The sequence below is a fragment of the Pasteurella bettyae CCUG 2042 genome (genome assembly GCF_000262245.1).
Lineage (GTDB): Bacteria > Pseudomonadota > Gammaproteobacteria > Enterobacterales > Pasteurellaceae > Basfia > Basfia bettyae.
The window spans coordinates 1-115,343 of record NZ_AJSX01000041.1; the positions used below are offsets into that span (position 1 = coordinate 1).

Genomic DNA, 115,343 nt, shown 5'->3' on the forward strand with positions numbered 1-115,343 from the left:
GCCAGGAAGACCTTGGTCACCTTTATCTCCTTTAGGCCCCTTAAAGTTAGGATCATTCTTAAGTGTTTCTTTATCTAAACCAACAAATACAGTCTTAGTTCCATCACCATTATCTTTTTCAGCTGCATATAACCCATTACCAAAATCAAAACTAAGCTTACTTAAATCATATTTTGCAGTTGGGAGTTGTGTACCTGCCGTATAAGTATTAACGGTTACACCATTGACTGTTGCCGTACCTTTACTATAAATAGATAAAGCTGGATATAATTGGGACATCGCCGCATATAATTGGCTACCATTAATTGCATCAGTACTTGTATTAGAAATTAAACCAGCTGCCACATTTTGAATACGACGTTCAGAACCTACATTCCCTACAGATACTACGCCAGAAGCATTACCACCTGCAAAATTAACGGTTTTCTTAACTCCATTAATGGTAAATTCCTGGGATTGATAAGCATCAGCACCTTTCGTTGTATTAGAAGCTGATAATGTTGTTGATTTTGCGCCTAAAGCCACTGAATTTTTAATATTCGCAAGTGCATTATGTCCAATTGAAACAACTTCATCTACTGTTGTTTCTTGTTCTGCATCTGCGGATCCAATAATGACATTATTAGATTTACCCGTAACTTTATGGTTATCGCCAATAACAATATTTTTACTGCTGTCGGTTACGGTATTGCTAGTTCCGATAATAGTTGTATTATCAACATTAGTTGCAGTATTTTGGAAACCTGTTATCAAGTTTTCTTGACTTTGATTGCTAGAAGTACCTGTTAATGTATTATTAACACCAATCATTGAGGAACGTAATGTATAGTTTGCGGTATTTCCACCACCAAACGCCATGGTAGAACCACCCGATTTATTTTTTTGAATGTTTTTTATTAAAGTATCTTGAAATGCTTTGGCAGAATCCCCACTGCTTGTTGGTACTCCAGATAAAGTTGTCACAGAATTTTCAATGGTATTCCCTGCACCATAAACCAAAGCACCATTACTGTTAGCCACACGGTTAGCGATACCAGTTACACTATTGGCAATACCTGCATGGTTATTTCCTGTCATAGATTCAATACTATTTAATGAACCATAAACGGTAGCCCCCAAGTTTTTAACTGGGTTTGCCATACGTCCACCATTGTATTTACTTGAAATAATATTATAGACACCAGTAGTAGTCGTAAAAGCACCATTACTATGACTATTGCTACCGATAGTCGTAGCATATACATTTAAATTGCTTGTACGAGTTGAAGCACTATCAACTTCTGTATCCCCTAACGCACCTTTATAATTATGAGTACCAATCATCGTACTACCAGTACGGGCAAATGAATTTTGACCAATAGCAATACTGCCCATGGCTTTTGTAGGATCCGCAGGAATACGTGAACTAGAAAAGAAATTTCCACTATAGGTAGTTTGCCCAAAGGCAAAGGAAGCTTCAGCACCACCAGCCATATTTTCAATTTTTGCATTGCTACCTACCGCAATACTACCGCCTTGGCTAGCATAGTTATTAATATTCGTGCCATTACCCACCGCAATATCACCAGTGGCATTACTTGCACCATTGCTATAAGCTATTTTTGCATTGGTTCCAACTGCGACATTTTCAGCTTTAGGTGCACTACTTCCAGTTCCTACAGCAATACCTAATCCATCACCCGGGGGATTTGTCGCTGTTGCAGATTCTGCCACTCCAACAGATAAAATCGTTACAGTCATAATACCAGCAATATGACCCGTTACTTTACCTGCACGTTTTGCTAATTCAGAACATACATGATAAGTTTGACTGATTGGATTCAGTTTGATTTTAAAAATTTTATTCATTTGTTTTTCCTTACTGAAAAAGTATCTCCTCACAGATAAAACAAAAAAATTAAATTTTACTTAAAAAAATATTAAAAAATAATTAAATAAAAATTAATTTTTACTTAAGATTATTCTTAATTTATTATTTATCAATCAAAATATTATTTATTTACAATAATTTACAATATTAAACTTATGATGAAAAAATATTAAAAATAAATGCAAAAAGTTATTTAAATTAATTTTTTAATAAAAAATTGATATTTATAAAAAACATGCTTCCAAATATAAGAAAAATAGTTAAAAATCAAGATAAAAATCCGTTAAAATATATAACTAAAAAGCATATTAATAACTGACTTTCTGATCAATCAGGATAAGTTTAATAAAATATTACAAATTCATATGACATCTCAACCAACAGCAATATTTCTCATGGGCCCTACCGCATCAGGGAAAACAGATTTAGCCATTCAGCTACGTCAGGAATTACCTGTGGAAGTCATTAGTGTAGATTCTGCATTAATTTATAAAGGTATGGATATTGGTACGGCAAAGCCAAGTGAAGAAGAACTCGCTTTAGCGCCACATCGTTTAATTGATATTATTGATCCGGCAGAAAGTTATTCTGCTGCTAATTTTCGTTCTGATGCATTACGTGAGATGCAGAAAATTACCGCACAAGGCAAGATTCCTTTATTAGTAGGAGGCACAATGTTGTATTACAAAGCCTTACTTGAAGGACTATCTCCACTTCCTCAGGCAGATGAAAAAGTGCGGTTAGAAATTGAAAAAAAAGCACAAAAATTAGGCTGGCCAGCATTACATCAAGAATTATCCCAAATAGATCCTGTTTCAGCAGAACGTATTAATCCGAATGACAGCCAGCGTATAAATCGGGCTTTAGAAGTATTTTATATTAGCGGCAAATCCATGACTGAGCTTACTGAACAAAAAGGGGAGGAAATTCCTTATAATATTTTACAGTTTGCGATTGCACCTCAAGAACGTGCTTTATTGCATGAACGTATTGAATTACGTTTTCATAAAATGCTTGAATTAGGTTTCCAACAAGAAGTGGAAAAGCTATATCGTCGTGGAGATTTACATATTGACCTCCCTTCAATTCGCTGTGTTGGTTATCGTCAAATGTGGGAATACTTACGTGGTGATTATTCTTATGAAGAAATGATTTTTCGCGGGATTGCGGCAACTCGTCAATTAGCGAAACGGCAAATCACTTGGCTAAGGGGATGGAAATATCCAATTCAATGGTTAGACAGTTTAAAAAATGCAGAAAATAAAGAAATTATAAAACAAGCATTTGATTTAGCTATGCAAACTCGATAAAAGTTGCTATATTGACACAAGGGAGACGTATAGCTTCTGCACCTAAATTTTTATTAACTATAAATATAAGAAGGAAAATAAAATGGCAAAAGGACAATCTTTACAAGATCCTTATTTAAACGCATTACGACGTGAACGCATTCCCGTTTCGATTTATTTAGTAAATGGTATTAAATTACAAGGCCAAATTGAATCATTCGACCAATTCGTAATTTTATTAAAAAATACTGTAAACCAAATGGTTTATAAACACGCAATTTCAACTGTTGTTCCTGCCCGTTCAGTATCTCACCACAACGGTACACCTCAACAACATTCTCAACAAGCCGATGCTCCAATAGCAGAAGCACAAGTCGAATAATATTGGATAAAGAAATTTATATTCACCAAAGTGCGGTCAATTCGACCGCACTTTCTTCTGGTACAAAATTATCAGCTCAATCTGATAATGCTATTGTTGTGCATGTTTTTTTCTCTCAAGATAAAAACCTTGAAGATCTGGAAGAATTCCAACAACTTACTTCTTCGGCAAATGTCCATATTCTAAAAACTATCACAACTGCTCGTTCCACGCCACAAGCCAAATATTTTGTAGGTTTAGGAAAAGCAGAAGAAATTGCTGATGCAGTAAAAAGTTATGGTGCTAATGTTGTTTTAGTAAATCATATCTTAACTCCTGCACAAACTAGAAACTTAGAAATGCTTTGTAACTGTCGTGTTGTTGATAGGACTGGAGTAATTTTAGATATTTTTGCCCAAAGAGCACGTTCTCATGAAGGGAAATTACAAGTTGAATTAGCTCAATTAAAACACTTAGCGACAAGACTTATCCGTCGTAAAACGGGCTTAGATCAACAAAAAGGCGCGGTAGGATTACGTGGGCCTGGTGAAACACAGTTAGAAACTGATCGTCGCCTTATTAAAGTGCGTATTGCTCAATTACAAAGTCGCTTAACTAAAGTTGAGAAACAACGCAATCAAAACCGTCAAACCAGACAAAAAGCAGATATTCCAACCGTTTCATTAGTGGGTTACACCAATGCTGGGAAATCCACCTTATTTAATCAAATTACGCAAGCTGGAGTTTATGCAGCAGATCAACTATTTGCAACACTGGATCCCACTTTACGTCGATTACAAATACAAGATGTTGGCACCACTATTTTAGCCGATACTGTAGGTTTTATCCGTGATTTACCCCATGATCTTATCTCCGCTTTCAAATCTACTTTGCAAGAAACCACTGAAGCCTCTTTACTTTTACATGTGATTGATTCAGCAGATGCAAGAAAATTAGAAAATATCACCGCAGTTAATCAGGTTTTAGAAGAAATTAAAGCCAATCAAGTTCCAACGCTATTGGTTTATAATAAAATTGATAATTTAGAAAATGTCACTCCTCATATTGTATATGATGAAAATCAAATCCCTGTTGCCGTTTATCTTTCTGCATTTACGGGAGATGGAATTGATTTATTAATTAATGCTATCCGCCAACGTTTAACTGATGAAATTCTTTATTTAAATTTAACTTTACAACCACAGGAAGGAAAAATTCGTCATCAGTTATATCAATTAAATTGTATTCGGGACGAAAAAATTTCTGATAAAGGTGAGTTTTTATTGGAAATTCAGGTTGATAAGGTGGAATGGTTAAAATTAGTGAAAACTTTTGCCCATTTAAATCAATTTACACCTCAAGGAATTTTAGATGAAATGAATATAGGCAAGCTCTAAATCGTCAAATAACAGCGATGTTATTAAAGAAAAGATAAACTGCGGTAGTCTTTTTAAAAATTTATTTTCCTATTCCATATTGTTTCAACTTATTTGCAATTGCTGTATGAGATACGCCCAAGCGAGTCGCTAATTTTCTAGTACTTGGATACTGTTCATAGAACTTACGTAAAACACTTGCTTCAAAGTTATTCATAATCTCTTCAAGGCTCTTGTTATAAAATTGTTCTAATGTTAAAGGCGTAGTTTCTGATTCAGCTAAATTTAAACCATCAATAGATAATTGATTATTTTCTACTAATGAACAAGCACGATATAATGCATTATAAAGTTCACGTACATTACCAGGCCATTGATAAGCTTTTAAATATTGAATAAATGCTTGGTCAAAAGTCGGCTTTTGTATCTCTAACTGTCGACTAATTAAATCAATGAAACATGAGGTTAATTGTGGAATATCTTCTATTCGATCTCGTAAAGCTGGAATCTGTAAGGTAAGTACATTAAGACGATGAAATAAATCACTACGTATTTTCCCTTTATCCACATAGTGTTGCAAGGAAATTTGTGAAGTACAAATAACCCTTACATTGGCATAACGCTCTGCTTCTTCACCAACACGACGAAAGGTTCCATCATTTAAGAAACGCAAAAGTTTCGCTTGTAAACTAAGAGGCAGTTCAGCAATATTATCCAATAATACCGTACCACCATTAGCATACTCGAAAAAGCCCGTATAAGTTTTCCCATGATCAACTCGTCCAAACATTTCACTTTCTGCGTCACTATTTGGTAAACCAGCACAATTTACTGCGATAAACTTTTGCGTATTTCGAAGACTAAAATGATGACATGCCTTAGCAATTAGCTCTTTACCTGTACCTGTTTCACCTTCAATGAGTAAGGGTGCATCTAACAAAGCAAACTTTTGAGCCTTCTCTAATAATTTTCTCATTTTAAGGCTTACTGCCACCACATCAGTAAAAGATTCATATTGATTTACCGTAAAATGTGATGATGTATTGATTGCTGGCATATTTTTCTCTAACAGTTAATAAATGAAACAGGATAATAATTTTCTATCATACCTTGTGAATGTAAATAATAAAAGTTTAATGGCAACTTTTATTTACACATTTTCTTTATCTTTTATTTTTGATAAAGAAAAAACACTTGATTTTAACGAGCCTAACAATTCACGATGAATATGGCTTAATTTAGGTTTTTCACTTTTTCGGAATTTCAGTGGGCGACAAAACTCCATTGTTTTAATACCTAATCGGGCTGTAAGCAAGCCTACGCCAATACCTTGTGCCGCACGAGCAGAAAGTTTTGCAACAATATCTCTAGAAAGCCAGTCCATACCTATTTCTTGTATAAGTTCTGTAGCCCCAGTAAACGCAATGTTCACTAAAATTAAACGCATTAATCGTAAACGGCTGAAATAGCCTAACTGAATGCCATAAATTTTTGCAATCTTATTGACTAAACGAATATTACGCCATGCAATAAAGAACATATCTACTAGTGCTAGTGGACTAATGGTAACAATAGTTCCAGCCTCAATTGCACTTGCAGTAATCAGTTTAGTGACTTTACTATCTATCGGTTTTAACACTTCCTGACTAAATAAATAGGCAACTTCTTGTGCTGAATAGCTATCATTAATTTGCTTTTCCCATTGAATAAAAGTTGGCGCCTGCTCATCAATATTTACTGCAGAGGCAATTTTTAAACATAATTGTTTACCTGATTCACTATCTTGTAGCTGAAAATTTTCTTGAGAATTGACCGCACTTTTCTCTATTAAATATTCACTTTGTTGCTGCAAATCCATATGTCGTCTTAAATTAACTAAGCGACGCCATTCTTTAATTAAAGCCGATAATCCTAATACCACGACAAGAAAGCTAACTAAAGCAAAAACAAAGTAAATCCATTGGTGGTTTTGCCAAGTATCAATTAACCATTGAATAGATTGAGCAACGGTTGCACCTAAAAATAAGATGATGCTCGCTGCTAAGAGCTTTTTCCACCAACGAGGTTTAGGATTAAGTGTTTCTTCAAACTTTTCGGTGAGCAATTCCCCTTCTAAAGTTTCACTATTCAATGCTTCAGGATCAACGGTTATCTCTGACTCAGCAAACTCTTGTTTAGGTTTAAAATCAAAGTTAGATTGCGGATTTTCTGACTGTGAAAAAATAATTTTATCATTCATTAAACTCACCTTCTTTCCAATAACATAATTGAAATTATAAATAACCGCTTGAGGTTTGTAAAAAGAATAAGATCATCGCTTAATTAGCCTATCACCTTAGGATAAATCAAGAAATATCAAAGGATATGATCTAAATCACAAAAAAGAGTTTTCTTCACTTTTCTTGTTTTAAATACTAACTCTTAGGTGTTAATATTTATGCAAATTTTTTATTTATTACTATAGAGGTGATCATAATGACAACGTTTCGTATTGAAAAAGATACTATGGGCGAAGTGAAAGTTCCTGCTGATAAATACTGGGCAGCACAAACAGAGCGTTCACGTAACAACTTTAAAATTGGCCCTGAAGCGTCAATGCCACATGAAATTATTGAAGCTTTCGGTTATTTAAAAAAAGCGGCTGCATTTGCAAATACTGACTTAGGTGTTTTGCCTACTGAAAAACGGGATTTAATCGCTCAAGCTTGTGATGAAATCTTAGCACGTAAATTAGATGATCAATTTCCATTAGTTATTTGGCAAACTGGTTCAGGTACACAATCTAATATGAACCTAAATGAAGTTATCGCAAATCGTGCACATGTTCTTAATGGTGGTAAATTAGGCGAAAAATCTATTATTCATCCAAATGATGATGTAAATAAATCACAGTCTTCAAACGATACTTACCCAACTGCAATGCACATTGCTGCATATAAAAAAGTCGTTGAAGCCACGCTTCCAGCTATCGAACGCTTACAAAAAACATTAGCAGCTAAATCTGAAGAATTTAAAGATGTTGTTAAAATTGGTCGTACTCACTTAATGGATGCAACCCCATTAACATTAGGTCAAGAATTCAGTGGCTATGCAGCTCAATTAAAATTCGGTTTAGAAGCAATTAAAAATACATTGCCACATTTACGTCAATTAGCATTAGGTGGTACCGCAGTTGGTACAGGTTTAAATACGCCTAAAGGTTATGATGTCAAAGTTGCTGAATACATTGCAAAATTTACTGGTTTACCATTCATCACTGCTGAAAACAAATTTGAAGCATTGGCGACTCATGATGCTATCGTTGAAACTCACGGTGCATTAAAACAAGTTGCCATGTCATTATTCAAGATTGCAAATGACATTCGTTTATTAGCCTCTGGTCCACGTTCAGGTATCGGAGAAATTTTAATTCCTGAAAATGAACCTGGTTCATCAATTATGCCAGGTAAAGTTAATCCAACTCAATGTGAAGCAATGACAATGGTTGCAGCACAAGTGTTAGGTAACGATACGACAATTTCATTCGCTGGCTCACAAGGTCACTTTGAATTAAACGTATTTAAACCTGTTATGGCTGCAAACTTCCTACAATCAGCTCAATTAATTGCTGATGTTTGTGTATCATTTGATGAACACTGTGCAAGTGGTATTCAACCTAACCATCCTCGCATTAAACACTTGCTTGACAGCTCATTAATGTTGGTTACCGCATTAAATACTCATATTGGTTATGAAAATGCAGCTAAAATAGCTAAAACTGCACATAAAAATGGTACAACATTGCGTGAAGAAGCTATCAATTTAGGATTAGTTTCAGCTGATGATTTTGATAAATGGGTTGTGCCTGCTGATATGGTTGGTAGCCTAAAATAAAGAAATTGAAAATTAAATGGAAAAGGCGACATCGTTCGCCTTTTTTTTATTTCAATTATTGATATAATCACCACAACTATTATTATTAAGAAATGTTTATGAAACTTAAATCGTTTTTCTTATCACTTTTCTGTTTGTTTCCTGTGTTGGTTAATGCACAATGGATCAATGTCGGTAAGGCTGATTATAACTGGGGTCCATTCCTCGTTTACACGGTTTCCTTAGATAGTGAAGATGGTCACTATGAAGCAAACCAATCGCCACTTATGTTTTCATTTGATTATGCCAAACCAGTAGAAGGGAAAAATTTTTCAATTATTCTTATAAAAGAAATGGAATCTTTAGGCGCAAGCAAAGAGCAAACCACTACATGGCTAAAGGAATTAGAAGCAATCCCTATGCCTGATTTTGCACCCAATGATCGTTTAAGTTATATTTCATTAGAAAATACTGGATATTTTATTTTGAATAACCAAGTGATTGATCATCAGTTTGATACTGAATTTAATCAATACTTTATTCAAGTATGGCTCTCAGGCAAAACTGGATTTGCACAAATCCAAAATCAGTTGTTGGGAAAAGAGAAAGGCAAAGTGAGCGAAACCTATCCTAAGCAACCTGAAATTGAACCACTTAAAGAAGATGATGCAGATCCTCAATTACCACCGAATTATGAGTTATTTAATATTACTCATGCAAATTGTTAATCTGTTCCTCTAAAAGTTAACTTCTAAATCATCAATCATCATATAAGCTGAAGTTATAACATTAAATATATTCAATCAGCTTATAAATATAAAATCTCTATTTCCCTAAAAAGAAAAAAGCCAGAACAAAAAGTTCTGGCTAAAGGGGTTTTATGAATAAAATATTTAAAGTTTAGCTCTATCAAAGTTACCTTTAGATAAAATTTCAAGAATTGTAAAGTTTTATCGATTTTTTGTCAATAACTTGACAAAACTTTTTACACTTTTTTATCTAAGAGAGATTTATTAAAGAACATATTAACCTAGATAATCCTCTAACTATTTCATTTTATTGTTTAATAAAACCTATTTATTTAAGAATAAGAATTTAACCAATCAGCTTTTTCATAGCCTTATTTCAACTGAAAATATCTCATCACAACCAATTAATTAGTCAGCTCTTAAGAGCTTATTTTGCGATATCTATATTTTTATCAACATCATTTGAAAAATTATTTTCATAAAAAAGACCGCACTTTTATGCGGTCTTATAGCAACTTAATGAGTTCCACCCACGGTAATCTTTTCAATTTTCAAGGCTGGTTGCCCAACACCAACAGGGACACTCTGACCACTTTTACCGCAAACACCGATACCATGATCAATTTCCATATTATCCGCGACCATAGAAACTTGTTGCATTACTTCAATACCACTGCCAATCAAGGTTGCTCCTTTTACTGGCTTAGTAATTTTACCTTTCTCAATTAAATATGCTTCTGTTGTAGAAAAAGTAAATTTACCTGAAGTAATATCCACTTGCCCACCACCAAAATGGGAAGCAAAAATACCATGGTCAATAGATGCTATAATGTCTTCAAATTTACTCTGACCAGCAAGCATATATGTATTTGTCATGCGAGGCATAGGTAAATGTGCATAAGATTCTCGACGACCATTTCCTGTAGGTTTAACGCCCATTAATCGAGCATTCATTTTATCTTGCATATAACCTTTTAATATGCCATTTTCAATTAATACATTACATTGAGAAGGTGTACCTTCATCATCGATGGTTAAGGAACCTCTACGATCAGATAAAGTGCCATCATCAACAATCGTACATAATGGTGAAGTAACTAACTCTCCAATCTTGCCTGAAAACAACGAACTTTCTTTACGATTAAAATCACCTTCTAATCCGTGTCCTACAGCTTCATGTAATAATACACCTGGCCACCCAGCACCTAAAACTACGGGCATTGGACCTGCTGGTGCGCCAACAGCTTCTAAATTAACTAAAGCTTGACGAACAGCCTCCTTGGCAAAATGGACTGCACGAATATCACCATCCACAGATTCTAAAAACCAATCTAAACCCAAACGACCACCACAACCCGCGCTACCACGTTCCCGTTTTCCATCTTTTTCCACTAATACGGAAATAGATAAGCGTACCAATGGGCGAATATCTGCAGCTAATGTACCATCTGTTGCCACAACGAATACTTCTTCATAAATAGCACTTAAACTAGCAGAAACACGGCTTACATAGGTACTCATTGTACGAGCTGTCTTGTCCACCAAATATAATAATTCAATTTTTTTCTCTTTGCTTAAGGTATCTAATGGATTAATACTCGCATAACGTAAAGGAGGGTTTACTGAGGAAAATTTTGTAGGCACAATGATGTTTCCCTGTTGCACATTAGCAATTCCCTTCACCGCATTGGCACATTGCTGTAAACTGGCAAGATTAATTTGATCGGAATAGGCAAAGCCTGTTTTCTCTCCACTTATTGCTCGTAAGCCAACGCCACGATCAATATGGAATCCACCCTCTTTGATAATTCCATCTTCTAAAACCCAGCTTTCATCTTGACTTAGTTGGAAATAAATATCCGAATAATCTAATTCACGGTGAGACAGTTGATCAAAAATATTGGCGAGATCTTTTATACATAAATTACTTGGTACAAGTAAGCTTTGTTCAACTTTATTTAACATTCTGTTCCTAATATATTTTTAATTAAAAAGCCATCTTAGGCATAATTATATATAAAAAGTGCGGTCAATTTTACCGTTTTTTAATGATCTTAACTAATCCACTGATTAGCTTCGCCTAACTCATTAAAATTTTTCTAAAACTGACCGCACTTTTCACAATTATTACATCACAACCACATCAAATTGATCCTGATTATAATACACTTCTGTTTTCACTTGCACTTGTTTGCCAATAAAAACCTCTAGCTCAGCTAATAAACCATGGCTCTCTTCATTAATCAAGTATTCCGCAACTGCCCTTGAAGCATACACAACAAATTGCTCACTAGAGAATAAATGATGCACACGAATAATCTCACGCATAATTTCATAACAAACTGTTTCTACTGTTTTCACTTGGCCTCGACCGTGGCAGGCTGGACATTCACCGCATAAAACATGCTCTAAGCTTTCTCGAGTACGTTTACGAGTCATTTCAACTAAGCCTAACTGGGTAAAACCATTAACATTGGTTTTTACTCGGTCTTTAGCTAACGCTTCTTCTAAAGATTGAATCACTCGATTACGATGTTCTTCTGCTTGCATATCGATAAAATCGATAATAATAATTCCACCTAAATTACGTAGTTGTAATTGTTGTGCAATAGCTTGAGTTGCTTCAATATTGGTATTAAAAATAGTTTCTTCAAGGTTACGATGTCCTACGAAAGCTCCAGTATTAATATCAATAGTCGTCATTGCTTCGGTTTGCTCAATAATGAGATAACCACCAGACTTTAAATTTACTCGCTTGTCTAAAGCAATTTGGATAGCATTTTCTACCCCATAAACATCAAATAATGGTTGATTACCTGCATATAAGCTCAGTTTTCCTACCATCTCTGGAATAAATTCTTCACAAAACTCTTTAACTTCATTGAAACAAAGCTTTGAGTCAATACGAATTTTCTCAATTTTCATTCCAACAAAATCACGTAATACTCGTTGTGTTAACGCAAGTTCACCATATAGCATGGAACGTGTTGGATATTTTACTCGGCGCTCAATCACTTTACGCCATAATCGTTTTAAAAAATCTGCATCCTGTTTAAGCTCTTCCTCATTTACACCTTCTGCTGCAGTACGAATGATAAATCCCCCTAATTCATCACAGAAAGGCTCTGCCAATGACTTTAATCTTGCACGTTCTTCTTCACTTTCAATACGTTGTGAAACACCAACATGACTATTTTCAGGCATAAAAACCAGATAACGAGACGGTAGCGTAATATCGGTGGTCAAACGTGCACCTTTAGTTCCTAAAGGATCTTTTACCACTTGAACAACAATATCTTGCCCCTCTCGCACTAGCTCAGCAATATCTTTCACGACAAATTGCTTTTGCTCCGTCTCATCTACACACTCTGTGTGAGAAACAATATCAGAAGCATGTAAAAATGCCGCCTTTTCTAAGCCTATATCCACAAATGCAGACTGCATACCTGGCAAGACACGAGTAACTCGCCCTTTATATATATTTCCGACCATTCCCCGTTTCGCTTGGCGCTCAATTTGAACTTCTTTTAAAATTCCCGTATCCACCAATGCGATTCGTGTTTCATTCGGGGTGACATTCACCAATAATTCAACTGAATCCATTAAAAATACCTAACTCGTCATTAAATTTATCAAAATTGTTATTAGTCTAGCGAAAAGGACAATGGAATAACAGGGCTAATTATTGTAAAATATGACTTTTCTCAAAATTTATCATAATAATCCACTAGCAATCATACTAATCCTATTGTAATAAGGTTCGGCATTGAATAAAGCTTCCTTATATAAGATAGGTTTAGTGGTATGGAGTTTACTAATGTTTGGATTGGATCCAACTCTAATTACATTTACTATTTATATTTTAGGCATGATTACCATTGGTATTCTTGCCTATCGTTATACAAAAAATTTATCAGATTATATTTTAGGTGGCCGTCGCTTAGGTAGCTTTGTAACAGCAATGTCAGCGGGAGCATCTGATATGTCTGGCTGGCTATTAATGGGCTTACCAGGTGCTGTTTATGTATCTGGCTTAGTCGAAGGTTGGATCGCAATCGGTCTCACGATTGGTGCTTACTTTAACTGGTTATTTGTGGCTGGACGTATCCGTGTTCATACTGAATTTAATAATAATGCCTTAACTTTACCTGAATATTTTCATCATCGATTTGGAACTTCTCACCATTTATTAAAAATTATTTCAGCCTCAATTATCCTAGTATTTTTCACAATTTACTGCTCTTCTGGCGTTGTTGCAGGTGCAAAATTATTTCAAAATCTCTTTAATATAGACTATTCAACTGCCATTTGGTACGGTGCTTTAGCAACCATTGCTTATACTTTTATTGGTGGTTTTTTGGCAGTCAGTTGGACAGATACTATCCAAGCAACATTAATGTTATTCGCCTTAATTCTAACACCTGTTGTTATTGTGATTTCACTTGGTGGGTTTGATGATTTTTCCATGGTAATGCAACAGGCTGAGCTAGTACAACAAAAAGATTTTACAGATCTATTTACAGGCACAACGCCTCTTGGTTTGTTAAGCCTAGCAGCTTGGGGATTAGGCTATTTTGGTCAACCTCATATTCTGGCACGTTTTATGGCAGCATATTCAGTGAATTCTTTACATAAAGCCCGCCGTATTAGTATTACCTGGGTGATGATTTGCCTTGCTGGGGCTATTGGTTTAGGTTTCTTTGGTATTGCTTATTTTCATGCGAATCCAAATGTTGCTGGAATAGTGAATCAAGAACCAGAACAAGTATTTATTGAATTAGCTAAATTACTCTTTAATCCTTGGATTGCGGGTATTTTACTTTCTGCCATTCTCGCTGCTGTTATGAGTACTTTAAGTTGTCAATTATTAATTTCCTCCAGTGCATTAACTGAGGATTTCTATAAAGGATTTATTCGCCCTAAAGCGACCGAAAGAGAATTAGTTTGGTTAGGCCGTGCTATGGTATTAGTTATTGCAGCACTAGCCATTTGGATAGCTCAAGATGAAAACAGCAAAGTATTAAAACTCGTTGAATTCGCTTGGGCTGGATTTGGTAGTTCATTTGGACCAGTTGTATTACTTTCATTATTTTGGAAACGCATGACATCTTCAGGAGCAATGGCGGGAATGTTAACTGGAGCGATTGTCGTTTTCTGTTGGAAAATTGTCATGCCAGTAGGTTCTGAATGGGCAAATTTATACGAAATGATTCCTGCATTTTCGCTAGCAACCTTGATGATTATTGTCGTATCTTTAGTTTCACCAGCGCCTAATCAGCAAATTATCGAAACTTTTGAAAAAGCCAATGAAGCCTATAAAAAAGCACATTAAAATATGATTGATTTTCGTCCTTTTTATCAACAAATTGCTACAAGTGATCTTTCATCATGGTTAGAATCCTTGCCATTACAACTAAAAGAATGGCAAACACAAACTCATGGTGAATATGAGAAATGGGTAAAAATTATTGATTTCTTACCGCACTTATCTGCAGATCATATTGACTTAAAGCATGCAGTCAAAGCTGAAAATGATCAGCCTCTCTCTGTGGGTGAGCAACAGCGCATTATTTATCATTTAAAACAACTCATGCCTTGGCGGAAAGGCCCTTATCATCTATATGGAATTCACATAGATTGCGAATGGCGTTCTGATTTTAAGTGGAATCGTGTTTTACCGCATTTATCACCATTGCAAAATCGTCTTATTTTGGATGTAGGATGTGGAAGTGGCTACCATATGTGGCGTATGGTTGGTGAAGGTGCCAAAATGGTGATAGGGATTGACCCAACAGAATTATTCCTGTGTCAATTTGAAGCTGTACGTAAATTATTAAATAATGATCGTCGAGCCCATTTAATTCCCCTTGGTATTGAAGCAATGCAACCTTTAGGAGTATTTGATACCGTATTCTCTATGGGCGTACTTTATCATCGAAAATCACCTCTTGATCATTTAACGCAATTAAAAAACCAATTGCGCATAGGTGGAGAGTTAGTGCTCGAAACCCTCGTCATTGATGGTGATGAAAATACGGTTCTTGTTCCTAAAGATCGTTATGCAAAAATGAAAAATGTCTATTTTATTCCTTCAGTAGACGCATTAGTCAACTGGCTTCAAAAAGTAGGCTTTACCAATATACGCTGCGTAGATGTTGAAGTCACCTCATTAAAAGAACAGCGTAAAACTGAATGGCTAGAAAATGAAAGTTTAATTGACTTTCTCGATCCCAATGATCACCGAAAAACCATTGAAGGTTATCCAGCACCTAAACGTGCTGTTATTATTGCAAATAAATAAGGCTCCTAATGGAGCCTTATTATTAGCGTATTAACAACGATTATTTAGCTAAGCATTCTGAATAGCTATCTGCAGTTGATTGTAAGAAGTTGGCATAAGAGCCTTTACCTAACTTAACTTTATCACCAATTGGATCTAAATGCCCTACATGAACACCAGTACCTTTACTTAAGGTTTCAATCACTTTAGGTGTAAATTGAGGTTCAGCAAATAAGCATGCCACTTTATGTTCTTCAATTTCTTCTTTAATGGTTGCTAAGGTTTTTGCACCTGGAGCAACAAGTGGGTTAATTGTAAAATAACCCGTTTGTTTTAAACCATATGCATCATTGAAATAGCCATAAGCATCATGGAAAACATAAAAGCCTTTTTCTTTTACTGGTGCTAATTGAGCTTTAATTTTCTCACCTTGTTCATCTAAAGTGCGGTTAAAATCAGCTAAATTTTTAGCAACAAGCTCTTTTTTAGCAGGATATTGCTCAGTTAGCTTATCAGCTAATTTCTGTGCGATAACTTTACTAATTGCTGGAGAATACCATACGTGCCAGTTTGTGCTTAACCCATTCTCATCGTGTTCATGTTCATGGTCATGATGATGTTCATGTGCATCTGCATGATTATGAGCATGCTCGTGGTCATGTCCATGATCATGGTCGTGATCGTGCCCATGGTCGTGATCGTGTCCATGGTCATGGTCGTGTCCATGGTCATGGTCGTGTCCATGGTCATGGTCATCATGATGATGGTGTGCAGCTTTTCCTAATAAAGGTTCTATACCTGGTAAATCTGCAATAGTAATTACTTTTTTATTATCTACACTACTTAAACTTTTTTCTAAGAAACTATCGACATCTTCACCAATCCATAATAATAAATCCGCTGATTTTAATTTTTTTACGTCTGTTGGTTTAAGGCTGTAATCATGAGGTGAAGCACCTGGTGGCACAATAATTTCTGTTTCAGTTACGCCATCAGCGATAGAAGAAGCAATAAACCCTAATGGTTTTACTGAAGTCACAATATTTGCATTTGCTACACAAGCGGCAGAAGCCACCACGCTAGCAAGTAATCCTTTAGTAAATATTTTATTTAAATTTTTCATAGCTTAATCCTTAATTAGTCTAAATATGCTTATGCAAATCGTATTTAGATTACTCTTTTTATCTTTAATTAGCTATCTTTTTTTTTATAAAAAAATAAGTAATCAGTTCGAAAGCAATTTATCAATCACACGGGAAACCGCAAAAAAACCAAAAGTTGCTGTAACCATGGTTGCTGCACCAAACCCATTTGCACAATTCATCGTTGCAGAAATAGCACATTCCTTTTCCATTTGAGGAAAAATTAATGGTTGTGTGGAAAATACACAATCTACACCAAATTTACGTTTAGGGTTTTGGCTAAAATGATATTCTTTGCGTAAAAGTGACCGCACTTTTGAAGCAAGAGGATCCTGAATTGTTTTACTTAAATCCTTAATTTGAATTTGTGTAGGATCAGTTTGTCCACCCGCTCCACCGATCATAATCACTTTAATTTTATTACGTTTACAATAAGCAATCAGAGCTGCCTTAGTTTTTACATGATCAATCGCATCAATAACATAATCATAACCACAATCAAGATATTCATCTAAATTATCTATGGAAATAAAATCATCAATAATTTTGACTTCGCATTCTGGATTAATCAGCTCTATGCGTTGTTTCATCACTTCCGTTTTAAGCTTTCCAACATTACCAGTCAATGCATGAATTTGGCGATTTATATTGGTAACACAAATATCATCCATATCAATTAGGGTTATTTTACCTATCCCTGAACGAGCTAACGCTTCCACACACCAAGAACCCACACCACCAATACCAATGACACAAATATGGGCATGACGTAAACGTGTTAAACCTTGTGTTGTGTATAAGCGAGCAATGCCTCCAAACCGTTGTTCATAATTATCAACAGACGCCATCTAAACTTACCTCGTTATGACATAATAAGTTGGCACGAGTTTATTCTCGTGCCAATCTCTATTTATCTACTAAAAAATTAAATAAATTAACGTAAAATCCAAACTCGACCATAATGTTTTAATAAACCTGATACATGGCCTGCCTTATCGCCAACACCTTGATACAAATCAAAGTGATTCCCTTTCACTGCGCCCCCCACATCTAGTGCTATCATCAAATGCAGTTTATGTTTACCTGTCCAATTACCTTGATCATCAATTTGTGGAATCTCAACTAAAAGTATTGAACCTGATGGTACAATATTACGGTCAGATGCCACAGAGGCTAAAGGTACCAAAGGTACACCAGCAGAACCTTTTACTTTACCTGCTGGATCATTTTTAAAAAATACATAAGATGGATTACGTTCAAGCAAGCTTTGTAAGCGTGAAGGATTAAGTTTTGCCCAATCTCGAATAGCTTGAATAGACATTTTCTCTTTGGCTATTTCACCATCCTCCACTAATAAACGCCCAATGGCTTGGTATTTATAACCATTCTGTCCTGCATAGGCAAAGTAATTTAAATTACCATCGCCAAAATCCACATAACCACTCCCCTGCACCCCTAGGAGAAAATTATCCAACATTGAATCACTATAAGCTAATTCTAATCCCTGACCGACTAATGCCCCTTGATAAATTTGAGCTCGAGTGAAACGTTTTTGTGAAGGCAATGCATAAATAGGATGTTGATACTGCCCTTGTGGCAAACGACGAGCATGAATCACTGGAGAATAATAACCTGTTAAAAGAACATTTTGATAACCATCTTCACCTGCCATCACTTGTGGGCGAATACCATAATTCTCTAATTGGGTAACATCAGCCCCAGAAATAACCCACTGCATCACCTTACTATAATTTTCAGCGTAAGTTGAACTAATTGCAGTGGAATATGTACGCACATTTGATAATTGGGTTAAAAAATCCCCTTGATTAACAACTCCTGAATAATTATCAACCGACATCGTAGAAAATAAATTAGTCGTATATGAACGATCTTTATATTTTGCTCCAAATTTTTGCAAATCAATGGAAGTATTCACGCCTGAACTCGAAGATCCTCGTCTAGATACATCAGATGAACAAGAGGCTAAAATAGTAGCAACGCAAAGTATAGTCACTTTGAGTAAAAAACGCTTTTTAAATAGCATGGTAAAGTCCTAATAAAATAGAAAGAGACAATGATTGAGATTAAGTCGTGATATTTAAATGTTAGGCTTAATGTAAGCGAGCTATGCTATCAAAAAATAGCACAACTCTCTAATCTTTTTTCTATAATTTACATTCAGGCTAATAAACATTCCATTGTTGATTAATTAGTCATTTTGACTATTTTTATTGCAAACAAAGCATTTAACATAAAATTTTCTTGCAATTAATCCAAAAGCGAGTATATTACATCGCATCTGACGCGGGGTGGAGCAGCTTGGTAGCTCGTCGGGCTCATAACCCGAAGGTCGTTGGTTCAAATCCGGCCCCCGCAACCAAATTCAAAAAGAAAGGCGTTAATTAAAGTTAACGCCTTTTTTATTTCTGCGGTAGAAAATTTTTAAAATTTCTACCGCACTTTTTCTCGTTAAGTTCTCGAGCTATAATCTCCTACACACACCCACTTATAAGTGGTTAATGCTTCTAATCCCATTGGTCCCCGTGCATGCAGTTTTTGTGTGCTCACTGCAACTTCTGCACCTAACCCAAATTGTCCACCATCAGTAAATCTTGTACTGGCATTCACATATACTGCGGCCGCATCCACTTGAGCCACAAATTGTTTTGCTAATTTTTGTGATTCGGTCAGAATGCTTTCTGAATGTTCACTACCATATCGACGGATATGAGTTATCGCTTGTTCAATATCTTTTACTACCACAACATTGAGATCATAAGATAACCATTCTCTAGCGAGCTGTTCTTCTGTTACTCGCTCAACCTCAGTTGTCACATTTTTTAAAATAGAAAGTGCGGTAGGATCCGCATGAAATTTTATAGCTTTCGTTTTTAAATGATTAGCCAATTTGGGTAAAAAGGTTTCGGCAATACTCTCTTGAACTAACAGGGTTTCTAAGGTATTACAAGTGCTTGGGCGTTGTGTTTTTGCATTTTCAATCAAAGGTAACGCTTTCTCTTGATCTGCGGTCTCTTCTACAAAAATATGACAAACGCCAATTCCTCCGATAATTACTGGAATAGTAGAATTTTTTCGGCAAAGTTCTTGTAAACCTGCTCCACCACGAGGAATAATCATATCGACATATTGATCCAAATGCAGCAATTCCATTACTAATTCACGATTAGGATCAGTAATTGCTTGTACTGCATGTTTTGGCAATCCAGCTTGTTGTAAAGCATCTTGCAGGACTTTTACTAAAATCTTATTGGAATGTTGGGTTTCTTTCCCTCCTCGTAAAATCACTGCATTACCCGTTTTTAGACATAAGCTTGCCACATCAATTGTCACATTTGGACGCGCTTCATAAATTGTGCCAATTACACCTAGAGGTACTCGAATACGTTCCAGCGTTAATCCACTGTCTAATACTCCGCCATCAATGATTTTTCCTACAGGATCGGCTAATGAAATAACATGACGAACATCATTAGCAATACCTTTTAACCGCTCTTCTGTCAGTAATAAACGGTCAATCATTGATGCAGATAAACCATTTCCCTTTGCTTCCTGAACATCTTTTGCATTTTCCGCTAAAATGATATCTTTCTGAGCTTCTAATTGTTCGGCAATAATTAATAAAGCTTTATTTTTCTCTGTTTGAGATAATTGAGAAAGAATAAATGATGCTTGTTTTGCTTGTTTGCCCATTTCATTAATTATCGACATACTCTGCCCCATTATTTTATTTTTTTTGGTAATTTATCATCCACTGAATTTACGATTATTTGTTGTTCTTGAAAATCAAAAACGGGCAACCCTAATTTAAAGTAAATTGCTAATAAACGTAGAATGAAACCACTTATTAAGGTCACGATAATCGTAATATTTTGTTCTAAACCTATATGTTGTAATCCAATATAAATAACCGTAGCTAATAAGGCAATACTCGCATAAAGCTCTTTTTGGAAAACTAAAGGAATTCGGTTACATAGAAGATCACGCAGTACCCCACCAAAAGCCCCTGTTATAATTGCCGCAATAGAGGCAACCGTAAATCCATGTCCCATATCTAATGCAACTTGGGCCCCAATAATAGAAAAAACAATTAATCCTAAAGCATCTAAAACCAAAAATATAGTTCGAAAATAACGCATAAAATGATTAATAAAAGGAGCAATAAATACGGTTAAAATCGCCGCACTTGCAACAATTAAAAAGTTTTCAGGATGTTTTACCCAACTTAATGGATAATGTCCTAACAATACATCTCGAACAGAGCCTCCACCAATAGCCGTCATTGAAGCAATAATCACCACACCAAAAATATCCATTTTTTCACGCCCAGCGGCTAATGCCCCCGTAATCGCCTCTGCGGTAATCCCCACGAGATAAAGAATTGATAACAACATATAAAATTCTCATGAATAATTCGTCATTGAAATTATTCTAACTGAAATCCTGCCCCAACTCCATTTTCCTTTACGCTCATTTTGTGATGTTGATAACAGAATTATTTTTCTTTTTCACTTAGTATACCTATGCCATCTATATCCATCTCATTAACCCTAATATAAGGAAATATTATATGAAAAAATTGATTAATACAGTTGAAACTGTACTTGATGAACAATTACAAGGTTTTGTCAAATCACATTCACAACTCGTTTTAAATACGGACCCCGTTTATATTCGAAGAATTGATGCACCAGTAGCCGGGAAAGTAGCAATTATCTCAGGGGGTGGAAGTGGACACGAACCAATGCATGCTGGATTTGTAGGGGATGGTATGTTAGATGGAGCTTGCCCTGGTGCAATATTTACTTCGCCAACACCAGATCAAATGTTTGAATGTGGAATGTCAGTAGACAGTGGAGAAGGAATATTATTATTAATTAAAAACTACACAGGCGATGTTTTAAATTTTGAAACTGCGACTGAATTACTTGCTGATATGGGAAATAAAGTTGCCACCGTATTAGTGGATGATGATGTCGCCGTAAAAGACAGTTTGTATACTGCAGGCCGCCGTGGTGTGGCTAATACCGTTATTCTTGAAAAATTATTAGGTGCTGCCGCCAATAAAGGCTATAACTTAGATCAATTGGCTGAACTAGGTTATAAACTTAATAACCAAGGTCATTCTATTGGAATTGCATTAGGTGCTTGTACAGTTCCTGCAGCAGGAAAACCGTCATTTACGCTAAATGAACAAGAAATGGAATTTGGTGTTGGTATTCATGGTGAACCAGGTATTGAACGTCGTCCTTTTGAGAATCTTGATAAAACAGTTGAACAAATGTTTGATACCCTAATTGCACATGGTGATTATGAACGTAAAACACGCCGTTGGGATCATAAAAATCATCAATGGAACGAGGTTACTGATAAGAAAAAAGCCTTACAAAAAGGAGATCGAGTCATCGCTTTAGTTAATAATTTGGGTTCAGTTCCACTCTCTGAGCTATATGGTGTCTACAATAAACTGACAGAATGTTGCCAACAGTTTGGACTAACCATTGAACGCAATCTTGTAGGCTCATACTGCACTTCTTTAGATATGCAAGGCATATCAATTACTCTAGTCAAAGTAGATGATGATATTCTTTCCCTTTGGGATGCATCAGTTAATACCCCTGCGCTTCGCTGGGGAAAATAGTTTAAGCAAGGAGAAGTAACATGGCTTTAACTCAAAAACAGATATTACAATGGCTTGAAAATTGTCATCAATGTTTTACTGAACAACGAGATTATCTTACCCAATTAGATACAAGCATTGGCGATGGTGATCATGGACTCAATATGCAAAGAGGCTTCAGTAAAGTCGCTGAAAAGTTTCCTACATTAGTTGATAAAGATATTAGCACAATTCTAAAAACCGTTGGCATGACATTACTGTCTCAAGTCGGTGGAGCCAGTGGGCCTTTATATGGCACATTTTTTCTAAAAGCCTCCCAAAGCATAGATGGTAAACAGGACATTTCTAGTGAAGAGTTAGTACAAATGTTAAAAAATGGTGTAGAAGGTATTGTTTCTCGAGGACATGCTAAATTAGGTGACAAAACCATGTGCGATGTATGGCTACCGGTTTTAGATGAATTAGAACAAGCTGATCTTCATCAACCTCTGTGTACATTGCTTGAAAGTGCGGTTAAAAAAGCCAAAATATCACTTGAAGCCACCATTCCATTAGTTGCTAAAAAAGGTCGAGCAAGCTATTTAGCTGAACGTAGTGTAGGCTATCAGGATCCTGGTGCAACTTCTACAATGTACATGCTTGAAGCATTATATCAAGCGGTAAAATAGGAGTAATTAATGGTTAACCTCGTTATTGTTTCACATAGTGCAAAATTAGGTGAAGGCGTTGCAGAACTAGCTAACCAAATAGTGAGAGATGGCTGTAAAATTGCAGTTGCCGCAGGAATTGATGATACTGAAAACCCTATTGGTACAGATGCGGTGAAAATTATGAATGCTATTGAAGCTGTTTTTTCAGAGGATGGCGTTGTGGTTTTAGTCGATCTTGGTAGTGCTATTCTCAGTGCTCAAACTGCTTTAGAACTACTAGAACCAACAATTACTGAAAAAGTAGTAATTAGCTATGCTCCACTGGTAGAAGGCACTCTCGCAGCCGCACTGGCAGCCTCGACAGGCGATACATTAAATACTGTTTTAGAAGAAGCCAATCTAGCGGCGCATTTAAAATTAGAACAAGCTTATAACTAACGGCTATTAATGTTCTACATATAAAAAGTGCGGTAAAAATCTCTCAAATTTATACCGCACTTTTCTTATCAAAAATAAAGTTAATTACGCTTCAAACAAAGCTTTATGTAATAAACGAACTACATCATCAGCATATGCACTATGTACTAAAGTACAAACATTATTAGTGCTTGCACCATAGCTAATCATACGAATATTGTATTCCTCTAAGGTATCAAAAATACGTTTTGCAATACCAGCAGATAAATGTAAGTCATTACCAATTAATGCTACCAATGCTAATCCTGTATCCACTTTTACTGTACAGACCTCGCTTAATTCATTCAGTAAATCACCCGATAATAATTCCGTACCTGAAGAAGCTGAGCCTGTTTTATCCAAAGTTAAAGCAATGCTCACTTCTGACGTAGTAATCGTATCTACTGAGATCTTATGTTTTGCTAAGATACTGAATACGTTAGCTAAGAACCCTTGAGCATGGAGCATATTTAAGCTAGATAAGGTTAATAAAGTTTGATCTCGACGTAATGCTATAGCACGGAAGGTCGGGCGAGGTTGAGGATCACGAGTCACCCAAGTTCCCCCCTCTTGAGGCGCTTTACTTGAACCAACATATACAGGAATATTGCTACGTACCGCAGGTAATAACGTAGCAGGATGTAATACTTTTGCTCCAAAAGTTGCCATTTCTGCCGCTTCAGCAAAACTCATGGTATCAATACGTTGTGCATTTGGCACAATTCGCGGATCTGTCGTATAAATGCCTGCCACATCAGTCCAAATTAATACATCTTTTGCATTTAGTACTTCAGCAATTAATGCAGCTGAATAATCGGATCCGCCTCGGCCTAATGTAGTGGTTTTACCATTTGCATCACGACCAATAAAGCCTTGTGTAATCACAAGTTCACCACGATCAATGAGTGGTTTTAATATGTTATCACTATTTTTTTGAGTCTGCTCATCATTAGGAACAGCCTTACCAAAATGGCTATTTGTGGCAACGATAGTTCGTACATCAACCCAAGTAGCTTGTGCATTTAATTCACGCAAAATTTGCACAAATATTTTGGTCGACATCATTTCTCCATGGCTAATCAGCTCATCAGTTAACGCTGTCGAATTAGCTAAACTTGCAGCTTCGGCTAAATACTCAATATTTGTTAATAATGCCTCTACCTCAAGTCGTACAGTACTACTATCCTTTAATTCATTTAAAATATTTTCTTGAATTTGACGAACTTCGCCAATCAATTTAGCACGTTCAGTGCTATCGCAACCTGCTGCGAGTGCCACTAATAAATTGGTGACTCCTGCTGATGCAGAAAGAACAACTACACGAGTGTTAGGATCGGCAATAATGATTTTTGCACAAGCAGTCATTGCTGCATGGTTTGCAACACTTGTGCCTCCAAATTTAGCCACAGAAAGGTTAGCCATAGGTTATATCCTCTTAAAAGTTAATAATGTTGTGTTTCCCATACAAATAGCGATTTGCCCATTATTTGTCAAATAAAATCTATAAAATTTAAAAGATTTTTTATTTTTATTAAGAGATTATTATTTATTTGCTAACTTATCTAAGATTTTTTGATGAATTCCACCAAAACTTCCATTGGACATAACTAAAATATGATCTGTTGGTTGAGCTTCTTTTACAATAGAATCAACTAGTTTATCCAAGTCCGCAGTCCAAGTTGCTGGTTGAACACATTTATTAGTAATTTCAACCACATCCCAAGGAATATTATCTGGCTGAAGAATAAACACATGATCCGCGCGAACTAAAGCAGGAGCAATTTCCTCTTTATGTACGCCCATTTTCATGGTATTTGAACGAGGTTCAAGCACTGCCAAAATACGTACACCACCGCCAACCTTATCACGAAGTGCGGTTAATGTTGCTTGAATTTCAGTTGGATGATGGGCAAAGTCATCGTATACCGTTATACCATTGACTTCACCTTTAACTTCTAAACGACGTTTTGCATTAACAAAAGTAGATAATGCTTTAGCCGAATCTGCAATAGCCACACCTGCATGATGAGCCGCAGCAATTGCCATTACCGCATTATGCATATTATGCTGACCAACAATATTCCAATGTACTTCAGCTACTTTTTCACCTTTATGAAATACTGCAAATTGAGTGCAATCATGAGTAATGCGGGTTGCATCCCATTCTTGATCTTTACCCAAAAATTGCTGTTCACACCAGCAACCCATATCAAGAGTCTCTTTAACACTCGCTTCACTCGCAACCGACAAGATTCGACCACTTTGAGGAATCGTACGAATCATATGATGAAATTGACGTTGAATCGCTTTGAGATCATCAAAAATATCAGCATGATCAAAGCCAATATTATTAATAATTAAGGTTTTCGGATTGTAATGAACAAATTTAGAACGTTTATCAAAAAATGCCGTATCATATTCATCAGCTTCAATCACAAAATATTGGCTATCCGTAAAACGAGATGACACACCAAAATTACCTGCAATTCCGCCCACCAAGAAATTAGGATTTAAGCCGTTTTGTTCAAGAATCCAAGTCAACATACCTGTAGTAGTGGTTTTACCATGAGTGCCCGAAACAGCAAAAACCCAACGATTATGTAATAGGTGATCATGTAGCCACTGCGGTCCAGACATATAGGGAAGTTGATTCTCTAATACATATTCCACACAAGGATTCCCACGTTTCATCGCATTTCCAATGATCACCATGTCTGGAGCAGGCTGTAATTGTGATACATCAAAATGTGGGATAATGGTAATACCACTTTTTTCTAAAAAACTGGACATTGGAGGATAAACATTGGTATCAGAACCCGTCACATGGTAACCCATTTGTTTTGCAATAATTGCTAAGCCACCCATAAATGTACCACAGACGCCAAGAATATGAATATGTTTCATTATTAGTTATCTCTTTTATGCTTTAATATATCTAAATAAATTTGTGTATTAGATCACATTGTTAAAATTCTGTTATACCTAGTGCACAATTAAGTTCCTATAATAATCCAAGTCACTTATTGAGTAAACGCTTAGTATTGACGATAGAATTAATAGGCATTAGCAAAAAACATTTTATTCAAATTTGTTATACTAAAACTACTACTTTTTATTATCTAACATAGGTAAATGATATTATGAAAACACTAGATGAATTTATTGTCGACAAACAAGCGGAATATCCTAATGCAAAAGGTGCATTATCTGGCATTCTTTCATCAATCCGACTTGTTGCGAAAATTATCCATCGAGATATTAATCGGGCTGGATTAACCAATAATATTCTAGGTTTATCCGGTGTCGATAACGTTCAAGGCGAACATCAAATGAAGCTTGATTTATTTGCTCATAATGCAATGAAACAAGCATTAATCTCACGTGAAGAAGTCGCAGGTTTTGCTTCTGAAGAAGAGGAAGAAATTGTCGTATTTGATACTGAACGTGGTCGCAATGCAAGATATGTAATCTTGACGGATCCATTAGATGGTTCATCTAATATTGATGTGAATGTATCTGTTGGTACAATTTTCTCTATTTATCGTCGAGTAACACCAGTAGGTACACCTGTCACATTAGAAGACTTTACCCAACCAGGGAATAAACAAGTTGCAGCGGGTTACGTGGTCTACGGTTCTTCTACTATGTTAGTTTATACCACAGGTAATGGCGTTAATGGTTTCACTTATGACCCATCACTAGGGACTTTTTGCTTATCTCATGAAAATATGCAAATGCCAAAAACAGGTAAAATCTACTCTATTAATGAAGGTCAATATTTAAAATTTCCTACGGGAGTTAAAAAATATATTAAATATTGCCAAGAAGAAGATCCCGCCTCTAATCGTCCTTACACCTCACGCTATATTGGTTCATTAGTAGCCGACTTCCATCGTAATTTATTAAAAGGTGGGATTTATATTTATCCTAGTGCAACTAACTATCCAAAGGGCAAATTACGTTTACTTTATGAAGGAAATCCAATTGCTTTCTTAACCGAGCAAGCGGGTGGGATTGCAAGTGATGGCTATCGTCGCATTTTAGATATTCTACCGACTGAATTACATCAACGTATTCCATTATTTATTGGTTCTAAAGAAATGGTTGAAAAAGCCCAAGAATTTATGGAACAATTCAAAGATTAAGCACATAATAAGAAACAAAAAACGTACCTTTTTAGGTACGTTTTTATTTTTAAAGTCAATAAGTTAAGATTATTCAATATAAGTAAACTTTGCCCATAAAGGGAAAGTCGCTGTAAGAAATAATAAAAATATTAGAACATAGTAGGAAAGTTTTTGCTTATGGTAAATATGAAATGCCAAAATGCCAGCTATTAATAAATGTAATAGAAAATATAAAATAAGGGCAAACGGATTAGCTAAATTTACGCCTGTTGATAACAGTGAATATATCAATACAGCAAGGCTCCATAAAGCATTAAACACTAACAATACAGTGATAATTAAAGGCAACAATGCAATAAAACCTTGTAACCGATTACGAGAAACCACGAGTACAATATTTGCCAAAATAACACCAACCAAAAGTTGTGAAAATAGATTATATTGCAGTAATTCTAAACATGAAATGTTTGTTAATAAGCTGAAAAATGCAATAAGAGCGGATAGTCCTATCAAGGCAGCTAGTTTTAATCTAAAAATTTGAGGGTTAGGTTCCAAGGATTGCTTTAACATAATAATTAACATCAATCCTCCAGCAATAAACTGTAAGAGAATATTAACTGAATATGGCTTTGCAAATAAACCTAATATCCATACACTTCCCCAGTAAAAAGCAAAATAGCTTACGGCACGAATCAAGCGCCCTCGTTGTCCATTACAAATACGACCGTTAAGAAAGACTAATACACAAATAAATTGGGCCATTAATACAGCAATATTAAAATGAGGAATAGCGTTTATTTGAGGTGGTAAAAGCACCGTATAAATCTCAATTAAAAGCAATAATACGACGGGTAAACTTAATTTAATTATCGTTAGTTCTCTTGATTCTTGTTCTTCTGACATTGTCCTATATCAACCTTACAATTAATAAATTTGAAACATTATGAATGAATAAAAAAGTGCGGTCAAAATTTTATAAATTTTATTTTATTCGCCTAATCTTAATCTTGATGATATATACTTATTTTTGTTAAAGCAAAATCATCAATAATGCTTGAGTTTAGTTAGACTTAAGCATCATTTTTGTTTAGACTGTAACAATATTTTGACAAAATGGAGAACACAATGTCACTTAACGATCAAGATCCTTGGGCAAAGCCTGGGCAAGGTAGCCAGAAACAGCCAGAAAATAATACATCAAATAATAATGATGATAATAAACAAGGCTGGTCTAATAAGCCAAATAATACTGAGCAATCTCCCCCTGATTTAGAGGAAGTATTTAATAACCTACTCAAAAAATTAGGTGGTGGTAATGGTCACCATAACTCATCACTTTCCAATCAAAATATGGGAAAACTTGCTCCCATTGGTATAGCATTAGCCATTGCAATATGGGGCTTAAGTGGCTTATATACCATAAAAGAAGCAGAACGTGGTGTAGTTACACGCTTTGGTCAATTACATAGTATCGTACAACCAGGTTTAAACTGGAAACCAACCTTTATTGATAATGTTATCCCAGTTAATGTAGAGCAAGTGAAAGAATTAAAAACTCAAGGCGCTATGCTTACACAAGACGAAAATATGGTTAAAGTAGAGATGACTGTACAATATCGTGTGCAAGATCCAGCTAAATATCTATTTAGTGTTACAAATGCCGATGACAGTTTAAACCAAGCTACTGATAGTGCATTACGTTATGTTATTGGTCATATGACCATGGATGATATTCTCACAACAGGTCGTGCAGTTGTCAGAGAACAAACGTGGAAAGCACTTAATGAAGTGATTCAACCTTATGATATGGGGGTCGAAGTAATTGATGTAAACTTCCAATCTGCACGCCCACCTGAAGATGTCAAAGATGCCTTTGATGATGCTATCAAAGCTCAAGAAGATGAACAACGCTATATTCGTGAGGCGGAAGCCTATGCTCGTGAGCAAGAGCCTATTGCTCGTGGTGATGCCCAACGTATTGTAGAAGAAGCCACCGCTTATAAAGATAAAGTTGTATTAAATGCACAAGGTGAAGTGGAACGTTTACAACGTCTATTACCTGAATTTAAAGCCGCACCTGATCTTCTTCGTGAACGTCTGTATATTCAGTCCATGGAACAAATTATGGCAAAAACCCCAAAAATCATGCTTGATAGTAATGGCAATAATCTTAATGTATTACCAATGGATCAAATTCTACGTAATAAACATGAGCAAGCTAAAGCACCTACGACAACAGGCTCACCTAATACTGTTGTGGCTCAGCCACAAAGTGCGGTCAGAATTCCACAAAATTCTGTGCAACAATCTCAAGCAGAAAGTTCGAATAATAGCAATACTCGTCAAGGGAGATTTAACTAATGCGTAAATTTTTATTACCAATTTTAATCATTCTTGCCCTGATTCTTTATTCAAGCATAGTGATCGTCAATGAAGGTTCTCGAGGCATCATGTTGCGTTTTGGCAAAGTACAACGTGACGCGGATCATAAAGTCGTGGTCTATAATCCTGGTCTGCATTTTAAAATTCCATTTATTGATACCTTAAAGCCTTTAGATGCACGTATCAGAACCTTAGATGGTCAAGCCGACCGCTTTGTTACGGTGGAGAAAAAAGACTTATTAGTGGATTCTTACGTAAAATGGAAAATCAGTGATTTTGGACGTTTCTACACATCTACAGGGGGTGCAGACTATGCTCAAGCAGCTAACCTACTTCGTCGCAAAGTCAATGACCGTTTACGTTCTGAAATTGGTACAAGAACGATAAAAGATATCGTTTCTGGTACTCGTGGTGAATTAATGGAAGGCGCTCGAAAAGCTTTAAATACCGGGCAAGATAGTACTGCAGAATTAGGTATTGAAGTGGTTGATGTACGTGTAAAACAAATTAACTTGCCAGATGAAGTTTCCTCATCTATTTATCAACGTATGCGTGCAGAACGTGATGCGGTAGCACGTCAACATCGTTCACAAGGAAAAGAAAAAGCAGCCTTTATCCAAGCTGATGTTGACCGTAAAGTTACAGTAATTTTAGCTAACGCCAATAAAACAGCTGAACAATTACGAGGAGAAGGAGATGCCAATGCAGCAAAATTATTTTCCACTGCATTTGCAAATGAACCTCAATTCTATAGTTTTATTCGTAGTTTGAAAGCCTATGAAAATAGTTTCTCTGGTTCAGAAAACATGATGATTTTGAAACCAGATAGTGACTTCTTCCGCTTTATGCAAGCACCTAAAAAATAAAATTATTTAGATACAAGGGCGTTTTAAACGCCCTTTTTTATTATTTATAGAAATAATTAAAAATATTTTAAAATTCATCAAAAAAATTTAATTTTTATGATTAATCTTTCACTTTACTTGAATTTACATTGAGATTTTAGTAGAAAAATAGTAAAGTTAAGCACGAAAATTCGTTAAAACTTACCTCTCACAAGGCGGAAAATATATGGGTAAAAGTGTTGTTGTCTTAGGCGCTCAATGGGGCGATGAAGGTAAAGGCAAAATCGTTGACTTATTAACCGATCGTGCAAAATATGTTGTACGTTATCAAGGTGGTCACAATGCTGGTCATACATTAATTATTAATGGTGAAAAAACAGTTTTACGTTTAATTCCATCTGGTATTTTACGTGATAATGTGACTTGTTTAATTGGTAATGGTGTAGTGCTTTCTCCAGCCGCATTAATGCAAGAAATGGGAGAATTAGAAAGTCGTGGAATTAAAGTTCGTGAACGTCTATTAATTTCAGAAGCTTGCCCGTTAATTCTGCCTTATCATGTTGCTATGGATCATGCACGTGAAGCTGCATTAGGTAAAAAAGCAATTGGGACAACGGGACGTGGTATTGGCCCTGCTTATGAAGATAAAGTGGCTCGTCGTGGTTTACGTGTAGGCGACTTATTTGATAAGGCACAATTTGCTGAGAAACTTAAAAATATCTTAGATTATTATAACTTCCAATTAGTTAATTACTATAAAGTAGAAGCTATTGACTTCCAAAAAACCTATGATGATGTCATGGCAATTGCTGATATCATTACTGGTATGGTTGCAGATATTGGCGTTATCTTAAATACTGCTCGTCAAAACGGTGACAATATTTTATTTGAAGGCGCACAAGGTGCTATGTTAGATATTGATCATGGTACTTACCCTTACGTGACAAGCTCAAATACCACTGCTGGTGGGGTAGCAACAGGCTCAGGTTTAGGACCTCGTAATATTGACTATGTATTAGGTATTATCAAAGCATACTGTACTCGTGTAGGCGGTGGCCCATTTACAACTGAATTATTTGATGAAGTTGGTCAAGAAATTGCACGTAAAGGTAATGAATTTGGTGCTGTTACTGGTCGTCCTCGTCGTTGCGGCTGGTTTGATGCAGTGGCTATTCGTCGTGCAATCGAAGTAAATAGTATTACTGGCTTCTGTATGACTAAATTAGATGTATTAGATGGTTTTGACGAAGTAAAAATCTGTGTAGGTTACAAACTTCCAAATGGCAAAGTCGTGGATTATGCACCATTAGCAGCGAAAGATTGGGAAGGCGTTGAACCTATTTATGAATCTATGCCAGGTTGGAAAGAAAACACTTTCCGTGTAACTGATGTCGAAAAACTTCCAGTAAACTGCCGTAACTATATTAAACGTATTGAAGAAGTTACTGGCGTACCTGTTGCAATTCTTTCAACGGGTCCAGACCGTGTTGAAACTATGGTTCTTGTGGATCCATTTGCTGCATAAGCCAAGAATTTTTTTAAAACGGACCGCACTTTTAGTTAGTGCGGTTTTGATAGAAATAAAAATAGCCACAAAAAAAGCCAATATTCACATATTGGCTTTTATTTTCAATAAGATAGATTATTATCCCACTCGGCTCCCTGGTTGGACACCTGAATCAACATCAAGTAGATATAAATCTTCACCACCAGTACCTGCTGACAAAATCATCCCCTCAGACATACCAAATTTCATTTTACGTGGTGCTAAATTCGCTACCATAATAACAAAACGGCCTTCTAGTTCTTCAGGTTTATTATATGCAGCTTTAATTCCAGAGAATACCTGACGGGTTTCAAAGCCTAAGTCTAATTGGAATTTCAATAATTTTTTACTTTCTGGCACAGCTTCACATTTAATTACTTTTGCGACACGTAAATCGATCTTAGCAAAATCATCAATGCTAATTTCAGGCTCTACAGGCTCAAAATTAGTTGAAAGTGCGGTTGGATTTTCCGAAATTTTTTCCTCTTTTTTAGCCTGTGTATTCAGTTGTGCATTTTCTTGTTTAGAAGACTCGATCATCTCTTCAATTTGCTTAGGATCTAAACGACTAAATAATGCTTTAAATGGCGCGATATTATGAGCTAATAATGGGGCACTTAAGCTATCCCAAGTTAATTCAGATTGTAAGAAAGCTTCTGAACGCTCAGCTAATTTAGGTAAAACAGGTTTTAAATATCCCATTAATACACGGAACATTTGAATCCCCATTGAGCAGACCTCATGAAGTTCTTGTTCTCGAGCTTCTTCTTTCGCAATAATCCAAGGAGCCTTATCATCAACATACTTATTCGCTTTATCCGTTAATGCCATAATTTCACGAATAGCTTTACCAAACTCACGATTTTCATAGTAAGTTGCGATTGGTTCCGATTGAGCCACAAACTCATTGAATAATGTTTCATCTTCCAATTTATTAGCTAATTTACCTTCAAAACGTTTTTGAATAAAGCTCGCATTACGAGAAGCTAAGTTCACTAATTTATTTACTAAATCTGTATTTACTCGCTGTACAAAATCATCGAGATTCAAATCTAAATCATCAATACGATTACTTAATTTCGCTGCATAATAGTAACGTAAACATTCAGGATCTAAATGTTTGAGATAAGTTGCAGCCTGGATAAAGGTACCTCGAGATTTTGACATTTTCTCGCCATTTACTGTCACGTAACCATGCACAAAAATATTCGTTGGTTTACGATAATTAGCACCTTCTAACATAGCAGGCCAAAATAAGCTATGGAAATACATGATATCTTTACCAATAAAATGATAAAGCTCTGCTTGACTATCTTTTTTCCAGAAACAATCAAAATCAATATTTTCACGTTTACATAGATTTTTGAAAGAAGCCATATAGCCAATAGGTGCATCTAACCAAACATAGAAATATTTACCTTCAGCATCAGGGATCTCAAAACCAAAATAAGGTGCATCACGAGAAATATCCCATTGTTGTAATCCTGCTTCAAACCATTCCTTCATTTTATTTGCAACTTCTTGTTGCAATGAACCTGAATGGATCCAATCTTTTAACATGGATTCAAAACTTGGTAAATCAAAGAAAAAATGCTCACTTTCTTTTACAATGGGTGTCGCACCAGAAACCACAGAATGTGGATTTAATAATTCTGTTGGACTATAAGTTGCAGAACAAACTTCACAGTTATCACCATATTGATCTTGAGCACCACATTTTGGGCAAGTACCTTTTACAAAACGATCAGGTAAGAACATTCCTTTTTCTGGATCATAAAGTTGTGAAATAGTACGGCTTTTAATAAATCCATTCTCTTTCAATTTTTTATAAATAGATACAGAGAGTTCTTTATTTTCTTCACTATGTGTTGAATGGTAATTATCAAAGCTAATATTAAAGCCTGAAAAATCGGCATAATGTTTTTCTTTTACATCAGCAATTAATTGCTCTGGTGTGATACCCATTTGATCAGCTTTCAACATAATTGGGGTACCATGTGCATCATCAGCACAAACAAAATAAATTTGATTCCCACGCATACGTTGGAAACGCACCCAGATATCAGCTTGAATATGCTCAAGCATATGACCTAAGTGGATAGGACCATTTGCGTAAGGTAACGCACAAGTCACAAGAATTTGGCGGTTTTGGTTTGACATTAAATACCTTCTTATAGGTGGAAAAGAGTTCACTCAATATATTTTATATTTTACAAAATGAGATCTAACAGATTCGTTAAACTTACATAAAAACTGCGTAATTTTACCTTAACTGCGGTATTTTTTCTACTTCAACTATATTTTGCTTAACAGATGAGTCTGTTCATGTTTAAATACCCAAGATTTCTCTCTACTATTAAAGGATTAAAGAATGTCTATTACATATACTGATAATCTTACTACTGAGCAACAAGCTCAAATCCAAAAATACTTTCAAGAATATCAACACCCTACTCTACAAAAAGATTTACTGGCTTTAAATGCAATAAAAAAAATAGAAAAAGGTGGAGATACATTACGCATTGAACTACAAATGCCTTTCCCGTGGAATGGTCCTTTTGAACAATTAAAATCTGCGCTTTCAGATAAATTACTCTCTGTGGCAGAAAGTAAAAATATTAAATGGCAATTAAATTACCAAGTTTCCACGCTAAAACGTGCCAATAGCCAACCAGCTGTAAAAGGCGTGAAAAATATTATTGCGGTCACTTCAGGTAAAGGTGGTGTAGGTAAATCCACTGTTACCGTAAATCTTGCATTAGCACTACAAGCACAAGGCGCCCGTGTGGGAATCTTAGATGCCGATATTTATGGTCCATCAATACCGCACATGTTAGGCGCTGCAGCTCAACGCCCAACTTCACCAGATAATCAACATATTTCACCTATTGAAGCTCATGGTTTATTTGCAAATTCAATTGGTTTTTTAATGGATGAAGAAAATGCTACTGTATGGCGAGGTCCGATGGCAAGTAGTGCATTAAGTCAATTATTAAATGAAACATTATGGCCAGATCTTGACTATTTAGTTATCGATATGCCTCCTGGTACGGGAGATATTCAATTAACCTTATCACAACAAATTCCTGTTACTGGTGCTGTTGTTGTCACTACACCGCAAGATATCGCATTATTAGATGCGGTAAAAGGAATTAGTATGTTTGAGAAAGTAAAAGTTCCTGTACTTGGCATTGTTGAGAATATGTCTATGCATATTTGTTCAAACTGCGGTCATCATGAAGCAATTTTTGGTACTGGTGGTGCAGCGCGTATTGCTGAAAAATACCATGTTCAAGTATTAGGTCATCTTCCTTTACATATCTGCTTACGTGAAGATCTTGATAAAGGTGTACCAACTGTTATTTCTCATTCTAATGAAGAAATTCGTGATTCATTCCTACAACTTGCTGAAAAAGTAGCTAGCGAACTTTACTGGCAAGGATCCGTAATTCCAAGTGAAATTATGTTCCGTGAAGTAAAATAAAAACTCATTAACAACAAACGAAAAGGACATTAGAAGTGTCCTTTTTTATTTGTCTGGAATTTTTATAATAAAAAACCCGCACTTTGAATCTGCGGGTTTTAATATTATTAGCTCAACTATTCCGATTTAGCTTGTGTTGGTTCTGCAAACACATGAGTTACGGCACTGCTATGCCCTGCTGAACCTTTACCGTGGAAATAATAGCGAGAATCTTGCCATTGAATAATTTCAAATGGTTCTGAAACTTCATCGAGAACTTTTGCTTGAGTCATTGGTACTTTAGTATGGCTCACCGCAGAAACCGTCCCTAAACGACCATTAAATTGGTAAGTCACTGCCTTCGCTGAAGAAATTTCTGATTTTTCTACCGCACTTTCAACGACCTCCGGCTGACTTTCCAGATTAACAACAGCCGCTTGAGTTTCTTCTTGCAAACGGTCTAATGATTCTTGCAATTTTTTCTGCACTGATTCATTAGCTGGTTGGGTCACAAACCCTAAAGGAGCCATTTCAGTCTGAGACTTATCAAAAATAACTTGTGTTGCAGGTGCGGTTAATGGAATATCATTTTCAAATTTTCCATCTTGTTGTTCAAGCAACTCATCTACAGACAAGAATGAGCTATCTTTAACTTTTGCTGATGTACGAACATCAATCCACACTTTACCACTCGCTAATTCAGGTGAAGCAACTGCAGCAAATAACGGCATCGCAGAAGTTGGTTCTGAACCACGACGGCGACGTTGATTATTCATACGCAAATGACGAGGTAAGCGACGACGTTCCTGACGGTCACGAGACTCTTGACGTTCAGTTGATAAAACTTCCTCTGCAACAGCTTGGCTGTTATCAACATTATTATTAATCTCAGTCAAGTTATCTTTTTCTGTTGTTTGAGAAATATTTTCTACGCCTTGAGCTTTTTCGGTTTCACTAACACGCACTTTTTTACGTAAATCACGACGTTGACGACGTTGTGTTGGCTCAACTTTTATTTCTTCATCTGGCACATCAATGTTATTAGTTAAAAGATTTTCGCGCTCTATATTTTCATCGACAATTTGGCGATTACGATTATTACGACGATTATTTCGTTCGTTGCGATTACCACTTTCTGTTTTTTCAGATTTAGCTGATATCTCTTTACTTTCAATGCTCTCATTAACATCTACCGCTTTCGTATTATTTCTTTCATTACGATTACGACGGTTATTACGACGTTCTTGATTGTTGCGACGATTATTACGGGCTGTTGCAGGTTTCTCTGTTGTTTTTTCTTCCACCTGAGGCTTACTTGCAAACAAACCTTTAAGCACTGTTCGAATACGAGTCAATAATGAAGGTTGAAGATTTTTCTTCTCTTCTACTAATGGTGCTGGCTCTGAAATATTCATAGAAAGTGCAGCTGTTTCCAATACACTTTCAGAAGTTACTACCGCAGTTTCCGCAACTCGAGTTGTGAACGGTTCATCTGCAATATAGGTAGAATCTTCTTGTTCTTCATACAATTTAACCAAATTGTAACTTAAGGTATTAACATCTTCACCATCACGTACTCGGAACACATTAAAGTGAGGTGTTTCCATTTCTTTATTTGGCACCACTAGAATATCTACATTGTGGCGTTTTTCTATTTCATGAATAGCCTTACGTTTTTCATTCAATAAATAAGACGCGACATTGACAGGTACAATAGTATGTACCTTATTGGTATTTTCCTTTAATGCCTCTTCTTCAAGCAAACGTAAAATTGATAATGAAAGAGACTCATTATCACGCACTTTACCCGTACCTTGACAACGAGGACAAATATGATGTGAAGACTCACCTAATGACGGGCTCAAACGTTGGCGCGACATTTCAAGCAGACCAAAACGAGAGATGCGACTAATTTGAATACGAGCACGATCTTGACGTACAGCTTCACGCATACGGTTTTCAACTTCACGTTGATGGCGAACTGGTGTCATATCAATAAAGTCTATCACAACCAATCCACCTAAATCACGTAAACGTAATTGACGAGCGATTTCATCAGCGGCTTCAAGATTAGTGTTTAAGGCAGTCTCTTCAATATCTCCACCTCGTGTTGAACGGGCTGAGTTAATATCAATTGCAATTAATGCTTCTGTGACATCAATTACAATTGAACCACCTGATGGTAAACGCACTTCACGCTGGAATGCCGATTCAATTTGAGATTCAATTTGATAGTGACTAAATAATGGCACTTCACCTTGATATAATTTCACACGATTAATGAAATCTGGACGAACTAATTTAATATGAGCCTTAGCTTTTTCATAAATCTTAGGACTATCAATTAAGATTTCACCAATATCACGACGCAAATAATCTCGAATTGCACGCACGATGACATCACTTTCCTGATGAATCAAAAATGGTGCAGGGCGACCATCAGCAGCTTGTTTAATTGCTTCCCAATGATGTAATAAAACTTTTAAGTCCCATTGTAATTCTTCTGGTGATTTTCCGACTCCCGCAGTACGAACAATCAGACCTACACCTTCTGGAACATCAAGAGAACTTAGGGCATCTTTTAGTTCTAAACGTTCATCTCCCTCAATACGACGAGAAATACCGCCTGCACGAGGATTATTTGGCATAATAACCAAATAGCTACCAGCTAAAGAAACAAAAGTAGTTAATGCGGCACCTTTATTTCCACGTTCTTCTTTATTAACTTGAACGATAACTTCTTGGCCTTCTTGCACCACATCTTTGATATTTGGACGACCTTGATATACATAATCAGCTGGAAAATATTCGCGAGCTATTTCTTTGAGAGGAAGGAAACCATGACGTTCAGATCCGTAATCAACAAAGGCAGCTTCAAGGCTTGGTTCTACACGAGTAATACGACCTTTGTAGATGTTGGCTTTTTTTTGTTCATGACCTGGACTTTCAATATCCAGATCGAATAAACGCTGGCCATCGACCAACGCAACACGCAACTCTTCTTTTTGAGTTGCATTAATTAGCATACGTTTCATTTAAATTGTCTCTTATATTTATATATTATTTCTCGACTCAAACAAATCGTCATAAAGATAAATAGCAGTTCTCTAAAAACTTCGCAATCGACCTCGTGTCTGTCGCCTAATGTCATTCTCTCGACTGTCAAGGGCTGGGTGCATTGACTGCGTTATTCATTCAAATTTAAAACATCATGCTCAAGTAATTGCATGAAATATCTAGATTTAAGTGAAGAATAAAACAAAGTTGGATTATAAAAATAAAACTTTGCAAGTAAACGTTTGTTTAAAGCCATATAAAATCGTTAAACATCAGCGTCTTACGCCATTTGCAGCACAAATATTGGATTTAACGATAACTTTTCTATACGGTTTGCATGTACAAAAAAATGCAATTTATTATCGCCTGAGAAGCCAATTTTAGCAAGGCATTTCAATAATTTTAATCTCGCTATAAATATGATAGAATTCGCCCCTCATTAAAATTTTTGAATGACTATAATCTTATTTAATTAAACTAGTTTCAGCTTGCCACTTATATGAACGATAAAATTATTAATACCTCAGTCAAAATGTTGACCATTAGCGAAGATGAAGCTGGTCAGCGTATTGATAATTACCTTCTTGCTAAGCTTAAAGGTGTTCCTAAAAGCTTAATTTATCGTATTGTGCGTAAAGGTGAAGTGCGAGTGAATAAAGGTAGAATTAAACCTGAATATAAACTACAAACAAATGATGTTGTACGTGTTCCACCAATTCGTATATCAGAAAAAGAACAAGCTCCCGTTTCTAGTAAATTAAATAAGGTAGCTTCCTTAGAGAAACAAATCATTTTTGAAGATGATTGTTTATTAGTATTAAACAAACCTTCAGGTATTGCGGTACATGGGGGTAGTGGATTAAGTTTCGGCGTGATTGAAGCTCTGCGTGCATTACGCCCTACGGCAAAATATCTAGAATTAGTTCACCGCATTGACCGTGATACCTCAGGAATTTTATTAGTTGCTAAAAAACGTTCGGCTTTACGTAGCCTACATGAGCAACTTCGAATTAAAACCGTTAAAAAAGATTATTTGGCTCTTGTACAAGGTCAATGGCAATCAGAAAAAAAAGTGGTTAAGGCACCATTATTAAAAAATGAAGTTTCTAGTCTTGTACGTGTTAGCGAACAAGGAAAACCATCAGAAACTCGTTTTGCCATTGAAGAGCGTTATCCTATCGCCTCCTTATTAAGAGCATCACCTGTTACAGGGCGAACTCACCAAATTCGAGTTCATACCCAATATTCTGGTCATCCGATTGCTTTAGATGATCGTTACGGAGATCCTGAATTTGATAACCAAATGGCTGAATTCGGATTAACTCGCTTATTTTTACATGCCTATTCAATTAAATTTGAACATCCTAAAACTGGCGAAGAAATCCGTTTAACAGCGCCTTTAGATGACAATATGAAAAACATTCTAAAAAAATTAAGAGCATTAAAAGAAAAATAATTGAAACACAAATTTTTCGTTTTTTGACCGCACTTTCTAATAAAAAGCCCTTAATATTAAAGGGCTTTTTTATCTATAAGTTATAAACAAATCACATTATCCAATACAGTTATTTTCTCAAGCACATTACGTTGAGCAACTGCTTTACCTTGTTTAGCTTCTTCCGATTTAACTTGAGAAAGAATTTTTTGATCAGCAATATTAAATTTAGGTGTATAGTTTAATCCTACGAGTTTTTTCGTTTTCTTACTCACATTAGCAGCAATTAATGTAGCAAAATAATCATTACCTTTTGCAGAAAGATAATAAGTTGTGGCTAAATTTAAATTTACCCCTGCTTTTGTTTGTAAATCTGCACACATGCCATTTTTAGCTTTAAATTGTGTGTGGCCAACACGTGATTTGCCAAATTCGTAAAAATCGATTGTTTTAGCTTTAGCTAAGCTTACTCGGTCTTGTGGAAGATGTGGATTAAAGGATTTTTTTAACTCAGGAATGGCTAAGATGACATTCATCACCTGGCCATTTGCATCATACAAATTATAAATATCACCAAGCGTTATGTATGAGTCAAAACCACCTTCTTTGACTTTCATAAGCGCTTCTCCAGAAGCTAATTTACTGGTACCTTTTTGTTCACTAGCATAAGCACGTTTCATAAATGCCACTTGATGCAGCTGATTATCAATATCTTCATATCCCAGCCACTGAAAGTCGCTATTACCTTTCGTACCTGAGCTACAAGCATTCAACAAAATTAAACTTAATATAACTAATAATTTATTCATATAAATTCCTCTTGATATAGAGATATTATGCTTCTGCGATATTTAGAAATTCATCAAAGAAGGTTGGGAAAGTTTTAGCTGTACATTTTGGATCTAAAATTGTTATTGGCGTATTAGATAATGCAATCAATGCAAAACACATAGCCATACGGTGATCATTATAGGTTTCAATTTCAGCATGTTTAAATTTATCTAAAGCTAAAGGCTGGATTCGAATGAAATCATCACCCTCTTCTACTTCGGCACCGACCTTACGTAATTCTGTCGCCATTGTGGTTAAACGATCTGTTTCTTTTACTCGCCAATTATAAATATTACGAATGACGGTTTCGCCTTCAGCAAATAATGCCGTTGTAGCAATTGTCATCGCAGCATCAGGAATATGATTCATATCCATATCCACACCAACTAAATGACCTTGCTCTGCCTCTATATAATCTTCACCCCAAGTAATCTTTGCCCCCATTTCTTCAAGCACATCCGCAAATAGACGATCGCCTTGAATACTATTTTTACCTACCCCTGTTACACGTACCTTACCTTTAATTGCACCCGCCGCTAAAAAATAAGAGGCAGATGAAGCATCGCCTTCAACTAAAAAGGTCTTTGGTGATTGATATTGCTGATTACCTTTGACAATAAAACGCTGATAGTTTTGATTTTCTACAGATACTCCAAAAATTTTCATCATATTTAACGTGATATCAATATAAGGCTTAGACACTAACTCTCCAATAATTTCGATTTCAGTATCCCCCTCTGACATAGGTGTTGCCATTAAAAGTGCGGTCAAAAATTGAGAAGAAACCGAGCCATCAATTTGAACTTTACCGCCTTTTAGTCCAGTATTACGAATAGCAAGTGGAGGATAACCTTCTTGTTCTAAATATTGAATATCTGCACCCGCTTGTAATAAAGCATCTACCAAATGCTGAATTGGGCGCTCTTTCATTCTAGGCTCACCCGTTAACACAATTTCAGCAGGCTTTAAGTTTGGGCTAACTAAACATAATGCTGCGGTTAATGGACGCATTGCTGTTCCAGCATTACCTAAAAATAATGACAATCCGCTATTCCATTCAAAAGAATGCCCTAAACCTTGTACTTCACAAACTGATTTATCTTCAGATAACTGGTAATTAACACCTAAATGCTTGAGTGCATTAAGCATATGACGAACATCATCACTGTCTAATAAATTCGTTACTTTAGTCGTCCCTTTTGCTAAAGCTGCTAGCAATAAGGCTCGATTTGAAAGGCTTTTTGAACCAGGTAAATTAATTGTACCTTGAACACGAGTAATTGGCGTAAGTGTAATTTTTTCCATTGTTTGTCTTAAATAGGATAAATAAAAGCGGAAAAATTTTTATTATTTGACCGCACTTTTAAGAAGAAGGCATGAGTTAATAAACTCATGCCTAGCATAGGCATATATTAAAATTAATTAAGCATTTTCTGCTTCAAATTTTTTCATAAATGCAATAAGTGCTTCAACACCTTCAATTGGCATAGCATTATAAATTGAAGCTCGCATCCCACCGAATACTTTATGACCTTTCAAAGCTTGTAAACCTGCCGCCGTTGCTTCATTAACAAATTTTGCATTGAGTTCATCATCACCAGTTGTAAATGTCACATTCATAACTGAGCGATTTTCCTTAGCAATCGTATTGCGATAGAAGGTGGTTTGATCTAAATAGCTATAAAGTAATTCTGCTTTTTTCAAGTTACGTGCAGCAACTGCATCAACACCGCCATGAGCTAATAAATCTTTAAACACTAATGAACATAAATACCAGGCAAATGTGGGAGGGGTATTAATCATTGAATCAGCATTCGCTTGTATTTCATAATTCCAAATTGAAGGAGTTGCTTTACGAGCTTTACCAATTAAATCTTCACGAACAATCACAATTACAATACCAGCGGGACCTAAGTTTTTTTGCGCTCCCGCATAAATTAAACCAAATTTGCTAATATCTAATTTACGAGAAAGAATATTTGATGAAAAGTCTCCCACAAGCACCGCATTACCTACATTAGGAATTTCTGTAATTTCAACCCCTGTAATGGTTTCATTGGGACAATAATGAACATAATCATATTGTTCTGCAATATCACTAAAATCTAAACGATTGACTCGAGTTAATCCCCCCTTCTCTTCAATAATACTAATTTCATCGATTTCAGCAAAATTACGGGCTTCTTTCGCCGCAGTTGCAGACCAATGCCCACTGTTCAAATAAAGCGCTTTACCTTTTTCAGCAATTAAATTCATTGGAATAGCCGCAAATTGACCTCGCGCTCCGCCTTGCAAAAAAAGTACTTTATAATTATCTGGAATGTTATATAGCTCACGAAAGTCTTTATCTGCTTGGGTAATTAACTCCATAAAATATTTACCTCTATGGCTAACTTCCATTACCGACGTACCTTGACCTTGCCAATTCAACAGTTCTTCTTGTGCTTTTTTTAACACGGCAGCGGGTATCATTGCTGGACCTGCACTGAAATTAAATACTTGTGACATATTTTGGCTTCCTAATAATTGGTTATTGAATAAAAAGTGATAGTTTTTATTTTTATCACCTTGACGCATACTAATCAACGAATTTTCACCAATTCCTAATAATTTTTGATTTGTATTACAAAAAAAAGCTTAACTCTTTGACGAGAATAGCAAAACAAGCTAAATTATTTGTATCTTTTGCCTATCCACTTTATAGAGAGAATTACTATGGGAAATGTAAACAAACAATCATTCCAAGACGTTTTAGAATATGTACGTTTATATCGTTTAAGAAACAAATTATTACGCGATATTGGTGATAATGATCGTAAAATTCGTGATAATCAAAAACGTGTTTTACTCTTAGACAATCTAAGTGAATATATTACGAATAATATGAGCATTAGTGATGTACGAGCAATTATTGAAAATATGCGTGATGACTACGAAGGTCGAGTGGATGACTATATGATTAAAAATGCTGAGCTCTCAACACAACGACGTGAAATCAAAGAAACGATGAGAGCACAAAGAAAAGCACATGAAGCTTTATTAAAAAAAGTTGAGGATTAATTATTCCTCAGTAAAAAAGTGCGGTGATATTACCGCACTTTTTGTAGTTTATGACTGATTATATGGACAACGTAAAATCACCCTATTATAAAAGTTGCCATTAATTTGCGTTTTGTTCAAATGGTAACGCCGATAAGCTATAAATAAATTAGCATCGGGTATTTGTGGATTATTCCAAAACTCTTCTAAGCTACATTGGCTAGTTAAACCCGGAATATCATAATTAGCACGCCCCAAGGTTTTAACAGGCATACCATGCAATAAGGCAGAAACACCACTTGTGCTGTTCAATGTTACCATCCCTTGTCCATGTCTTAAAAAGACTGGTAATGGCACATCATGAATGTAAAAAACCCGTCCTTTCAAATTTGAATAATCTTGCTCAATTTCTTCAATTACATGACTATAATCAATAAATCCTCGATCCATTGGATGATGTTTAACAATCAAATTAATATGTGGTGGAGCATAATTTGCGAAAGAAATTAAAACATCACGTAAAAAAGCTTCTACACTCTCATAATCAGTATGTTCTGAAATTTGACTATCATCATAAACTTGTAAAGGAACAATAAAAAATTGTCCGAATTTTCCATTTTCAACATCTTTAGCAAAAGAACTATCTTTCAACAAATAACAGAGCCTTTTAATACCCGATGTTACCCAGAGTTTAATATAATAACGTAAACTTAAAATACGGTGATGCTTATAATGAGAATATCTTTTATGTGCTAAATAAGTGGCTACATAATATTGTGTTGCTAACTTTGCCATAGGATAAAAACCTTTCGCAACATGAAGTGGTTGGGGAGATTCATGTAATTCATGTGCTAGTTCTAGAAAAAATGCACTTTCACGAGGAATCGGTGAATAAGCATTCACACCTGATTTCTCTAAAGTAATATAATTCGGTCTAAAATAACCTTCCTCAAATGCCCAAAATGGGATATTTAGTTCTTCTGCAACTCTTTTAGCAATTTTATGGCAATGACGATTATCACCAAAACACACCATAGCATCAATACAATGCTCACGACAAAATTGTTTTAAATAAGCACGTAAAATTACAAAGTGATCGGAAAATTGAAATGTATTTGGAGACGAAGGAGGATAAAAATGATCATCTCCAGCATTAAAATTTATTTTATATACTGTTTTACCTTGTTCGTGTGATAACCATTCTCCAAATTGAAAGAAAAAAGGACCAATTGGACCCTGCAATAACAAAATTTTATTAGCAGATGCTACTAATTCATCTAAATAATGAGTAATCATAAAAACCCTAATTTTAATATTTTAATGCTTGATAAAGCTGTTTTAATTTTTCTAATTGTTTTGCAATCCAATATCGATGCAGACCATTATTTTGGCTTTGAAATTTTTGTTCTCTCAAAATATTTATTGCGTGCTCCGCGTCTATTATACATCCTTTCTTAGGATCTACATACTGAGGATAATAAATCATGACTGCAGCTATCAGTTGTAATAAAGATAACTTTCTTTGGCGACGAGTTAAACAAATATAATCTTTCGTTAATCCCCAATTAGAATAAAATGGCAATCCATAACAATGTACAACTTTTCCTCTCAACAGAGCTTCAAATCCAGCTAATGAAGTCATTGTATGAACTTCATCCACTTGATTTATACAATCTAAAATATTTATATTTTCAACAATATCATCAGCATAACTCATCGCTTTATCACGAGCAATTTTACCTGCACGATTTCCGCTTTCTACATCAGGATGAGGTTTATAAATAATATAAGCATCTGGATTCATAGTTCTAACTTGTTTCAATAAATCAAGATTTTTATTGATCTGAGGTGAACCAAAACGAATTGATGCATCATCTTCCACCTGTCCAGGAACTAAAATAGTTAGCCTATCCTGATGTTTCAGACGAAAACCTGAATTACCTACATTATATTTACCAATATTTTCAGCAACTAAACGTTGTCTTAACTTCTCTGCCAAAATGAGATCTTGCTCAGAAAAATCATAGTTCTGTAGAATAGATTCTAAACGTGAGGGAGTTTGTGCATTAAAGTAAATCCCTAAATCATCAATGACTAAAGATAAAGGTGCAACTAAATTTGATCCTAATCCAACCGAACGAATAAAACCATCTTCCATACGTAAAAGAGGTAGATTATGCTGTTTAGCATAATTTAATATTTCAGCGTTACCTTGACTCCAAATAAGTAGTTTAGTATCCGAAAAGTGCGGTAGCTTTTCTAATTTTTTTAACGAAGATACAAACTTTAAATGACATTGTGGTAAATTGAAAAATGGCTTAATTACAGCTCTTTTCCATAAAGACATACCAACAGAATACAAATGACCACTTAAACGTAAATTAAGTAATTTAGTTCGATGTAAATATTCAATCACATCAAAAATAGACCCAACTTCTCCATTATTTGGATTAATATAACGACTATATTGTAAATATGCTGCTGTAAAGAGTTGCAATAAGGTTCTAGGAACACGACGATTACCGTTCACTAATTGCGTAACCATTGGGTGTCGATCATCAGATAATCCCCATCCAGCAAACCAAGGAACGCCAAATGTCACAACTTTTTTTCGTAACATTAAGGCTTCAAATCCCATTTGAGATGTAACACAGTAAACCTTATCAACATATTTTAATAAAGAAAGCGCATTCACATCATCTACAAATAAACGAATTTTATTCGTATAATTTGATAAATTAGTTAAATACCCTTTTTTTCTACCACTTAGTACATCAGGATGTGTTCTAACCCAAATTTCTGCATTAGGATTTTCTTCTATAGCACAATCTAACATCTTTTTGAAGTGGTATTCTGTGGCCTGTCCATATTGTACCGCCATATCACCAAAGGTTTGATCCACCACAAGCACGATATCAGATTTATTTGACATATCCGGAGAAAAGTCTGGAGCATGATTATATTTTGATAGGTTATATTTCACTAGTAAAGATAGTGCTTTTTCTGCATCAGACAAGATACTTTGAGGAATATTTTCAGCTGATAAAATAAGTTTTTCTAAACGAGAAGGCTTGGTGCTATCGTAATAAATACCACAATCATCAACTACCATAGAGAAAGGTGGATAGCCTGCAACCCCCAATCCCAATGAACGCAAAAAGCCATCTTCTAATGCGAAATAGGGTAAATGATGTGATGAGGCATAAATTCTTGCTCGTCGAGAGGAAGGACGTAAGCCCCATCCCAATACAGCACTAACATTTTCTGTTGGTTGAAACCATTTAGCGTTGATTAATTGATACTCTGGAAGGAAATTTTTTAAATTTGGAATTTTTAAAATCCCACGGGAAAAAATAAGTGCTTTAGACATCATTAAGTGTAGGCTCTTAAAATAAAACTGGAACAATAATCTTATAATTATTGTCCCTATTATAATATTAAGATGCTACCATTACCATAGCAGGGCGAATCACTCGGCCATTTAATAAATAGCCTTTCTGTAACACGCTAGTAATTTGATTACTTTCGAAACCTTCCGCTGGTTGCATGGAAATAGCTTGATGCATTTCTGGATTAAAAGCTTCTCCCACATTACCTACTGGCTCAACACCAAAACGTCCAACTGTAGCTAATAATTCTTTAAGTGTTAGTTCTACACCATCAAATAAAGCTTTTATACTTTCATCTTCTTTATTTACTGGGGAAGCTAACGCACGTTCTAAATTATCAATAGTATTTAAAATATCTTTTGAAAATTTCTCTAATGCAAATTTATGGGCTTTTTCTACATCTTGTTCAGCTCGACGACGCATATTATCCATTTCAGCACGAGAACGTAGCAATAAATCTTGCTCTTTTTTAGCTGTTTCAGCTAATTGTTCTTCTAATTCTTGAACACGTGCAATAGCTTCTTCTAGAGCATCAGAAGGCTCTTCCTCTACAGTGGTTTGTTCTTCAGTATCCTGTATTTCTTGAGTTGTTAAATCTTCTGTAATTTCAACTTTTTCTTGGTTTTGCGCTTGTTCTGACATTATTTTCTCCGTCTGAATATAAAAATCTAATCATAAAGCAAAGATTAGTAGTATCATTGTAACAAACCCATGAAAGAATGTTAATGTTACTCTTACTCCTTTTTATAGGTTATATAAGGGTAAAACTGCCTGATTCAAGTACTTATAAAAAACATAAAATAAGGAATTGTAAAACAAATGGTTACAGCAGCCTCATTTAAAACTATTGCAGTAGTAGGTCGTCCTCGTAATGATGCATCCTTACAAATGCATAAAAACATCGTTCATTGGTTGAGCGAAAAAGGATATCAGGTTTTAGTCGAAAAAGAGATTGGACGAAGCTTAAACATTGATGAAAAATATCTCGCCTCGTTAACACAAATCGGACAACAAGCACAATTAGTCATTGTTATTGGTGGAGATGGAAATATGCTTGGCCATGCGAGAGAGTTATGTAAATATGATATTCCACTGATTGGTATAAATAGAGGTAACTTAGGTTTTCTCACCGATATTGATCCTAAAAATGCTTATGCGCAATTACAAGCTTGTTTAAACGGCGAATTCTTTGTAGAAGAACGATTTCTATTAGAAGCCTCTATACAACGTAATGGGGAAATTATTGCAAAAGGAGAAGCTATTAATGAATTAGTTATTCATCCTGCTAAAATTGCACATATGATTGATTTCCAAGTTTTTATTGATGATAAGTTTGCCTTTTCACAACGTTCTGATGGTTTAATTGTTGCTACCCCAACAGGCTCTACGGCTTACTCTCTTTCAGCAGGAGGCCCTATTTTAACACCACAGTTAAATGCCATTGCTCTTGTTCCTATGTTTCCACATACATTATCTTCAAGACCCTTGGTTATTGATGGTAATAGCAAAATCTCAATTAATTTTGCTGATTATAATGTCGCAAACGTTGAAATAAGTTGTGATAGCCAATTTACACTTGATGTTCACAGTACTGATATCGTGCATATTCAAAAGACTCCACATAAACTACGCCTATTACATTTACATAATTACAATTATTACAATGTGTTAAGTTCAAAACTTGGATGGCTTAAAAAATTATTTTAGTTTTTTCCATCATAACCTCTTTACTGTATAAAAAATCATATATATACTGATTATTATACAGTAAAGGAGATTATCTAATGCTTACTCAACTCACAATTAATAATTTTGCTATCGTTCACCACCTTGATATTGAACTCTCTAAAGGAATGTCAGTTATTACAGGTGAAACTGGTGCTGGTAAATCTATTGCCATTGATGCATTAGGTTTATGTCTCGGTCAACGTACAGATGCATCAATGTTACGTGAAGGTGCTGAACGAGTTGAAGTCTGTGCAACATTTCATATTGAAAACAACTCTGTTGCAGATCAGTGGTTAATTGACAATGAATTGAGAGATCAAGAAAATCCTGAAGAATGCATTCTCCGCCGTTTAATCAATCAAGAAGGCCGTTCAAAAGCTTTTATTAATGGCACCCCAGTATCTGCCTCGTTACTAAAAGACTTAGGACAAAAACTTATTCATATAAATGGGCAACACTCATCCCAACTATTACTAAAAAATGAGTTTCAATTACAGGCTTTAGATAATTTTTGTGCTCACTATCAGTTACTAGAAGATATGGCTGAAACTTATCAAGTATGGAAGAACTTACAATTACAAGTTAAAACATTTAAACAAAGATGTGCTGAAAATGAAGCTAAAAAACAACTTCTACAATATCAAGTTGATGAATTAAATGAATTGAACTTACAACCTAATGAATATCTTGAATTAGAAGAAGAACAGCGCCGTCTCTCTAATAGTGAACAACTTACTAACTTATCACAATCTACATTACAAATTTTAAGTGAAAATGAAACAGTTAACGTCGATAGCTTACTTTATCGGGCAACTCAATATATTGAAGAACTCTCTGAATTAGATACTCGTTATACAAATATTCAAAGTTTATTGCAAGATGCATTAATTCAAATTAAAGAAGCTAATACAGAATTACAACATCTATCCAATAATATTGAGTCAGATCCTCAAGTACTGCAAGAAATAGAACAAAGAATGCATCAAGTACTACAATTAGCTCGTAAGCATAATGTAAAACCTGAAAATTTAGTAGAGTTACATCAAACATTAAAGAAAGAATTGTCCCAACTTATAGATTTTTATGACAATGAAGATGAATTACTAGCACAAGAACAGCAAGCTTATCAAAAGACATTAGCAACAGCTACTGAACTTCATCAAAGTCGTCAACAAGGCGCAGATAAACTTGCTAAGCAAATGACAAAATCAATAAAACAACTTGCTATGGAAAACGCAGAGTTTTTTATTAATTTGGAAGCCAATTACAATGAAATTACAATTAATGGAGCTGATAATGTCATTTTTAATTTACGAAGTAATTTAGGACAATCAGCACAGCCTCTTTCTAAAATTGCATCTGGTGGTGAATTATCAAGAATTGCACTTGCACTACAAGTATTAACTTCAGATAAAATTGCCATTCCCACCTTAATCTTTGATGAAATTGATGTTGGTATCAGTGGCGCTACTGCAAGCATTGTCGGTAAATTATTAAGAAAACTAAGTAGCAAATGCCAAGTAGTTTGTGTCACTCACTTACCTCAAGTCGCCTGTCACGGACATCAGCATTTTATGGTAGAAAAATCGACAATAGAAGGCAAAACAGAAACGAAAATGATTGAACTATCCGCTCAACAACGTATAAAAGCACTTGCCAAACTATTAGGGGGAAGCAAAATTACTGATACGGCGTTAGCAAATGCACAAGAATTATTAGCGCTTGTAGGTTAACAGCAACGCCAAAATTAAAGGACTGATTTTGATCAGCCCAAAACCAGTCCTTAAACTTATAATCTAACTACATAGAACAGAGAATAATAGTTATCTGCTTTATGAAATATCAGATTAGAAGCGATAACCAACACCTAGGAAAAATATAGTTGGATCTAAAGTCACTTTATTTTCATGCTCAGTACCTGCAACTTTAAATGTTGCTTTAGTTTTAATTTTTGCATAATACATTGAGGCATTTATAAAGAAATTATCAGTGATATTAATATCCACACCCATATTTGTCATTAATCCCCAAGAATCTTTTAATTTGAGGTCTGTAACTCCAGCGAGTACTTCTTTTTCATCAAAGAAAGTGGTGTAGTTTACCCCTGCACCAATATATGGGCGAACAGGAGAATCTTTATCTAAGAAATAATATTGTGCGTATAAACTTGGTGGTAAATGTTTTGTTTTACCCACTAATGTATTACCTAGTGTAATTTCATGGCTAAATGGCGTTGCAGCTAATAATTCAACACCGACATTATCAGTAAACATATAGGTTGCAGTTAAGCCTAATTGAGCATTAGAATTAACATCTAAATTCTTCCACGCTGGATTAGAATTATCTACATTAGGAACAACTAACGCTCCACCTGCGCGAACAATCACATCACCTGCACTATGTGCCATTACCGCTCCACTGACTAATGCAGCACTTATACCCAACACGAATCCTAATTTTTTCATTGTATTATCCTTAAGTCGAAAAACTTACAAAAATTGTGCCTATTTACAGGCGTAAGAAATATACCAATAAATGGTTATTAAAAATGTGATCAATATCAAAGTTTATGAAATAAATTCATTAAAATTATTTGATGTGTATCAAAATCCACTATTTTTATACAATTAAGCATAAACACAGTATAATAGAACAGTGATAATTCAACTGATTAATATGAGGTCTTAAATGACAATTAATTTTTCACAGATTTTACAAGATAGTTGGAATTTTATGAGAAACCAGCGTAAATTTGTGTTCACTCTGATACTATTCTTTTGTTTAGCCAGTTTAATAATTAACTTGTTGGGCTCATCTTTATTTCAAACTGCAATTGAAACATCAAGCACAGAGATGGGAAATAAAAATGATATTTCTATCATGATGCAACGTGTACAAAGTGATAATTTCTTAGTGTTATATTTAGTCAATCAATTAATAACATTTGTCCTTTCTGCTTGGGGGCTATTTGGTATTCATCAAATTAGCCAAGGTCAAGCTGTGAATTACACTCAAAGCACTAAATCGACTTTGAATGGAATTATCGGTTTCATCATGCTCAACATCATTATCAGCCTTCCTTTAGCAATAGGGTTAATAAATATACTTCCTGCGATTGTTAACTCTAGTAATACAACTGGACTCTTTGGAATTATTTTAGTTATCCTAGGTACTTACATTTATATTCGCTTATGTCTAACCCCTATACATTATCTCACTACCAAAGTGACTCTTTTACAAGCTATTCAACAAATTTGGCAAATGAGTCATAAGCGTGTTGCAATTCTTTTTATTTATTGCTTATTAATTTATTTTCTTATCCCTGCTCTAACACAGCAAATTGCGTTTTTAGCAACGAATATAACTATTGATATTATTGCAACATTATTAATTGCTACAATTAGTGTATTTGTGCTTATTATTAGTTATCGTTTTTATATTTTATTTAATCAAAAGGCATAAAATAAATGAAACAACTACTTGAATTTATTCCTCTCATTTTATTTTTTATCGTTTATAAATTATCAGGTATTAGAGAGGCTGCGATAACTCTAGTTTTAGCAACAATTATTCAAATGATCATTCTAAAATTGAAATATGGTCAAATTGAAAAGCAACAAATTATTATGGGCGTTGCCGTGGTTTTCTTTGGGGGATTAACTGCTTATTTTAACAAAGTTGAATACTTGCAATGGAAAGTCACCATTGTTTATGCGTTATTCGCACTTATTCTTTTAATAAGCCAATTTATTTTTAAAAAACCACTCATTCAAAAATTATTAGGTAAGGAAATTTCACTTCCTGAAAAAGTCTGGAATAATCTTAATTTAGGCTGGGCATGCTTTTTTCTTTTATGCATGGTGATTAATATTTATATTAGCCAGTATTATTCAGAAGAAATTTGGGTTGATTTCAAATCTTTCGGGATTATTACTATGACTTTCATAGCAACCATATTGACAGGAATTTATATTTACCGTTATCTTCCTAAAGACAATCAACAAAAGTAGGTTATAAATGACAGAAATAACTCAAACAAACCGATGCCCTAAAGGTTCCCTAATTTTGAGAACCCTTGCGATGCCTTCTGATACCAATGCAAATGGTGATATTTTTGGTGGTTGGATTATGTCTCAAATGGACATGGGGGGGGCTATTCTCGCCAAAGAAATAAGTAAAGGGCGTGTGGTCACAGTATGTGTAGAACGAATCACATTTTTACATCCAATTGCTGTAGGCGATGTTGTTTGTTGCTATGGCAAATTAGTAAAAATAGGACGTTCATCTATGCAAGTCAAAGTTGAAGTATGGATTAAGAAAGTTTATGAAGGCATCAGTGATCGTAATTGTGTGACAGAAGCACTCTTCACCTATGTTGCGATAGACAAAGATGGAAAACCTCGAGCCGTTCCTAGAGAAAATAATCCAGAATTAGAACAAGCATTAATGTTAATAACAGAATAATCAATAGGAAAATAAAAATGATGTATTATGTAATTTTTGCACAAGATAAGCCTAATACACTAGAACAACGTATGGCTGTTCGCCCACAACATCTAGCTCGTTTAGAGTTACTCCATAAAGAAGAGCGTTTACTTACCGCGGGCCCTAATCCTACGATTGATGGAACAGGTATAACAGGCTCAACTGTAATTGCAAAATTTGCCTCTTTAAAGGATGCTCAAGTTTGGGCAGATAAAGATCCTTATGTGGCTGCTGGGGTATATGAGAATGTTATTATCAAACCATTCAAACCTGTGTTCTAGCTAATGGCTTGAATAAAATTTTTTTAATAAACACCGCACTTTAGCTAATTAATCAAAAAGTGCGGTGTTTTTTTGCAAAATTTTTAGGCATTATTCACCGAAAATGCCATAACATTTTCAATTTTAGATTCATCTAAAGCAACCATAATTAAACGATCTACACCTAATGCCACACCAGAACAATCAGGCATACCAGATTGCAATGCCCCCAGTAAACGTTTATCTACCAAACGTTGTGGTAAGCCCATTTTCTCTCTTTGTCGATTATCTTGTTCAAAACGAGTTGATTGCTCATGGGCATCCGTTAACTCATGAAAACCATTAGCCAGTTCTAAACCTTTATAATAAAATTCAAAACGCTCTGCAACCCGATGATCTTCTGGGCTAATTTGAGCTAACGCAGCTTGTGTTGCAGGAAAATGATAAACAACAGTAGGACGCTCTCTACCAATGCAAGGCTCAACTACGGTACTAAATAAAAATTCCAGCAAGGTATCCCGATCTTCATTAGCATCACACATAAAATGGTGTTCATGGGCTTTCGCCACTAATTCTTCACGAGTTGCAGAAAGAGGGTCTAATCCAACAAATTGTTGAAAAGCAAACTGATAACTCAAACTTTCCGCTGGTTCACAATCAAGAATTTGTTGCAATAAGTCATCCACTTCATTAATCAAACGATACATATCAAAATGTGGGCGATACCATTCCAACATGGTAAATTCAGGATTATGGCGATTTCCAGCTTCTTCATTACGAAAAACTCGGCATAATTGAAAAATTGCTCCACACCCTGCGGCAATTAAACGCTTCATGTGATATTCGGGACTTGTACCTAACCATAAGGTTTTAGAATGCACATTTAAAGGCGCCACAAATTCAGTATTGAACGTAGATAAGTGTACATCAGTCACACCAAATTCACTTAGAACAGGCGTTTCTACTTCTAATAAACCTCGTTCAGTAAAGAATTTACGAATTTCATTAATAATTTTAGCTCTCGCTTGTAAAGTTTTTATAGAGGCCGTAGGACGCCAATCTTCTGCTACAAACATAAATATACCTATTATAAAAATATTAATGCTATATTTTAATCTACTTTCAAGTAAGTTACCAAAGAGTTTGATTGATAATAAAAATATTAAAAGCACTTATTTATTGCTTAACAAGTGCTTTTTGATATTGATTTACTGAAGTTGATATTCAGTTAAATCGATAATTTGATGACAATAATGCTCAATCAGATGATGATCATGACTTACTATGACTAAAGTACAATTGTGAATACGACATTGTTCTATCAATAAATCTAAGGTTTCTTTCTGAGTAATAGGATCTAATCGAGAAGTCACTTCATCCGCAAATAAAAGCACAGGTTCAAATAATAAAGCTCGTAGAATTGCCACTCGCTGTAATTCTCCGCCAGATACATTATTTGCAGTTCTAGCCAATAAATCCTGATCTAACTTAAGTTGCGTTAATAAATAAGGAATTTTACTTCTATCTAAGCCATGCTTATCGATGACATCGTCTAACAATATCTGTAAACTGACGCTTTGAGCAAATGCTGCTGGGGGATCTTGGTATAGCTTTAACACTTGTTGACGTTTTGGTTTAAAATTCCAAGAAATTTCACCGCACTTTGGCTTTAATAAGCCACACAAGGCATCACCTAAAGAACTTTTTCCGATACCACTATCGCCAATTAATCCTAATACTTCACCTTTTCTTAATTGAAAATTTAAATCCTTAAATAAAGTTCTCTCCCCTCTTCCCAGGCTTAAATCCTTTGCCGTCACTAAAATCTCAGAGACAACTTCTTGTTTAACTTGCTTTTGCCAATTATGAGGCGAAGCCGCCATCAATTGCTGAGCATACTCAGATTGAGGATTTTTTAAAACTTGCTGAGCATTTCCTTGTTCTAATAAAATCCCCTTTTTCATCACCATAATCGAACCACCAAGTTGCTCAGCAACATCAATATCATGGGTGATAGTGAGTAACGTTCCACCTTGATTCACAATATCTTGCAATAACTGAATCACAATACATTTATTTTTTTCATCTAAACCTTTAGTTGGTTCATCAGCAATCACCATAATGGCACCACCTGATGTAGCAGCTGCAAAAGAAGCTCGTTGTGCCATTCCTCCTGAAAGTTGATGAGGAAAATATTTAATAAACTTAGCTAATCCAAGTGCGGTTAGTTTCTCAGTAGTTTTTTGCGAAGAAAGCCCATTGTTAAGTTGACCTACTAAAGAAAAACTTTCCCATACTTGATTAAATATATTCATCGTTGGATCTAATGAACGCACGGGTTCTTGAGGCAACATCGCCATGCATTTACCCCAATTTTGTCGTCTTAATTTCTCATTGATTAAATCCTGATGTATATGAATTTGCCCTTTAATTATTAATCCATCAGCTAAGCAGCCCATGATAGCCTGTGCTAATAAACTCTTACCTGAACCAGTTTCTCCTAATATGGTCAAACATTGCCCTTGTTGTAATTTTATATTAATGGGTTCAACCAAGCATAATCCCGATTTTGTATAAACAGACAGAGATTGTGTTTCAATTAAAATAGTCATTATTTCACTCTCCCTGAAATTAATTGAAAACTTAATACAAGTAAGAATACGACAGCTATCGGTTGTAAAAAGATCCAAGGTGCTTCGTGATAATAAGGAAATAATTCCGTCATCATCAAGCCTAGTTCGGGTGTAGGTGGACGTAAACCGACATTCACAAATCCTAATGTTGCTAGCGCTAACACCGCATTTCCTGCAGAAAATGCACTTAAGGTTAAAATGACAGGAGCCAATTTAGGAAAAAAATGACGTTTAAAACAATACCATAACCCCATTCCCATTAAACGAGAAGATTGAATTTCTATACTTGATGCCAAAGTTCTGCTAATAGCACGAATCATTCTGAAAAACTCTACCCACATCACTAATGAGATACCGAGATAAAGTGACCAAAACGAACCAGGAGCAATAGCCGCAAATAGCAATATAAAGAGTAAGCCTGGTAATGCCATGATGACATCACTTATAAATGAGAAAACACGATCAACTAAACCACCGAGATAACCAGCTAAAATACCGCACAATAATCCAAAAAATAACGAACAGCCAACTGACATCACGACTAAAGAAAAAGATAATCGAATTGCAGAAGCAAGGCGAGCAAACATATCCCGACCGAAATGATCGGTTCCTAACCAATAAACTGCGGTAGGTTTTTGCAAAATTTTATTAAAATTTTGGAATGCTTCATCCATAGGATAAAAATACGGCTGCAAATAAGCGATAGCTAATAAAAAAATTAATAAAAAACTACCGCACTTTTGAGCAAAAGAAAGTTTCTTTAACATTATGCTGCCCCTTCTGAATGATGATTAATACGGGGGTCAATCCAACTACTTAACATATCAACCAACATATTTAAAATAATAAAAAGATCGCCCATGATTAGCGCAGTCCCTTGAATCATCGGTACATCTCTGGCAATGACTGCATGTACTAACGCATGCCCACTGCCTGGCCAGGCAAAAAGACTTTCAACAATAACCACACCTTCAATTAAATAAATTAATTGTACTGAATGGTAAGTAATAATCGGAATTGCCACATTACGTAACCCATGTCTAACAAAACTTTGTTGTTGATTAAGGCCTTTAAGGTAAGAAAACTGATAATATTCAGATTGTTGTACAGCAACCATAGCATTACGGCTGATACGAACAGAAACAGCACTTAATCCTAGCGCTAAAGTTAATGCTGGTAACAAAAAATGTTGCCAACTTCCATATCCCGCAGCAGGAAGCCATTTTAAATTGACTGCAAATAGACTGATAAGTCCTATACCAATAATAAATGCTGGGACTGAACGTAAGAACGTACTAATTACTAAGGTTAATCGGTCAAATAACCCATTGGGACGTTGGGCAGCTAATAATCCTAATGGTGGACCAATTAAAATGCCTAAGATCAAAGCTACTACAGCTAAACTTAATGTATGCATAAATTGATGACCGATTAATGCCCATACAGTTTCGCCTGAAACTAATGACTTACCAAGATTCAACTGAATCAAATCAGTAAACCAATTAAAATAACTTTGCCACCAACTCTGATCTAAACTCAGTTCTCTTCGTACAAGTGTTGCAGCGGCACTATCTGTCTGATCATAACCATAGCGGCTTGCAGCGATACGAAATGCCATGTCCCCAGGCAAGCTTCTTGTCAAAATAAAGGTCAGTGTTCCCACTGACCAAATCATTAAAAAGAGTTGCCCAATACGCTTAGAAAGCAATTTAACCATATATTTCTACCAAGACAATTTATTTAATTTGAAATTACGTTCAAAAGGATCTAATTCCAATCCTTTTAATGCTTTATTTGAAACTGCATTTGTTTGATAGAATGACACTGCGGTAATTGGCTTTTGCTGATAAATAATTTCTGCAGCTTTAGCTTTTAATTTACGTTGCTCAGCCTCATCTGAAGTTTTTTGCAATGCTTCAAGTGTTTCGGTAAACACATTATCAGACCAATTCATCACGCCCCAATCAGCGCCTTGAGGTGCAAAATCTTGTAATAACATAGCAGTTGGATCTGGCAACATACCATAGTAACGAGAATATAATGCCATTTCTAAAGATCCATCTTGATGACCCGCAGGAATTTCAGAAAAATTGCCTACTGAAACGATCATATCTACACCAATTTGTTTCCATTGGTTTTGTAATGCAGTAGCAATAATGGGTAATTCTGGGCGATCAGAGAAAGTACGCAGGGTAAATTGGAAAGGTTTTCCATCTTTAACTAACATACCATTTGCATCTTGTTCAAAGCCTAAATTAATTAAACGAGATTTAATTGCAGGATAATCTGGTTTTGTGTGCGGTACATTTAGATGCCAATCCGCAAATGCTGGAGGTAAAATTTGTTCCGCTTCTCCAATTTGCATTCTAAGCACAGATTTGACAATCCCCTCACGATCAATTGCATCACTCAATGCTTGACGAACAGCTACATCTGCAAACAAAGGATTTTTTACATTAACTTTATATTGAATAGTGTGAGCAACAGGCTTCACTTGAATAGTTAAATTATTATCTGAGGAAAGACGGCTTAAACTCGCAGGATCTAAATTAAATACTAAATAATTAGGTTTACTTTGTGCTAATAAGCTACGAGTTTCACTACGGCTATTGGCTAAATAGGAAACTTGTTTAATTTTAGCTTTATCACCCCAATAATCATCGAATGCTGTTTGTTCAATTTTTTGTGGCGGCTCAATTTTTAGAACTCTATAAGGCCCGGTACCAATCACCTCAGAAATTTCGCCATTTTTAACCGCACTTTTAGCAAAAATCATCGTTGTTGCATGAGATAAATAAGCAGGAAAAATCACTAATGGTTTATCTAAAGTAAATTGAACGTGCTGCTCATCTAATGCTTTAATTTCCTTAATCATCGCATTTTTTAAAGGTGTTGGCTTAGTTAACGCAATAGTTAAACTATTAACCACATCTTCAGCAGTTAAAATTGATCCATCATGAAATTTAACATTCGGGCGTAAAGTAAAAACCCATTGATCTGATGTTGGATTAACCGTCCAACTTTCAGCTAAACCAGCTAATAAATGTCCGTCCTTATCTACATCAACTAAAGTTTCAGCTAATTGTAAACGTTGGAAGATATAACCAGATTTACTTGGATCTACCGATGTAATTTCCCAAGGAGTGACCACAACTAAAGCTTGATTCTGTTTATCTGCATTTAAAGCTGATTTATCACTTAATTCTTCTGAAGAAAAGTTAAGCATAAAAAAGATTACCGCTAAAATAATAATCAGTAAAAATATTATTTTTTTCATAAAATAAAAATTCCTTTTCATTGGTATAAAATAAGTCATTTTATATAACTTATACTTTTTATTTGGTTGCTAATTTAGCATAACTAGAAATAATTTTCATTGTTATTTTTCACTAAAAATTAAGTTTCACAATATTGATTATTAGTATGTAAAAATTCGGCAAAATAAACTCATTTTAGCCAATCGATAAATAAGACTCGTTTCAGGATAAAAATATGACTGATTATTCTCTGTTAATAAAGCTACTATATATATTTTTATATCTCATGATTTGTTTTTCATTTAAAAAAATAATTGATTTTTAATAATTATCTAAATAAAAACCTAAAATTATTAGTTTTTTAAATAATCTATAGCAAAGGCTCAAAAAAGTTACTTTTTTGAGTTAGATCACAAAATAGTCATTCTTATCCTTTAAATAATAAAAAAGAGTTAGTAATTGAATCTTTTAATGGCAAAATAAACATACCTAATGAAGCATTTGATATTAAAACGTGCTTTTACCTTTTTACTTTTATTATTCATTATTGGAGAAAATATCGTGCAAACTGTTAATGTCGATATCGCAATCGTAGGTGCGGGTGGCGGTGGCTTACGTGCTGCAATCGCAGCAGCTCAAGCCAATCCAAACTTAAAGATTGCATTAATTTCTAAAGTCTATCCAATGCGTAGCCATACTGTTGCAGCAGAAGGTGGTGCCGCTGCAGTAATCAAAGAAGAAGATTCATATGATAAGCACTTCCAAGATACTGTTGCTGGTGGCGACTGGTTATGTGAACAAGATGTTGTTGAATATTTTGTACAACATTCGCCTGTTGAGATGACGCAATTGGAGCGTTGGGGCTGTCCATGGTCTCGTAAAGAAGATGGTGATGTCAATGTACGTCGTTTCGGCGGAATGAAAATCGAACGTACATGGTTCGCGGCTGATAAAACTGGCTTCCACTTATTACACACTTTATTCCAAACATCTATTCAATTCCCACAAATTCAACGTTTTGATGAACACTTCGTATTAGACATCTTAACTGATGACGGGCACGCTCGTGGTGTAGTCGCAATGAATATGATGGAAGGAACACTAGTTCAAATCAATGCTAACGCAGTTGTTATTGCAACTGGTGGTGGTTGTCGTGCATTCAAATTCAATACTAATGGCGGCATTGTAACTGGGGATGGTCTATCAATGGCTTATCGCCATGGTGTTCCTCTTCGTGATATGGAATTTGTTCAATATCACCCTACAGGTTTGCCAAATACAGGTATCTTAATGACTGAAGGTTGTCGCGGTGAAGGTGGTATCTTAGTCAATAAAGATGGCTATCGTTATCTACAAGACTACGGACTAGGTCCTGAAACACCAGTAGGAAAACCTCAAAACAAATATATGGAACTTGGTCCTCGTGACAAAGTATCACAAGCTTTCTGGCAAGAATGGAAAAAAGGCAGAACATTAAAAACGGCTAAAGGTGTTGATATCGTTCACTTAGATTTACGTCATTTAGGTGAAAAATACTTACACGAACGTTTGCCATTTATCTGTGAATTAGCACAAGCTTATGAAGGTGTAAATCCAGTTAATGAACCAATTCCTGTACGTCCAGTTGTTCACTATACTATGGGTGGTATCGAAATAGACTTTAATAGTGAAACTCGTATTAAAGGTCTATTTGCTGTGGGTGAATGTGCTTCTTCAGGTTTACATGGTGCGAACCGTTTGGGTTCTAACTCATTAGCTGAATTAGTTGTGTTAGGTCGTGTTGCAGGTGAATATGCGGCACAACGTGCAGTTGAAGTACAAAATGTAAATCAAGCTGCTATTGATGCTCAAGCACAAGATGTTATTCGTCGCTTAGAAGACCTATTTAACCAAGAAGGTACTGAAAACTGGGCTGACATCCGTGAAGAAATGGGTGTTGCAATGGAAGAAGGTTGTGGTATTTATCGTGACCAAGAAAGTATGCAAGGTGCAGTGGATAAAATTGCGGAATTAAAAGAACGCTATAAACGTATTCGTATTCAAGACCGTTCAAGCGTATTCAATACAAACGTGTTATATACTGTTGAATTAGGTTACATCTTAGATGTTGCTCAAGCAATTGCAAACTCTGCTATCGAGCGTAAAGAATCTCGTGGTGCTCACCAACGTTTAGACTATGTAGAACGTGATGATACAAATTATTTGAAACACACGTTAGCATTCTATAACGAAAATGGTGCGCCAAGCATTGATTACAGCCCTGTGAAAATTACTAAATCACAACCAGCAAAACGTGTATATGGTGCTGAAGCTGATGCCGCTGAAGCAGCAGCGAAAGCTAAGGAGAACGCAAATGGCTAATCAAGCAATGATGAACGTTGAAGTATTGCGTTATAACCCAGAAGTAGATAAAGAACCATACTTACGCACTTACCAAGTGCCTTATGATAATCAAACTTCTTTATTAGATGCACTAGGTTATATCAAAGATAGACTAGATCCTGAACTTGCATACCGTTGGTCTTGTCGTATGGCTATCTGTGGTTCATGCGGTATGATGGTTAATAATATTCCTAAATTAGCATGTAAAACTTTCTTACGTGACTATAGTGGTCATATGCGTATTGAACCATTAGCTAATTTCCCTATTGAACGTGACTTAATCGTTGATTTAAGTCACTTTATTGAAAGTTTAGAAGCTATCAAACCATATATCATTGGTAACAAGATGCCTGAACTTGATGGTCAACCCCATCCATCAGCGGAATTAGCGAAAAGTCGTACCAAACAAACCCCAAAACAATTAGAGAAATATCGTCAATTCTCTATGTGTATTAACTGTGGTTTATGCTATGCAGCTTGCCCTCAATTCGGTTTAAACCCAGAGTTTGTTGGTCCTGCTGCATTAACTATGGCTCACCGTTATAACTTAGATAACCGCGATCATGGTAAAGCAGAACGTATGCCTATCATCAATGGTGAAAATGGTGTTTGGTCTTGTACATTCGTTGGTGCATGTTCAGAAGTTTGTCCTAAACATGTAAATCCAGCTGCGGCAATCAACCAAGGCAAATTAGAAAGTGCAAAAGACTATCTAATTTCAATGCTTAAACCAAAAGCGTAGTAGGAGGCATATTATGACAACTGAAACTAAACGTAACAAATATGTACGTCCAATGACAGCGACTTGGTGGAAAAGCTGGGATTTCTATAAATTCTATATGGTACGTGAATCAAGTGCTATTCCTACTGTATGGTTCTGCCTTGTATTACTTTATGGTGTATTCTGTTTAACCTCTGAAAATGGTTTTGTAGAAAACTTTATTCCTTTCTTACAAAATCCATTAGTTGTAATCTTAAACTTAATTTCACTAGCCTTATTACTAGTGCATGCATTCACATTGTTCCAAATGACAGGTGAAGTAATGTCTGGATCAACAGGTATTAAATCTGAAGTGATCCAAAAATTATTAAAAATTGCATTTGCAGCAGTCTCTGTAATCGCATTAGTATTAGCATTTATCTAGGGAGCAAGACAATGGTTGATCAAAATCCAAAACGTTCAAATGAGCCACCAGTATGGTTAATGTTCAGTGCTGGCGGTATGGTGAGTGGGCTTGCATTCCCAGCATTAATTCTTATTATTGGTATTCTATTACCATTTGGCATTATTTCCCCAGATAATATTATTGCATTTGCTCATCACTGGTTTGGTAAATTAGTAATTCTTGTACTTACTATTTTCCCAATGTGGGCTGGTTTACACCGCGTTCATCATGGTATGCATGACATTAAAGTACATGTTAATAATGGTGGACTAATTTTCTACGGTTTAGCTGCTTTATATAGTTTTATTGTATTATTCGCAGTCATCGCTATTTAAGCCACATATTTAAAAATAAAGGTCTTCTTTTATGAAGACCTTTTTAATACTTGTAGATATAAAAAGTGCGGTAGATTTTCAAAAAATTTCAACCGCACTTTAACTTTATATGATCAAAAAAATAACCTTACACAATTTTAAATCTATTTTACCTCTACAGGTTTGATAATCTCACTAGGATAACAGCCTAGAATTTTCAAATAGGTGGTATATTGTTTCAATTCTTCTATTGCAACAAGGGTATCATGATGATTAATATTTGCTTCTATTTCTACATAGAACATCTCTTCCCAAGGTTTACCATAAATTGGACGAGATTCTAATTTTGTCATTTTAATTTGATGATTTTTAAATACAGATAAGGCATCAACTAATGAACCTGCTTCTTGTGCTGTGGTCATTAATAATAATGTTTTGGTATGAATCTGAGGTGATACAGCTACTGCATTACGAGAAATCACAATAAATCGAGTAATATTATTATCTTGGTTCGCAATATTTGATCTCAACACACTTAAACCATATAAATGGCCACCATCTTCATTACCCAATGCTGCAATATTTGGCTTATTTAAGCTAGAAACTAAATGCATTGCATGTGAACTACTTTCACAGTATTCAATATGCACACGCTCTAAACTACGAATAAACTGACTACATTGCTGAATCACTTGTGGATGACTATATAAAGTGTCAATTTGACTTAAATCTACTTGACTACTAGTAAGAACACAATGTTTAATCGGATACGCAAGTTCTCCAACAAGGGATAACTCTGTATTCTGCAAGAGATCATAGACTTCATTAATTGAGCCTGAAGTAGTATTTTCTAAAGGAAGTACGCCATAATCTGCTTCGCCATTACTTACTTTTTCAAAAACCTGATCAAAGCTACTACAGCTTAGCTCAATAAGTTGTTCTTGATAGCGAGTCGCATAGCTTCGTGCAGCTAAATGAGAATAAGAACCTCGCTTACCAAGAAATGCAATATGAAGGCTTTGTTCTCTTTGCTGATTAAGTTTTTTCTGCAAATAAACTTGTTGAGTAAGAACAGAATCTTCGATAATACGTTGGAAAATTTGAGTAATATATTGTGGTTCTAATTGATAATTCTGATTTTCAGCATAGTTTATCAATTCTTGCAGCAATTGTTGTTCACGTACTTTATCACGTAATGGTTTTTGTATAATTTCTTTGCTACGAACAACATCAAATGCAAGTCGATGACGTTCTGACAATAGCTTTAACAAACTGCGATCAATTTGCGTAATTTGCTGACGAATTTCAGTAAGATCAAGTGCCATAAATATTCCCCAAAACTAATAAAGGCGTGTAGTTGATAAACTTAACACACCCTTATTACATTGTAAGAGGATAAAGATGATTTCTCAAGCTTAATAATTCTTTTAAATCAGTATATTAGTATTAATAAGTAAATTTTTATACTTTACAACCGCACTTTTTCATAAAAACTATAGCTTCTCTTTAAAGTGCTAAATATAAAATTTCCATTACCGCTTGATGATCTATTGATTCATGCTCACCTAAAAGAGGTTGGCGATGCTCGGATAATTTTCTGATCACTTCAGGGAATAAGCTATCATCAATACCATAATCAGAAAATCTCGTTTTTACTCCCATCAATTCAAAGAAGGCACAAATTTTCTGAATGGTCAATTCAGCGGCTATATTTACGTCATTACCGCGATAATCTAATACACGCTGCGCAAATTGGATCAGCTTCTCACGCTTAGCTTGCTTTTGGTGATGCATAATAGCAGGTACAATAATCGCTAATGTTTGACCGTGATCTAAGCCATATAATGCAGTTAATTCATGTCCTATAGCATGAGATGTCCAGTCTTGAGGAACTCCCGTACTCAGAATCTTATTTAATGCCATAGTTGCAGCCCACATAATATTCGCTCTAGCATCATAATTTTCAGGCTCATCCAATAATTTAGGACCATCTTCCATTAATGTACAAAAAACACCTTCCGCAAATCTATCAGGAATCTTTGCATCCACAGGATAAGTCATATATTGTTCGAACGTATGCACAAAAGCATCTACTACACCATTAGCAGTTTGTTTTTGAGGGAGAGAATAAGTCACTGAAGGATCTAAAATAGCAAATTTAGGTTTAACTAAATCAGAATAAAGAGATAATTTATCTTTAGTTTCACGACGGCTTACAACAAAATTCCCATTCATTTCAGAACCTGTTGCTGGGATCGTCATAACAGTACCTATAGGCAGCGCTCTAATAATCTCTTGTTTTTTATAAAGAATATCTAACGCATCGCCTGAATAAGTGGCTGCCGAAGCAATAAATTTGCAACCATCTAAAACCGAGCCACCACCAACGGCTAAAATAAAATCAATATTCTCTCGTTTAACAACTTGAACCGCTCTATTTAAAGTTTCAAACTCAGGATTTGGTTCAATACCAGCGAATTCTATATAAAAATAGTCTTGCAATGCATGAATAACTTGATCATACACACCATTCTTTTTGATACTACCGCTCCCATAAACAAGCAAAATACGATTTTGTTTTGAAAGATATTTAGGAATAGCTTGAATTTGACCTTTACCAAATTCAACAGCAGTAGGAATATGAAAAGTAAAATTAAACATGATTAACCTCTATAAAACTGCGGTCAATTTTTTCAAAATTTGTAGAAAAGCACAAATGTGAATAATTAGAAAACATAAATAGTAAAAAAGCTATACTTTTAAGAGTATAGCTTTTTCTATATTTAAGCAATTAGATTAATACTTGAGAAGGTACCGCATAACCTTGAGGGACAATTTCCTTATCATCAAAGGTGACAAATTCCCAAGCTTCTTGATTAGCTAATAAGGCACGTAATAACTTGTTATTTAGTCCATGCCCAGACTTATATGCTTTGAAATCACCTAAAATATTATGACCACTCATAAATAAATCACCGATAGCATCTAACATTTTATGGCGAACTAATTCATCTTTAAAACGTAAACCATCTTCATTTAATACTCGATAATTATCTAAGACAATAGCATTGTCTAAACTACCTCCCAATGCTAAACCTTGAGATTGTAAATATTCAATATCTTTCATAAATGCAAATGTTCTTGCACGACTAATTTGTTGAACAAATTTTTGTGCAGAAAAATCTAAGGTATAAGTACTTAAATTCTTATTAAGTGCTGGGTGATTAAAATCAATTGTGAAATTCAAGCGGAAACCATTATAAGGTGAAATTTCTGCCCATTTATCGCCATCTTCAACACGCACTTTTTGTTTTACACGGATAAATTTCTTCGCAGCGTCTTGTTCTTCAATACCTGCATCTAATAAAAGGTATACAAATGGACTTGCACTACCATCCATAATAGGAATTTCTGGCGCGTCCACTTCAATAATAAGATTATCTAAACCTAAACCTGCTAATGCAGCATTTAAATGTTCAACTGTGGAAATACGAACACCTTGATCATTAACTAAAGCAGTACAAAGCATTGTATCACGCACTGATGTTGCATCCGCAGGGAAATACACTGGAGGATTAAGATCTGTACGACAATAAACAATACCTGTATTTACCGGTGCAGGGCGTAAATTTAGGGTAACCTTATTACCACTATGTAATCCAACCCCAGTCACTTTAGTGCCTTGTTTTAATGTTCTTTGTTTAATCATATTCATTATTTCTCAATTTATTGCCTAAGCAAAAAGTCTTTATAGACTTGTTATTTACTATCACCACGTAAAAATGCTGGTTTAAATAGCTCATTATTACCTAACGAAGTCGGTCGCGCAGGTTGCTCTGAATGAACAGGTTGTTGATTTGGAGCAGTTTGCGTACCTTGATGAAAAGCTGCTGTACCTGATGAAACATTTGTCACTAGTCGTTGTGGTGCCAATGGAGCAGCAGGATCATCAATATCACCAATACCTGTAGCTACAATTGTAACACGAATTTCATCTGACATCTCAGGAATTAATGTTGTACCTACAACAACGGTAGCCTCATCAGAAGCAAAGGCTCTAATAGTATCACCTACAGCATAAAATTCATCTAGTCCTAAATCCATACCTGCGGTAATATTAACTAACACACCTTTTGCACCAGATAAGTCAACATCCTCTAAAAGAGGACTTGCTACAGCATCTTGGGCTGCTTTTTCAGCTCGTCCATCGCTTGCTGCACCTTGTGCAATACCGGCGCCCATCATTGCTCGACCCATTTCAGACATTACTGTGCGAACATCGGCAAAGTCTACATTTATTAAGCCTGGAGAGGTAATCATATCTGAAATACCTGTCACTGCATTACGTAAAATATCATTAACCGCAGAGAATGCTTGTACTAAACTTACTGATTTGCCTAATACTTTTAATAATTTTTCATTTGGAATGATAATTAATGAGTCTACATACTTAGACAACTCTTTAATACCAAGTTCCGCAAATGCCATACGTTTTTTACCTTCAAACGAGAAAGGTTTAGTTACAACAGCAACAGTCAAAATACCTAAATCTTTTGCCACTTGAGCAACTATAGGCGCTGCACCAGTACCTGTACCACCGCCCATACCTGCTGCGATAAATACCATATCAGCACCTTCTAACATTGAACGGATAGCTTCTTGGTCATCTTCAGCTGCTTTACGCCCTACATTTGGGTTAGCTCCTGCACCTAGACCTTTTGTTGTTGCCGCACCAATTTGAACCGTTTGTTGTACAACACTTTTACGTAATGCTTGAGCATCAGTATTCACTGCATAGAAAATAATTTCACCATGTTCATCACTAGCTATTGAATTTTCACCAACAAGCGTACCGCCATTATGAATCATATTATTAACCATGTGATTGACAGCATTACCACCGCCGCCACCAACGCCAACAACTTTAATCAGTGTTCGACCGATTTCATCGTCAAACCCATATTCTACTGGTTCAAACATTTGTATTCTCCGTCAATGCTAGATACTCTAACACTTAATAACTATAAAATTCTCTCTATTGTAGATTAAAAATTCAAATTCTCAAAATTCTGACTTCACTTTATTTGCAAAAATTTTAATTTTTCCAAAAATAGCCCCTAAAACACCACTATCTGAACCAGAACCACCAAAGATAGGTGTGCTCTCTTCTTCGTTATAATGACTATATTGTAATAAACCTAACACTGTTGCATACTGTGGCTTATTAACATAATCAGTTAATCCTGAAATATTAAGCGGATAACCTACACGCACATGCGAACCAAAAATTTCTGTTGCACACTTACTAATATCTTCCATTTGTGAACTTCCGCCTGTAAGCACAATACCAGCAATAAGATCTTGCTTAATACCTTTCATCGTCAATTCATTGCGTAATTGAATTAATTCATGTTCAACTACTTGTAATAAATCACCGTAACAACGAGAAGTTACCTCTACAATTTGGGCTTTAGTAAAAGTACGAGGAGCGCCCCCTCCCAAACCTGCCACTTCAATTTTTTTCTTAGCAAATTGTTCTTTCAATTCGACAGATGGCATAATCGCACTACCATAATTAATTTTGATGCTTTCAGCTTCGTTACGTGATGTAGTTAAACTTTGTGCAACATAATCAGTAATTGTATTACCACCATAAGGAATGACTCGACTAAAACGCAGTGCACCATTGGTATATACCATAATATCCATTGAGCCACCACCAAAATCAATCAAGCATACGCCTAAATCTTTTTCATCTTCAGTTAAAACTGAATACGTAGATGCCAAACCTGAAAATACAACTTGATCGACCTTTAATCCACAAGTTTCAACAGCTTTTTGTAGATTACTCACCCAAGACTGATGACAAGCAATTAAATGGGCTTGAGCTTTTAATCTAACTCCCTGTAAACCTAATGGATTTTTAATATTTTGTTGTTTATCGACCGCATATTCCTGTGGAATAACATGTAATAATGATAATCCCTCTGGCAATTTTACTGAACTTGCCGTATGCATAGCCTGATCAATTTCATCTTGGCTAACCTCACCATCTGCAATAGGGACGAAACCACTTTCATTCAGACTTTGAATATGTTCTCCAGTGATAGCAAGAGTGACTGACATAATTTGACAGTCTGCTACAGATTCTGCTGCTTCAATTGCACGCTGGATTGAATTAACAACCGCTGCTAAATCTGTAATACTACCTTTATCTATACCTTTTGATGGGCAACTACCAACTCCAAGTACATTCACTACCCCATCAGGTAACACTTCACCGACGACAGCAACAACTTTAGAAGTACCAACTTCCAATCCTACAATAGTTTTTGATTCCACGATTTTTGCCATTTTTATAACTTCACAGTTTTAATTTTTATTTAGACTACATTAGTTTACATCAGAAAAATGTACTGCTGCACCTACTTTATATCTTAAATCAATATAAATAATTTTTTTATTTTCTGGTACTTCAATTTGTGGGTAAATTGTCATAAAGCGATCAATCTTAGATTTCCACTCTCCACGCCCTAATTTTAATGTAATATCATTTTCAACAACAATTTCCCAGGAACCTCTCTCATCAATTGAAACCGCTTTTAATGTAATTCCTTTTGATTTTAAATCATTAAAAATTTGCTGCCACGCATCTAATACAATTAAACTCTGATAATCAGGTCCATATAAATGAGGCATATTATCATTTTTTAATTTATCTTTGGGCAACTTAAAAACGACGCCATCAGCTGAAACAAAATGATCTTCATTCCAATAAGCTACTGGCGTATATTCTGCAACGAGAATGCTTAATCTATCAGGCCAAATTTTACGAACTACGGAACCTTTTATCCAAGGCATTGACTGAATTTGTTCGCGAATGACATTTACATCTTGTCCAAAAAAGCCCTTAAGCTCTCCCATTTTTAAAATCATCTCTCGAATATCTGAATTCGTCGTATATTGAGGGGTTCCCAGTAATGCAAAAGAACTAATTGGCTTACTATCCAATTTTTCCAGCCAGTTTTGCCAATTAAAATACGCAAAATAGAGTAGACCAACGCATAATAGCACAAGTAAAGGCTTAACTTGCAAAAAAACTCTGAGTTTCTGCTCATTAAGTTTTAAATTTCTTTGTGGCGTTTTGCGTTTTACAACAGACATTAAACACTAAGCTCCAAAATTTTTGCCACTAATTGCTCAAAAGAATAACCAACCACTCTTGCTGATTTAGGGAATAGGCTATGGCTTGTCATACCTGGTGTTGTATTCACCTCAACAAGACGGAATTCACCTTTAGCATCAGTCATTACATCGATACGGCTCCAACCACGGCAACCAATAACATCATAAGCACGTTTAACTAGCTTTTGTAATTCTTCTTCACGTTCTTTACTCATCGGGGCTGGGCAAACATATTGCGTATTATCGGAAATATATTTTGCATCATAATCGTAGAACTCACCCTCTGGGATAATTTGCACTGCTGGCAATACTTGATCATCTAATACAGGTACAGTCATTTCAATACCACTTAACCACTCTTCAATTAAAATGGTATCATCATGAGTTAAAGCCAAATCTACCGCAGCCTCTAGTTCTTCCACAGCATTGACTTTTGTTAAGCCGACACTCGATCCTTCACGTGAAGGTTTTACCATTAATGGTAGTCCTAAATGTTCGACAATCCGCTCTGGATTTAGTTCTAAGCGAGTATCCCGTGTTACAATCTCCATGTCTGCAATAGGTAAACCAAAACCTTTCCATAACATTTTAGTACGCATTTTATCCATGGTTAAGGCTGATGTCATTACTCCACAGCCCGTATAGGGTAATCCAATTTGCTCTAACACACCTTGAATCACACCATCTTCACCACCACGTCCATGCAAAATATTAAATGCACGATCAAAGCCTTGTTTTTTTAGATCTGCAACAGGGTATTCCTTAGGATCAATTGGGTAAGCATCATAGCCTTGACTACGTAATGCATTTAGAACAGCATTACCAGAATTAAGAGAAATATCACGTTCTGCTGATGTGCCACCTAACAATACAGCAATTTTTTGTTCTTTTAATGGTTTCATTTTATTCTTTTCACTCTCAGTTGAGTCTAATTCAAGATAGATTATTTTTGACTTCAAAAGTGCGGTCAAAAATTAAAAAATTTTTAGTTATTTTCCGTTGACCATAATTCCACAAGTTGGCGAGATAATTTACTCACATTACCTGCACCTTGTGCTAATACTAGATCACCGTCTTGAAGTATTTGCTCCATAATTTCAGGTAATTGTGCGGTATCGGTAACTAAAATTGGGTCTACTTTTCCTAAATTACGAATTGAACGACATAAGGAACGGCTGTCTGCTCCTGCAATTGGGGTCTCACCAGCAGCATATACATCTAACATAATCAATGCATCAACTTGTGATAACACTTGTACAAAATCATCAAAAAGATCTCTTGTACGGGTATAGCGATGAGGCTGAAAAATCATCACTATACGTTTATTCTCCCAACCTTGACGTGCTGCCTGAATAGTTACATTAACTTCAGTTGGATGATGACCATAATCATCAACTAACATAACTTTACCACAAGAACGGCTAAATACACCTAGTTGATCAAAACGACGTCCAGCACCTTGGAAATCAGCTAATGCAGCTAAAATAGCCTCATTACGAATCCCCTCTTCTTTAGCTACAGCTAATGCTGCTGTTGCGTTTAAAGCATTATGTTTACCAGGGACATTTAATAATACATCAATACGTTCATTGCTTGGAGTAATTACCGTATACTGCCCTTGAAAGCCTGTTTGCTGATAATTTTCAATACGATAGTCAGCATTCTCAGCAAAACCATAAGTAATAACAGGACGGCCAATTTGTGGCATTAACTCAGCCAATACAGGATCATCTGCACAAATAACAGCTAAGCCATAAAAAGGTAAATTATGTAAAAAATTTACATAAGTCTGTTTCATTTCTTCAAAGCTACCATGATAAGTATCCATATGATCAGGTTCAATATTAGTCACTACTGATACCATTGGTTGCAAATGTAAAAATGAAGCATCGCTTTCATCTGCTTCAGCAATTAAATAACGGCTTGCACCTAAATGAGCATTAGTTCCAACCGATTTAACCAAACCACCATTTACAAAAGTGGGATCAAGACCTGCCTGAGCATATACCATAGAAATCATTGCTGTAGTCGTTGTTTTTCCATGTGTACCCGCCACCGCAATTCCATGACGAAAACGCATAAGCTCTGCTAACATTTGTGCACGTTGAATCACAGGAATACGATTTTCTTTTGCTGCTACAAGTTCTGGATTATCTTGATGAATTGCACTCGATACGACAACTACACTAGCACCATTCACATTTTCAGCTTGGTGTCCAATAAAAATTTTAGCGCCTGCTTGTGCAATGCGTTGAGTTACTAGCCCATCAGAAATATCTGAGCCCGAAATCTGATAACCTTCGTTTAATAAAATTTCAGCAATACCGCTCATTCCCGCACCACCAATACCGATAAAATGAATTTGTTTAACTCGGCGCATTTCAGGAATAATTTTTCGAACTGTTTCTTGGAAATCTTTCATTCTTATGGTCTCTTTCATTTCTTATTCATGGATAAAATGATTTATCATCATCTTATTTATATTTTTTAATTTGCGTTTTCAATAATCACTTCGGCTACACGTTGTGCTGCTAAAGGTGCTGACATTGATTTTGATTTAATCGCCATTGAAAGTAATTTCTCACGATCTAATTCATTAAGTAGATCCACAATTACATCAGCATTTAATTCAGATTGTTGAACAATTTTTGCCGCTCCCACATCCGCTAAATATTTAGCATTCAAATATTGTTGTTGATCTTTATGTTGAAATGGTACAAAAATTGCAGGTGTCCCTACAGCAGCTAATTCACAAACGGTCAATGCACCAGAACGACAAATAACAATATCAGCCCAAGCATAGGCTTCTGCTATATTGTCAATAAACTCTGTAATTTTTACGTTTTCACTTAACGCATTTTTTTGCTGATAAAGTGCCGTAATATTTTCTACAGAACCTGCTCCTACTTGATGATGAACTTCCAGCTTTTCACCTAAACGGGCAACAACTTCAGGCAAGGTTAAATTTAATACTCTCGCACCTTGACTACCACCAACAACAAGCAAACGTAATTTACCAAAACGTCCCGTAAAACGTTGCTCAGGATTCGCAATAGTGAAAAAATCTTGGCGAACCGGATTCCCCACAACTTCTGCATTTGGAAATGCCGTAGGAAAAGCTTGTAATACACGTTTGGCAATTTTGGATAACCAAACATTGGTTAATCCGGCCACGGCATTTTGCTCATGTAAAATTACAGGAACACCACAAAGTTTAGCTGCAATACCACCAGGGCCAGAGACATATCCCCCCATCCCAAGTACAGCATCAGGCTTTTGTTTTTGGATAATTTTACGTGCTTGCATTATAGCACGACAAATCGCAAAAGGTGCGGTTAATAAGGCCTTAATTCCTTTACCTCTTAAGCCTGAAATTTGGATAAATTCAATAGGGATGCCATGTTTAGGAACAAGTTGTGCTTCCATCCTATCTTTTGTACCTAACCAGCAAATCTCCCAACCTTGTTGTTGTAGATATTGTGCCACGGCGATTGCAGGAAATACATGACCGCCAGTTCCCCCTGCCATTACTAATAATTTTTTTGCCACATTAAATCCTTAATCATCTTTTAAGCGAGCATGACCACCACGCATTAAGCGATTTTCATGATCAATACGTAATAAAATTGCAATACTTACAGACATAATCACTAAACTTGAACCACCATAACTCACAAGAGGGAAAGTTAATCCTTTTGTTGGCAGTAACCCTAACGCCATACCAAGATTGACAAAACCTTGGAAAAAAATCCAAAAACTAATTCCAAAAGCAAAGAAACCTTTAAAACGTTGTTCAATTTGTAATGATTCTCGTCCAATTTTAATTGCACGAAAGACTAACAAGGCTAATAAAGCAATAATAATCATGATACCTAAAAAACCAAACTCCTCTCCAACAACAGCCATAACGAAGTCAGTATGAGCTTCGGGTAAGTATTCCAATTTTTGAATAGAATTACCTAATCCCTCACCAGTAAACTCACCTCGACCAAATGCCATTAAGGAATTGGATAATTGGAAGCCTGTACCATAGGGATCTTTAAAGGGGTCCATGAAACCAGTAATACGTTTCATTCGATATGCCGATGACACCACTAATACCACAAAAAGAAATGCGCCTACGCCAATTAAAAATAAAAATTGGTAAATATTAGCACCTACAACAAATAGCAAGCCAAAGGTAATAATAAAGAGTACTACGGTGCTACCTAAGTCAGGTTGAAGAATGAGTAATGCACCTAAAAAGCCCATCACTAATAAAGGCTTAAAAGCACTCAATTTTTTACTTCTCACTTCATCATAACGGCGAGTAAAATAACCAGCTAAGAAACAAATCAAAGCAAGTTTTGCAAATTCTGCGGGCTGGAAGTTAAATACGATCATCGGAATCCAACGACGTGCACCATTTACTGATTTACCAATTCCAGGAATTAATACCAAGATTAATAAGATGACCGCAATAATGAAGAGTTTTTTGTGCCATGATTCCCAAGTTTCCATTGGCACTTTAACAAAATAATAGCAAACCCCGATAGAGAGAATTACATATAATGCATCACGCTTAGCAAAATAGAAAGGATCATCAAATAAACGAGTGCCGACAGGAATAGATGCTGACGTCACCATAATAAAACCAACAAATAATAATACAATAAATAACCATGCGAGCGAACGATCATAGAGTACATTAGTTGGTGTTAAAGTCGTCCAACGTTTATAAGTATCTTTGACTTTATTAAAAATTTCCATTCAAAACCTAACTGAATTATTTAAATAATTAATTGGCAACATAAAGTTTAGCTAAACGAGTAAATTCTTCACCGCGTTTTTCAAAAGAAGCAAACTGATCTAAACTTGCACAAGCGGGCGATAACAATACCATATCACCTGAAGATAAAGTTGGACGTAACGATTCTATCGCTTGTTCCATTGTATCAAATAATTGGCTTTGAGCTGATAGTTTTGCCAACTTAGTACCATCTTGACCGAAACAATAACAATAGATTTCAGGTTTGTTTATCAGTTTTTCTAATTCAGAAAAATCAGCACCTTTGCCGTCACCACCTAATAATAAGTGCAATTTACCTTCAACCTGTAATCCTGTTAATGCTGCTACAGTGCTTCCTACATTAGTTGCTTTAGAATCATTAATCCAGCGTACACCATTTGCCATATGTGTTAATTGAAAACGATGCTCTAAGCCCGTAAAATTTTGAAGTGCGGTACGAATTCCAGAAATTTCAATGTTAGCTGCTTGAGCCAGTGCTATAGAGGCTAGAGCATTCATATAGTTATGACGACCAGTCAGTTTCATTTGTTCACAGCTAATCACAACTTCATTTTGTGCCATTAGGTAGGTTTTAGTATTTTCAGTTTTTAACCAATAATCGGCATGATGTTCAGCAAAGCTTACTTGATAAATCGCACTTTGTTTTCCATCTTCTTTAGTTAATGGATCCTCCGCATTAACTACAGCAGTTTGGCAGTTTTGATAGATTTTTAGTTTAGCTTGACGATAATCCTCTAAATCAATATAACGATTCATATGATCTTCAGTCACATTTAATACCGTGGCAGCAATAGCTTTTAAACTATAGGTAGTTTCTAATTGAAAACTTGATAATTCAAGCACATAAAGATCATGGCCTTGATTCAATAAAGATAACGCTGGAATACCAATATTACCGCCCATACCAACATTAATTCCAGCGGCTTTCGCCATTTCAGCCACTAATGTGGTGACAGTGCTTTTCCCATTTGAGCCAGTAATTCCAATAATCGGTTTATCTGCTTCACGGCAAAATAATTCAATATCACCAATCACTTCAACACCAGCAGCAAGTGCGATCTGAATTTCAGGCGTTTTTACTGCAAGTCCAGGGCTAATAACGATGATGTCACTATCTAGTAGCCATTGTTGATTTAAACTTCCCGTATGTAAAGGAATAGATTTATCTAGTTGCTCTGCGCCTACAGGAGATTGGCGTGTATCAATAACCCGTACATTCGCTTGTTTTGCTTTCAAAAAATTAATACAAGATAAACCTGTTTTGCCTAAACCAATAATGGTAATTTTTTTACCTTGATAGTCCGCCATGTTGTGCCTGCCTTTATTTATTCTTTTTATTAACGTAATTTAAGTGTTACTAAGCCAAGTAATACAAGAATTAATGAAATAATCCAAAAACGAATGATTACTCGAGGTTCTGGCCAGCCTTTTAATTCATAATGATGATGAATTGGTGCCATGCGAAAAATACGTTTTTTACGTAATTTATAGGAGCCCACTTGTAAAATCACAGAAACAGTTTCCATAACAAAAACACCGCCCATAATCACCAATAAAAATTCTTGTCGAACTAATACTGCTAGCACACCTAAAGCACCACCTAATGCCAATGATCCAACATCGCCCATAAATAGTTGAGCAGGATAAGTGTTAAACCACAAAAAACCTAATCCTGCACCGACAATTGCAGTACAAAAGATAACTAATTCGGAGGTATGTTTTATATAAGGAATATATAAGTATTTTGAAATTTCAATATTACCTGTCGCCCATGCAATAATTCCGAAAGCACCAGCAACAAAGACTGTTGGCATAATAGCCAAGCCATCTAAACCATCTGTTAAATTTACAGCATTACTGGTTCCCACAATAACAAAATAGGAAAAAATAATATAAAACACACCTAATTGTGGCATGATATCTTTGAAAAAAGGCACGACTAAGCGAGTAGCATCGGTATCTTTTCCCATTGCATACATCATGAATACAGCAATTAATGCAACAGCAGATAACCAAAAATACTTCCAACGAGGAATTAATCCATCTGTATTTTTACGAGTAATTTTACGATAATCGTCAACAAAACCTACTGCACCATAGCCTAATAAAACAAATAGACTAATCCAAATATATGGATTAGTTAAGTTTCCCCAAAGTAAAGTACTTGCGGTAATCGCAAACAAAATCATGATACCTCCCATTGTTGGAGTACCACGCTTACTAAAATGACTTTCAGGACCATCATTACGCACTTCTTGTCCAAACTTTAAAAGCTGTAAACGACGAATCACCTCAGGCCCAATCCATAATGAAATTAATAACGCCGTTAATAATGCTAATACTGCACGAAATGACAAATAGGATACTACATTAAAAATAGAGAAATATTGTTGTAAATATTCAGCAAGCCAAACTAACATTTGAAACTATCCTTTAAAGAATTGATCACATCTTCCATTTTCATTGAACGTGATCCTTTAGCTAATAACACGACTTTTTGATTATCTTTTAATTTTTCATTAATTAATTCTTTTAGATAATTTGATAATCCAGTTTTGTCGGTAAAATGTGCACCATGGCAAGCTGCAGCAATTGCGGCACTCTCATGTCCATAAGAGGTAACAAAGTCTAAATTAGCTGCTTGTGCAAACTCTGCAACTTCACGGTGACAACGGCGTGTATTTTCTCCTAACTCTGCCATATCTCCAACAACTAAAATGCGATATGCTTGATATTTTTCTAATACACTAATTGCTGACTTCAAAGAACCCACATTAGCATTATAAGTATCATCTAATAATAATAAGTTTTCAGATACTTGAATTGGGTATAACCGACCTTTTACTTGAGATTGTTGTTCAAGGCCTTTTTTAACCTGTTCTAAGCTGGCACCAACATTCATTGCCAAGGCTGTGGCAGCTAATGCATTACTAACATTATGTTCGCCAAGATAAGGCAAGTTAATATTAATTTCACCTTTTGGCGTATGTAAAATAAAAGTAGAACCAGTTGAGGTAATTCGTGTATTTTTAGCGTAAAAATCCGCTTCTGTATTATCAGAAGAAAAGGATTGAACTTCCGAACCGTTAATCTCCTTTCCCCATAAAGGTAGATAATGACAATTCAAATTGATGATGGCAATACCATCAGCCATTAGCCCTCGATAAATTTCACCTTTTGCTTTGGCGACACCCTCAATACTACCAAAACCCTCTAAATGTGCAGAGGCGACATTATTAATCAATGCGACATTTGGGCGGACTAAACTCGTGGTGTAAGCAATTTCACCTTGATGATTCGCCCCCAACTCAATAACTGCAAACTTATGCTGTTCAGTTAAGCGTAATAATGTTAACGGCACACCAATATCATTATTAAAATTGCCATTCGTAAAAAGTACTGAATCAGCATTTCCATCAACTTGTTGTAAAATTGATGCTGTCATTTCTTTAACGGTTGTTTTGCCTGATGAGCCTGTCATTGCTACAGTCATTGGAGCAATTTCAGCTTTCAGCCAAGCAGCTAATTGACCTAAAGCTAAACGAGTATCTTGAACAATAATTTGCGGGACATTAATCTGACATTTATGATCCACAACTACAGCAATACAACCTTGCTCAACGGCTTTATCTAGATAACTATGTGCATCAAACTTTTCACCTTTTAAGGCAAAGAAAAGTCCATTTATGGTAGATTGGCGAGTATCTGTACTCACATTTTCTACCTCTATCGTTTCATCACCAATTAATTTTGCTTTCAAAATATCAGCAATTTTTTTTACATTTAATTTAATCATTATGTTCTTCTTATTCTGTAAAAGAATGTTTAAAAGTGCGGTAGACTTTTAGAAAAATTTAATTTAGATACCGTTTTGCTATTTCTTGATCTGAAAAATGATGTTTTGTCGTACCAATAATTTGATAATCTTCATGACCTTTACCAGCAATCAAAATAACATCATTTTCTACCGCACTTTGCACTGCGGTCTTAATTGCTTGCTCTCGGTCATGGATTACTTTAATCTGCTCTGGCTGTTTAAAGCCAACAACAATATCTTGCATAATTTTATGATGATCTTCTGTCCGAGGATTATCATCGGTTGCAATGACGACATCAGCAAACTGTTCGGCAATTTGCGCCATAATTGGACGTTTACCCGTATCACGATCGCCCCCACAGCCAAAAATACACCATAATCTACCATGACAATGAACACGTGCGGCTTGTAATGCTTTTTCAAGCGCATCTGGCGTATGTGCATAATCTACAATTACCGTTGGTTTATGTGGAGCATGAATCATTTCCATGCGTCCACAAACGCCTGTTAATTGAGAAACGGTTTTTAATAAATCAGTTAATGGATAATCGAGGGCTAACAATGTAGCTAATACGAGCAATAGATTACTCACATTAAATGCACCAATAAGATGGCTTTCAATTTTTCCATTACCCCAGCTTGAATCAAATTCAATGGTTGCACCTTGACTATTAAATGAAACTGCGGTCGCTTTTAGCCAATTTTTTACATTTGGTTGATAATTAGGATGACAACTGACTGCTACAGCTTCCGGTAAATCAATTAACCAATTAGCACCAACTTTATCATCTACATTAATAATTTGTTTTTTACACACCAATTCGCTAAATAAACGTTTTTTGGCTAATGCATAATTTTCCATGGTATGGTGATAATCAAGATGATCACGGCTAAGATTAGTAAAAATACCAGCAGCAAAATGCAATGCCTCAACTCGATGTTGAACTAATCCATGTGAAGATACTTCAATCGCAGCAAAATCCGCACCTTGCTTAACAAAATTAGCTAAGGAAGATTGAATTTCAATAGCAGAACCCGTGGTATTTGTTGCAGGTTTAACATGTCCAAATAATCCATTGCCAATAGTCCCCATAACCGCAGTGGTGTGACCTAATAATTGAGTCCATTGTGCCAATAATTGGGCGATAGTGGTTTTGCCATTTGTGCCAGTCACTCCCACTAGGGCTAACTGTTGTGATGGCTGTTGATAAAAGATATCTGCAATCTGAGATAAATGTTTAGATAATTGATAATAGGCGATCACTGGGACATTTTGTTGCATTGAAACGGTTAAATGCTCATTGATATTATCACTTTCCATCAAAACCGCACTTGCACCTGCATTAATAGCTTGAGAAATAAATTGACGACCATCCACCGCATGACCTTTGATTGCAACGAAAAGACAGCCACACTTTACTGCACGGCTGTCTAATGTCATCTCATTCAATTCAATATCTTCGAATTGACTCCCCAAATTGAAAAGTGCGGTCAGTTTTCGCATAATTTTATCTCTTATAATTAATTAGTTTTTTCTGCCTTATCAGTTAACTGTTGGCTCAATTTATTCTCATTTAAACGAATCATTCGAGCCGTTCCCTTCTCTGTAGTAGGCGTACCATCAGGTGTAACATTACTTGCTCTCAATGCGTAGCCCATAATATTTGAAAATACAGGGGCAGAAACGGCACCACCATAATATTGCCCCGCCTTTGGATCATTAATCAAAATAACCAATGCAAAACGAGGATCTGTAACAGGAGCAATGCCTGCAGTATAAGCCATGTATTTATCCACATAACGGCCTTTCTCTAATTTTTTTGCTGTACCTGTTTTAATCGCGACTCGATAGCCATCAACTAATGCACGTTTATTCTTAATCGCCACTTTTTCCATCATATTTACAACATCACGTGTAATTTTTTCAGAAAAAACACGATTACCAATAACAGGAGGATCAACTTTAGTAATAGAAAGTGGGCGATAAATGCCAAAGCTGCCTAATGTAACATAAGCACGAGCAATTTGTAATGGTGTTGCATTGATACCATAACCATAAGCAACATTCGCTCGTTCAATATCAGACCAACGTTTACGGTTGGCATTCAAAAAGCCTGCTTGTTCTCCCCCTAAACCTAAATCTGTAGATTTACCTAATCCTGCATTTTGGTAAGTTTCCATCAAGGCAGAAGGAGGCATGCGTAATGCCAAGCGACTTACACCTCGGTTAGATGAATTTTCTAGAATTTGATCTAAGGTTTGTTGATCTCGTGGCGCAACATCCTTAATTTCATGACCATTTAAGATTAATGACCCCGTATTAATGACTTCATTGCGACGTACTGCGCCACGTTGAAGAGCAGTTAAAACAACGAAAGGTTTGATTGTTGAACCTGGCTCAAATGTATCCGTGACAGCACGGTTCCGCATTAAATCTTCAGCAACGCCATTACGTTTATTCGGATTATAAGAAGGTGCATTAACCATTGCTAATACTTCACCAGTTCGAACATCAACTAAGACTGCGGTGCCTGATTCGGCTTTATTTTCAGCTACCGCTTTTTTGATTTCACGATAAACCATTGATTGAAGTTTTTCATCAATACTTAATACAACATCATGAGCATCATATTTTTTTACATCAGAAATATCTTCTACAATATTACCGTATTTATCTTTACGATAAGTACGAGAACCTGATTTACCCACTAATAATGAATTAAAACTTTTTTCAATACCTTCAATACCATTATTATCTATATCTGTAAAACCTAACAAGTGGGCAGTTTCTTCAGCACGAGGATAAAAACGTCGAGAATCACTCTTTAATACCACACCAGTAATTTTTAATTTTTTCACATATTCAGCCGCACTTGGAGTAACTTGGCGTGCTAAATATTCAAAGCGAGAACGAGGATTTTTCTCAATGCGATTAACCAACTCTTTATAAGAAAGACCGATAGTGTCCGCTAGTGCTTTCCAACGCTCTTTATCTTCTAAGGAATTTTCATCAATAACAAATTTAGGATCTGCAACCACAGAATGCATTGGCACACTAACTGATAATAACTGTCCATTACGATCTAAAATAGAACCACGAACAGATTGAATTTCCTGAGTACGTAATGAACGTTTATCTGCTTCATCAGTTAATGCATCAACATTAACAATTTGCACGTATGCCGCTCGAGCAACTAATGCGAATAAACCAAGACAAACTAAACCTAATATCCAACGATAACGACCTTTTAAAAAACTCGTTTCATAAATGATTTTAGGTTTATTCGGTTTTACTGCAATCGCAGGTTGTTTTTTCACAACTTTATTCGATTTAGGTAAAGGTTTGTTTACTTGATTAAATTTAACCATGATTGATCATATCTATTATTCTAAAATGATAACTTCTTGTTCACTATCAACGTGCTTCATTCCTAATTTCACTGTAGCAATAGCCTCAATACGAGTATTATCACTTTGTGTGGTTTCTTCTAACTTTAAATTCAAATACTCATTTTCTAATGCTTGTTTTTCAAATACAAGTTCTCCTTTTTCAGATACTAATGCTCGAGTTTGATGAGTTATCCATATGGTACTTACAGCAGTTACCACAATAGCCATAAGCAAACATAGTACAACTTTATTTGATGAAAAAAGGTCATCAATAATAATATTTTGTAGCGGATATCTTTCACTATTTGAAATCATAATATTCTCTCCGCCACACGTAATACCGCACTTCTAGCACGAGGATTTAGTTTAATTTCTTCATCGCTCGGTTGAATAGATTTACCAATCACTTTTAAAGTTTGATGGCGATTAATTTGATCTTCTCTTAAAGGTAATCCTTTAGGCACATCCTCACCCTTACTTTGCTTACGCATAAAATGTTTTACCATTCTATCTTCCAAAGAGTGAAAACTAATAATAGATAAACGGCCTTGTGGAGCAAGCACGGTTAAAGCCGATTTAAGAACACTTTCTAATTCATCTAATTCAGCATTAATATAAATACGAATTGCTTGGAAACTACGAGTTGCTGGGTGTTTATGTTTATCTTTAAAAGGTACGGATTGAGCAATTAATTCTGCTAATTCTAGTGTGCGAGTTAATGGTTTAGTCGCATTTTGTTGAGCATTTTTATTATAAGTCACAATAGAATGCGCAATACGTTTAGCAAAGCGTTCTTCACCAAAGGTTTTTAATACCCAAGCTAAATCAGATTCTGACACTTGCTCTAGCCATTGTGCTGCAGATAATCCTTTAGATGTATCCATACGCATATCTAATGGCCCATCTTTCATAAAACTAAAACCTCGTTCCGCATCATCTAACTGTGGAGATGACACACCAAGATCAAGCAAAATACCATCAATCTTACCGACTAAATTTAATTTTTCACAAATTTCAGGAATAGCAGAAAAGCTATGATGTTCAATATGAAAACGAGGGTCCGCAATTTGTTGTGCTACAGTAATCGCACTAGGATCACGATCAATAGCAATTAAACGACCATTTTCACTCAGTTGAGAAAGAATTAAGCGAGAATGTCCACCACGACCAAACGTACCATCAATATAAATTCCTTTATCTTTCAATGCTAATCCGTTAACGGCTTCATGCAATAAAACCGTCATATGTTCAGGAGAAGAAAAAGTATGATGTTCGTTCATAAATGTGCCTAATTACAAATTATAAAATTATAACATTTAGATAAGAGGTATTGCGGTGTACTTAAGTACACCGCTGACCTTGCTAGTGCTGCTGTTCTTTTAGAAAGATTATTCTTTCTTTATTATAATGACAGCATTTTTAATTCTTCTGACGTTGCAAATTCCATAGTAGAACCTAACGCCATATCTTGTTCTATTTGAGCATGCCACTCAGCTTCAGACCAAATTTCAAATTTATTAAGTTGACCAACTAACATAATATTTTTTTCTAATTTTGCATGTTGACGTAAAGGTTGACTTAATAAAATACGGCCTGAATTATCAAGTTCACATTCTGTTGCATAACCAAGCATGACACGTTGTAAACTACGTTGTTTAGGATCAAAATTAGATAAATTTAAAAGTTTTTGTTCTACAATTTCCCATTCTTTTAAAGGATAAAGCAATAAACAAGGTTGACGAATATCTACGGTACAAACCATTTGTCCTTGATTATCTTGAAGAAGCTCAGGGCGATAGCGGGTAGGGATAGCAATTCTACCCTTAGCATCAAGATTTACCGCTTGCGCACCACGAAACATAAGTTTCCTTTTAAATTAATTCACTATCATCCTCGTAAAAGCAAATTTTGGGGCATTTAATCCAGTTTTTACCACAAAACTCCACTTTTCACCACTTTCTTCACAAGTTTAATATGTGTTAGGTTAAGTTGCAAGCAATTAAACGTAAAGAATTGGTAAATTTAAACATAAAAAAAACCGCACTTTCTGCGTTAAACAAAAAATGCGGTTTTTAGAAGTGAATTAATTAATCTTCTTCAGAAGGAAGTGGCTTCAATAAAACAAAGAAAGCGATAGTTGCCACGGCTGTAATAACAGCACCAACCCATAAAGAAATATCATACCCTAAACCAAAACCAATCTTCGCATTGGCTAAGAATGTTGAACAAACCATAGTCATAAAAATTGCTGGAATGGTCGTTACCCAATGGAATTTACCATGACGGAATAAGTATGCTGATGCAGTCCATAACATAAACATTGCAGTTGTTTGGTTAGCCCAACCGAAATAACGCCATAAAATTGAGAAATCTATTGTTGAAACAAAGAAACCAATCGCAAATAATGGAATAGCAATGGTTAAACGTTTCGCAATTTTGCGTTGATCATATTTAAAGAAATCTGCAATTAATAAACGTGCGGCACGAAATGCAGTGTCACCTGATGTAATAGGTAATACAACAACACCTAAGATAGCTAAGATACCGCCAAATATGCCTAACATACCAATAGCTGAATCATAAACGACTTTAGATGGTGTACCCGCAGCAATCGCCTCAGCTAAAGCACCTTGATCTTGATAAAAACTTAACCCAACCATACACCAAATTAAGGCAATCACACCTTCACCAATCATCGCTCCATAGAAAATAAAACGACCTTCAGCTTCATTCTCTGTACAACGAGCCATTAGAGGAGATTGTGTTGCATGGAAACCTGAAATAGCACCACAAGCAATGGTAATAAATAAAATTGGGAATATTGGCATATCTTTTGGATGCATATTAGTAAAGAAATCGGCAAAACTAATATCTGTACCAACGGTTCTAAAGAATGGAATTCCTTCGAAGAATAAGCCGAATAACATGCCACAAGTCATGAACATTAATAAGGCACCAAAGAATGGATAAATGCGTCCAATAATTTTATCAATTGGCACCAATGTTGCAATGATATAGTAAACAAAGATAATGGTTGTCCAAATGGTTAATAAGGTTCCTTTAGAAGCACCTGATTCATCATTCACTGCGGCAGCACCAACAGAACCAGAATTCATTAAATCACTAGTAATATTAGTTAATAATGAAGCTGGACTTGCAACAAATACGACCCCAACTAAAAGTAATAATAAGATAGCAATCAAATTCATCACATGTTTAGCAGGCTTAGCTAAATATTTGCCTGCTAAGAAAGGAATATTAGCCCCACCATTACGAATACTTAACATGCCACAAAAATAATCATGTACGGCACCCGCAAAAACACAACCAAATACGATCCATAACATAGCAACTGGTCCATACATAGCTCCTAAAATAGGACCAAAAATAGGACCAGTTCCTGCAATATTCAATAATTGAATGAGCCAGATTTTTTTCTTACTCATCGGAACGTAATCAACACCATCTTTCATAGTATAGGCGGGTGTTTCACGTTTAGGATTAATAACAAAAACTTTCTCTACGAACTTACCATAGACAAAATACCCTAGTAATAGAAGTGCAATACAAAATAAAAACCACAACATAAAATTGCCTCATTAATCATCAATTATATAAAATCAAATTTATTTTAGGGGGCGATGTGTGGTTAGTAAATTAGAAATTAAAAATTAGGATAGCCAAATCTGTAAATCGTGATAAATATCACATTATTTCTCATCTGGTGCTTCATTTTTGATCAGCTCACCTTTTGCATCCACCTTAATTTCAGGGATTCCGCATCCTCTGCAGACGGTATTGTCATAACCGAACTCTTTACAAAAATGCGTGTATTTTTTTAACATTTTTTTAAACCAACTCATTTTCTCGGAACATTGCTGCATAAAAACACCTCCAATATTTTTAGTGAATCGACTTTTCGAAATAATTTTGCAACAAAGTTGAAACTTCTGCACGACATTTTTTTAGTGCCTTTTTTGAACTACACTCTATTGCTGATGAACAATTATTCCCACTAAAATATTCCCATAAATAGGCAGATTTTTTTTGTTTATCTTGAGCAAGTAAACGTTGTATTGCACCACTACTATTAAATAAAGTGCGGTGAGAAAAAGCAAAATTTCGTAAAATAGCGAGATCTTCTTGACTCAATTGGTTATCAATATTGATAGAAATCTGATCAATCAATGGATGAGCAGTAAAAGGAAAATTTCGTTGGAAATGATTTAATGCTTGTTCTAACAAATATTTACCTTGGCAACTTAATGCATGAATAGCAATTGCTGAGTAACAACCACTGCTTGCTTCTTTCTTATCACTAATATGAACGAGCTCAAATCCCAATTTTTTCCAAAATCCCATCAATTCTTTGGTATAGCCAAAACTTACTGAAACAAAATCTACATTAATTGACTTTAGAATATGATTTACCAGTGTTTGTCCAATACCTTGATGCTGACAATTTGGATGAACAGCAATTCTTGAAATACGCAAAGAGGTCAATTTACAAGCTTGAGCTAAATTCCCATTAAAAGCTAAGCTTTGAGCAACTAAATTACCTTTAGGACGTCGTTCGCCAAGGCAAATTTTCTGAATGAGTTCATCATCAGTTAATCCACCCTCTTCTACTGCCCATACCCCAGCTAAAAGTTGTTGTTGCTGGCTAGCAATCCAAAATTGTTGCTGAGGGGCATCTAATAAACGACGTAAATCTAAGGGGGAAGTGCGATAATGAGCAAGCATTAATAGCCCATAAAAAGCTTCTTTTTGCTTAATTAAGTCAGTTTGAGAAATTTTTTGAATTTCTACCGCACTTTTCAGAGCTAACTTAGGTGAAATTAAATGTGCTTCCGCATCTAATAATAAAAGTTGCTCAATAAAGGCTTCTAATGGGTCATCTTCCCGCCAACGCAAAGGGTTAAATAACTCAAAATGCTGAAAAGTGCGGTTTAATTTTGGTAAAAATTTTAGCAAAAAGCCTCGCCCAGTGCCTTCATAACTATGAATGGTCGTGCTAAATAAGATATGCTTAAAAGTTGTGGTGAATTGGAATAATAAATCCAATGGAATCATTGCAGCTTCATCCACCACTAACCAATCTCCAGCAAATTGTATAGGGTTATCTTGAACTTGCTGATAAAGTTCGTCTGGGGCAATAAATTCAATCTTTTCTTGTGCGAAAATTTTTAAATTTTCTACCGCACTTTTATTCGGGGAAGTAACTAAAATACGTTGAGCTGTATTCTGTTGATGTAAAGATTGAATGAGTAAACCCGCTAACGCAGATTTTCCCCTTCCTCGTTTAGCCGTTAGCACAAACAAATCTGCTTTTTGTGCAAGAATTTGTTGAAGAAGGATTTGTTGTTCTGAGGTGGCTTGTAAATGATTTACTGACAATTTTTGATATGCGTTTGGGCAAGCTTGAAACGCTGGCAAATTTTGTATAAGCGACTCAAAATGCTGATTAAAATTCTCGGTAATTATTCCATTCTCATCGCCAGACCAACGTGTTGAATCTTGATCAATTCGTTGATTAAGTGATTGAGGCAACCAAAGTAATAAAACACCACCAGCTTTTAAACAACCAACTGCGATAGCTAAAGCATCAAGATTTAAAGCTTGTCGTGCATCATAAAAAATAAAATCGAACTCTTGTCCTAATAGATTTTTGCTCTTTGAGAAAAGGATTCTTTGTAGCTGAATTGAATCGGTAAACAAATCTGATTCATCAAAATTAAGTGCGAGCCAAATACCAGCAGAAAAACCAAAGGAAGATAAATCACATTTATCTCCTTTAAACTGTTTTATCTGACGTTTTGCAAGCATAGGCGATTAAATTTCATCGTAAGAATAAGGATCTTCAAAGCCTAAACGGGTCATAATTTCAGTTTCGAGGCTTTCCATTTCTTCTGCTTCAGCATCTTCAATATGATCATAACCCAACAAATGCAAACTGCCATGCACCACCATATGTGCCCAATGAGCGAGCAAAGGTTTACCTTGTTCACTCGCTTCTCGCTCCACCACTTGACGACAAATCACCAAATCCCCAAGCAATGGCAATTCCACTTCTTCAGGACATTCAAAAGGGAAAGATAGCACATTAGTTGGTCGATCTTTGCCACGATATGTTAGGTTTAAATCGTGACTTTCCGCTTCATCTACAATACGAATGGTGATTTCAGGCTCAAGGTTTTCCGCACGCACTGCTGCAGTGGACCATTGAGTAAATTGTTCTAAGGTTGGCAAATTGTCTTGATTTTCGCTAGCGATTTGGAGATCGATAATAACGTTATTCATATTTTTCTTCTCTCATTTATCTCATATTTTCTCTATGCCGATCTACTTTTTTATGTAAGGCAGAAGATCACCCTGAGGTTAATGAATTCTTCTTGTTTATTAAATTTTTTTACAGAAAGTTTGTAAACTTACTAGACTCAAACAACACAAGCTTTCCTAAGATGTTAATTACTCTGGTATTTCAGCAAGGTAAAGGTTATTAACATTAGAGTCTAAATCAGCTGATTTTATATCACTTAATACGGTTTTGTTGTATTAGATTCTGAGGAAATGTTAAATTGTTCTTCCTTTTCTTGTCTACGTTGTTCAGAAAGTTTTTGCTTACGCACTTCGTCTTCTGCTTCCCATTTTTCATAGGCTTGCACCACTTTTGCCACAACAGGATGACGGACGATGTCTTTACTATCAAAATAGTTAAAACTTAAATCATCCACCTCTGATAATACTTCGATAGCATGTTTTAAACCTGATTTCTGACTACGTGGCAAATCCACTTGAGTGACGTCACCAGTGATCACCGCTTTGGAATTAAAACCAATACGGGTTAGGAACATTTTCATTTGTTCTACTGTGGTATTTTGGCTTTCATCAAGAATAATAAAACTATCATTCAGCGTGCGACCACGCATATAAGCCAATGGCGCAATTTCAATTACATTACGTTCCATCAATTTCTCTACTCGTTCAAAACCGAGCATTTCATAAAGGGCATCGTATAATGGACGTAAATAAGGTTCAATTTTAGAACCGAGATCCCCTGGCAAGAAACCAAGTTTTTCCCCAGCTTCAACGGCAGGACGAGTTAATAAAATACGACGCACTTCTTGGCGTTCAAGAGCCTCTACCGCAGCAGCTACCGCAAGAAAGGTTTTCCCTGTTCCCGCAGGACCAATACCAAAACTAATATCATGCGTTAAAATATTATGTAAATATTCAATTTGATTTTTACCTCGCGGTTTAATTAACCCACGTTTGGTTTTGATGGTTGTGGTATAAACTTTACTCTCTTCAGAAGCATCCGACAGATTATCTATCTCTACAGCTTGCGTTAACATTCGACTTTCTTGAATTGCCATATGAACATTTTCCAGATCAATTTCTTTGATCTTGCCTTTTATTGGTGCTGTTTCTACATATAAATTTTGGATTAATTTCACCGCACTTTGAATAAGTTTCTCATGATATGATTTTTGCTGTTTATCTTTCGATCGAATAGTAAAAGTAAAGTTTCGACGGGCAATCTCAAGATTAAATTCACTTTCGATCAACTTAAGATTGTCATCAAAAGCACCACAAAGAGATTGCAAACGATAGTTATCTTGCGGACTGAGGGTGAATTCTTGTTTATATTTATCTAACTCTGTCAAAATAAAATCCTAATTGATAATCAAATCAGCTTTCAATGATTGTCATTATAGCCTCTTTTAACAAAAAAAGTGCGATAGAAATTTTATCAATTTAATTTCTATCACATCATTTATACATCATTGGAGATTGCCTTGCATTAACGAATACAATAAATCACACCCCTAAATTGATAATTCAGGAAACAACATTTTCAACACATTTTGCGTCAATCTGCGTGATTTGCCGCTGTACGGGAAAATGTGCATCATCATCATTGGATTGAAATTTGCTTCAATTACCCCCCAAGATTGCAGATTATTTTCTGCGGGCTTTTTCAAATCGGGGATAATTAAATCTACACCACAAACCGCAGCCCCCATGGCTTTAGTAATACCTACAGCAAGCTGTTTATAGCTATCGTGCATTTCATCAGTCATATCAATGCTGTCGCCACCAGTGCTGATATTTGAATTGGCACGCAGTTGCACAAGTTGATCTTTGGCTGGCACGCTATCTACAGTTAAACCTTGCTCTTTGAGTTGTAGCTGTTCAATATCACCCAGGGCGATTTTTTTCAATGGCGTGCGACTACCATCACCACGCAATGGGTGACTATTTTTCGCTTCGACTAATTGTTTTACCGTTGATTTGCCATCACCAATCACATTTGCAGGCACACGTAACAACACGGCAAGTGTTTTATCACCTAGCACAAAGAAGCGATATTCTGTGCCTTGCAGATAGTCTTCCACCATCACTTCTTTGTCTTCACGAAAGGCAATTTCAATGGCTTTAGCAAAATCGGCACGGTCATGCACGCCTTGTTGGAAAATGCTGATGCCTAAACCGAAATTTGTGGATTTTGGCTTAATCACCACCGCTTTGCCTTCAAACAACGGGTAACTTGCCACCGCTTGTTCCAGTGAAGTAAATTCCAAACTTTGTGGCACATTAAAACCTGCTTTTGCTAGCACTTTTTTCGTCACCACTTTATTTTCCATAATGAGCGGTGAAATATAACTATCATGGCTGGTCATATTGCCATTTTTCACATATTCAAAATGCTCACCAAATTGCAAACGCAAGAACTGATCGTTTTCATCTAAGATCTCCATTTGGATGCCTTTTTGGATCACATCGAACATTAAAGCTTGAGTGGAAAGTTCCATATTATCAAAGGCAGATAGCGCATAAAAACGTTCAAAGGCTTGCGCTTTATTACGACGTGCTATTTCCGCACCAAATTGTTGATAGCCGCCAGCGGTTTCAATGGCTTTCACTAAACGACCGCAAAGAGTTTGACTTGGCTCTGCAAACTGATATAATTTACCTTTTGCATAAGCAATTTGTTCTGCTGTAGCCCCAATAGTTTCAAGCATGGCGATTAATTGCTGAATAATTTGTTCCCCTTCATTGCGATATTTAGTTTCTGAAAGTGGATTTTCAAATGCGACTTCCGCTAATCTTGAACGACCTAATTCCACAACATTTGGCTCATTAAGATCATCTTCTAACCAAATAGTGAACAAAATGAAATTATGGATAAATTTTGCATCCTCGAGTGTCATACCATAAGGTGCAAATGGATTAAGATCGAATAATCTAAATTCGAGATATTGAATACCATTTTTTAATAAATCGCGAGCCTTCTGTGCACCACGTAAACGGACATTTGAATAAAATTCTTTTTCAGCAATTAAACGTCCACTATTCACCCAATATTCAAGGGTTTCTACATATTTTTCGACACTATCATAGGAAACAATAATATCAGGAGCATTCACATAACCATATTGGCTTGAACGCAAACTACGTACATATTGTCCTGCTTTCAATGGCGAACCATCACGGAAATAATCTTCATCGACAGTGGGCGTGGCTGATAATAAATAGACTAAAATCCATTGATAACGAAGAAAATTCCTCGCCATTTTTAAATATAAATTATTCTGAAATTCTACCGCACTTTTATAAGTGTTTTGATTTTTAAATAGGGTTTCGACTAATTTAGGATCCAGTTGGAAATTGTAGTGAATGCCACTTACCATTTGTTTAGCCTTCCCATAGGAATTCACTAGATGTTCACGATAAGCCACATCAGCTGGATTTTCTAATTGTGCAACTTTGATTTTATCTGCGGGAGGTAATCCTGCTGGCATACTCATGGGGAATATGTATTCATCTTCAGGTAAAGTGCGTAGCACCACCTCATGAATGGCGGATAGCCAACGCAATGTATCTTCGATCTTTTTATTTGGAGGAGTAATTAATTCCAACTGACTTTCTGCAAAATCTGTTTGAATATACGGATGAAAAGAACGGCTTCCGAAAGCCTTTGGATGAGCAGTCGTCACCACTGAACCATCAGCATGCACACGTTGGCTTTCTTTTTCAATACCCACAGTACCTTGTTGGAATAATAAACCGAGTTGGTTTTCTCTAATAATTTGTTGAATATTCATTGCAATTCCTTAATGAGATAACAACAGAAAAATATAAATTCTGCTAAACTTAAGTACCATACCATAATTTAATAAATATACCACATAGAAAAAGTGCGGTTAAATAGACCGCACTTTTTTGAAGATTAACTATCAACCTTATTTGTATTCTACGATAACATCGGCTTCATTAATGCTATCACCATAAATAGGTTGTAATGTTTTTTGGTAAGCTTTACTTAAGGTGCCATCTTTTGCTAATTTTTCAATTTCTGTATCTAACCACTCAAGCAAATCTGTATCTTCTTTTTTCACCGCAGGGGCAATATAATCTAAATCGCCTAAATTTTTGATAGCCACCACATAGCCAGGATTTTCTTTTGCCCATGCAAACAATAAAGTATTGTCATGTGCTAATGCCTCTCCTCGACCATCAAGCAAAGATTGGAATGTTTCCGTGTTTTGTTCAAATTTTAATGATTTATTCTTTGGAAAGTTTTTTGTGAAATAAGTATCCGCAGTAGTCCCTTTATTTAATAATAAAGTTTTATCTGCTAATTGTGCCACATCGGTAATAGGCGAACCCGCTTTAGAAACTACTCCTAATGCCACTTTCATGTAAGGTTTTGCAAAATTCACCACCTCTTTACGTTCAGGGGTAACAGTGAAGTTAGCCATCGTAATATCGACTTTATTTGATAATAAATATTCTGCTCGATTTGCGGCTTCGACTAACACAAATTCCACTTTGTTTTCATCACCTAAAAGATCTTTAGTCACCGCTTTAGCAATTTCTACATCAAAACCTTGTACTTTACCGTCTTTATCTACGTAACCAAAAGGTGGCTTATCACTAAACACACCAATACGCACTTTATCTGCTTTTTTGATACGTTCAATAGCTGAAGTGGTTTTATCTGCGGATGCTGAAGCACCTGCATCTTTATTATCACAAGCAGTTAAGGTTGTTGCTAATAATGCAGTGGCTAAAAGTGCGGTCGCTTTTTTGAAAAATTTCATAATAATTCCTCTATGTTGTGTTAAATATAATAATCAAGAATGTTTAAGAAAGCTTTTGCACGCTCCGTATGAGGACTCGTGAAAAATTGCTCTGGCGACGCCTGCTCAATAATTTCACCTTTATCCATAAATACAATGCGATCAGCGACCTGACGAGCAAATGCCATTTCATGAGTCACTATCAACATTGTCATCCCCTCTTTAGCTAAGCTTAATATCACTTCTAATACTTCTCGAACCATTTCTGGATCAAGCGCAGCTGTAACTTCATCAAACAGCATAATTTCTGGATTCATACAAAGTGAGCGAACAATCGCAATACGTTGTTTTTGCCCACCAGATAATTCTCGTGGATAAGCATTCTTACGTTCATATAAACCTACACGTTTTAATAATCTATCTGCTTGCTCTTCCACTTCAGCACGAGAACGTTTTTGTACTTTTAAAGGGCCCAGTAAGATATTTTCAATCACCGTCATATGGGAAAATAATTCGTAACTTTGAAATACCATACCAATATGCTGACGAGCTTTTACCCAAGCAATATCTTTACCTAATTCGCCTACACCTGAAAGTTTAATGCTGCCACGTTGAATTTCTTCTAATCCATTAATACAGCGTAAAAAAGTGCTTTTACCACAACCAGATGGCCCTAAAATCACCACCACTTCCCCTTTTTCAACAGATAAATTCATGCCTTTAAGGGCGGTTATCTCTGCGTAATTTTTTACTAAATATTTAATTTCAAGTAATGCCATTTGATTCTTATCTCATTTAAAATTTTTTCTTTTTCCACCGCACTTTTATGCGATTGCTCTCGTTATTCCCAATGCTTTTCTAGATATTTTGAAAATAAGGAAAGTGGATAACAAATTGCAAAATATAATGCAAAAATAACACCATAAATCCACAATGCTGATGTTGGATCTCTAAATAAAGAAGTCTCAATAATTTGTTGTCCCACTTTAATAACCTCCAATACACCAATTAACATTGCCAGTGAACTGGTTTTGATCATACGAGTAAATAAATTAATTGCTCCTGGTGTGATACGTTTTAAACTTTGTGGAAGCAAGATATAAATAAAAGTTTGAACTTTAGTTAACCCTAAAGCATAAGCGGCTTCTGTTTGATGTTTTTCAATAGAAGTTAATGAGCCTCGTACTAAGTCTCCCATTTCTGCCACGCCCCAGAAGATAAACACTAAAATACAAACCGTGATGCCATCTAAGTGCGTATTAAACCATTTTGCTATACCGAAATAGACAATAAATAACATTGCTAATAAAGGAATAATCCGAACGACCTCTAAGTATAAACGACATAAAGCTCGCACTAATTTATTTGTACTGGTCATCACAACACCTAGCAATACACCAAGAATACAAGCAAATAATACGGAGACAAAAGCAATCTCAGCAGTGATCCATAAACCACTTAGTAAACGTTGTAAATTATTACCTTCAAATAAAATCGTTAATCCCATCTTTTACGCTCCATATTTTGCACGACGTAAACGACGTTCTAAGTAACTAATATAAATAGATACTGGCAATAAAATAACTAAATAGAACATTACTAATAAAAATAAGGCTTCATTAGTTTTGTAGTCCATGCCGATAATTTCCTTTGTCATAAACATGAGTTCAGCAATCGCTATTGCACTTACGACAGAAGTTTCTTTCATTAAAAATAAGCAGTTTGCCCCAATAGCAGGAGTGGCTACAGCAAAAGCTTGTGGAAAGACTACATAACGGAATGTTTGTTTTTGGCTTAATCCTAAACTTAAAGCTGACTCAATTTGCCCTTTGGAGACAGATTCAATTCCTGCTCGAAAGGCTTCTGCCATATAGCTACCGCCTAAAAAGGTTAAGCCGATCACTGCACAAGTAAAACCATCTAACTTAATTCCGATTTTGGATAAACCAAAATACAGGAAAAAAACTTGAATCAATAAAGGGGTGTTACGTGAAAGTTCGATATAGCATTTTGTAAGAGTGACTAAACCACGAATTTTATAACTCATAATTACCGCACAAATCACACCGACGAGAATAGATAAAATAATCGCAAAAAATGATAACTCAAGGGTGATAATTGTGGCATCAATAAATCTTGGCAGAACACTCCAAATATATTGCCAATTCATAATCTTCTCTATTTTTTAATCTTTACGGAATGAGGAAATTATAAGCATGAGTTAGATAATAAAATAAAGAATAAAAAATTATTTGTTATAGCAATTAGAAATATATGATATGAATAGAAATAAAAAAGTGCGGTAGAATTTTGAAAAATTTTTCAAATCCTACCGCACTTTTGAGTTTGAGGGAGATTAAATTAAGCGACGAAACGACCTACGCCTAATTCATCTTCTTTACGAGTACGATTCATCACCGCTTCTGGAGATTGCACAACGCGCAATCCCATTTGTTCTTCTGTACGAACCACTTCGCCACGTAATGAATTAGTAAATACGTCAGTAATTTTAATATCTACGAATTTACCAATCATATCAGGCGTACCAACGAAATTCACAATACGATTGTTTTCCGTACGACCTGTTAATTCCATAATATCTTTTTTCGATGGTCCTTCAACTAATACACGCTGTTCAGTACCTAACATTGCACGACTGAATTGCAATGCTTGATTATTAATACGTTGTTGAAGTAAGTATAAACGCTGTTTCTTTTCTTCTTCAGTCACATCATCTGGCATATCTGCCGCAGGTGTGCCTGGACGAGCTGAATAGACAAAGCTATAACTCATGTCAAAGTTCACTTGTTGAATAAGATTCATGGTTTGTTCAAATTCTTCATTAGTTTCACCAGGGAAACCAACAATAAAGTCTGAACTAATTTGAATATTTGGGCGAACGGCTCGCAACTTACGAATAATCGATTTATATTCAATTGCAGTATGACCTCGTTTCATCATAGTAAGAATACGGTCGGAACCCGCTTGCACTGGCAAGTGTAAGAAACTGACTAATTCAGGCGTATCACGATACACATCAATAATATCATCCGTAAATTCCAGTGGATTACTCGTAGTAAAACGTAAACGGTCAATCCCATCAATGGCGGCGACTAAACGTAATAATTCTGCAAATGAGCAAATTCCGCCATCAAATGTTGGACCACGATAGGCATTTACATTTTGACCTAATAAATTCACTTCACGAACACCTTGTGCAGCGAGTTGTGCAATTTCAAATAATACATCATCTAATGGACGGCTTACTTCCTCTCCACGAGTATAAGGCACAACACAATAGGTGCAATATTTGTTACAACCTTCCATAATTGATACGAAAGCGGTTGGACCTTCTGCTTTAGGTTCAGGTAAGCAATCAAATTTTTCAATTTCAGGGAAACTGACGTCCACAACAGAACTTTGACCACCACGAATTTGATTAATCATGGCAGGTAAACGGTGTAAAGTTTGTGGTCCAAAAATAATATCCACAAATGGGGCTCGCTGGCGAATATGTTCCCCTTCTTGTGAAGCGACACAACCACCGACACCAATCAATAAATTAGGATTTTTCTTTTTCAGCTCTTTCCAACGACCTAATTGATGGAATACTTTTTCTTGTGCTTTTTCACGAATTGAACAGGTATTTAATAACAGAACATCAGCTTCTTCTGGAATTTCTGTTAATTCTAAACCATGAGTACTTTCTAATAGATCTGCCATTTTAGATGAGTCGTACTCATTCATTTGGCAGCCCCAAGTTTTAATATGTAATTTTTGTGTCATCTTGTCTTATATATGCTGTTAGATAATCAATAATACAATGAAATCATTTACCCCAGATTTCACAAGTAAAAAATCGGTTGGCTATTTTACCGATTCGTAGCAATTATGACCAGCTAAAAACACATTTTTTTTCATTTTGTCTCATAAAGCTACTGATTACTAGCTGGTTATTCTTGTTTTGCTTTTCCTTTCACAAGTTTCATTATTTCAACAAAGTGCGGTCTAATTTCACGAAATAATGGGTGATCTCGATGAATCATCATTACTTCACTCATTAATTTTAATCCCAGGGTAAATTGTTCCGCCATTTCCGATGTAAAACCATCACGTTGTTTAGACATTTCAATAATCTTAAAAATATCGTCATGATTATCCGCAATAAATTGTATTTTCTGATTCATCGAATTGCCTTGCTGATCTTCTAAATGTTCAAGGGTAATACGGTATTGATGTGCTTTCATAAAATCCTTCCTTATGCTTTGTGGTTTGCGTTTATTATACACCTCAGTGCAAATTATGTCAGACTCTGAAATAGATTAAATTTTTCTAGAAATATTACCGCACTTTTATAAATCGATATGGACTGTCATCAAACTGTAATATTGTTTTATTACACTCTCCTCTGTCAAATCACTGACATCATGAATAATGGAGAGATAAAATGAAAAAAACTATCTTAAAAACTGTCACTATCTTAGGCGTTTCATTAGGCCTATTAGTCACAGCCCAGGCACAAACTATCACTGGTGCTGGTGCCTCATTCCCTTATCCAATTTATGCTAAATGGGTATCTCAATATGAAAAAGAAACGGGGAATCAAGTGAATTACCAATCTATTGGTTCAGGAGGCGGACAACAGCAAATCATTGCTAAAACCATTGACTTTGGTGCCTCAGATGATCCGATGAATGCACAAAGTCTTCATGAGCATCAGCTTTTTCAATTTCCTGCAATCATAGGCGGTACAGTACCTGTAGTGAATATTCCTAATGTTGCTGCAGGTCAATTAAGACTTTCAGGAACGGTGTTAGCCGATATTTTCCTTGGGAAAATAAAAAAATGGAATGATCCTGCCATTACCCAACTCAATCCTAATTTCAACCTTCCTAATCAAGACATTATTGTTATCTACCGTTCAGATGGTTCAGGAACCACTTTTGGCTGGACGAATTATCTATCTAAGGTGTCTCCAGAATGGAAAGAAAAAGTAGGCACAGGTAAGTCAGTCAAATGGCCAACAGGTCAAGGCGGAAAAGGAAATGAAGGTATTGCAGCTTATGTTGCAAAAATTAAATATGCGATTAGTTATGTTGAATATGCCTATGCAAAACAAAATAATCTCACTTGGGTATCATTAAAAAATCGTGCCAATAAATTTGTACAGCCTTCAAAACAAAGTTTTGCTTCCGCTGCGACGAATACTAAATGGAATGAGGTAGAAGGAATGGGGGTCATTTTAACTGATGAAGCAGGTGATAACTCATGGCCGATTACCGCTGCAAGTTTCATCTTAGTACCTAAAAAAACCGAAAAACCAGCAGCAACCAAAGGGGTGTTAGATTTCTTTGATTGGGCATTTAGTAAAGGAAAAAACTTTGCAAGTGAATTAGATTATGTGCCATTACCAGATGAAGTGGTATCACAAATTAAAGCTAAATGGCAATCTGAAATTAAAGACGTCAATGGGAAAGCCGTTCGTTAAACTGCGGTCTATTTTATAAAAATTTTATAGGCTTAATGGTAATTACATTAAGCCTAATAAAAGAGTTAGCTTATGAAAAAGATTAAAAATCAATACAATACTCATAAAATTTTAGAATGGACTTTTCATTATGTCACTAAAAGCTTTGCTTGTATTGTATTTCTCATTTTGATTTCTATCTTAGTCTCCTTAGTGTATGCCAGTTGGGAATCAATTCAAACTTTTGGATTGAGTTTTTTATGGACTACCGACTGGAATCCATCTCAAAATAGTTATGGTGCTTTTGTTCCTATTGTTGGAACCCTAATTTCTACATGTTTTGCCCTCATTATTGCGGTACCTATTTCCTTAGGCATTGCCACTTTTCTTACTGAATTGGCACCAGAATGGGCAAAAAAAACTATTGGTTTAGCTATCGAAATGTTAGCCGCCATTCCCTCTATTATTTATGGAATGTGGGGATTATTTGTGTTCGTCCCATATTTCCAAGAAAACATTCAACCACATTTAATTCATAGTTTAGGAAACATACCTGGCATAGGCTTCCTGTTTATGGATGCCCCTTTTGGAATCGGTTTATTTAGTGCGGGATTAGTCCTTGCCATTATGATTATTCCATTTATTGCATCCATTATGCGAGAAGTCTTTACAGTCGTTCCTCATATGCTAAAAGAATCAGCTTATGGGCTTGGCGCTACTACCTGGGAAGTTATATGGAATATCATCCTACCTTATACCAAAACTGCGGTTATTGGTGGCGTTATGTTAGGTATTGGACGGGCACTTGGAGAAACTATGGCAATTACCTTTGTGATTGGTAATGCATTCAATTTACCCAATTCAATTTTCTCACCAACGACATCAATTACTTCAGCTATTGCTAATCAATTTAACGAAGCCGCTGGATTACAAAAATCAGCTTTAATGGAATTAGGTTTATTCCTCTTCTTAATTACGACAGTGGTACTCATTGCTTCTCGTTTATTAATCGCCCGTATCACAATCCATGAAGGGAAACATTAGTTATGCAAAATTATATGACGACTCGTTTTAAACAACGTAAATGCATGAATAAATTAATGATGAGCATTGCTATATTGGCGGTGGTTTTTGGATTATTTTGGTTATGCTGGATTATTGCAACTTTAATGATAAAAGGAATTCCTAACCTTTCCTTAGCACTTTTTATGGAAAAAACACCAGGTCCAGGGGAACAAGGAGGATTAATGAATGCAATTCTAGGTTCAATAGAAATATTAGTAGTCGCGGTTTTGATTGGTGCACCAACAGGAATCTTAGCTGGGACTTACTTAGCAGAATATGGCAAATTCAGCAAATTAGCCTCTATCACACGCTTTTTAAATGATATTTTACTCTCGGCACCTTCGATTGTAATTGGCTTATTTATTTATGCTATTTATGTATCTCAGGTAAATCATTTCTCTGGTTGGGCGGGTGCACTTGCTTTAGCTATCATTGTGATTCCAATTGTAGTCCGAACCACTGAAAATATGTTGTTGCTCATTCCTAATCAATTACGAGAGGCAGCAATTGCACTTGGTTGCCCACGCTGGAAAGTCATTACACTCATCTGCTATAAAGCCGTAAAATCAGGTATTCTCACTGGAGTATTACTAGCCATCGCTCGTATTGCTGGGGAAACGGCGCCATTACTTTTCACAGCTTTATCAAATCAATTCACTTCATTCAATATGAATGAACCATTAGCAAACTTACCGGTAGTGATTTACCAATATGCAGCCAGTCCGTTTAATGATTGGAACGCTTTGGCTTGGGCTGGAGCAACTTTAATTACGCTCTTTGTCCTGAGCCTAAATATTTTTACTCGATTTTATTTTAATAAGAAAGGGAAATAAACACCTATGATCAATATCAATGACACCAAAATTGAAGTGAGAAATCTTAATTTCTATTATGATGATTTTCATGCGTTAAAAAATATTAATTTACGTATTGCACGTAATAAAGTAACCGCATTTATTGGTCCATCAGGTTGTGGTAAATCTACTTTATTACGCACTTTTAATCGTATGTTTGAGCTTTATCCAACACAAAAAGCTACTGGTGAAATTAAACTTGATGGAGATAACCTACTGACCTCTAAAGCCGATGTTTCTATTATTCGCACAAAGGTGGGAATGGTTTTCCAAAAACCGACGCCTTTTCCCATGTCCATTTATGACAATATCGCCTTTGGAATAAAATTATTTGAGAAAATTAATAAATCTGATCTACATGATCGTGTAGAATGGGCATTAACTAAAGCCGCATTATGGAATGAAGTAAAAGATAAATTACATCATAGCGGTGATAGCTTATCAGGTGGTCAACAACAGCGTTTATGTATTGCTCGAGGGATTGCTATAAAACCTCAAGTATTACTATTAGATGAACCATGTTCTGCTCTCGACCCGATTTCAACAATGAAAATTGAAGAACTTATTTTCGAATTAAAACAAGATTATACTCTTGCCATCGTGACACATAATATGCAACAAGCCGCTCGCTGTTCCGACTACACTGCTTACATGTATTTGGGTGAGTTAGTTGAGTTTGGCGATACTCAGAAACTTTTTGCACATCCTACAGACAAAAGAACAGAAGACTATATTCGTGGTAGAATGGGATAAAATTTTGATAAATTAAACCGCACTTTAAAATAGGAAATGCTATGGCTGAAAGAATTTTAGTGGTTGAAGATGAACAAGCTATCCGTGAAATGATTGTGCTATTTCTTCAACAGCATCAATATGATGTCATTGAAGCACTGGATTATCAAAGTGCGGTAAAACAATTAGAAAAAAAACCTAAATTAATTTTACTGGATTGGATGCTGCCAGGTCGTTCTGGTATACATTTTATTCAATATCTAAAAAAAATCGCTTCTTTTGAAAACATTCCCATTATTATGCTAACAGCTCGCAGTGCTGAAGAAGATTGTATTACTAGCTTAAATACAGGGGCTGATGATTATATCAGTAAACCATTCTCACCAAAGGTGTTATTAGCTCGAATAGATGCCTTGCTACGCAGAACCTATGAGCAACATTCCAATATAATCAATATTGATGGTTTGCAACTTGATCAGGATGCCAAACGAGTCTCTTATCAACAACATCATATTTCTCTTAGTTCTACTGAATATAAACTGTTACATTTCTTCATGCTCCACCCCGAAAAAGTATATAGCCGAGACCAACTACTCGATTTCATTTGGGGAAATAATATTTATTTAGAAGATCGTACTGTTGATGTCTATATTCGCCGTCTACGTAAAAGCTTAGCCCCTTATCAATTTGATAGTTATCTACAGACTGTTCGGGGAAGTGGTTACCGCTTCTCAAGTCACTTTGAGGAGTAAATAATGAAAATAAGACTTTCCTATAAACATATTTTACTTGAAACCATTTTAGTACTAATTGTTTCATTTATTTTCAGTTTATTTGCTAAAGACTTTTATTTTTGGTTAGTTATCTGTTTAATTTTAACGCTAATTTGGCACCATCAAAATGAATTTAAATTATTGCACATTCTTTATCCACAAGTGGAATCTAAACATCGTAAAAGCATTTTAGAATATCTCTCGCCCAGCCAAGCATATTGGGAACGAAAAAATCGGACAGAAAAAATACGCACTCTTAGATTATTATCTAAATTAAATAAAAATATTCAGTACCTACCTGACGGAGTGATTATTTGCCAACCTGATGGTGAAATATCCTGGTGTAATAACGCTGCTCAGGAGCTTTTTTCTTTCTATTGGCATAAAAAAACACAAAAAAATATTTTTAATATTATTTTTTACCCAGAATTTAAAGCCTATTTCAATCAATCTGTTCGTCAACGTCCACTGATTTTATTCACAAATGATCAACGTTATATTGAAATGAATGTAAATATTTATGATATTTCTAAATATTTAGTGATTATGCGAGATGTCACACAACTGATTCGTTTATTACATAGCCGGCAAACTTTTTTAGCCAATATGAATCATGAATTACGAACACCACTCACCGTATTACAAGGCTATTTAGAATTGTTAGAAGAAGAGGTCAAGGACAATAAATTACATCATAAGGCTATTCAAGCCATGTTAGCCCAAAGCCATCGAATGTCTCATTTACTTAATCAATTAAGTTTATTAGCCAAAATTGAGCATTCAAGTAATGAACATTATCCTGTTGATGTGTCCCAAATGCTGATTTCCTTGCAAAATCATTCAGAAATATTACGAGATGCCTCACAACAGCTCACTTTTACTATTGAACCTGATTTAAAAGTCTTAGGTGATGAAGGTCAATTACAAAGTGCCACATCAAACCTCATTTACAATGCTATTCGACATTCGGGAGAAAATGCACATATTCAAATTCGTTGGGAACGTTGTCCTGAAGGTGCTAAATTCTCCGTTATTGATGATGGTACTGGTATTCCTGCTGAACATATTCCCCATTTAACAGAACGATTCTATCGTGTTGATTCCTCTCGCAATAATCAAACAGGAGGAAGTGGTTTAGGCTTAGCCATTGTCAAACACGCTTTAGAACAACATAATTCTAATTTGGAAATTCACAGTGAAGAAGGAAAAGGTAGCACATTCTCATTTATTATAAAAATGCGTGATGTAGTCAAATAAAAATTTCTAAAAAAACTACCGCACTTTGTACTCAATACCCTTCTTCATGCATATTAGGTAAGAAAGTGGCTTGCTTTATACGATGCACTTGCGTGTGAATAGTTCCATCTGTATGTAACTCTATTTCACGCCAACCAGGTTGGAGAAGATCTAAGCTAAATACATTACTATCTGGTTTGAATTGAATGCAAGTAGAAGGTGTCGCCATCACTTTATAACCATGCCATAATCCATTTACGGCTTGGTGAATATGACCATAAACAATACCTTTTACATAATCATAATGAGAAAGAATATTTAATAATTCATGAGCATTACGCAAATTATGCTGATCTAGCCAAGCTGAATGGGTAGGCAAAATATGATGATGTAACACAATTAATGCATAACGATCTGGATATTCTTTCAGCTTTGTATCTAACCAATCTAATTGATAAGGCGTAAGTTCGCCATGTGGAACACCAAACACTTGGCTATCAAGCATGACAATTTGCCATTTTTTACCCACTAAAATATGTTTTTTAGGACTAATATTTCCATTCTCTTGATTCAGAATAGAAAACATTTTAGGTTGGAAATCATGATTTCCTGGCAACCAAAAAACCATTTTATCTAATTGTTGAATTGATTGGCAGAAACGCAAATAAGCTTCTTCACTACTATCCTGTACAATATCACCCGTAGCAAGCACTAACTCATACTCATAGGAACTGGCTTTAATCTCATGCAATACTTGCGCAAAGCTTGCTTGAGTATTTATACCGAGTAATTCACCCTTTTCATCTTTAAATAAATGTGGATCGGTCACCTGAACCAAACGAACGACATCGGCATCTGTATCATAAATATGTGTATTTATCACAGTGAACCTCTAATTATTAAACTGTAATTACTTTATCCATTTATTTAAACTTTTCACTATACAAAATAGAAAATTGTTAACAAGATCATATTTTTAAATTCTTTTTTTTAAAAAATGATATTAAGATCACATTATTTCACAATTTTCTAACACCATTTTTCTTGTAATTTTTGATAATTCAGTTGTAACCACTGAATTCCCATAAGAGCAATACTATTATCAATTTTTCCTTCATTGATCCATTGATAAGCAGTTTCACGATCAACAACATGTACTTTAATATCTTCATGTTCATTCGCTAAACCATGTAATCCTGTTGCTGTACGACTATCCACTTTTCCAACAAACAAATACAATCGCTCCACCGTGCTACCAGGACTATCCCAAACGCTTAGAACATGTTCCAAATGACTAATCTTTATGCCTGCTTCCTCTTCACTTTCACGTAAAGCAACTTGCTCTGGAGATTCACCAGGTTCAATCATGCCTGCAATTAATTCTAATAACCAAGGTGAGCTTGATAAGCCTGGCTGATAAGCACCAATTCGGACTTGTTCTACTAATACCACGCTGTCTCGTTCAGCATCATAAGCAATTACAGCAGATGCTGCACCTTTATATAAAAGCTCACGAGTCACAATATTGCTCATTCCACCTGCAAATAATTTATGGCGAAATTGAATACGCTGTAATCTAAAAAAGCCTTCGTAAAGAGATTCTTCTTTAACAATTTCAATATCTTGTTGCGTAAATTTTTGAATATCTGACATTTTTTAGCTCCTCTGCTAAAAGCAATCGCTTAGAGTACATAGAAAAATAAATGAAAACTCATCTTTTTATGAAAATTTTGAACTCACTCACAGAAATTAAGTTTAAATGGCTATTTTTTATCAGTGATTAACTTGATAGCATCGACTGTTGTTCAAATGGAAAGCCTCTAAATTTTTACCATTCCATTGAAAATATTGAATATTATTAAGATCTTTGCCTTGAATAAAAATGGCTAAATAAAAACCAAGGCTATCATCAAAGATTAATTGCCCTTTAGGACAATAATCACTACGAATCACAAGGGTGTTAGGATGATGCTCAACGTAGCTAAGTTTTAAAATACCATGTCCAACTGCCTTAAGTACAGCCTCTCGCAAGCACCAACAATTATAAAATGCGGTTTCAAATTTCATTTTTTCTTGAGTATGACACCACGTCCATTCTTCTTCCGATCCAAAATGGCGTAATAACCCCTCAAAATTTCTTTTTTTATTAGGCTTATTAGGCAATTCAATATCAATGCCTACGCAATTATGTTTCTTTTTGACATTAACAATCACGGCAACAAAATTGCCTGAATGAGAAATATTAAAATCAATATCTTCAGCTGGTAATTCAGGACGTCCATTAACACCACGATATATTTTGCCTAAAAGTGCGGTATCTAATTGAGCTTTTTCAAATAATTTCCATAATAAGAAATGGGCGATCCAACGACTCCGATGGCGAGTTATCACTTGAATATTATTACTAACGGGATTGCAACGTAATTCATCAGTTAATATTGCCTCAGGAAGTTGTTCAAAAGGATAGTTGTTCTCCACACTTCCCCATGCCATAAAAACAGACACCCTTTGCCTCCTCCCTTAATACAATATTTATCGTTATTTATAACGCTGATCTCTAAAACAAAAAACCCTGTCATTTTATAAGAAATAAAAAAAAAGAGTAGTTTTTTCATAACTACTCTTTAATTATTGATTAAATAAGTTTATTTCACTAATAAATGATTAACAAGTTTAATAAATGAAGCTGGATTTTCTAATGTTCCTCGTTCTGCCAATATTGCTTGATTGAATAACAATTCAATCCAATCCGCAAAGACAGCTTCATCAACGGTATCCGCTACTTTTTTCACTAATTCATGCTCTGGATTTAGCTCAAATGTATATTTCACCTCTGGTACAGGCTGACCACTCATCGCAAATAATTTTGCCATTTGTGTTGTCATCTGATCATTATCAGTAGAAACAACAGCAGGTGTATCAGTTAAACGATGAGTAATACGTACATTCTTAACTCGTTCACCTAATAAGGTTTTCACACGTTCAATAAAACTATCAAAGGCTTTATCTTGTTCTTTTTGAGCTTCTGGTTCTTTATCCGCTAAATCACCTAAGTCAAGATCTGCTTTGGTAATGGCTTGAAGAGTCTTACCATCAAATTCGGTTAAATAGCTCAACATCCATTCATCAATGCGATCGGAAAGTAATAATACCTCAATATCTTTCTTATTGAACATTTCCAAATGCGGACTATTTTTCGCTGCCACATAACTATCTGCAGTTATATAATAAATCGCTTTTTGTCCCTCTTTCATGCGAGCAATGTAATCTTCTAGAGAAACGGTTTGTTCACTGCTATCGGTGCGCGTTGAAGCAAAACGATATAATTTTGCAATTTCATCTTTATTGGCAAAGTCCTCTCCTACGCCTTCTTTTAGCACTAAGCCAAATTCTTTCCAAAATTGTGTATATTTTTCAGGCTCATCTTTCGCTAATTTATCAAGCATTTGTAATGAACGTTTGGTTAGCGCCTTACGTAAAGCCGCCGTAGTTTTATTATCTTGCAATAATTCACGTGATACGTTGAGTGGCAAATCATTACTGTCTAATAAGCCTCGCATAAAGCGTAAATAGTTTGGCATAAAGACTTCTGCATCATCCATAATAAATACACGTTGGACATAAAGTTTTAAACCATGTTTTTGTTCTCTATGGAATAAATCCCAGGGCGCTTTAGATGGAATATATAATAAACTGGTATATTCTTGATTTCCTTCTACTTTATTATGCATCCAAGTAAGTGGTTCTGAGAAATCATGGCTAATATGGTTATAAAATTCTTTATATTCTTCATCTGAAATTTCAGATTTTGCTCTCGTCCATAAAGCTTGTGCTTTATTGATTTTTTCCCATTTAACGCCAGTTTCTTTGCCTTCTTCGTCATATTCTTTTGACAAAATTTCTACAGGCAAACCAATATGATCAGAATATTTGCTGATGATCTCACGTAAACGCCACTCATTCAGAAATTCCTTTTCATCTTCACGTAAGAATAAAGTAATTTCAGTACCACGAGATTTTTTCTCAATATCTTCTACAGAATACTCGCCCTCACCAGCGGATACCCAAAGAACACCTTTATCAATGGCATCACCCGCTGCACGACTACGTACTTCGACTTTATCCGCAACAATAAATGCAGAATAGAATCCCACACCAAATTGACCAATTAATTGGCTATCTTTGGCTTGATCGCTGCCTAATGCATTTAAAAACTCTTTAGTGCCTGATTTAGCAATAGTACCTAAATGTTCCACTGCCTGCTCACGGCTCATACCAATACCATTATCAGCAATCGTTAATGTACCTTTATTTTCATCAACACTAATACGTACTTTTAAATCGCCATCTCCCTCATACAATTCAGGTGCAGAAAGGGCTTTAAAACGCAGTTTATCTGCTGCATCAGAAGCATTTGAAATTAATTCACGTAAAAAGATCTCTTTGTTTGAATAAAGAGAATGAATCATTAATTGGAGAAGTTGTTTTACTTCAGTTTGAAATCCATTAGTTTGTTTATTCGTCATAATCTATCCTTTAATTAAAATAACTTAACGACTCAGATATAAGAATGATTTTTTAAATTTCAAGCACTGAATAACAAAAATGATGGAATGGAACAGAAAGAAAAAGTGCGATAAATTTTTGAAAAATTTACCGCACTTTTAAAATTTGCTTCTAAGTTAACTTAGAAATCGTAACGAATACCCGCTTTTGCGCCATATTGGTTGATATTATGTTCATTCGCTCTGCCTAAACGGTTATATTCAATACCACCGTTTAAAGAAACATCTTTGGCTACTTTATATTGAACACCAGCCATTGCACCATAACCTAATTTATAAGAATCAGTTTGTCGAATGGTATGCAAGTTATGTGAAGATTTCTCTTCTTTTGCATCAATATTATTCGCTGATACACGAACGCCCACATAAGGTTTAACAGGTGAACCTACTTCAATATCATAAATTGCAGAAGCCCCAATCCCTTGTGTTTTTACATGAGAATCACCAGCATTTGATTTACCATAATGCGTATAATCTATTGCATAGCGGAAATCCCCTGTGTCATAACCCACTGCTACACTTGGAGTGAAACGACTTTTGCTCACGTCACCAGATTTAATTTTTGACATTCCTGCATTACCCTCAACATAAATATTAGCTTGAGCAGTAGATACAATGGCAAGTGCGCTGATAATTGCTAGTAGTGTCTTTTTCATAATAAATTCCTTTATTTCAACTGACAAAATATAGAACCCCTGCAAATATAACATAGCTATTTTCAAAGATCACCCATAAATTATGCTTCATTTAAATTATTGCTCACAAGTTGTCATCAACTTATCCACAATGTTATCCACTAAATTGTAATTTAGTCTTACATTTTTTACAAAAATAGACCGCACTTTTTTGCTGAATGTTATGGTGACGTCTTACTGAAAGCTGATGGATTTGGCAAAGACAGGAATACGCAAAAGTTTGACCTTGAACGGATTTCACATCAAAGCGATGGCAAGTCTCAGCAGGTAAATTAAATAATTCCCGCATAACCATTTGCCATTCCTTACCATGAGGTTTCACTCGTCCGAACTGTAAATAAACAATTAAATGCACTAATTCATGGGGAACCACTTGAGCAATAAAGGCTTGGGGATTTTCAAGCAACAAAGTGCGGTTTAATTTGATGTGATTTTTTTCTAAACAGGCAACTCCAGCTTTCATTCCTCGCACATCATAACTGATATCTGGCATAGGAAACTCTTGTTTAAAATACTCATTAGCAATACTTAAACATTCAACAAGCCTGCGTTGAACCTGCATTTTTAAATGACGAAAATTAGGTTGTTCCATGCAATCTTCCTAATCCTCACTTGATACTGACAATAAACACGACTGAAAGATAATATTACTTCATTGATAAATAGCTAGCCTATATTCAAAAATTAAAAACCCTCTTTTAATGGAAAAAGAGGGATTAGATAATAATTTTACATTCCTGCGGCTAAACGTAATTCTTCCGCACGATCAATTTTTTCCCAAGGGAATTGCTCTCGACCAAAATGTCCATAAGCTGCCGTTTGGCGATAAATAGGCTGAATTAAATTCAACATATTAATTAACCCGTAAGGGCGTAAATCAAAAAATTCACGAACGAGACTCACCAATAATTCATTCGCCACTTTACCTGTTCCAAAAGTTTCCACCATAATAGAAGTAGGTTCTGCTACACCAATGGCATAAGAAAGTTGAATTTCGCAACGATCTGCAAGACCAGCTGCAACAATATTTTTTGCAACATAACGTGCAGCATAAGCTGCTGAACGATCTACTTTTGATGGATCTTTTCCTGAAAAAGCACCACCGCCATGACGAGCTGCACCACCGTATGTGTCAACAATAATTTTACGCCCCGTTAAACCACAGTCGCCCATAGGTCCACCAATAACAAAACGACCTGTCGGGTTAATAAAATATTTGGTATCTTTTGAAAGCCATTTTGAAGGAAGAATAGGCTTAATAATTTCTTCCATCACACCTTCATAAACTTCTTTTTGAGTCACTGTATCCGCATGTTGGGTAGAAAGCACAACCGCATCCACCCCTACAATTTGGTTATTTTCATATTTTAAGGTTACTTGGCTTTTCGCATCTGGACGTAACCAAGCTAACTTACCACTTTTACGAACTTCCGCTTGTTTCTCCATTAAGCGATGTGCATAAGTAATGGCAGCTGGCATCAATACATCCGTTTCATTGGTGGCATAACCAAACATAATACCTTGATCGCCTGCACCTTGTGCTAAAGGATCTTCACGGTCAACCCCTTGATTAATATCAGCTGATTGTTTACCAATCGCATTAAGAACTGCACAGGAATGCCCATCAAACCCCATATCTGAATGCTCATAGCCAATTTCACAAATTACCTGACGAGTTAAATTTTCAATATCCACCCAAGCTGAAGTAGTGATTTCTCCACCAACGAGAGCCATACCTGTTTTAACATAGGTTTCACAAGCGACACGAGCTTTAGGATCTTGTTTTAAAATTTCATCTAATACGGCATCTGAAATTTGATCTGCGATTTTATCTGGATGACCTTCTGAAACAGACTCAGAAGTAAATAAATAAGTTGACATTATCTTTCCTTAACGAAAATACATTTAGACGTATGGATGGCTATAATACGCTTTTTAAATAAAATTGCAATGTAATTATCGACTATTTCCACAAACCATTAACAAAAAACCGAAGCAAATGCCTCGGTTTCCTATTATATAGGCGCTATTAATATGGAAAAATTTCACTTCCTACAAAAAAATAAGCAATTTCACGTTTTGCACTTTCTAGACTATCTGAACCATGAACCGAATTACGTCGTTGGGATTCAGCAAAATCACGACGAATCGTTCCGACTTCAGCTTGTTCTGGATTTGTTGCTCCGATTAAAGTGCGGTAATCTTTAACGGCATTTTCTTTTTCCAATACAGAAACCACAACAGGTGCGGAGGTCATGTATTCTACTAATCCATCAAAAAAAGGTTTACCTTGATGTTCAGCATAAAAACCTTCTGCTTGTTCTTTTGTTAAATGAACCATTTTTGTCGCTAGAATAGTAAATCCATTTTCTTCAAAACGAGCTAAAATTTTACCAATTAGATGACGTTCAACCGCATCAGGCTTAATAATTGAAAATGTTCTTTCTCGTGCCATAGTATATCCTTAAATTTGTGTTGCTTTTGTAACTAATAAATTGGCAATAGTTTGCACGCCTAACCCTGTTGCCCCCGTTGCCCATAGCTCGCTTGGCGTTTTACGAAAAGTTGCAGAGCAATCTAAATGTAACCAGTTTTTATCATAACTTTTTACAAATTTTGATAAAAATGCCGTTGCCGTACTTGCACCTGCAGCCACAGCAACTGAAGCAGTATTTGAAATATCCGCAAATGAAGAACTGACTTGTGAACGATGGAATTCTTCAAAAGGTAAACGCCAGAAAGGTTCAAATTCTTCTTTAGCTGAGTCCAATAATTCATTGACTAAATGATCATCCATGGATAATACAGAATGATAGTCGTTACCCACTGCAACTTTTGCAGCCCCAGTTAACGTTGCTGCATCTAAAATAAATCCAGCTTGTTGCTCTGATGCATCAATTAATCCGTCAGCTAATACTAATCGCCCTTCCGCATCGGTATTTAATATCTCGACGGTGACACCATTACGATATTCAATAATATCACCTAGTTTAAATGCTGTGCTACTAACTAAATTTTCAGCGCAACACAAATATAATTTCACTCGTTGGTTTAATCCTCGAGCAATAGCCAGCCCTAATCCACCTGTGACTAAAGCGGCTCCGCCCATATCACTACGCATACTATCCATAAAATTACTTGGTTTAATGCTATAACCACCACTATCGAAAGTAATCCCCTTACCCACCAAACAAGCTAAAACAGGAGCATCAGGATTACCCGTTGGATTATAATCTAACTGTAACATTGCAGGAGGATTAACCGAGCCTTTGCCAACATTCCAAAGCCCTAAATAATTTTGCTCTCTTAACTCTTTACCTGAAATTATACGAAAACTCACCGCACTTTTATCAGCATATTGCTCAGCTAAATCAGAAATAAATTGTGCAGCTCGATTTGCTAATACCACTGGCGTGATCACATCAGCAGGTAAGTTAACAATTTCTCGAACAAAATCTCCCGCATTAATACGTGCGAGCAATTCTTCATGATCTTCACCTAATTCTGGAAACTCAACTGCCCAATCTTGTTTCGCAGTATAAAATCCTTGATAAAAAGCCCAACAATATTCTAAATTCCAATCATAGCCAATTAATTCAACATCATTAATACCTTGTGTACGCAATTTACGAGCAGCGGTTTGAACCAAAGTGCGGTCAGATTTTTCATTATTTTTTAAATGAATTGTTGCCTGTTCATTAGCAAATGAAATTAAGGCATTTTTGCCCCATATCTCAGAAGCTTGTTCTGTTGATAAATTTATTTTCATGATCATTTTTTATTCCTATGTTCCTAAATATTTTGACGCTATCAATGATTCGCTTTCTGAAAAGCAGAAATATACCATTCTACCGTCTTACGCATAGCAGATTCAAAAGTTTCTAATGGTTTCCAAGTTAATATATGGTTAATTTTAGTCGTATCAAGCCCATAACGAAAATCATGACCTGGACGATCTTCGACATAAGTGATTAAGTCGGCATAATTTTTTACATTTTTCGGCTTTATTGGTGCAAGCTCTTCCAGCAATGCACAAAGTAATTGAACAACCTCAATATTTGTTTTTTCTTGATGAGCACTAATATTATAGGTTTCTCCTGGCTGACATTCAGTCAGCACCTGATACAAGGCCCTAACATGATCCTCCACAAAAATCCAATCTCGAATTTGCAATCCAGAACCATAAATAGGCAAAGATTTTCCTTGTAATGCATTTGAGATTATTAATGGAATTAATTTTTCAGGATATTGATAAGGACCAAAATTATTCGAACAATTAGTAATCAGAATAGGCAAACCATAAGTACGATGCCATGCTCGCACAAGATGATCCGCAGAAGCTTTTGAAGCAGAATAAGGGCTACTCGGTGCATAAGGGGAATTTTCTGTAGATAAGCCAGAGGTTGTAGCCAAATCGCCATACACTTCATCTGTCGAAATATGATGAAATCGAAATGCCAATTTTCTAGCTTCAGGAAGATTTTGCCAATACTCTCGAGCAACCTCAAGCAAGGTGTAAGTACCAACAATATTGGTTTGGATAAAATCCGCTGCCCCATTAATTGAACGATCCACATGACTTTCTGCGGCAAAATGAATCACCGCATCGGGCTGATATTGATAAAAGACATCTGTCATCTTTCCTCCATCACAAATATCTAGTTGTAAAAAATGATAACGTTCACTTTCCACAATACCCGACAATGACTGCAAATTGCCCGCATAAGTAAGCTTATCCACATTGATTACACTATGTGGCGTATGATTAATTAAGTAACGAACCATAGCGGAACCGATAAAGCCCGCTCCGCCTGTGATAAGAATATTTTTCATATAATTTAATTAATAAGCACCACTACGATGACAAACGGCTTTGATGGTTTTAAACAATATTGCAATATCATTCCAAACTGACCAATTTTTAACATACCAAGCATCAAAATAAACCCGAGTATCATAATCAACATCATTTCGCCCACTGACTTGCCATAATCCAGTCATACCAGGTTTTACCATAAGATAATAATCTACATTTTCTTTATAACGCTCAAGCTCATCACTAATAATTGGCCGAGGCCCCACTAGGCTCATTTCTCCTTTTAATACATTAAAAAGCTGAGGTAATTCATCAATACTTGTTCTACGAATAAACCGACCAACTCTTGTAATACGAGGATCATTCTTTAATTTAAAATCTTTATCCCATTCTGCTTTAGCCTCCGAATCTGTAGCCAATAACTGTTCTAAAACTTCTTTTGAATTAACTACCATAGATCTGAATTTTAAGCATTTAAATTCTTTTCCATTACGACCAACTCGAGGATGACTATAAATTGCATCACCACCATCGCTCTTAATCATAAAATACAAAAGAACAAATAATGGAAATAAAACAATAATAATTCCTAGAGCGCCTAAAATATCCATCATTCGCTTTAAAATACGAGATGAAGGCTTAGCTAAATTATTATCTATACGTAATAACAATAATTCATGACTAAAAAGAAATGACATATCCGTACCATATAAAGGAATTCCCCTCATATTAGGAATAACTGAAACAGAACGACATTTGTGTGTTGCTAAATAGCGAAGCCAAAAATCTAAAGCATGTTCATCATCTAATGCTAAAATAAATTGTGTATCTAAATTATTAATATCAAGAAACGAAAAAAGATCTAATTCA

At 35.5% G+C, this 115,343-nt stretch carries 101 protein-coding genes and 1 tRNA gene (1 of these 102 running past the window's edge); 34 read left to right on the plus strand and 68 right to left on the minus strand.

Going from position 1 to position 115,343, the window contains the following annotated elements; genetic code table 11:
- A partial coding sequence (locus HMPREF1052_RS08900; protein ID WP_005761588.1) for an ESPR-type extended signal peptide-containing protein occupies window positions 1-1,848 on the minus strand: 1,848 nt, incomplete at its 3' end.
- Window positions 1,849-2,235: 387 nt separating this feature from the next.
- Here HMPREF1052_RS08900 and miaA point away from each other — a divergent pair.
- The 3 genes from miaA to hflX all read left to right on the plus strand — a co-directional run bounded on the left by miaA (window position 2,236) and on the right by hflX (window position 4,917).
- A complete protein-coding gene (miaA, locus tag HMPREF1052_RS08905; protein WP_040596523.1) occupies window positions 2,236-3,180 on the plus strand; it encodes a tRNA (adenosine(37)-N6)-dimethylallyltransferase MiaA in 945 nt (314 codons plus the stop codon).
- 82 nt (window positions 3,181-3,262) lie between these two features.
- Window positions 3,263-3,541, plus strand: coding sequence for an RNA chaperone Hfq (gene hfq, locus HMPREF1052_RS08910; protein ID WP_005761612.1), 279 nt, complete (start codon window positions 3,263-3,265; stop codon window positions 3,539-3,541).
- Window positions 3,542-3,543: 2 nt separating this feature from the next.
- Window positions 3,544-4,917 (plus strand): ribosome rescue GTPase HflX, encoded by a 1,374-nt coding sequence (gene hflX / locus HMPREF1052_RS08915; RefSeq protein ID WP_005761502.1) that lies wholly within the window; start codon window positions 3,544-3,546, stop codon window positions 4,915-4,917.
- A gap of 61 nt (window positions 4,918-4,978) precedes the next feature.
- Here hflX and HMPREF1052_RS08920 read toward each other — a convergent pair whose 3' ends face one another.
- The gene (locus HMPREF1052_RS08920; RefSeq protein WP_005761437.1) at window positions 4,979-5,953 is read right to left on the minus strand and encodes a sigma 54-interacting transcriptional regulator; all 975 of its coding nucleotides are present in this window, start codon (window positions 5,951-5,953) and stop codon (window positions 4,979-4,981) included.
- Window positions 5,954-6,046: 93 nt separating this feature from the next.
- Window positions 6,047-7,135, minus strand: coding sequence for a TIGR01620 family protein (locus HMPREF1052_RS08925; RefSeq protein ID WP_005761433.1), 1,089 nt, complete (start codon window positions 7,133-7,135; stop codon window positions 6,047-6,049).
- A gap of 236 nt (window positions 7,136-7,371) precedes the next feature.
- Here HMPREF1052_RS08925 and fumC point away from each other — a divergent pair, with 236 nt between their 5' ends.
- Together fumC and HMPREF1052_RS08935 are read left to right on the plus strand one after the other, a co-directional pair.
- Window positions 7,372-8,769 carry a class II fumarate hydratase gene (fumC, locus tag HMPREF1052_RS08930; RefSeq protein WP_005761578.1) on the plus strand — a complete coding sequence of 466 codons (1,398 nt, stop codon included), beginning with the start codon at window positions 7,372-7,374 and terminating at the stop codon, window positions 8,767-8,769.
- Between the two features lie 98 nt (window positions 8,770-8,867).
- Window positions 8,868-9,476: a hypothetical protein gene (locus HMPREF1052_RS08935; protein WP_005761566.1), complete on the plus strand. Its 609-nt coding sequence runs from the start codon at window positions 8,868-8,870 to the stop codon at window positions 9,474-9,476.
- Between the two features lie 537 nt (window positions 9,477-10,013).
- Here the strand turns inward: HMPREF1052_RS08935 and tldD are convergent.
- Window positions 10,014-11,462, minus strand: a complete 1,449-nt coding sequence (gene tldD, locus HMPREF1052_RS08940; RefSeq protein WP_005761420.1) for a metalloprotease TldD — start codon at window positions 11,460-11,462, stop codon at window positions 10,014-10,016.
- 162 nt (window positions 11,463-11,624) lie between these two features.
- Window positions 11,625-13,100, minus strand: a complete 1,476-nt coding sequence (gene rng / locus HMPREF1052_RS08945) for a ribonuclease G (RefSeq protein WP_005761529.1) — start codon at window positions 13,098-13,100, stop codon at window positions 11,625-11,627.
- 214 nt (window positions 13,101-13,314) lie between these two features.
- Here rng and putP point away from each other — a divergent pair, with 214 nt between their 5' ends.
- Window positions 13,315-14,829, plus strand: coding sequence for a sodium/proline symporter PutP (putP, locus tag HMPREF1052_RS08950; RefSeq protein ID WP_005761594.1), 1,515 nt, complete (start codon window positions 13,315-13,317; stop codon window positions 14,827-14,829).
- Window positions 14,830-14,832: 3 nt separating this feature from the next.
- Entirely contained in the window at window positions 14,833-15,798 is a 966-nt protein-coding gene (gene cmoB, locus HMPREF1052_RS08955) for a tRNA 5-methoxyuridine(34)/uridine 5-oxyacetic acid(34) synthase CmoB (protein ID WP_005761535.1), read from the plus strand.
- A 40-nt stretch (window positions 15,799-15,838) separates the two neighbouring features.
- Here the strand turns inward: cmoB and znuA are convergent, their stop codons facing one another.
- From znuA to mltA, 3 genes are all read right to left on the minus strand, one after another.
- Window positions 15,839-16,900 (minus strand): zinc ABC transporter substrate-binding protein ZnuA, encoded by a 1,062-nt coding sequence (gene znuA, locus HMPREF1052_RS08960; protein ID WP_005761423.1) that lies wholly within the window; start codon window positions 16,898-16,900, stop codon window positions 15,839-15,841.
- Window positions 16,901-17,002: 102 nt separating this feature from the next.
- Window positions 17,003-17,767 carry a tRNA cyclic N6-threonylcarbamoyladenosine(37) synthase TcdA gene (gene tcdA, locus HMPREF1052_RS08965; RefSeq protein WP_005761541.1) on the minus strand — a complete coding sequence of 255 codons (765 nt, stop codon included), beginning with the start codon at window positions 17,765-17,767 and terminating at the stop codon, window positions 17,003-17,005.
- Window positions 17,768-17,853: 86 nt separating this feature from the next.
- Entirely contained in the window at window positions 17,854-18,963 is a 1,110-nt protein-coding gene (mltA, locus tag HMPREF1052_RS08970) for a murein transglycosylase A (RefSeq protein WP_005761453.1), read from the minus strand.
- 259 nt (window positions 18,964-19,222) lie between these two features.
- Between mltA and HMPREF1052_RS08975 the strand changes: the two genes are divergently transcribed.
- Window positions 19,223-19,299: transfer RNA gene (locus tag HMPREF1052_RS08975), tRNA-Met, on the plus strand.
- Between the two features lie 89 nt (window positions 19,300-19,388).
- Here HMPREF1052_RS08975 and proA read toward each other — a convergent pair.
- Window positions 19,389-20,642 (minus strand): glutamate-5-semialdehyde dehydrogenase, encoded by a 1,254-nt coding sequence (gene proA, locus HMPREF1052_RS08980; protein WP_040596548.1) that lies wholly within the window; start codon window positions 20,640-20,642, stop codon window positions 19,389-19,391.
- Between the two features lie 17 nt (window positions 20,643-20,659).
- The gene (locus tag HMPREF1052_RS08985; RefSeq protein WP_005761482.1) at window positions 20,660-21,331 is read right to left on the minus strand and encodes a trimeric intracellular cation channel family protein; all 672 of its coding nucleotides are present in this window, start codon (window positions 21,329-21,331) and stop codon (window positions 20,660-20,662) included.
- A gap of 176 nt (window positions 21,332-21,507) precedes the next feature.
- On the opposite strand from HMPREF1052_RS08985, the gene dhaK reads away from it, so the two are divergent.
- From dhaK to dhaM, 3 genes are read left to right on the plus strand one after another with little or no spacing between them, the layout of a single operon-like run.
- A complete protein-coding gene (gene dhaK, locus HMPREF1052_RS08990; protein ID WP_005761548.1) occupies window positions 21,508-22,578 on the plus strand; it encodes a dihydroxyacetone kinase subunit DhaK in 1,071 nt (356 codons plus the stop codon).
- A 20-nt stretch (window positions 22,579-22,598) separates the two neighbouring features.
- The gene (gene dhaL, locus HMPREF1052_RS08995) at window positions 22,599-23,225 is read left to right on the plus strand and encodes a dihydroxyacetone kinase subunit DhaL (RefSeq protein ID WP_005761478.1); all 627 of its coding nucleotides are present in this window, start codon (window positions 22,599-22,601) and stop codon (window positions 23,223-23,225) included.
- A 9-nt stretch (window positions 23,226-23,234) separates the two neighbouring features.
- Complete coding sequence (dhaM, locus tag HMPREF1052_RS09000; protein WP_005761428.1) at window positions 23,235-23,645, plus strand: dihydroxyacetone kinase phosphoryl donor subunit DhaM; 411 nt, start codon at window positions 23,235-23,237, stop codon at window positions 23,643-23,645.
- Window positions 23,646-23,729: 84 nt separating this feature from the next.
- On the opposite strand, the gene lysC is transcribed toward dhaM, so the two are convergent.
- Window positions 23,730-25,085 carry a lysine-sensitive aspartokinase 3 gene (gene lysC / locus HMPREF1052_RS09005; RefSeq protein WP_005761567.1) on the minus strand — a complete coding sequence of 452 codons (1,356 nt, stop codon included), beginning with the start codon at window positions 25,083-25,085 and terminating at the stop codon, window positions 23,730-23,732.
- Between the two features lie 120 nt (window positions 25,086-25,205).
- Window positions 25,206-26,567: a UDP-N-acetylmuramate:L-alanyl-gamma-D-glutamyl-meso-diaminopimelate ligase gene (mpl, locus tag HMPREF1052_RS09010; RefSeq protein WP_005761496.1), complete on the minus strand. Its 1,362-nt coding sequence runs from the start codon at window positions 26,565-26,567 to the stop codon at window positions 25,206-25,208.
- A 236-nt stretch (window positions 26,568-26,803) separates the two neighbouring features.
- On the opposite strand from mpl, the gene fbp reads away from it, so the two are divergent.
- On the plus strand, window positions 26,804-27,808 hold the full coding sequence (gene fbp, locus HMPREF1052_RS09015; protein WP_005761595.1) for a class 1 fructose-bisphosphatase: 1,005 nt from the start codon (window positions 26,804-26,806) through the stop codon (window positions 27,806-27,808).
- 69 nt (window positions 27,809-27,877) lie between these two features.
- Here the strand turns inward: fbp and HMPREF1052_RS09020 are convergent, their stop codons facing one another.
- Window positions 27,878-28,693 carry a hypothetical protein gene (locus tag HMPREF1052_RS09020; protein ID WP_005761527.1) on the minus strand — a complete coding sequence of 272 codons (816 nt, stop codon included), beginning with the start codon at window positions 28,691-28,693 and terminating at the stop codon, window positions 27,878-27,880.
- Between the two features lie 210 nt (window positions 28,694-28,903).
- On the opposite strand from HMPREF1052_RS09020, the gene hflK reads away from it, so the two are divergent.
- The 3 genes from hflK to purA all read left to right on the plus strand — a co-directional run bounded on the left by hflK (window position 28,904) and on the right by purA (window position 32,542).
- Window positions 28,904-30,151: an FtsH protease activity modulator HflK gene (gene hflK, locus HMPREF1052_RS09025; protein WP_115172917.1), complete on the plus strand. Its 1,248-nt coding sequence runs from the start codon at window positions 28,904-28,906 to the stop codon at window positions 30,149-30,151.
- Entirely contained in the window at window positions 30,151-31,038 is an 888-nt protein-coding gene (gene hflC, locus HMPREF1052_RS09030; RefSeq protein ID WP_005761458.1) for a protease modulator HflC, read from the plus strand. Before hflK ends, hflC begins: the two co-directional genes overlap by 1 nt.
- Window positions 31,039-31,243: 205 nt before the next feature.
- The gene (gene purA / locus HMPREF1052_RS09035; RefSeq protein WP_005761610.1) at window positions 31,244-32,542 is read left to right on the plus strand and encodes an adenylosuccinate synthase; all 1,299 of its coding nucleotides are present in this window, start codon (window positions 31,244-31,246) and stop codon (window positions 32,540-32,542) included.
- A 120-nt stretch (window positions 32,543-32,662) separates the two neighbouring features.
- On the opposite strand, the gene metG is transcribed toward purA, so the two are convergent.
- The gene (gene metG, locus HMPREF1052_RS09040; protein ID WP_005761424.1) at window positions 32,663-34,723 is read right to left on the minus strand and encodes a methionine--tRNA ligase; all 2,061 of its coding nucleotides are present in this window, start codon (window positions 34,721-34,723) and stop codon (window positions 32,663-32,665) included.
- Between the two features lie 211 nt (window positions 34,724-34,934).
- Between metG and apbC the strand changes: the two genes are divergently transcribed.
- Entirely contained in the window at window positions 34,935-36,047 is a 1,113-nt protein-coding gene (gene apbC / locus HMPREF1052_RS09045; protein ID WP_005761598.1) for an iron-sulfur cluster carrier protein ApbC, read from the plus strand.
- Window positions 36,048-36,163: 116 nt separating this feature from the next.
- Here the strand turns inward: apbC and rne are convergent, their stop codons facing one another.
- Complete coding sequence (gene rne / locus HMPREF1052_RS09050) at window positions 36,164-39,061, minus strand: ribonuclease E (RefSeq protein ID WP_005761585.1); 2,898 nt, start codon at window positions 39,059-39,061, stop codon at window positions 36,164-36,166.
- 521 nt (window positions 39,062-39,582) lie between these two features.
- On the opposite strand from rne, the gene rluC reads away from it, so the two are divergent.
- Complete coding sequence (gene rluC / locus HMPREF1052_RS09055; RefSeq protein WP_005761556.1) at window positions 39,583-40,539, plus strand: 23S rRNA pseudouridine(955/2504/2580) synthase RluC; 957 nt, start codon at window positions 39,583-39,585, stop codon at window positions 40,537-40,539.
- 80 nt (window positions 40,540-40,619) lie between these two features.
- On the opposite strand, the gene HMPREF1052_RS09060 is transcribed toward rluC, so the two are convergent.
- From HMPREF1052_RS09060 to serC, 3 genes are all read right to left on the minus strand, one after another.
- Window positions 40,620-41,327 carry a hypothetical protein gene (locus HMPREF1052_RS09060; RefSeq protein WP_005761560.1) on the minus strand — a complete coding sequence of 236 codons (708 nt, stop codon included), beginning with the start codon at window positions 41,325-41,327 and terminating at the stop codon, window positions 40,620-40,622.
- Window positions 41,328-41,352: 25 nt separating this feature from the next.
- Window positions 41,353-42,654, minus strand: coding sequence for a 3-phosphoshikimate 1-carboxyvinyltransferase (gene aroA, locus HMPREF1052_RS09065; protein WP_005761459.1), 1,302 nt, complete (start codon window positions 42,652-42,654; stop codon window positions 41,353-41,355).
- A 117-nt stretch (window positions 42,655-42,771) separates the two neighbouring features.
- Window positions 42,772-43,857: a 3-phosphoserine/phosphohydroxythreonine transaminase gene (gene serC / locus HMPREF1052_RS09070; RefSeq protein WP_040596551.1), complete on the minus strand. Its 1,086-nt coding sequence runs from the start codon at window positions 43,855-43,857 to the stop codon at window positions 42,772-42,774.
- 207 nt (window positions 43,858-44,064) lie between these two features.
- On the opposite strand from serC, the gene HMPREF1052_RS09075 reads away from it, so the two are divergent.
- Window positions 44,065-44,409, plus strand: a complete 345-nt coding sequence (locus HMPREF1052_RS09075) for a DUF496 family protein (RefSeq protein ID WP_005761600.1) — start codon at window positions 44,065-44,067, stop codon at window positions 44,407-44,409.
- Window positions 44,410-44,457: 48 nt separating this feature from the next.
- Here HMPREF1052_RS09075 and HMPREF1052_RS09080 read toward each other — a convergent pair whose 3' ends face one another.
- From HMPREF1052_RS09080 to grpE, 3 genes are all read right to left on the minus strand, one after another.
- A complete protein-coding gene (locus HMPREF1052_RS09080) occupies window positions 44,458-45,684 on the minus strand; it encodes a capsule biosynthesis protein (protein ID WP_005761497.1) in 1,227 nt (408 codons plus the stop codon).
- 13 nt (window positions 45,685-45,697) lie between these two features.
- Complete coding sequence (locus HMPREF1052_RS09085) at window positions 45,698-47,758, minus strand: capsular polysaccharide biosynthesis protein (protein WP_370446582.1); 2,061 nt, start codon at window positions 47,756-47,758, stop codon at window positions 45,698-45,700.
- Window positions 47,759-47,825: 67 nt separating this feature from the next.
- Window positions 47,826-48,419, minus strand: coding sequence for a nucleotide exchange factor GrpE (gene grpE / locus HMPREF1052_RS09090; RefSeq protein ID WP_005761524.1), 594 nt, complete (start codon window positions 48,417-48,419; stop codon window positions 47,826-47,828).
- 177 nt (window positions 48,420-48,596) lie between these two features.
- On the opposite strand from grpE, the gene HMPREF1052_RS09095 reads away from it, so the two are divergent.
- Both HMPREF1052_RS09095 and recN read left to right on the plus strand, forming a co-directional pair.
- Window positions 48,597-49,484 carry an NAD(+) kinase gene (locus tag HMPREF1052_RS09095; RefSeq protein ID WP_005761609.1) on the plus strand — a complete coding sequence of 296 codons (888 nt, stop codon included), beginning with the start codon at window positions 48,597-48,599 and terminating at the stop codon, window positions 49,482-49,484.
- A gap of 77 nt (window positions 49,485-49,561) precedes the next feature.
- Window positions 49,562-51,238, plus strand: coding sequence for a DNA repair protein RecN (recN, locus tag HMPREF1052_RS09100; protein ID WP_005761432.1), 1,677 nt, complete (start codon window positions 49,562-49,564; stop codon window positions 51,236-51,238).
- A 114-nt stretch (window positions 51,239-51,352) separates the two neighbouring features.
- Here recN and HMPREF1052_RS09105 read toward each other — a convergent pair whose 3' ends face one another.
- Entirely contained in the window at window positions 51,353-51,970 is a 618-nt protein-coding gene (locus tag HMPREF1052_RS09105; RefSeq protein ID WP_005761499.1) for an OmpW family outer membrane protein, read from the minus strand.
- A 223-nt stretch (window positions 51,971-52,193) separates the two neighbouring features.
- On the opposite strand from HMPREF1052_RS09105, the gene HMPREF1052_RS09110 reads away from it, so the two are divergent.
- From HMPREF1052_RS09110 to HMPREF1052_RS09125, 4 genes are read left to right on the plus strand one after another with little or no spacing between them, the layout of a single operon-like run.
- Entirely contained in the window at window positions 52,194-52,967 is a 774-nt protein-coding gene (locus HMPREF1052_RS09110; RefSeq protein ID WP_005761417.1) for a hypothetical protein, read from the plus strand.
- A gap of 5 nt (window positions 52,968-52,972) precedes the next feature.
- Window positions 52,973-53,515 carry a septation protein A gene (locus HMPREF1052_RS09115; protein ID WP_005761501.1) on the plus strand — a complete coding sequence of 181 codons (543 nt, stop codon included), beginning with the start codon at window positions 52,973-52,975 and terminating at the stop codon, window positions 53,513-53,515.
- A gap of 7 nt (window positions 53,516-53,522) precedes the next feature.
- A complete protein-coding gene (gene yciA, locus HMPREF1052_RS09120) occupies window positions 53,523-53,969 on the plus strand; it encodes an acyl-CoA thioester hydrolase YciA (RefSeq protein ID WP_005761452.1) in 447 nt (148 codons plus the stop codon).
- Between the two features lie 20 nt (window positions 53,970-53,989).
- A complete protein-coding gene (locus HMPREF1052_RS09125; RefSeq protein ID WP_040596553.1) occupies window positions 53,990-54,271 on the plus strand; it encodes a YciI family protein in 282 nt (93 codons plus the stop codon).
- An 83-nt stretch (window positions 54,272-54,354) separates the two neighbouring features.
- Here HMPREF1052_RS09125 and epmA read toward each other — a convergent pair whose 3' ends face one another.
- The 5 genes from epmA to HMPREF1052_RS09150 form a co-directional block, all read right to left on the minus strand.
- Window positions 54,355-55,326, minus strand: a complete 972-nt coding sequence (epmA, locus tag HMPREF1052_RS09130; protein ID WP_005761568.1) for an elongation factor P--(R)-beta-lysine ligase — start codon at window positions 55,324-55,326, stop codon at window positions 54,355-54,357.
- A 132-nt stretch (window positions 55,327-55,458) separates the two neighbouring features.
- Complete coding sequence (locus tag HMPREF1052_RS09135) at window positions 55,459-56,862, minus strand: ABC transporter ATP-binding protein (RefSeq protein ID WP_005761509.1); 1,404 nt, start codon at window positions 56,860-56,862, stop codon at window positions 55,459-55,461.
- Complete coding sequence (locus HMPREF1052_RS09140) at window positions 56,862-57,650, minus strand: ABC transporter permease (RefSeq protein WP_005761582.1); 789 nt, start codon at window positions 57,648-57,650, stop codon at window positions 56,862-56,864. The genes HMPREF1052_RS09135 and HMPREF1052_RS09140 overlap by 1 nt, the downstream gene beginning before the upstream one ends.
- Window positions 57,650-58,600, minus strand: a complete 951-nt coding sequence (locus tag HMPREF1052_RS09145) for an ABC transporter permease (RefSeq protein WP_005761519.1) — start codon at window positions 58,598-58,600, stop codon at window positions 57,650-57,652. Before HMPREF1052_RS09145 ends, HMPREF1052_RS09140 begins: the two co-directional genes overlap by 1 nt.
- A gap of 6 nt (window positions 58,601-58,606) precedes the next feature.
- Window positions 58,607-60,160, minus strand: a complete 1,554-nt coding sequence (locus HMPREF1052_RS09150) for an ABC transporter substrate-binding protein (RefSeq protein ID WP_005761592.1) — start codon at window positions 60,158-60,160, stop codon at window positions 58,607-58,609.
- A 541-nt stretch (window positions 60,161-60,701) separates the two neighbouring features.
- Here HMPREF1052_RS09150 and frdA point away from each other — a divergent pair.
- From frdA to frdD, 4 genes are read left to right on the plus strand one after another with little or no spacing between them, the layout of a single operon-like run.
- On the plus strand, window positions 60,702-62,501 hold the full coding sequence (gene frdA / locus HMPREF1052_RS09155) for a fumarate reductase (quinol) flavoprotein subunit (RefSeq protein WP_040596554.1): 1,800 nt from the start codon (window positions 60,702-60,704) through the stop codon (window positions 62,499-62,501).
- A complete protein-coding gene (locus HMPREF1052_RS09160) occupies window positions 62,494-63,264 on the plus strand; it encodes a succinate dehydrogenase/fumarate reductase iron-sulfur subunit (RefSeq protein WP_005761586.1) in 771 nt (256 codons plus the stop codon). The genes frdA and HMPREF1052_RS09160 overlap by 8 nt, the downstream gene beginning before the upstream one ends.
- A 10-nt stretch (window positions 63,265-63,274) precedes the next feature.
- Window positions 63,275-63,667, plus strand: coding sequence for a fumarate reductase subunit FrdC (frdC, locus tag HMPREF1052_RS09165; protein ID WP_081484411.1), 393 nt, complete (start codon window positions 63,275-63,277; stop codon window positions 63,665-63,667).
- An 11-nt stretch (window positions 63,668-63,678) separates the two neighbouring features.
- Window positions 63,679-64,023 (plus strand): fumarate reductase subunit FrdD, encoded by a 345-nt coding sequence (frdD, locus tag HMPREF1052_RS09170; protein ID WP_005761615.1) that lies wholly within the window; start codon window positions 63,679-63,681, stop codon window positions 64,021-64,023.
- Between the two features lie 143 nt (window positions 64,024-64,166).
- Here the strand turns inward: frdD and HMPREF1052_RS09175 are convergent, their stop codons facing one another.
- The 30 genes from HMPREF1052_RS09175 to HMPREF1052_RS09315 all read right to left on the minus strand — a co-directional run bounded on the left by HMPREF1052_RS09175 (window position 64,167) and on the right by HMPREF1052_RS09315 (window position 98,517).
- Window positions 64,167-65,327, minus strand: a complete 1,161-nt coding sequence (locus tag HMPREF1052_RS09175) for a chorismate mutase (RefSeq protein WP_005761498.1) — start codon at window positions 65,325-65,327, stop codon at window positions 64,167-64,169.
- A gap of 181 nt (window positions 65,328-65,508) precedes the next feature.
- A complete protein-coding gene (locus HMPREF1052_RS09180; protein WP_005761576.1) occupies window positions 65,509-66,663 on the minus strand; it encodes an iron-containing alcohol dehydrogenase in 1,155 nt (384 codons plus the stop codon).
- A 130-nt stretch (window positions 66,664-66,793) separates the two neighbouring features.
- Window positions 66,794-67,711, minus strand: coding sequence for a UDP-3-O-acyl-N-acetylglucosamine deacetylase (gene lpxC, locus HMPREF1052_RS09185; RefSeq protein ID WP_040596555.1), 918 nt, complete (start codon window positions 67,709-67,711; stop codon window positions 66,794-66,796).
- Between the two features lie 50 nt (window positions 67,712-67,761).
- On the minus strand, window positions 67,762-68,982 hold the full coding sequence (gene ftsZ, locus HMPREF1052_RS09190; RefSeq protein WP_005761549.1) for a cell division protein FtsZ: 1,221 nt from the start codon (window positions 68,980-68,982) through the stop codon (window positions 67,762-67,764).
- A gap of 81 nt (window positions 68,983-69,063) precedes the next feature.
- Window positions 69,064-70,356, minus strand: coding sequence for a cell division protein FtsA (gene ftsA / locus HMPREF1052_RS09195; RefSeq protein WP_005761589.1), 1,293 nt, complete (start codon window positions 70,354-70,356; stop codon window positions 69,064-69,066).
- 39 nt (window positions 70,357-70,395) lie between these two features.
- The gene (locus HMPREF1052_RS09200) at window positions 70,396-71,166 is read right to left on the minus strand and encodes a cell division protein FtsQ/DivIB (protein ID WP_005761484.1); all 771 of its coding nucleotides are present in this window, start codon (window positions 71,164-71,166) and stop codon (window positions 70,396-70,398) included.
- Window positions 71,166-72,089, minus strand: coding sequence for a D-alanine--D-alanine ligase (locus tag HMPREF1052_RS09205; RefSeq protein WP_005761481.1), 924 nt, complete (start codon window positions 72,087-72,089; stop codon window positions 71,166-71,168). The genes HMPREF1052_RS09200 and HMPREF1052_RS09205 overlap by 1 nt, the downstream gene beginning before the upstream one ends.
- Window positions 72,090-72,172: 83 nt before the next feature.
- Window positions 72,173-73,609, minus strand: a complete 1,437-nt coding sequence (gene murC, locus HMPREF1052_RS09210; protein ID WP_005761467.1) for a UDP-N-acetylmuramate--L-alanine ligase — start codon at window positions 73,607-73,609, stop codon at window positions 72,173-72,175.
- 65 nt (window positions 73,610-73,674) lie between these two features.
- A complete protein-coding gene (murG, locus tag HMPREF1052_RS09215; RefSeq protein WP_005761536.1) occupies window positions 73,675-74,736 on the minus strand; it encodes an undecaprenyldiphospho-muramoylpentapeptide beta-N-acetylglucosaminyltransferase in 1,062 nt (353 codons plus the stop codon).
- A gap of 9 nt (window positions 74,737-74,745) precedes the next feature.
- Window positions 74,746-75,936, minus strand: coding sequence for a putative lipid II flippase FtsW (gene ftsW, locus HMPREF1052_RS09220; RefSeq protein ID WP_005761427.1), 1,191 nt, complete (start codon window positions 75,934-75,936; stop codon window positions 74,746-74,748).
- 28 nt (window positions 75,937-75,964) lie between these two features.
- A complete protein-coding gene (murD, locus tag HMPREF1052_RS09225) occupies window positions 75,965-77,284 on the minus strand; it encodes a UDP-N-acetylmuramoyl-L-alanine--D-glutamate ligase (protein ID WP_005761466.1) in 1,320 nt (439 codons plus the stop codon).
- A 29-nt stretch (window positions 77,285-77,313) separates the two neighbouring features.
- A complete protein-coding gene (mraY, locus tag HMPREF1052_RS09230; RefSeq protein ID WP_005761540.1) occupies window positions 77,314-78,396 on the minus strand; it encodes a phospho-N-acetylmuramoyl-pentapeptide-transferase in 1,083 nt (360 codons plus the stop codon).
- Window positions 78,390-79,772 (minus strand): UDP-N-acetylmuramoyl-tripeptide--D-alanyl-D-alanine ligase, encoded by a 1,383-nt coding sequence (murF, locus tag HMPREF1052_RS09235; protein WP_005761495.1) that lies wholly within the window; start codon window positions 79,770-79,772, stop codon window positions 78,390-78,392. The genes mraY and murF overlap by 7 nt, the downstream gene beginning before the upstream one ends.
- 58 nt (window positions 79,773-79,830) lie before the next feature.
- Window positions 79,831-81,297 (minus strand): UDP-N-acetylmuramoyl-L-alanyl-D-glutamate--2,6-diaminopimelate ligase, encoded by a 1,467-nt coding sequence (gene murE, locus HMPREF1052_RS09240; RefSeq protein WP_005761620.1) that lies wholly within the window; start codon window positions 81,295-81,297, stop codon window positions 79,831-79,833.
- Between the two features lie 17 nt (window positions 81,298-81,314).
- Complete coding sequence (ftsI, locus tag HMPREF1052_RS09245; RefSeq protein WP_005761446.1) at window positions 81,315-83,162, minus strand: peptidoglycan glycosyltransferase FtsI; 1,848 nt, start codon at window positions 83,160-83,162, stop codon at window positions 81,315-81,317.
- Window positions 83,163-83,177: 15 nt separating this feature from the next.
- Entirely contained in the window at window positions 83,178-83,498 is a 321-nt protein-coding gene (ftsL, locus tag HMPREF1052_RS09250) for a cell division protein FtsL (protein ID WP_005761488.1), read from the minus strand.
- The gene (rsmH, locus tag HMPREF1052_RS09255; protein WP_005761537.1) at window positions 83,495-84,463 is read right to left on the minus strand and encodes a 16S rRNA (cytosine(1402)-N(4))-methyltransferase RsmH; all 969 of its coding nucleotides are present in this window, start codon (window positions 84,461-84,463) and stop codon (window positions 83,495-83,497) included. Before rsmH ends, ftsL begins: the two co-directional genes overlap by 4 nt.
- A gap of 122 nt (window positions 84,464-84,585) precedes the next feature.
- Window positions 84,586-85,044 (minus strand): division/cell wall cluster transcriptional repressor MraZ, encoded by a 459-nt coding sequence (mraZ, locus tag HMPREF1052_RS09260; RefSeq protein WP_005761440.1) that lies wholly within the window; start codon window positions 85,042-85,044, stop codon window positions 84,586-84,588.
- A gap of 226 nt (window positions 85,045-85,270) precedes the next feature.
- Complete coding sequence (locus HMPREF1052_RS09265) at window positions 85,271-86,770, minus strand: carbon starvation CstA family protein (protein ID WP_005761561.1); 1,500 nt, start codon at window positions 86,768-86,770, stop codon at window positions 85,271-85,273.
- Between the two features lie 123 nt (window positions 86,771-86,893).
- Complete coding sequence (locus HMPREF1052_RS11410) at window positions 86,894-87,067, minus strand: DUF5363 domain-containing protein (RefSeq protein WP_005761418.1); 174 nt, start codon at window positions 87,065-87,067, stop codon at window positions 86,894-86,896.
- Window positions 87,068-87,086: 19 nt separating this feature from the next.
- Window positions 87,087-89,009: a tRNA(Met) cytidine acetyltransferase TmcA gene (locus HMPREF1052_RS09270; RefSeq protein WP_005761530.1), complete on the minus strand. Its 1,923-nt coding sequence runs from the start codon at window positions 89,007-89,009 to the stop codon at window positions 87,087-87,089.
- 6 nt (window positions 89,010-89,015) lie between these two features.
- A complete protein-coding gene (ybeY, locus tag HMPREF1052_RS09275; RefSeq protein ID WP_005761521.1) occupies window positions 89,016-89,483 on the minus strand; it encodes an rRNA maturation RNase YbeY in 468 nt (155 codons plus the stop codon).
- Window positions 89,484-89,719: 236 nt separating this feature from the next.
- Entirely contained in the window at window positions 89,720-90,850 is a 1,131-nt protein-coding gene (locus tag HMPREF1052_RS09280) for a PhoH family protein (RefSeq protein WP_005761545.1), read from the minus strand.
- A 162-nt stretch (window positions 90,851-91,012) separates the two neighbouring features.
- Entirely contained in the window at window positions 91,013-93,292 is a 2,280-nt protein-coding gene (gene gshAB, locus HMPREF1052_RS09285; RefSeq protein ID WP_005761451.1) for a bifunctional glutamate--cysteine ligase GshA/glutathione synthetase GshB, read from the minus strand.
- Between the two features lie 138 nt (window positions 93,293-93,430).
- A complete protein-coding gene (locus tag HMPREF1052_RS09290; protein WP_005761551.1) occupies window positions 93,431-94,291 on the minus strand; it encodes a cysteine ABC transporter substrate-binding protein in 861 nt (286 codons plus the stop codon).
- 20 nt (window positions 94,292-94,311) lie between these two features.
- The gene (locus HMPREF1052_RS09295) at window positions 94,312-95,049 is read right to left on the minus strand and encodes an amino acid ABC transporter ATP-binding protein (protein WP_005761422.1); all 738 of its coding nucleotides are present in this window, start codon (window positions 95,047-95,049) and stop codon (window positions 94,312-94,314) included.
- A 62-nt stretch (window positions 95,050-95,111) separates the two neighbouring features.
- Complete coding sequence (locus HMPREF1052_RS09300; protein WP_005761415.1) at window positions 95,112-95,777, minus strand: amino acid ABC transporter permease; 666 nt, start codon at window positions 95,775-95,777, stop codon at window positions 95,112-95,114.
- A gap of 3 nt (window positions 95,778-95,780) precedes the next feature.
- On the minus strand, window positions 95,781-96,440 hold the full coding sequence (locus tag HMPREF1052_RS09305) for an amino acid ABC transporter permease (RefSeq protein ID WP_005761485.1): 660 nt from the start codon (window positions 96,438-96,440) through the stop codon (window positions 95,781-95,783).
- Between the two features lie 191 nt (window positions 96,441-96,631).
- Complete coding sequence (miaB, locus tag HMPREF1052_RS09310) at window positions 96,632-98,056, minus strand: tRNA (N6-isopentenyl adenosine(37)-C2)-methylthiotransferase MiaB (RefSeq protein ID WP_005761534.1); 1,425 nt, start codon at window positions 98,054-98,056, stop codon at window positions 96,632-96,634.
- 167 nt (window positions 98,057-98,223) lie between these two features.
- Window positions 98,224-98,517: a DUF3861 domain-containing protein gene (locus HMPREF1052_RS09315; protein WP_005761441.1), complete on the minus strand. Its 294-nt coding sequence runs from the start codon at window positions 98,515-98,517 to the stop codon at window positions 98,224-98,226.
- Between the two features lie 200 nt (window positions 98,518-98,717).
- Here HMPREF1052_RS09315 and pstS point away from each other — a divergent pair, with 200 nt between their 5' ends.
- The 6 genes from pstS (at window position 98,718) to phoR (ending at window position 104,418) form a co-directional block, all read left to right on the plus strand.
- Window positions 98,718-99,758: a phosphate ABC transporter substrate-binding protein PstS gene (gene pstS / locus HMPREF1052_RS09320; protein ID WP_005761538.1), complete on the plus strand. Its 1,041-nt coding sequence runs from the start codon at window positions 98,718-98,720 to the stop codon at window positions 99,756-99,758.
- Window positions 99,759-99,830: 72 nt separating this feature from the next.
- A complete protein-coding gene (gene pstC / locus HMPREF1052_RS09325; protein WP_005761575.1) occupies window positions 99,831-100,781 on the plus strand; it encodes a phosphate ABC transporter permease subunit PstC in 951 nt (316 codons plus the stop codon).
- A 2-nt stretch (window positions 100,782-100,783) separates the two neighbouring features.
- Entirely contained in the window at window positions 100,784-101,635 is an 852-nt protein-coding gene (gene pstA, locus HMPREF1052_RS09330; RefSeq protein WP_005761613.1) for a phosphate ABC transporter permease PstA, read from the plus strand.
- 6 nt (window positions 101,636-101,641) lie between these two features.
- Window positions 101,642-102,409, plus strand: a complete 768-nt coding sequence (gene pstB, locus HMPREF1052_RS09335; protein WP_005761444.1) for a phosphate ABC transporter ATP-binding protein PstB — start codon at window positions 101,642-101,644, stop codon at window positions 102,407-102,409.
- Between the two features lie 41 nt (window positions 102,410-102,450).
- Window positions 102,451-103,140, plus strand: a complete 690-nt coding sequence (phoB, locus tag HMPREF1052_RS09340) for a phosphate regulon transcriptional regulator PhoB (protein ID WP_005761558.1) — start codon at window positions 102,451-102,453, stop codon at window positions 103,138-103,140.
- Window positions 103,141-103,143: 3 nt separating this feature from the next.
- Window positions 103,144-104,418 carry a phosphate regulon sensor histidine kinase PhoR gene (gene phoR / locus HMPREF1052_RS09345; protein ID WP_005761590.1) on the plus strand — a complete coding sequence of 425 codons (1,275 nt, stop codon included), beginning with the start codon at window positions 103,144-103,146 and terminating at the stop codon, window positions 104,416-104,418.
- A gap of 31 nt (window positions 104,419-104,449) precedes the next feature.
- Here phoR and cpdA read toward each other — a convergent pair whose 3' ends face one another.
- From cpdA to wbaP, 11 genes are all read right to left on the minus strand, one after another.
- Window positions 104,450-105,280, minus strand: coding sequence for a 3',5'-cyclic-AMP phosphodiesterase (cpdA, locus tag HMPREF1052_RS09350; RefSeq protein ID WP_005761506.1), 831 nt, complete (start codon window positions 105,278-105,280; stop codon window positions 104,450-104,452).
- 146 nt (window positions 105,281-105,426) lie between these two features.
- Window positions 105,427-106,050, minus strand: coding sequence for an ADP-ribose diphosphatase (gene nudF, locus HMPREF1052_RS09355; protein WP_005761515.1), 624 nt, complete (start codon window positions 106,048-106,050; stop codon window positions 105,427-105,429).
- A 120-nt stretch (window positions 106,051-106,170) separates the two neighbouring features.
- On the minus strand, window positions 106,171-106,890 hold the full coding sequence (locus HMPREF1052_RS09360; RefSeq protein WP_005761622.1) for a 4'-phosphopantetheinyl transferase family protein: 720 nt from the start codon (window positions 106,888-106,890) through the stop codon (window positions 106,171-106,173).
- Window positions 106,891-107,042: 152 nt separating this feature from the next.
- A complete protein-coding gene (gene htpG / locus HMPREF1052_RS09365) occupies window positions 107,043-108,923 on the minus strand; it encodes a molecular chaperone HtpG (RefSeq protein WP_005761468.1) in 1,881 nt (626 codons plus the stop codon).
- A 161-nt stretch (window positions 108,924-109,084) separates the two neighbouring features.
- Entirely contained in the window at window positions 109,085-109,618 is a 534-nt protein-coding gene (locus HMPREF1052_RS09370; RefSeq protein WP_005761562.1) for an opacity family porin, read from the minus strand.
- Window positions 109,619-109,751: 133 nt separating this feature from the next.
- Window positions 109,752-110,249 (minus strand): SprT family zinc-dependent metalloprotease, encoded by a 498-nt coding sequence (locus tag HMPREF1052_RS09375; RefSeq protein WP_005761553.1) that lies wholly within the window; start codon window positions 110,247-110,249, stop codon window positions 109,752-109,754.
- A gap of 137 nt (window positions 110,250-110,386) precedes the next feature.
- Window positions 110,387-111,538, minus strand: a complete 1,152-nt coding sequence (metK, locus tag HMPREF1052_RS09380; RefSeq protein ID WP_005761442.1) for a methionine adenosyltransferase — start codon at window positions 111,536-111,538, stop codon at window positions 110,387-110,389.
- 148 nt (window positions 111,539-111,686) lie between these two features.
- Window positions 111,687-112,112: a nucleoside-diphosphate kinase gene (gene ndk / locus HMPREF1052_RS09385; protein ID WP_005761416.1), complete on the minus strand. Its 426-nt coding sequence runs from the start codon at window positions 112,110-112,112 to the stop codon at window positions 111,687-111,689.
- A 9-nt stretch (window positions 112,113-112,121) separates the two neighbouring features.
- A complete protein-coding gene (gene pepB, locus HMPREF1052_RS09390; RefSeq protein ID WP_040596558.1) occupies window positions 112,122-113,426 on the minus strand; it encodes an aminopeptidase PepB in 1,305 nt (434 codons plus the stop codon).
- Between the two features lie 41 nt (window positions 113,427-113,467).
- On the minus strand, window positions 113,468-114,490 hold the full coding sequence (rfbB, locus tag HMPREF1052_RS09395; RefSeq protein ID WP_005761604.1) for a dTDP-glucose 4,6-dehydratase: 1,023 nt from the start codon (window positions 114,488-114,490) through the stop codon (window positions 113,468-113,470).
- A gap of 9 nt (window positions 114,491-114,499) precedes the next feature.
- Window positions 114,500-115,343, minus strand: partial view of an undecaprenyl-phosphate galactose phosphotransferase WbaP gene (wbaP, locus tag HMPREF1052_RS09400; protein ID WP_005761543.1) — the 3' portion only. 572 nt of this gene lie beyond the right edge of the window; 844 of the gene's 1,416 nt are visible here — the last part of the coding sequence; the start codon falls outside the window, past its right edge; its stop codon occupies window positions 114,500-114,502.

Coding starts and splice junctions, on each gene's coding strand:
- miaA (WP_040596523.1), top strand. CDS start 2,236: ATGACATCTCAACCAACAGCAATATTTCTCATGGGCCCTACCGCATCA.
- hfq (WP_005761612.1), top strand. CDS start 3,263: ATGGCAAAAGGACAATCTTTACAAGATCCTTATTTAAACGCATTACGA.
- HMPREF1052_RS08920 (WP_005761437.1), bottom strand. CDS start 5,953: ATGCCAGCAATCAATACATCATCACATTTTACGGTAAATCAATATGAA.
- HMPREF1052_RS08925 (WP_005761433.1), bottom strand. CDS start 7,135: ATGAATGATAAAATTATTTTTTCACAGTCAGAAAATCCGCAATCTAAC.
- fumC (WP_005761578.1), top strand. CDS start 7,372: ATGACAACGTTTCGTATTGAAAAAGATACTATGGGCGAAGTGAAAGTT.
- HMPREF1052_RS08935 (WP_005761566.1), top strand. CDS start 8,868: ATGAAACTTAAATCGTTTTTCTTATCACTTTTCTGTTTGTTTCCTGTG.
- tldD (WP_005761420.1), bottom strand. CDS start 11,462: ATGTTAAATAAAGTTGAACAAAGCTTACTTGTACCAAGTAATTTATGT.
- rng (WP_005761529.1), bottom strand. CDS start 13,100: ATGGATTCAGTTGAATTATTGGTGAATGTCACCCCGAATGAAACACGA.
- putP (WP_005761594.1), top strand. CDS start 13,315: ATGTTTGGATTGGATCCAACTCTAATTACATTTACTATTTATATTTTA.
- cmoB (WP_005761535.1), top strand. CDS start 14,833: ATGATTGATTTTCGTCCTTTTTATCAACAAATTGCTACAAGTGATCTT.
- znuA (WP_005761423.1), bottom strand. CDS start 16,900: ATGAAAAATTTAAATAAAATATTTACTAAAGGATTACTTGCTAGCGTG.
- tcdA (WP_005761541.1), bottom strand. CDS start 17,767: ATGGCGTCTGTTGATAATTATGAACAACGGTTTGGAGGCATTGCTCGC.
- mltA (WP_005761453.1), bottom strand. CDS start 18,963: ATGCTATTTAAAAAGCGTTTTTTACTCAAAGTGACTATACTTTGCGTT.
- HMPREF1052_RS08985 (WP_005761482.1), bottom strand. CDS start 21,331: ATGTTGTTATCAATTCTTTATCTCGTGGGGATTACCGCAGAGGCGATT.
- dhaK (WP_005761548.1), top strand. CDS start 21,508: ATGAAAAAATTGATTAATACAGTTGAAACTGTACTTGATGAACAATTA.
- dhaL (WP_005761478.1), top strand. CDS start 22,599: ATGGCTTTAACTCAAAAACAGATATTACAATGGCTTGAAAATTGTCAT.
- dhaM (WP_005761428.1), top strand. CDS start 23,235: ATGGTTAACCTCGTTATTGTTTCACATAGTGCAAAATTAGGTGAAGGC.
- lysC (WP_005761567.1), bottom strand. CDS start 25,085: ATGGCTAACCTTTCTGTGGCTAAATTTGGAGGCACAAGTGTTGCAAAC.
- mpl (WP_005761496.1), bottom strand. CDS start 26,567: ATGAAACATATTCATATTCTTGGCGTCTGTGGTACATTTATGGGTGGC.
- fbp (WP_005761595.1), top strand. CDS start 26,804: ATGAAAACACTAGATGAATTTATTGTCGACAAACAAGCGGAATATCCT.
- HMPREF1052_RS09020 (WP_005761527.1), bottom strand. CDS start 28,693: ATGTCAGAAGAACAAGAATCAAGAGAACTAACGATAATTAAATTAAGT.
- hflK (WP_115172917.1), top strand. CDS start 28,904: ATGGAGAACACAATGTCACTTAACGATCAAGATCCTTGGGCAAAGCCT.
- hflC (WP_005761458.1), top strand. CDS start 30,151: ATGCGTAAATTTTTATTACCAATTTTAATCATTCTTGCCCTGATTCTT.
- purA (WP_005761610.1), top strand. CDS start 31,244: ATGGGTAAAAGTGTTGTTGTCTTAGGCGCTCAATGGGGCGATGAAGGT.
- metG (WP_005761424.1), bottom strand. CDS start 34,723: ATGTCAAACCAAAACCGCCAAATTCTTGTGACTTGTGCGTTACCTTAC.
- apbC (WP_005761598.1), top strand. CDS start 34,935: ATGTCTATTACATATACTGATAATCTTACTACTGAGCAACAAGCTCAA.
- rne (WP_005761585.1), bottom strand. CDS start 39,061: ATGAAACGTATGCTAATTAATGCAACTCAAAAAGAAGAGTTGCGTGTT.
- rluC (WP_005761556.1), top strand. CDS start 39,583: ATGAACGATAAAATTATTAATACCTCAGTCAAAATGTTGACCATTAGC.
- HMPREF1052_RS09060 (WP_005761560.1), bottom strand. CDS start 41,327: ATGAATAAATTATTAGTTATATTAAGTTTAATTTTGTTGAATGCTTGT.
- aroA (WP_005761459.1), bottom strand. CDS start 42,654: ATGGAAAAAATTACACTTACGCCAATTACTCGTGTTCAAGGTACAATT.
- serC (WP_040596551.1), bottom strand. CDS start 43,857: ATGTCACAAGTATTTAATTTCAGTGCAGGTCCAGCAATGATACCCGCT.
- HMPREF1052_RS09075 (WP_005761600.1), top strand. CDS start 44,065: ATGGGAAATGTAAACAAACAATCATTCCAAGACGTTTTAGAATATGTA.
- HMPREF1052_RS09080 (WP_005761497.1), bottom strand. CDS start 45,684: ATGATTACTCATTATTTAGATGAATTAGTAGCATCTGCTAATAAAATT.
- HMPREF1052_RS09085 (WP_370446582.1), bottom strand. CDS start 47,758: ATGTCTAAAGCACTTATTTTTTCCCGTGGGATTTTAAAAATTCCAAAT.
- grpE (WP_005761524.1), bottom strand. CDS start 48,419: ATGTCAGAACAAGCGCAAAACCAAGAAAAAGTTGAAATTACAGAAGAT.
- HMPREF1052_RS09095 (WP_005761609.1), top strand. CDS start 48,597: ATGGTTACAGCAGCCTCATTTAAAACTATTGCAGTAGTAGGTCGTCCT.
- recN (WP_005761432.1), top strand. CDS start 49,562: ATGCTTACTCAACTCACAATTAATAATTTTGCTATCGTTCACCACCTT.
- HMPREF1052_RS09105 (WP_005761499.1), bottom strand. CDS start 51,970: ATGAAAAAATTAGGATTCGTGTTGGGTATAAGTGCTGCATTAGTCAGT.
- HMPREF1052_RS09110 (WP_005761417.1), top strand. CDS start 52,194: ATGACAATTAATTTTTCACAGATTTTACAAGATAGTTGGAATTTTATG.
- HMPREF1052_RS09115 (WP_005761501.1), top strand. CDS start 52,973: ATGAAACAACTACTTGAATTTATTCCTCTCATTTTATTTTTTATCGTT.
- yciA (WP_005761452.1), top strand. CDS start 53,523: ATGACAGAAATAACTCAAACAAACCGATGCCCTAAAGGTTCCCTAATT.
- HMPREF1052_RS09125 (WP_040596553.1), top strand. CDS start 53,990: ATGTATTATGTAATTTTTGCACAAGATAAGCCTAATACACTAGAACAA.
- epmA (WP_005761568.1), bottom strand. CDS start 55,326: ATGTTTGTAGCAGAAGATTGGCGTCCTACGGCCTCTATAAAAACTTTA.
- HMPREF1052_RS09135 (WP_005761509.1), bottom strand. CDS start 56,862: ATGACTATTTTAATTGAAACACAATCTCTGTCTGTTTATACAAAATCG.
- HMPREF1052_RS09140 (WP_005761582.1), bottom strand. CDS start 57,650: ATGTTAAAGAAACTTTCTTTTGCTCAAAAGTGCGGTAGTTTTTTATTA.
- HMPREF1052_RS09145 (WP_005761519.1), bottom strand. CDS start 58,600: ATGGTTAAATTGCTTTCTAAGCGTATTGGGCAACTCTTTTTAATGATT.
- HMPREF1052_RS09150 (WP_005761592.1), bottom strand. CDS start 60,160: ATGAAAAAAATAATATTTTTACTGATTATTATTTTAGCGGTAATCTTT.
- HMPREF1052_RS09160 (WP_005761586.1), top strand. CDS start 62,494: ATGGCTAATCAAGCAATGATGAACGTTGAAGTATTGCGTTATAACCCA.
- frdD (WP_005761615.1), top strand. CDS start 63,679: ATGGTTGATCAAAATCCAAAACGTTCAAATGAGCCACCAGTATGGTTA.
- HMPREF1052_RS09175 (WP_005761498.1), bottom strand. CDS start 65,327: ATGGCACTTGATCTTACTGAAATTCGTCAGCAAATTACGCAAATTGAT.
- HMPREF1052_RS09180 (WP_005761576.1), bottom strand. CDS start 66,663: ATGTTTAATTTTACTTTTCATATTCCTACTGCTGTTGAATTTGGTAAA.
- lpxC (WP_040596555.1), bottom strand. CDS start 67,711: ATGATTAAACAAAGAACATTAAAACAAGGCACTAAAGTGACTGGGGTT.
- ftsZ (WP_005761549.1), bottom strand. CDS start 68,982: ATGTTTGAACCAGTAGAATATGGGTTTGACGATGAAATCGGTCGAACA.
- ftsA (WP_005761589.1), bottom strand. CDS start 70,356: ATGGCAAAAATCGTGGAATCAAAAACTATTGTAGGATTGGAAGTTGGT.
- HMPREF1052_RS09200 (WP_005761484.1), bottom strand. CDS start 71,166: ATGTCTGTTGTAAAACGCAAAACGCCACAAAGAAATTTAAAACTTAAT.
- HMPREF1052_RS09205 (WP_005761481.1), bottom strand. CDS start 72,089: ATGAAACCATTAAAAGAACAAAAAATTGCTGTATTGTTAGGTGGCACA.
- murC (WP_005761467.1), bottom strand. CDS start 73,609: ATGAAAGATTTCCAAGAAACAGTTCGAAAAATTATTCCTGAAATGCGC.
- ftsW (WP_005761427.1), bottom strand. CDS start 75,936: ATGGAAATTTTTAATAAAGTCAAAGATACTTATAAACGTTGGACGACT.
- murD (WP_005761466.1), bottom strand. CDS start 77,284: ATGGCGGACTATCAAGGTAAAAAAATTACCATTATTGGTTTAGGCAAA.
- mraY (WP_005761540.1), bottom strand. CDS start 78,396: ATGTTAGTTTGGCTTGCTGAATATTTACAACAATATTTCTCTATTTTT.
- murF (WP_005761495.1), bottom strand. CDS start 79,772: ATGATTAAATTAAATGTAAAAAAAATTGCTGATATTTTGAAAGCAAAA.
- murE (WP_005761620.1), bottom strand. CDS start 81,297: ATGCGAAAACTGACCGCACTTTTCAATTTGGGGAGTCAATTCGAAGAT.
- ftsI (WP_005761446.1), bottom strand. CDS start 83,162: ATGGTTAAATTTAATCAAGTAAACAAACCTTTACCTAAATCGAATAAA.
- ftsL (WP_005761488.1), bottom strand. CDS start 83,498: ATGATTTCAAATAGTGAAAGATATCCGCTACAAAATATTATTATTGAT.
- rsmH (WP_005761537.1), bottom strand. CDS start 84,463: ATGAACGAACATCATACTTTTTCTTCTCCTGAACATATGACGGTTTTA.
- mraZ (WP_005761440.1), bottom strand. CDS start 85,044: ATGTTTCGTGGTGCGCAAGCGGTAAATCTTGATGCTAAGGGTAGAATT.
- HMPREF1052_RS09265 (WP_005761561.1), bottom strand. CDS start 86,770: ATGTTGTGGTTTTTATTTTGTATTGCACTTCTATTACTAGGGTATTTT.
- HMPREF1052_RS11410 (WP_005761418.1), bottom strand. CDS start 87,067: ATGCAGCAATGTTCCGAGAAAATGAGTTGGTTTAAAAAAATGTTAAAA.
- HMPREF1052_RS09270 (WP_005761530.1), bottom strand. CDS start 89,009: ATGCTTGCAAAACGTCAGATAAAACAGTTTAAAGGAGATAAATGTGAT.
- ybeY (WP_005761521.1), bottom strand. CDS start 89,483: ATGAATAACGTTATTATCGATCTCCAAATCGCTAGCGAAAATCAAGAC.
- gshAB (WP_005761451.1), bottom strand. CDS start 93,292: ATGAATATTCAACAAATTATTAGAGAAAACCAACTCGGTTTATTATTC.
- HMPREF1052_RS09290 (WP_005761551.1), bottom strand. CDS start 94,291: ATGAAATTTTTCAAAAAAGCGACCGCACTTTTAGCCACTGCATTATTA.
- HMPREF1052_RS09295 (WP_005761422.1), bottom strand. CDS start 95,049: ATGGCATTACTTGAAATTAAATATTTAGTAAAAAATTACGCAGAGATA.
- HMPREF1052_RS09300 (WP_005761415.1), bottom strand. CDS start 95,777: ATGGGATTAACGATTTTATTTGAAGGTAATAATTTACAACGTTTACTA.
- HMPREF1052_RS09305 (WP_005761485.1), bottom strand. CDS start 96,440: ATGAATTGGCAATATATTTGGAGTGTTCTGCCAAGATTTATTGATGCC.
- miaB (WP_005761534.1), bottom strand. CDS start 98,056: ATGACACAAAAATTACATATTAAAACTTGGGGCTGCCAAATGAATGAG.
- HMPREF1052_RS09315 (WP_005761441.1), bottom strand. CDS start 98,517: ATGAAAGCACATCAATACCGTATTACCCTTGAACATTTAGAAGATCAG.
- pstS (WP_005761538.1), top strand. CDS start 98,718: ATGAAAAAAACTATCTTAAAAACTGTCACTATCTTAGGCGTTTCATTA.
- pstC (WP_005761575.1), top strand. CDS start 99,831: ATGAAAAAGATTAAAAATCAATACAATACTCATAAAATTTTAGAATGG.
- pstA (WP_005761613.1), top strand. CDS start 100,784: ATGCAAAATTATATGACGACTCGTTTTAAACAACGTAAATGCATGAAT.
- pstB (WP_005761444.1), top strand. CDS start 101,642: ATGATCAATATCAATGACACCAAAATTGAAGTGAGAAATCTTAATTTC.
- phoB (WP_005761558.1), top strand. CDS start 102,451: ATGGCTGAAAGAATTTTAGTGGTTGAAGATGAACAAGCTATCCGTGAA.
- phoR (WP_005761590.1), top strand. CDS start 103,144: ATGAAAATAAGACTTTCCTATAAACATATTTTACTTGAAACCATTTTA.
- nudF (WP_005761515.1), bottom strand. CDS start 106,050: ATGTCAGATATTCAAAAATTTACGCAACAAGATATTGAAATTGTTAAA.
- HMPREF1052_RS09360 (WP_005761622.1), bottom strand. CDS start 106,890: ATGGCATGGGGAAGTGTGGAGAACAACTATCCTTTTGAACAACTTCCT.
- htpG (WP_005761468.1), bottom strand. CDS start 108,923: ATGACGAATAAACAAACTAATGGATTTCAAACTGAAGTAAAACAACTT.
- HMPREF1052_RS09370 (WP_005761562.1), bottom strand. CDS start 109,618: ATGAAAAAGACACTACTAGCAATTATCAGCGCACTTGCCATTGTATCT.
- HMPREF1052_RS09375 (WP_005761553.1), bottom strand. CDS start 110,249: ATGGAACAACCTAATTTTCGTCATTTAAAAATGCAGGTTCAACGCAGG.
- metK (WP_005761442.1), bottom strand. CDS start 111,538: ATGTCAACTTATTTATTTACTTCTGAGTCTGTTTCAGAAGGTCATCCA.
- ndk (WP_005761416.1), bottom strand. CDS start 112,112: ATGGCACGAGAAAGAACATTTTCAATTATTAAGCCTGATGCGGTTGAA.
- pepB (WP_040596558.1), bottom strand. CDS start 113,426: ATGAAAATAAATTTATCAACAGAACAAGCTTCTGAGATATGGGGCAAA.
- rfbB (WP_005761604.1), bottom strand. CDS start 114,490: ATGAAAAATATTCTTATCACAGGCGGAGCGGGCTTTATCGGTTCCGCT.